Below are 112,968 nucleotides of genomic sequence, written 5' to 3' on the forward strand. Positions count from 1 at the left end.
GTGTCACTTTCGCTTTGGCAGCAGTGTCTTGCCCGATTGCAGGATGAGTTACCAGCCACAGAATTCAGCATGTGGATCCGCCCATTGCAGGCGGAACTGAGCGATAACACGCTGGCACTGTATGCGCCAAACCGTTTTGTGCTCGACTGGGTAAGGGACAAATACCTCAATAATATCAATGGACTCCTCAATGATTTTTGCGGTGCGGACGCCCCGCAGCTGCGTTTTGAGGTGGGCGCTAAGCCCGCCAGCTCGCTGCAGAAAGGGGCGGTAAGCCCGGCTGCGGCGGCCATTCCGGCGGCGCAGGTGCAGACCGCGCGCGCGGCGCCGACGATCGTGCGCCCTGGCTGGGATAATGTCCCGGCGCCGGCGGAGCCGACCTACCGCTCTAACGTTAACGTGAAACACACGTTTGATAACTTCGTCGAAGGTAAATCTAACCAGCTGGCCCGCGCGGCGGCGCGTCAGGTGGCGGATAACCCGGGCGGCGCCTACAACCCCCTGTTCCTCTATGGCGGGACGGGTCTGGGTAAAACTCACCTGCTGCACGCGGTGGGCAACGGCATTGTGGCGCGTAAGCCGAACGCGAAAGTGGTCTATATGCACTCCGAGCGTTTCGTTCAGGACATGGTTAAAGCGCTGCAGAACAACGCCATCGAAGAGTTTAAGCGTTACTACCGCTCCGTTGACGCCCTGCTGATCGATGACATTCAGTTCTTTGCCAATAAAGAACGATCCCAGGAAGAGTTTTTCCACACCTTCAATGCGCTTCTGGAAGGTAATCAGCAGATCATCCTGACGTCGGATCGTTATCCAAAAGAGATCAACGGCGTTGAGGATCGTCTAAAATCCCGCTTCGGCTGGGGGCTGACGGTGGCGATCGAGCCGCCGGAGCTGGAAACCCGCGTCGCGATCCTGATGAAAAAAGCCGACGAGAACGACATCCGCCTGCCGGGCGAAGTGGCGTTCTTTATTGCCAAGCGTCTGCGCTCGAACGTGCGTGAGCTGGAGGGGGCGCTGAACCGCGTTATCGCCAACGCCAACTTCACCGGCCGGGCGATCACCATCGATTTCGTGCGCGAAGCGCTGCGCGATCTGCTGGCGCTGCAGGAAAAACTGGTCACCATCGACAATATTCAAAAGACGGTGGCGGAGTACTACAAGATTAAGGTAGCGGATCTGCTGTCCAAACGCCGCTCCCGTTCGGTGGCGCGTCCTCGCCAGATGGCGATGGCGCTGGCCAAAGAGCTGACCAACCACAGCCTGCCGGAAATCGGCGATGCGTTTGGCGGCCGAGACCATACCACCGTGCTGCACGCCTGCCGCAAGATTGAGCAGCTGCGTGAAGAAAGCCACGACATTAAAGAAGATTTTTCCAATTTAATCAGAACATTATCCTCGTGACGCTATGAAATTTACCGTAGAACGTGAACATTTATTAAAACCGCTGCAACAGGTGAGCGGTCCGTTAGGTGGTCGTCCGACGCTGCCCATTCTCGGTAACCTGCTGCTTCAGGTCGCGGACGGCGCGCTGTCGCTGACCGGTACCGATCTTGAAATGGAGATGGTGGCGCGCGTGGCGCTGGTTCAGCCGCACGAAGCGGGCGCAACGACCGTTCCGGCACGGAAATTCTTTGATATCTGCCGCGGCCTGCCGGAAGGCGCGGAGATCGCGGTTCAGTTGGAAGGCGATCGCATGCTGGTGCGTTCCGGCCGCAGCCGCTTCTCGCTGTCGACCCTGCCCGCCGCCGATTTCCCGAATCTGGATGACTGGCAGAGTGAGGTGGAATTCACCCTACCCCAGGCGACCATGAAGCGTCTGATCGAAGCCACCCAGTTCTCAATGGCGCACCAGGATGTTCGTTATTACTTAAACGGTATGCTGTTCGAAACCGAAGGTAGCGAACTGCGCACCGTCGCCACCGACGGCCACCGCCTGGCGGTCTGCTCGATGCCGCTGGAAGCATCGCTGCCGAACCATTCGGTGATCGTGCCGCGTAAAGGGGTGATTGAGCTGATGCGGATGCTCGACGGCGGCGATACTCCGCTGCGGGTGCAGATCGGCAGCAACAATATCCGCGCCCACGTCGGCGATTTTATCTTCACCTCTAAGCTGGTTGATGGCCGTTTCCCGGATTATCGCCGCGTATTGCCGAAAAACCCGGATAAACACCTCGAAGCGGGCTGCGATATTCTGAAGCAGGCGTTTGCCCGCGCGGCGATTCTCTCCAACGAGAAATTCCGCGGCGTGCGGCTGTACGTTAGCGAAAACCAGCTGAAAATCACCGCTAACAACCCGGAGCAGGAAGAGGCGGAAGAAATTCTGGATGTGACCTACGCCGGAACGGAGATGGAGATTGGCTTCAACGTTAGCTATGTGCTGGATGTGCTGAATGCGCTGAAGTGCGAGAATGTACGCATTCTGCTGACGGATTCGGTGTCGAGCGTGCAGATTGAGGATGCGGCCTCTCAATCCGCAGCCTACGTTGTCATGCCTATGCGATTGTAGAATCTGCAAAGGGGCTGGTTTACTTGCCATTTCGCCTTCCGGCAGTGCTCGACAAAACGCTATGCATTTTGGACGTCTGTAAGACGGTCCGAAGGACGAGCGGAGCGAGCAAATGCTCACGTACTTCGTGTACGCTCCGCTTTCTGCGCGCTGGCGGTAGACGAACTGGCTGCGACACCCACGCCCCTTGAATGATGACGAGCTGATATGTCGCTATCCCGACTCTTGATCAAAGATTTCCGCAATATTGAACATGCGGATCTCGCTTTATCTCCCGGCTTTAACTTCCTGGTTGGCGCAAACGGCAGCGGTAAAACCAGCGTGCTGGAAGCCATCTACACGCTTGGCCACGGCCGGGCGTTTCGCAGTTTGCAAATTGGCCGGGTAATTCGTCACGAGCAGGATTCGTTTGTTCTGCACGGGCGTTTACAGGGCGAAGAGCGGGAAACCGCCATCGGCCTGACCAAAGACAAACAGGGCGACAGCAAGGTGCGGATCGATGGCACCGACGGCCACAAAGTGGCGGAGCTGGCGCACCTGATGCCGATGCAGCTGATTACCCCGGAGGGGTTTACTTTACTCAACGGCGGCCCCAAATACAGAAGAGCATTCCTCGATTGGGGATGTTTTCACAACGAAGCCGGATTCTTCACCGCCTGGAGCAACCTGAAGCGCCTGGTCAAGCAGCGCAACGCCGCGCTGCGTCAGGTCAGCCGCTATGCCCAGCTGCGGCCGTGGGATCTGGAATTAATCCCGCTGGCAGAGCAGATCAGCCGCTGGCGTGCCGAATACAGCGCCGCTATCGTCGAAGACATGGCGGATACCTGTCAGCAATTTTTACCGGAATTCACGCTCACCTTCTCTTTCCAGCGCGGCTGGGAAAAAGAGACCGACTACGCGGAGGTGTTGGAGCGGAATTTCGAGCGCGACAGAATGTTAACCTACACCGCCCACGGCCCGCATAAAGCGGATTTTCGCATTCGCGCCGACGGGGCGCCGGTGGAGGATACCTTGTCGCGCGGGCAGCTTAAGCTGCTAATGTGCGCCCTGCGTCTGGCGCAAGGAGAGTTCCTCACCCGCGTCAGCGGGCGGCGCTGCCTGTACCTGATAGATGATTTTGCCTCGGAACTTGATGATGCCCGCCGCGGTCTGTTATCCAGCCGCCTGAAAGCGACGCAGTCGCAGGTTTTCGTCAGCGCGATCAGCGCTGAACACGTTATGGACATGTCGGACAAAAATTCGAAGATGTTCCGCGTAGAAAAAGGTAAAATAACGGATTAACCCAAGATTAAATGAGCGAGAAACGTTGATGTCGAATTCTTATGACTCCTCCAGTATCAAAGTCCTGAAAGGGCTGGATGCGGTGCGTAAGCGCCCGGGTATGTATATCGGCGACACGGATGACGGCACCGGTCTGCACCACATGGTATTCGAGGTTGTGGATAACGCTATCGACGAAGCGCTCGCGGGTTACTGCAAAGATATCGTTGTCACCATCCACAGCGATAACTCCGTCTCCGTCCAGGATGACGGCCGCGGCATCCCAACCGGCATTCACCCGGAAGAGGGCGTCTCCGCAGCGGAAGTTATCATGACCGTCCTGCACGCTGGCGGTAAATTCGATGATAACTCCTATAAAGTTTCCGGCGGCCTGCACGGCGTAGGCGTCTCGGTGGTTAACGCCCTGTCGCAGAAGCTGGAGCTGGTTATCCAGCGCGATAACAAAGTTCACAAGCAGATGTACGAACACGGTGTGCCGCAGGCGCCGCTGGCCGTGACCGGCGAAACCGACAAAACCGGCACCATGGTGCGTTTCTGGCCAAGCCTGGAAACCTTCACCAATGTCACCGAATTCGAATATGACATCCTGGCGAAACGCCTGCGCGAGCTGTCGTTCCTGAACTCCGGGGTCTCTATCCGCCTGCGCGATAAGCGCGACGGCAAAGAAGACCATTTCCACTACGAAGGCGGCATCAAGGCGTTCGTTGAGTATCTCAACAAGAACAAAACGCCGATCCACCCGAATATTTTCTATTTCTCCACCGAAAAAGACGGTATCGGCGTGGAAGTGGCGCTGCAGTGGAACGACGGCTTCCAGGAAAACATCTACTGCTTTACCAACAACATCCCGCAGCGTGACGGCGGTACTCACCTCGCCGGCTTCCGCGCGGCGATGACCCGTACCCTTAACGCCTATATGGACAAAGAGGGCTACAGCAAAAAAGCGAAAGTCAGCGCCACCGGCGACGATGCGCGTGAAGGCCTGATTGCTGTGGTATCGGTGAAGGTGCCGGATCCGAAATTCTCCTCGCAGACCAAAGACAAGCTGGTCTCCTCTGAGGTGAAATCAGCGGTAGAGCAGCAGATGAACGAACTGCTGAGCGAATATCTGCTGGAAAACCCATCCGATGCCAAAATCGTGGTCGGTAAAATTATTGATGCCGCGCGCGCCCGTGAGGCCGCACGTCGCGCTCGTGAGATGACTCGTCGTAAAGGCGCCCTGGATCTGGCAGGCCTGCCGGGCAAACTGGCGGATTGCCAGGAACGCGACCCGGCGCTGTCTGAACTGTACCTGGTGGAAGGGGACTCCGCGGGCGGCTCTGCGAAGCAGGGGCGTAACCGCAAGAACCAGGCGATCCTGCCGCTGAAGGGGAAAATTCTCAACGTTGAGAAAGCCCGCTTCGACAAGATGCTCTCTTCTCAGGAGGTGGCGACGCTGATCACCGCGCTGGGCTGCGGCATCGGCCGCGATGAGTACAACCCGGATAAACTGCGCTACCACAGCATCATCATCATGACCGATGCGGACGTCGACGGCTCGCACATTCGTACCCTGCTGTTGACCTTCTTCTATCGTCAGATGCCGGAGATCGTCGAGCGCGGCCACGTCTACATTGCCCAGCCGCCGCTGTACAAAGTGAAGAAAGGCAAGCAGGAACAGTACATTAAAGACGATGAAGCGATGGATCAGTATCAGATCTCCATCGCGCTCGACGGTGCAACCCTGCACACCAACGCCAATGCGCCGGCGCTGGCGGGCGAACCGCTGGAAAAACTGGTTGCCGAGTTCAATGCCACCCAGAAAATGATTGGCCGTATGGAGCGCCGCTTCCCGAAAGCGCTGCTGAAAGAGCTTATCTATCAGCCGACCCTGACCGAGGCCGATCTGGCGGATGAGCAGAAGGTGACCCGCTGGGTGAATACCCTGGTCTCCGAGCTGAACGAAAAAGAACAGCACGGCAGCCAGTGGAAATTTGATCTCCACGAGAACAAAGAGCTGCAGCATTTTGAACCGGTTATTCGCGTACGTACTCACGGGGTGGATACCGACTATCCGCTGGATAACGAGTTCATTATGGGGCCGGAATATCGTCGTATTTGTGCCCTGGGCGAGAAACTGCGCGGTCTGATGGAAGAAGATGCTTACATCGAGCGCGGCGAACGTCGTCAGCCGGTAGCCAGCTTTGAGCAGGCCCTCGACTGGCTGGTGAAAGAGTCCCGTCGCGGTCTCTCCATCCAGCGTTATAAAGGTCTGGGCGAGATGAACCCGGATCAGCTGTGGGAAACCACCATGGATCCGGACAGCCGCCGCATGCTGCGCGTGACCGTTAAGGATGCCATTGCTGCCGACCAGCTGTTCACCACTCTGATGGGCGATGCCGTTGAGCCACGTCGCGCCTTTATCGAAGAAAACGCCCTGAAAGCGGCGAATATCGATATTTAAGCCGCATGTTTCCCGGTAACGAGTTTTACCGGGGCAACAGGATGTGTAAGCCCGGTCGCATCGCGCGATCGGGCTTTTCTTTTGCCGCTAAAAGGGGAATCTTCTGCTGCGGTTCCATCCCCTTTCTGCCCGACACTTTTACTGTTTTTTGAGCGGAATCGCGTTAGCATGAGGGGAGACTCATCTTACCCGGGGATCCTATGACTATTAAACTGATTGCAATCGATATGGACGGCACGCTGCTGCTGCCAGACCATACCATCTCTCCTGCGGTGAAAGCCGCCATCGCCGCGGCGCGCGAGCGGGGTGTCAATGTGGTGCTGACCACCGGTCGCCCTTACGCGGGCGTCCACAGCTATCTGAAAGAGCTGCATATGGAGCAGCCGGGTGATTACTGCATTACCTACAATGGCGCGCTGGTGCAGAAGGCTGGTGACGGGAGCACCGTCGCGCAAACCGCGCTGAGCTATGATGACTATCGCTTTCTTGAGCAGCTCTCCCGCGAGGTCGGCTCCCACTTCCACGCGCTGGATCGCAATACGCTGTATACCGCGAACCGCGATATTAGCTACTACACCGTCCACGAATCCTACGTGGCAACCATTCCGCTGGTATTCTGCGAAGCGGAGAAAATGGACCCTGAGATCCAGCTGCTGAAAGTGATGATGATCGATGAGCCGGCAATCCTCGACCAGGCCATCGCCCGTATCCCGGCGGAAGTAAAAGAAAAGTACACCGTGCTGAAAAGTGCGCCTTACTTCCTCGAAATACTGGATAAACGCGTCAATAAAGGCACTGGCGTGAAGTCGCTGGCTGATGCGCTGGGCATCAAGCCGGAAGAAATTATGGCGATTGGCGATCAGGAAAATGATATCGCGATGATTGAATTTGCCGGCGTCGGCGTGGCGATGGATAACGCCATCCCTGCGGTCAAAGAAGCGGCGAACTTCATCACCAAATCGAACCTTGAAGATGGCGTTGCCTTCGCCATTGAAAAATACGTTTTAGCGTAAGCTTCTTTTCGGCCCGGCGTTCGCCGGGTCTGTCTTCTCTTTTTTCATGAACAGATGTTAATCCGCATTTAAATCCCTCAATCCTCGCAGGGGATTCTATAAGCTACCCGCCCTCTTTTTAGCAACCCATAACTAACATCATATTTTTCATGAATATATACCACCGTTTGATGTTGGTTACGCTGCCATTCGCCTCTGTTCAGATTTGCGCGGCCGCGGAACCAACGGCGCCGCTCGAACCGGCGTACGCCTATCACGGCGCAGAACCCGCGGATCTGCCGGTGCCAGAAAGTCGCCAGCCTGCGGCGACAGAATCGTCCTCGCTACTCCCTTTGCTAGGCGATGAGGCCAGAAAGCGCGGCTACGTCCTGCCGCTGCCGTTTGGCGTCAGCATTAACTATATGGATATGCGGCAGAATATTAATGTCGACAGCATTAACTTCACCGGGCTATCGCTGGATGGCCGCAATATCGATTGCGGTAAGAGCTTCGCCTGCAAACGTGCGGTGAATAATATTTTCGCTAATGGGCCCGTCTCGCTGGATAACGCTTTCCAGATTGGCGTCGGTAATACGCGGGAAAGCAGTAAAACTGAAACGCTCAAGCTGGATGCCTGGCTGCTGCCGTTTATGAACGTTTATGGCCTGGTGGGGCACACCGAAGGACATTCAATTTCGCAGATTGCCGTCGGTCTGAAGGGACCGAACGGTAAAGTGGTGCCCCTGCCGGGGATGCAGGATCTCGACTTTCGTCTCGATTTTAAGGGTACCACCTACGGGATGGGCACCACCCTGGTGGGCGGCGTCGGCAACTGGTTTACCGTGCTGGACGCCAACTACACCCAGACGCGTTTTGATATCCTCGACGGTAGCATCGACGCGTTTACCTTTTCGCCGCGCGTAGGCTATCGTTTCACTACGCCATCGGTCGATGCGCTGCATCTCCCCGCCGGAAAGCTGAACCTGTGGGTCGGCAGCATGTATCAGGATGTGCAGCAGGAGTTTAAGGGCAGCCTTAACGATCTCTCGATGCCGTCGCCGATGCTGCAGAATATGGTCAATCTGGCCAACCAGGATAATAACGGGCGCTTCGATGTGAAACAGCATCTGCAGTCGCCGTGGAACGTGCTGGTGGGCGCGCAATACGAGCTGACGCAGAATTTCAATATTACTACCGAGTTTGGCTTTGCCGAACGTAACAGTTTCTTTATTGCCGGTGAGTATCGCTTTTGAGCCGACTGTTTATCACTTTTCTGCTGCTGTTAACCTGCCCGATCTGCAGCCAGGCCGAGGCGCTTAGCCGCGAGAAAATCGACGACTGGCTGCAGCATCTCGGCGCCAGCGATAAGTTCGACGCCAGCAAAGGCATCGACTGGGGCGTGATGCCCGGTCCGTTCTATACGCCGGAGCTGGGGCTGGGCATCGGTACCGCTGTCGTCGGCATGTATCGCCCCGATCCGCAGGATACCACCAGCCAGAACTCGACCCTGACGCTCAGCGGCTACGCCAGCTCTACCGGCGCTTTTGGCCTCAGCGTGAAAAACTACGCCTTTTTCGACAACGACCTGTGGCGCGTTTTTGTCGAAGGATCGATGGCCAACACGCCCACTTATTACTGGGGGCAGGGTTTTCACGCCGGGGATAAAGACAATGAAAAAGAGAAGTATACCGCCCAGGTGCTGACTCTGCGCCCGACAATCTATCGGCAACTGATCGACAATGTTTATCTGGGCGCGGGGTGGTCGCTGGCGGCGCAGAATGCCGATGAGATGGACCATAACGATCTGCCGAAAATTGAAAATACCCCGCAGGGGCCGTCGGTATTCAGCTCGGGCGCCAGCGTCGCGCTCAACTGGGACGATCGCGACTTCGTCCCAAATCCGCGCCGGGGTCAGTATGCCAACTTCCGTTACACCCACTATGCGCCCGGTTTAGGCAGCGATACCCGCTTTGACGAATTTCAGCTGCACTATAGCCATTATCATGCCCTGAGCGAGAAGAGCGTCCTCGCCTGGGAGGCAGATGGCGTCTTCACCCAGGGTGAGGTGCCGTGGAGCATGATGCCCCTGTTGGGCAGTGATGAGCGGATGCGCGGCTACTATGAGGGACGCTATCGCGATAAAAACGTCATCAGCGGCCAGCTGGAATACCGCCGGCAGCTCACCTGGCGGCACGGGGTTGTCGCCTGGGCCGGGGCGGGAACCATGGGGCCGTCGCTGTCGTCACTGAATAATGGCCGCTGGCTACCCACCGGCGGCATTGGCTATCGCTTCGAATTCAAGCCGCGGGTCAATATCCGTCTTGATTACGGCATCGGCAAAGGCAGCAGCGGGTTCTATTTCCAGGTCGGGGAAGCGTTTTAAGCACGTTGTCAGGCATTCAACCCCGTGCGGATTGCGGTATGCTAACGTCACTCTTATATCGGCCCGGTCAGCACACCATGAAACAAGTTACCTTTGCCCCTCGCAACCACCAGCTTACCAACACTCGCGCCTGGACCCCCGACAGCCAGTGGCTGGTGTTCGACGTCCGCCCATCCGGCGCGTCGTTTACCGGCGAAACCATTGAGCGAGTGAACGTAAACAGCGGTACTGTGGAGACGATTTATCGTGCCACGCAGGGGGCGCACGTGGGCGTGGTGACCGTGCATCCAACCCAGGAGCGCTATGTGTTCATTCACGGTCCCGAGCGGCCGGATGCCCAGTGGCAGTATGATTTTCATCATCGCCGCGGGGTGGTGGCCTTTCAGGGGGGCGTCGAGAATCTGGACGCCATGGACATTACCGCCCCTTACACGCCCGGCGCGCTGCGCGGCGGCAGCCACGTCCATGTCTATAGCCCCAACGGGCAGTTCGTCAGTTTTACCTATAACGACCACGTACTGCACGAGCGCGATCCGGCGCTGGACTTGCGCAATGTCGGCGTGGCGGCGCCGTATGGGCCGGTGACGCCGCCGGGCCACCATCCGCGCGAATACGGCGGCAGCCACTGGTGCGTGCTGGTGAGCCGCACGACGCCGACACCCGCGCCGGGCAGCGATGAGATTAATCGCGCCTATGAGGAGGGCTGGGTCGGGAACCATACTCTGGCGTTTATTGGCGATACGCTGGCGGAAAATGGCGATAAAGTGCCTGAGCTGTTTATTGTTGATCTGCCGCAGGATGAAGCCGGCTGGAAGCAGCCTGGCAGGGCGCCACTGGCCGGTACCGCAACCACAATGCCGGCGCCGCCGGCGGGCGTCTGTCAGCGTCGTTTGACCTTCACCCACCATCGCCGCTACCCGGGACTGGTGAACGTCCCGCGCCACTGGGTGCGCGCCAATCCCCAGGCGACGGCGATAGCCTTTCTGATGCGCGACGACGCCGGCGTGGTGCAGCTATGGCTTATTTCCCCGCAAGGTGGCGAGCCGCGGCAGTTGACGCATCACGCGTCGGGTATCCAGTCGGCGTTTAACTGGCATCCGTCGGGAGAGTGGCTGGGTTTTGCGCTGGAGGATCGGATTGCCTGCTGCCATGCCGGCACGGGGGATATCACCTTTTTAACCGATACGCATGCTCATGCGCCCTCGGCGGACGCGATCGTCTTTTCGCCAGACGGTAAACAGATTGCCTGGATGGAGGAGGTGGACGGTTATCGTCAGCTGTGGGTTACGCAGACCGGACGATAACTTACTGGGCAGGCATCGGCGCTGGCGGGATCACCGAGTTGGTCGCCAGCGTGGCCTTCTCGCTCTTTTCGACCCGCGATTTGATGGAGCTGTCGGTGCGGAACATATCCCACGGCAGCAACAGGGTATCCATGACGGCAGTGAATGGCATATCCAGCGCCACCAGCGATTTCACACCCCAGTTGGTATCGCTGTCCCCCAGCGTTTGCGCGCTGGATCGCGTGCCCGGATAGGTTCCCTCTTTGCCACCGGTATGTGACATTACGCTGGAGCAACCGCTCAGGCTTATTATCCCGCTGAACAGGACCAGCTTTAACAGTCGTCTGCTTTTCATTGTTCTTCCATCGTCGTTTCGGGCGTTGAGATAACCTTTCAGCGGTTATATCGGGCCAACCCGTGAATGCATAGCGTTATTGCGCCGCACTGTGGCGGGCATCGCACTTTGCTTTTTGTGCTCCTCCCCCCAGTCTAAGCAATCATTGGCAAACTGCAAAAAAATTCGCCCTCACTCCCTTGAAAATCAGAGGGAGAAACCCATTTTATAGGTGTAACCCACTGAGAATACGCCTGAGGGGTATTCCAGGTTACCGCGGCCTGTCCACGATGGAAGGTCATTTGATTCTCGCTGATTTTCAGGAGCTATTTATTATGCGTAACTTCGATCTCTCCCCGCTTTATCGTTCAGCCATTGGTTTCGACCGCCTGTTCAACCTGCTGGAAAACAATCAAAGCCAGAGCAATGGCGGCTACCCTCCGTATAACGTCGAGCTGGTAGACGAAAACCACTATCGCATCGCTATCGCGGTGGCTGGCTTTGCTGAAAGCGAGCTGGAGATCACGGCCCAGGACAACCTGCTGATCGTTAAAGGCGCCCACGCCGCCGAGCAGAAAGAGCGGACCTACCTGTATCAGGGGATCGCCGAGCGCAACTTCGAGCGTAAATTCCAGCTGGCGGAAAATATTCACGTCCGCGGCGCCAACCTGGTGAACGGTCTGCTGTATATCGATCTGGAACGCGTGATCCCGGAAGCGAACAAGCCGCGCCGTATCGAAATCAACTAATTGTCCGTTTCAGGCCGCGTGGCGGCCTGATGTAACAACCTGCTCGCCGTCAGGGAGCAGATGCGAATTTACAGAATTCGCAGGTATTCACTCGCTTCTTAGAAGGAGAAAACAGTATGCGTAACTACGATTTATCCCCCCTGCTGCGTCAATGGATCGGTTTTGACAAACTGGCCAGTGCCCTGCAAACCGCCGGTGAAAGCCAGAGCTTCCCGCCCTATAACATCGAAAAAAGCGACGATAACCACTACCGCATTACCCTTGCGCTGGCCGGTTTCCGTCAGGAAGATCTGGATATTCAGCTGGAAGGTACCCGCCTGGTGGTGAAAGGCACGCCGCAGCAGCCGGAAAAAGAGACCACATGGCTGCACCAGGGGCTGGTGAGCCAGGCCTTCAGCCTGAGCTTCACCCTCGCCGACAACATGGAGGTCTCTGGCGCGACCTTCACCAACGGCCTGCTGCATATCGATCTGACCCGCAATGAGCCTGAGCAGATTGCCCCGCAGCGTATCGCCATCAGCGAACGACCAGCGTTAAATAGCTAATAAAGCAACCTGCTGATAAAGCCCCGATTTTCGGGGCTTTTTTGTGCGCGAGAGCGCAATAAACTTCCTTGCTGCAGCGGGTGTTTCAGTTTAAAAAACAATCATACTTTGGGACTCACTCAAACAAGCATACGTTATGAACGAACAGCAGCCATTTGAAGCGATTAGAAAGAGCGATGAGGCGGGGCGGGAGTATTGGTCTGCCCGCAACCTTGGTCCCCTACTTGACTATAAAGAGTGGCGGAATTTTTATAAGGTCATTGCAAAAGCGATAATTTCATGTGAGGCGAGTGGTCATCCCTCGGCAGACCATTTTGTTGAAACCAACAAAATGGTCGAAGTAGCGTATCTTACTCCATGATTATTGTGCGCCAGGCGGCATACAACCCGTCTGGCAGCGGTCATAATCCCTGTAGTTAATGGTGTTATTCACAGGGACGATACCATGAGTGAGATAGCATTGACGGTCAGCGTGCTGGCGCTGGTGGCGGTGGTTGGGCTGTGGATCGGCAATGTCAAAATCCGCGGCGTCGGCTTTGGCATTGGCGGCGTCCTGTTTGGTGGGATAATTGTCGGCCACTTCGTGGATCAGGCGGGTGTCGCCCTCAGCAGCCCGATGCTGCATTTTATTCAGGAATTCGGCTTGATCCTGTTTGTCTACACCATCGGCATCCAGGTGGGGCCGGGCTTTTTCGCCTCACTGCGGGTCTCTGGCCTGCGGCTCAATCTGTTCGCTATCCTTATCGTTATCCTCGGCGGCCTGGTGACCGCGGTGCTGCATAAGCTGTTCAATATTCCTCTCCCGGTGGTGCTCGGCATCTTCTCCGGCGCGGTGACCAACACGCCAGCGCTGGGGGCTGGGCAGCAAATCCTGCGCGATCTCGGGGTGCCGTTCGAAGTGGTCGATCAGATGGGGATGAGCTACGCGATGGCGTATCCGTTCGGCATCTGCGGCATTCTGCTGACCATGTGGCTGGTGCGCCTGTTTTTCCGCATCAATGTCGAGAAAGAGGCCCAGGGGTTTGAGGAGAGCAGCGGTAACGGCCATGCCCATTTGCACACTATCAACGTACGGGTGGAGAACCCCAACCTCAACCAGATGGCGATTCAGGATGTGCCGATGCTCAATAGCGACAATATCGTCTGTTCGCGGCTGAAGCGCGGCGAGCTGTTGATGGTGCCTGCGCCAGGCACCCTTATCCAGGCTGGCGACCTGCTGCACCTGGTGGGGCGACCTGAGGATCTGCACAATGCGCAGCTGGTGATCGGCCAGGAGGTGGCCACCTCGCTGTCGACACGCGGCACCGATCTGAAAGTTGAGCGGGTGGTGGTCACTAACGAAAAAGTGCTGGGGAAGAAAATACGCGATCTGCACGTCAAACAGCGCTATGACGTGGTGATCTCCCGGCTTAATCGCGCAGGCGTCGAGCTGGTAGCCAGCAGCAGTGCCAGCCTGCAGTTTGGTGACATCCTCAACCTGGTCGGTCGTCCGGAGGCGATTGACGCCGTGGCTGCCGAGCTGGGTAACGCTCAGCAGAAGCTGCAGCAGGTTCAGATGCTGCCGGTGTTTATCGGTATCGGCCTCGGGGTACTGCTGGGGTCTATCCCGTTGTTTATTCCCGGCTTCCCTGCCGCATTGAAGCTGGGGCTGGCCGGTGGGCCGCTGATTATGGCGCTGATCCTCGGGCGTATCGGCAGTATCGGCAAGCTGTACTGGTTTATGCCGCCGAGCGCCAACCTGGCGCTGCGCGAGCTGGGGATCGTGCTGTTTCTGGCGGTGGTCGGGCTAAAATCGGGGGGCGACTTTGTCGCAACCCTGACCCAGGGTGATGGCCTGAGCTGGATCGCTTATGGCATTTTCATCACCGCCATTCCGCTGCTAACGGTAGGCATTCTTGCGCGCATGCTGGCGAAAATGAACTATCTGACGCTGTGCGGCATGCTGGCCGGCTCCATGACCGACCCGCCAGCGCTGGCCTTTGCCAACAACCTGCACGCTACCAGCGGCGCAGCCGCGCTCTCTTATGCCACCGTCTATCCGCTGGTGATGTTCCTGCGGATTATCACCCCGCAGCTACTCGCTGTGTTGTTTTGGGGGCTGAGCTAGCGGGCTTTGTGCCTGGACGCGGCGCAGGTGGTAATCCACCTGATACTCGCTGGCGTTGCGAAACATGACGGAATAATTAAGAAACTCGCCGCTGTCGCTGTAGGAAAGGGAGGTAATACGCAGCAGCGGCGTCTGCTCCGGGACGTTCATTGAGCGCGCCAGCTGCTTGTCCGCCAGCACCGGCGTCAGCGTTTCATAGTTCCCGCTGATGATGATCCCGCACTCCTTCTCAATATAATCAAATTTCGAACCCTCCAGATGGCTCAGCGACAGGTTGCGGAACAGCTTCACTGGCATATAGCTATCCTCCAGCATCAGCGGCTTGCCGTCGACGTAGCGCACCCGCCGTGAGAAGTAGATCCGTTCATCAATTTTAATCCGCAGCAGGCTGGCGATGGCCGGCGGGGCGGGCATCACCTCAAAGGCCAGCACCTGACTCACCACCTCTTTACCCTGCTTGCGCAGCACTTCCGCCAGACCGGTGAGATTACTGGTTTCGTGGTGGACATCTTTGCGCGCCACGTAAGTTCCCGAGCCGTGGCGACGCACAACCAATCCCCAGTCCACCAGCAGATCGATAGCTTTGCGGATAGTCATGCGCGCCACTCCGAACTCTTCGGCCAGTTTTTTCTCTCCCGGCAGCGGGCTGCCGATGGCGAAGTCGGCGGAATTCAGCCGCAGCCGCAGGCGGTCAGCAATGGATTTGTAGATCACCAGTAGTCCTCTTGTACAGGAAAAGGAGATGTCGCTTTGTGCTCTTTTTTCTAAAAAAATAGATTAATTACAATCGATTAAAACACATTTATTTAGTTAATTCCGTTGCCTGACTTATCGATGTCTAACTTTTGTTAACGAAGTAGACAACGTTGGCCAAATTAAAACCATGAATGGGATCACGAATCGCAACGGCGCGGCATGTTGTTAGACGGGCAAATTTTTATTCTCCAGTGAGGCCGGTAATCAAGAAAAAGAAGGCCACTCACCCTACGAGTTGTTACATGAGGATTTCCCAATGCTCAGTCAAATACAACGCTTTGGCGGCGCCATGTTTACCCCGGTTTTATTGTTTCCTTTCGCCGGGATCGTGGTCGGTATCGCCATTATGTTGCGCAACCCGATGTTCGTCGGCGAAGCGCTGACCGCACCCGACAGCCTGTTTGCCCAGATCGTTCACATCATTGAAGAGGGCGGCTGGACCGTCTTTCGTAATATGCCGCTGATTTTCGCCGTCGGTCTGCCGATCGGCCTGGCGAAACAGGCCCAGGGCCGGGCCTGTCTGGCGGTACTGGTGAGCTTTCTCACCTGGAACTACTTTATCAACGCCATGGGGATGACCTGGGGCCACTTCTTCGGCGTCGACTTTTCCGTTGAACCCACAGCCGGCAGCGGCCTGACGATGATTGCCGGGATTAAAACCCTCGACACCAGCATTATCGGGGCGATCGTCATCTCCGGCCTGGTGACGGCCCTGCATAATCGCTATTTCGATAAACCCCTGCCGGTATTCCTCGGCATCTTTCAGGGCTCATCGTTTGTGGTCATTGTCGCCTTCCTCGCGATGATCCCCTGCGCCTGGCTGACGCTGCTCGGCTGGCCAAAAGTCCAGCTGGGTATTGAATCGCTGCAGGCCTTCCTGCGCTCTGCCGGGGCGCTTGGGGTGTGGGTCTACATTTTCCTTGAGCGCATCCTGATCCCCACCGGCCTGCACCATTTCGTCTATGGCCCGTTCATCTTTGGCCCGGCGGTCGTGGAGGGCGGTCTGCAGGTCTACTGGGCTGAGCACCTGCAGGCGTTTAGTCAGAGTACGGAACCGCTGAAGACGTTGTTCCCGGAGGGTGGCTTTGCCCTGCACGGTAACTCGAAAGTGTTTGGGTCGGTGGGGATTGCGCTGGCGCTCTATTTCACCGCCGCGCCGGAGAACCGCGTCAAGGTCGCCGGTCTGCTGATCCCCGCCACCCTGACCGCGATGCTGGTCGGGATCACCGAGCCGCTGGAGTTCACCTTCCTGTTCATCTCGCCGCTGCTGTTCGCCGTTCACGCGGTGTTGGCGGCGACCATGGCGACGGTCATGTACATCTGTGGCGTGGTAGGTAATTTCGGCGGCGGCCTGCTCGACCAGTTCTTGCCGCAAAACTGGATCCCGATGTTCCATCACCACGCCTCGATGATGTTCATTCAGATAGGTATCGGCCTCTGTTTCACCGCCCTTTACTTCGTGGTCTTCCGCACCCTTATCCTGCGTCTGAACCTGAAGACACCTGGCCGGGAAGAGAGCGAAATCAAGCTCTACAGCAAGGCCGATTACCAGGCGGCGCGAGGTAAAACCACGGCCGCCGCCGCGCCAGAGACCCGGCTGGGTCAGGCCGCTGGCTTCCTGCAGGCCCTCGGCGGCGCCGACAACATTGAAAGCATCAACAACTGCGCCACCCGACTGCGCATCGCGCTGGTCGATATGGCGAAAACGCAAAGTGACGACGTCTTTAAAGCGCTGGGCGCCCACGGGGTAGTACGCCGCGGCAACGGGATTCAGGTCATCGTCGGCCTGCACGTTCCCCAGGTGCGCGACCAGCTGGAAAACCTGATGAAAGATTCTCTTTCGACCGAACATACCACCATGACGGAGGCAGTATCATGAAAAAATTCTCAGTTGTTATCGCAGGCGGCGGTAGCACCTTCACCCCGGGCATTGTCCTGATGCTGCTGGCAAACCAGGATCGTTTTCCGCTGCGGTCGCTGAAATTTTATGACAACGACGGCGCGCGCCAGGAGACCATCGCCGAGGCGTGCAAAGTGATCCTCAAAGAGCAGGCGCCGGAGATTGAATTCAGCTATACCACCGATCCGCAGGCGGCGTTTACCGATGTTGATTTCGTCATGGCGCATATCCGCGTCGGGAAATATCCGATGCGTGAACAAGATGAGAAAATCCCGCTACGCCATGGCGTGCTGGGCCAGGAGACCTGCGGACCGGGCGGGATCGCCTACGGTATGCGCTCTATCGGCGGCGTGCTGGAGCTGGTGGATTATATGGAAAAATATTCGCCGAACGCCTGGATGCTCAACTACTCCAACCCGGCGGCGATTGTGGCGGAAGCCACTCGTCGTCTGCGGCCGAACGCCAAAATCCTCAATATCTGCGATATGCCGATCGGCATTGAAGGGCGGATGGCGCAGATTGTCGGCCTCAAAGACCGTAAACAGATGCGCGTGCGTTACTACGGCCTCAACCACTTCGGCTGGTGGACCTCGATTGAGGATCTAGACGGCAATGATTTGATGCCGAAACTGCGCGAATATGTGGCGAAATACGGCTATGTGCCGCCCTCGAACGACCCGCACACCGAGGCCAGCTGGAACGATACCTTTGCCAAAGCGAAAGATGTGCAGGCGCTGGATCCGCAGACCATGCCGAATACCTACCTGAAATATTATCTGTTCCCGGACTATGTGGTAGCCCACTCCAACCCGGAACGCACCCGCGCCAATGAGGTGATGGATCATCGGGAGAAAAACGTCTTCAGCGCCTGCCGGGCGATTATTGCCGCCGGGAAATCCACTGCCGGCGATCTGGAGATTGACGAGCATGCGTCGTATATCGTCGATCTGGCGACGGCCATCGCCTTTAACACGCAGGAAAGGATGCTGCTGATTGTGCCGAACAATGGCGCGATCCATAACTTTGACGCCGACGCGATGGTGGAGATCCCTTGTCTGGTGGGCCACAACGGACCGGAGCCGCTGACGGTAGGCGACATCCCGCATTTCCAGAAAGGGCTGATGAGCCAGCAGGTGGCGGTGGAAAAACTGGTGGTCGATGCCTGGGAACAGCGCTCTTACCACAAGCTGTGGCAGGCGATTACCCTGTCGAAAACCGTGCCGAGCGCCTCGGTGGCGAAAGCGATCCTCGATGACCTGATTGCCGCCAACAAAGATTACTGGCCGGAGCTGCATTAATCCCCGTTGTTGACCGGCGCCCTGCGGGGCGCCGGTTCTTCTCCCCGGTTCCTGATTTACGCTATGCTGAAGCCTGCTGCGCGATGAACAAGGAACTGTAATGAAAATCTCCCGCCTCGGCGAAGCGCCGGATTACCGCTTTTCGCTGGCTAATGAACGCACCTTTCTGGCGTGGATCCGCACGGCGCTCGGTTTTCTCGCCGCCGGCGTCGGGCTTGACCAGCTGGCGCCGGACTTTGCCACGCCGCTGATCCGTGAAATTCTCGCCCTGCTGCTGTGTCTCTTTGCCGGCGGCATGGCTATCTATGGCTATCTGCGCTGGCTGAACAATGAGAAGGCGATGCGCCTCAAGCAGGATCTCCCCTATACCCGGACGCTGCTGGTGATTAGCATCCTGCTGCTGGCGGTGGTGGTCGCGGTGATGCTGCTGGTGGTGTATGGCGGATAAACGCCGGGCACGGCGGGAAAGCGATCCCGGGCTTCAGCCAGAGCGCACCTCGCTGGCCTGGTTTCGCACCCTGTTGGGCTATGGCGCGCTGATGGCGCTGGCGATTAAGCACAGCTGGCACCGCGCCGGTCTGCCGTTCTGGCTGTCTGTCGGCGTGCTGGCCGTGGTGGCGGTGATCCTCTGGCGCTATACCCGCCGTCGTCATCTGATGAACGTCAACGATAGCGATTTTTTACAGCCGCAGGCGGTTCGTGACAAATTTTTGATCGCACTCGCAGTACTTTCTCTGGCATTCCTGTTTGCTGTTACTCACCTTCAACTGATCGTTTTATTCATTAGGGATATGTCATGACAGGATGTCCGGCGAATTTGCCTCTCACTCATGCCCCCGGCCAGCAACATGACACTCCCTTTCAGGCTGTCGTTGTGGAGGCGCATCATTGCCATCAACCGCAGGCGTTCTATGCGCAACTGTGTCAACAGGGCCTTACCGCTATCCATTTTATTCCGCAGCTGTCGGCCGGTGACGCCGCGCTTTGGGGAGAGTTTCTCTGTGCTGTCTTTCACCGCTGGGTGCGGGAAGATATTGGGCGCATCAATATTTTGCTGTTTAGTGAGACGCTGAGTGCCTGGTGCGGCGAGACGCAGCCGCAGCCGGGCGCGCCAGCGGCCAACAGCACCTGCTACGGCTGTTCGTGGCTGCGCCTGTGCCGCTGTGGCGAACAGGAAGACCCGCTGTGCGCGGGTTACCGGCAGTTCTACGATTTTAGCGGGCCTTATATGCGAGTGATGCGGGACTTGCGCCGACAGCAGCGGCCGCCAGAGGCGCTGATGCCGCTGCTGCGCTGAAGATTAGCGCCCCTTCGCCAGATACTGCGCCATCTCTTCTTCCGGCACCATGCCGCCGCCAGTCGCCCACACCAGGTGGGTGGCCTGCTGCAGCTGTTGCTCACTCAGCCCCTGCAGCTGATGGTACGCTTTGCTGGCGCAGACGCGCTGCGGCCCGGCCATCCCGGCCAGCGCGGAGGGTTCAAGGCGGATATTTTCCGCTGTCGCCAGCCAGCCCAGCATGTCGTACATCGTCTGATCATCAAGGGTATACAGGCCATCGAGCAGGCGCTCCATCGCCCGACCAACGAACCCGGAAGCGCGGCCGACCGCCAGCCCATCGGCGGCGGTCAAATTATCAATGCCTAAATCCTGCACCGCAATCTGGTCGTGGAGCCCGGTATAAACGCCGAGCAGCATGCATGGTGAATGTGTCGGTTCGGCGAACAGGCAGTGAACATGGTCGCCGAAGGCCAGCTTCAGGCCAAATGCCACCCCGCCGGGGCCGCCGCCCACGCCGCACGGCAGATAGACGAACAGCGGATGATCGGCATCGACCACGCGCCCAGCTTTGGCAAACTGCGCTTTCAGGCGCTCGCCGGCCACGGCATAGCCGAGGAACAGCGTGCGCGAGTTTTCATCGTCGATGAAAAAGCAGTTCGGATCGGATTCTGCTGCTTTGCGCCCCTGTTCGACCGCCACGCCGTAGTCCTCTTCATACTCAACGACCGTTACGCCGTGGTTGCGCAGTTTGGCTTTTTTCCACGCCCTGGCATCGGCGGACATATGCACCGTGACTTTAAAACCGATGCGCGCGCTCATGATGCCGATCGACATCCCGAGGTTGCCGGTGGAACCGACGGCGATGCTGAACTGGCTAAAGAACTGTTTAAACTCCGGCGTCAGCAATTTGCGATAATCGTCCGCAGTCGTCAGCAGCCCGGCTTCCAGCGCCAGCTTTTCCGCATGGGTCAGCACTTCATAAATCCCACCGCGCGCTTTGATTGAGCCGGAGATCGGCAGATGGCTGTCTTTTTTCAGCAGCAGTTCGCCGCTAATTGGCTGGTTGAATTTTTGCTCAAGGCGGTGCTTCATTGCCGGAATGGCAACCACTTCTGATTCGATAATCCCGCCGCTGGCGGCGGTTTCCGGGAAGGCTGCCGCCAGATAGGGCGCGAAGCGCTGAAGGCGGGCATGGGCGTCTTGCACATCGTCGGCGGTCAGACCGACGTAAGGCAACCCCTCCGCCAGGGTGGTGGTAGCCGGGTTAAACCAGGTGGTTTCTTTCAGGGCGATAAGATCCTGCACAAGCGGGAAGGTCGCGGTTAAGGTGGTCAGGTCAGCGTGTTTCATCATACGTCTCTTTGCGCTCAGATAATGAAAGAAAGCAGGAAGGTGGCGGCCAGTGCAAGTAGCGACGCGATAAAAGTCGCCGTCGTGTAGTACTTGAACGTTTCACTGAGGCTCGCGCCGCAGTATTGTTTTACCAGCCAGAACAGGGAATCGGTGACGATCGTGCAGCCAATGGCGCCGGAACCGATGGCAATGGCGATGATCTCCGGACTGACGCCGGGATAGAGCGGCAGCATCGGGGCAACGATAGCGGTAGCGCCCATCATCGCCACGGTGGCGGAGCCGACGGCGGCGTGCAGGATAAGCGCCACCAGCCAGGCCAGCAAAATCGGGTGCATATCGAGGTTCGACAGGATCACCGCCAGGCTATCGGCCAGGCCGCTGGATTTCAAAATCGCGTTGAACGCGCCGCCGGCGCCGATAATCAGCAGGATATTGGCGATCGACCCAAAGCCGTTTTCGGTATGAGTCAGCAGGACGCTCATCCCCATTTGCCGACGGATGCCGAGCATGTAATAGGCGACAAAGACGGCGATGAACATCGCGGTGATGGGGTTGCCGATAAATTCCAGCACCGTATACAGCGTGCTGCCTTTCGCCATATTCAGTTCGGCGACGGTTTTCACCAGCATCAGGCCAATCGGTAACAGCACGGTAAACAGCGTGGCGCCGAGCGACGGCAACGTCGATTCTTCGCGAACCTCGAGGTTGGAAAACTCGGCTGGCACTGGTTTAAACGGCAGGCGGTTGCCGAGCAGCCTGAGGAACAGCGGGCCGCCGACCAGCGAGGCGATCAGACCGACCAGCAGGCCATAGACGATAACCGTCCCGATATCTGCGCCCAGTTTATTCGCCACGAACAGCGCGGCCGGATGCGGCGGAACCACGCAGTGCACCGCCATCAGCGCAGTACACAGCGGAATAGCCAGCTTCAGCAGCGAGGTATTGGTTTTTTTGGCGATGGAGAACGCCAGCGGGATCAGCAGCACCACCCCGACTTCGACAAACAGGGTAATGCCGCAGATCAGGCCGACCAGCACCATAATCACGTCCGCCGACAGCCAGCGGCAGCGCTGCAGCGTCAGGCCGATGCGCTCCGCCGCGCCGGAGACCTCCATCATCTTGCCGAGAATGGTGCCGAGACCGATCACCGCCGCCAGGAAGCCCAGCGTGCCGCCGATCCCGCTCTCAATGGCGTTGACCATCTCCAGCGGGCCCATCCCCATCATCGCCCCGACGAAAAAGCTCGCCAGCAGCAGCGCCAGAAATGGATGAAACTTCAGTTTGACGATGGTTAATACAATTAACACGATGCTAATCAGCAGTGTGCTCACAACCCAAATTTGCGATTCCATACCCCACCTCGCCGTAAGTAACGTGTGGTTATTGAACAGAAACTCGGCATGGGCTGACAAACGATATAAATGGCCTTTCAGGTGAACTAAATTGAATCAAAATGGTGATTTAGCTCTAAAAGTGACCTTTAAACTTGGTGTGGGTCAAATTTATTCATCCTTTAGCGGAAGTTCCGGCGTTATTTTTTTATCATCCTGACTCCCTTTTATCGCCAGGAGCATGCAATGGATGTACTAAACACCTTAGGTATCCGGTTGCTCAACGGCTGGCAGCTCTCCAGGCTGTCGACGTTTGAGGTGGCGGCGCGGCATGAGTCGTTCGCCCTTGCCGCCGACGAGCTGGCGCTCACCCCAAGCGCGGTCAGTCACCGGATTAATCAGCTGGAAGAGGAGCTGGGGATCCAGCTCTTTGTCCGCTCGCACCGCAAAGTGGAGCTGACGCGCGAAGGGAAGCGCGTTTACTGGGCGCTGAAGTCGTCGCTGGATGGCCTGAATCAGGAGATCCTCGACATCAAAAACCAGGAGCTCTCCGGCAGTCTGACGGTTTACTCGCGGCCCTCAATCGCCCAGTGTTGGCTGGTGCCCGCGTTGGGGGATTTCAGCCGCCGCTATCCGGCCATCTCGCTGACTGTGCTGACCGGCAACGATAACGTCAACCTGCAGCGGGCGGGTATCGATCTGGCAATCTATTTCGATGACGCGCCGTCGTCGCAACTCAGCCATCATTTTCTAATGGATGAGGCGATCGTGCCGGTATGTACGCCGCAATACGCCCACCAGCTGCAGTTAACGTCAAATCCTGCCAATCTGCGCCACTGTACACTGCTTCACGATCGCCAGGCATGGAGCAATGATTCCGGCACCGATGAATGGTTCAGTTGGGCACAGCAATTTGGGATTGAATTGCCGCAATCGTCGGGCATTGGCTTCGATCGTTCTGACTTAGCGGTGATTGCGGCGATGAATCATGTCGGGGTAGCGATGGGGCGTAAACGGCTGGTGCAGAAGCGGTTAGAGAGCGGGGAGCTTATCGCGCCGTTCGGCGAGATGACGATGAAATGCCATCAGCATTATTACGTGACCACCCTGCCGGGCCGTCAATGGCCGAAAATCGACGCCTTTATCGAGTGGCTGCACAGTCTGACATAGGGTAAAAGCCGCCACCCGGGGGTAGCCCGGATAAGGCGTAAGCCGCTATCCGGGGATTTCCCTGCTTGCGCTACGCTTAGCAGGGCTACGGTTCTGCGCAACCCACTGCCGGAGGCCTTCATCAGAACGGTAGCCCGGATAAGGCCTCAGCCGCCATCCGGAGAACGACCGCCGCGCTTATACCGGCTGCTGATGGTGGGTGAAGCGCGAGGCCAGCGGCAGCCAGCATAGCAGAATCAACAGGCCCATCAGCATCATCAGCAGACCGAGGCTGCCCTGACCGGTTTGCGGCATCATCGCCGACAGCCAGGCCAGCACGCCGGAGCCGATATTCTGCAAGCCGCCAACCAGTGCCCCGGCGGTTCCGGCGAGGAACGGGAACGGCTCCATTGCGCCGCTGGTGGCGAGCGGGAACAGCATCCCGGCGCCGAAGAAGAACAGCGCCGCAGGCACCAGCAAAGTCCAGACGGTCATGATGCCCAGCAGCCCAGGGATCCACATCATCAAACCCGCCAGCAGGCAGCAGATAACCGACTGCCACATCAGCGTCGGGAAACGCTTGTTGGGGCGGCCGGCGAACCACGCGCCGAAGAACGCCGCCGGGATCGGCAGAATAAACAGAATACTCACCGCCATGCTGCTCAGGCCGAGCACCGCGCCCATCAGCACCCCGGAGCAGGCTTCGAATACCGCAATTCCCGCCAGGCCGCCGATCAGCATCAGCAGATAGCAGTTAAAGGCGCCAGTGCCGAACAGCGTTCTGTAGCTGGCCAGAAGTTTGGTGCGCGGCGCGCCTTCCGGACGCGTTTCCGGCATCCACTTCGCCATGCTAAAGGTCACGCCGGCGCACAGGACCAGCAGGAAAGCGTAGCAGGCGCGCCAGCTCCACAGGGTGTCGAGAATGCCGCCGAGCAGCGGGGCAATCAGCGGGCTGACCAGAATCCCCATATTTAACAGGCTATTAGCATGACGCAGCTGAGCGCCTTCGTACAGGTCGCGGGGCAGGGTACGCGCCATCACGCCACCGACCCCGGTGCCCATCCCCTGCATGGCGCTGGCGGCGATCAGCACCGGCAGGCTATGGGTGGTAATAGCTACCAGCGTCGCCAACATAAAAATCGACATCCCGACGAGGATCACCGGACGGCGACCGACGCGGTCAGAGAGCGGGCCGTAGAACAGCTGTGAAATACCATAGGTCAGCAGGTAGGCCGCCATCACGCTTTGTACCGCCCCTTCGCGGACGTTCAGCGCGACCGCCATGTCGGCGATGGCCGGAATATAAATGGTCTGCGCCATCTGGCCAACGGCCACCAGCAGTACCAGCATCAACAACAAATTGAAGTTCTTATGCCGTTTCATGTCGATGAATACTTCGTGAGTAAAGAGAAATGAAGAATATGTGACTGGCACATCCCGTAAACGATGGAGGAATCTACCATATTAAAATGACAGAACAACTGCAAAGAGCCGATTGTTGAGGGAATTCCAGGCAGATTATGTAAACAGGAACGGCAACTAATGTTGCCATTTCAGCTACGCCAGGCGCAGGAGGATCGCCCCGGCGGCAATCCCGCAGGCGGCCACGATGCGCAGCGGCATCAGTTGCTCTTTCAGGACGATAAAGGCGATCAGCGCGCCGAAGAGAATGGAGGTTTCACGTAGCGCGGCGACCACCGCCAGCGGGGCCTGGGTCATCGCCCATAGCGCCAGGCCGTAGGAGCCCATGGTGCCGACACCGCCGAGGATGCCCTTTTTCCAGTGCTGGCGTAAATAACGACTGGCCTCACGCCGCCGCGCCACCATGGCCCAGCACAGCAGGCAGAAGCCGTTCATAAAAAAGGTCCACAGGGTATAGCCGAGCGCAGAGCCCGCCAGCCGGACGCCGGTGCCGTCTACCAGCGTGTAGCCAGCGATAAAGCAGGCATTGATCAGCGCCAGCGCGATGCCTTTGCGAGAGCTAACGCGGCCGTGAAAGGCCATCGCCAGAATCGCCAGGCAGATCACGCCGATGCCCAGCCAGGCCAGCGGCGACAGACGATCGCCGAGGAACAGCACGCTGATCGCCGCCACCAGCAGCGGCGCAGTGCCGCGCATCAGCGGATAGGTCTGGCTCATATCTGACACCTGGTAGGTCTTCGCCACCAGCACTGTATACACCACCTGTAACGCGCACGACGCCAGCAGATAGGGGGCGCTGGCAAGCGTTGGCTGCGGGGCAAAGGGCAGCATCACCAGGGCGATCAGCGCGGCCGAGCCGCTGACGCCGATCGCCGCGTACATTTTATCGCCGCTGGCTTTGACGATAGCGTTCCAGCTGGCGTGCAGCAGGGCGGCAAACAGCAAAATGCAGAATACGGTGAGGGTCATCGCAGACAGGTTCAACAGTGAAGGTCACTGGACTGTAACATGCGCCCGCGCAGCCTGCCAGCGGGGACTAAAGCGAACAAAACAGGCGATGCGTCACCCGTGGCTCATCGTACACCGGGCGAAAACCAAGCCTTTCATAAAAGGGCCAGGCCTGCGCCGGGGCATGGGTGTTGAGAAAATCGAACCAGGCGCTGGAGTGGGTGATAACCGAGACCAGCAGCTGTTGGCCGATCCCCCGGCGTCGGTAGCGTTCGCTGATGTAGAGGTGGCGAATGCGCCCGGCCCGCGGCTGCGGACTGAAGGGATCGCTATTGATGCCGCATACCCCTACCAGCTGGTGGTTCACAAAGGCGCCCAGCAGCGTTTCGCCCGGCGCGTTAAAGCGGTTTTTGCCGCTCTGCCAGTTTTCCGCCAGGCGGCGCAGCATATTGAAATGCTGTTCAAGGCTTTCAATTCGTAGCGCCGCGAACCCCGGGGCATCCGGCGTCGTGGCGGCAATTAACAGGGGTGGCATAGCATCCTCCATCAAGTCATCCCGGGACGCCCGGCGGGCGCCTGCAGGGGGGCGGTTTCCCGCCCCCCTCAGGTGCGACTTGAACCTGAATCAGCGGAACTGTTTCAGGACTGCATCAAGTAGTTGCAACACAGCAACCATGAGTTTCAGGATCAAAATAATAATATCCATTCCGCCCATACGCGCGTCTCCTGTGGTTAAGGAGCACAATAAGCTGACGTACCTTTCCGCTGCCCGTTGCCAGCTTATCCCTGCCTGTCGCTGGCGGCGTCTGCCCTGGCCGATAGTTTGTCCTTTCCATGGACGGCTTCCCGGCCCGCCGCCTGCAACGACAGGGGTGCGCAGCGCTGAGCCATGCGTTGCCGCGCGGGCCAGACACTGCACGTTGTTGACGTAACACAGTGTGCTCTCTCGGGGTTAAGGCACTGACGGCACCACCCGTTTCAGCCAGGACTTCGTTGCGCCGGTCAAACTTGCGGCCCCCGAATGGCACAAAGTGAACACACCCAGTATAGATAAACACTGTATGGATGAACAGTATTTTTTGGACAAATCCGCCCCTCTCATCCATACTCTATGACAGAGAAAAACCGACCTTAAATTGCGCGAACTGCAGCGATCGCGTATACTTTTGGCGTTGACGTAATACAGTGTGCTTGCGGCTACCAACTGTAACCATGCTGATAAAAACCTCGCTCCGGCGGGGTTTTTTGTTTTCTGCCCTTTTGCGCCGAACTGTGATCTTTCGCGCAAATTTTCGTGGATGAAAATAAATCCATTGTGAAAACGTAAAACCTGTGTTTGTATAAATTCAGCTTATTTATTGACACAACAGGTCCCTAATGAACGCAACCCTGATCGCTTCGACCCTACTAAAAACCGCGCCTGCCGCGGTGGTCGTCGTGTCTGTGGTGGTCGTCGTCGGCAATGCGCCGTAGGGTCCGGAACAACACGAATTCCAAACCCCGCCGGCGCAAACCGAGCGGGGTTTTTTGTTGGCGAGCCCCCCGGTAAAGTCGGCCCAGAAGAAAAGGACTGGAGCATGGCAAGTTCGGGCACCACATCAAACACAATGCGCTTTACCGGCGCGCAGCTGGTTGTTCATTTACTGGAACGCCAGGGTATCACTATGGTTAGCGGCATTCCGGGCGGCTCCATCCTGCCTATCTATGATGCCTTAAGCCAAAGCACGCAGATCCGCCATATCCTGGCGCGCCACGAGCAGGGCGCGGGCTTTATCGCCCAGGGAATGGCGCGTACAGAAGGCAAACCGGCGGTCTGTATGGCCTGCAGCGGCCCGGGGGCGACGAATCTGGTGACGGCGATTGCCGATGCCCGCCTGGACTCGATTCCGCTGGTCTGCATTACCGGCCAGGTGCCAGCCTCGATGATCGGTACCGACGCTTTCCAGGAAGTCGATACCTACGGCATCTCTATCCCCATCACTAAGCATAACTATCTGGTGCGCGATATCGCCGAGCTGCCGCAGGTGATCAGCGACGCCTTCCGTATTGCTCAGTCCGGGCGTCCCGGGCCGGTGTGGATAGACATTCCTAAGGATGTGCAGTCGGCGACGATTGAACTGGAAACGCTGCCAGAGCCGGGAGAACGCGCCCCGGCCCCGGCATTCGCGCCTGAAAGCGTGCGTGAGGCGGCGGCGATGATCAACGCGGCGAAGCGTCCGGTGCTCTATCTGGGCGGCGGGGTGATTAACGCGCCGCAGCCGATTCGCGAGCTGGCGGAAAAAGGCAACCTGCCGACCACCATGACCCTGATGGCGCTGGGCATGCTGCCGAAAGCGCATCCGCTGTCGCTGGGGATGCTGGGGATGCACGGCGCGCGCAGTACCAACTTCATTCTGCAGGAAGCGGATTTACTGATTGTTTTAGGCGCGCGTTTTGATGACCGGGCGATTGGCAAGACCGAACAGTTTTGCCCGAATGCGAAAATTATCCACGTCGATATCGACCGCGCTGAGCTGGGCAAAATCAAGCAACCGCACGTGGCGATTCAGGGCGATGTGGCGGAGGTCTTGGCCCAGCTTATTCCGCAAATTGAGGCGCAGCCGCGTGATGAGTGGCGCCAGCTGGTGGCTGATTTACAAAGAGAATTCCCCTGCGCCATCCCGCAGGAAAGCGATCCGCTCTCCCATTACGGCCTGATTAACGCCGTGGCCGCCTGCGTTGACGATGAGGCGATCATTACCACCGATGTGGGCCAGCATCAGATGTGGACGGCGCAGGCCTATCCGCTCAACCGTCCGCGCCAGTGGCTGACTTCCGGCGGTCTCGGTACCATGGGCTTCGGCCTGCCGGCGGCCATCGGCGCGGCGCTGGCGAATCCGCAGCGCAAGGTTATCTGCTTCTCCGGCGATGGCAGTCTGATGATGAATATTCAGGAGATGGCCACCGCCGCTGAAAATCAGCTGGATGTCAAAATTATCCTGCTGAACAACGAAGCGCTGGGGCTGGTGCATCAGCAGCAGAGCCTGTTCTATCAGCAGGGCGTTTTTGCCGCCACCTATCCGGGGATGATTAACTTTATGCAGATCGCCGCCGGTTTTGGTCTGCAAACCTGTGATTTAAATAACGAAGCCGATCCGCAGGCGGCGCTGCAGGCGATCATCGACCGTCCGGGGCCGGCGCTGATCCACGTGCGCATCGACGCGCAGCAGAAAGTGTATCCGATGGTACCGCCGGGTGCGGCCAATACTGAAATGGTGGGGGAATAAGCCATGCAAAAACAATGTGATAACGTCATTCTGGAACTCACCGTCCGCAACCACCCCGGCGTCATGACCCACGTCTGCGGTCTATTTGCCCGCCGGGCGTTTAACGTCGAAGGCATTCTCTGTCTACCGATTCAGGGCAGCGAACACAGCCGTATCTGGCTGCTGGTAAACGACGATCAGCGTCTCGGGCAGATGATTAGCCAGATTGAAAAGCTGGAAGATGTCACTAAAGTGGCGCGCAACCAGTCCGATCCCACCATGTTTAACAAAATTGCGGTGTTCTTCGAGTAAATCGCGCAAGGCTTGAACGGTAAGGTGCTTATGGTTAAGGTAAGCGCCTTTGCCGGATGGCGCTGCGCTTATCCGGCCTACAGGGAGTGGATCCGTAGGCCAGATAAGGCGTTTACGCCGCCATCCGGCGCTTTCAGGCACCAGGACATACCATGACTATCATCGCCCTTATTGACGATCATTTGATTGTCCGCTCCGGTTTTGCACAGCTGCTGGGGCTGGAAGCTGATTTTCAGGTTGTTGCCGAATTTGGTAGCGGCCGCGAGGCGCTGGCGGGGCTACCGGGGCGCGGTGTACAGGTCTGTATCTGCGATATCTCAATGCCGGATATTTCCGGGCTGGAGCTGCTCAGCCAGCTGCCGAAGGGGATGGCGACCATCATGCTGTCGGTGCACGATAGCCCGGCGCTGATCGAGCAGGCGCTGAACGCCGGCGCGCGCGGCTTCCTGTCGAAACGCTGTAGCCCGGATGAACTGATCGCCGCGGTGCGCACGGTGGCGGCGGGCGGTTGCTATCTCACGCCGGATATCGCCATGAAGCTGGCCGCCGGGCGCCAGGATCCGCTCACCAAACGCGAACGCCAGGTGGCGGAAAAGCTGGCGCAGGGGATGGCGGTGAAAGAGATCGCCGCCGAGCTCGGCCTGTCGCCGAAAACCGTTCACGTTCACCGCGCCAACCTGCTGGAAAAACTGGGCGTCAGCAACGACGTTGAGCTGGCGCGCCGCATGTTCGATAGCTGGCAATGAAGGCCGTTGTATCACGCTTGCTGTCGGTGATCGGCTGCGCCTTTATCTTCTCCGCAGCCTGGTTTTGCCTGTGGAGTATCAGTCTGCATCTGGTGGAACGCGCGGATTTAGCGGTGCTGCTGTTTCCCTTTGGCCTGCGTTTAGGGCTGATGCTGCAATGCCCGCGCGGCTACTGGCCGGTGCTGCTGGGAGCCGAGTGGCTGCTTATCTTCTGGCTGGCGCAGGAAGTGGCGCTGGCGCACCCGATAATATTGGTGACCGGAAGTCTGCTGACCCTGCTACCGGTGGCGTTGATTTCACGCTATCGCCATCAGCGCGACTGGCTGACGCTGCTGCGCCAGGGCGGAGCGCTGATCGCCGCCGCGCTGCTGCAATCGCTGCCGTGGCTGGCGCAAGGGAGCGAAGGATTGACCGCGCTACTGTTAACGCTGACCGGTGGTCTGACGCTGGCGCCGACCTGCCTGGTTATCTGGCACTATCTTACCAGTACCGTCTGGCGGCCACTGGGGCCGGCGCTGGTGGCGCAGCCGGTCAACTGGCGTGGGCGGCATCTGATCTGGTACCTGCTGTTATTCACCATTAGCCTGTGGCTGCAGCTTGGGCTGCCCGCCGAGCTCTCCCGCTTTACCCCTTTTTGTCTGGCGTTGCCGATTATCGCTCTCGCCTGGCACTACGGCTGGCAGGGGGCGCTGATCGCCACCCTGATGAACGCCATCGCGCTGATTGCCAGCCAGACCTGGCACGATCACCCGGTTGATTTATTGCTTTCCCTGCTGGCCCAGAGCCTGACCGGGCTGCTGCTGGGGGCGGGGATCCAGCGATTGCGCGAGCTGAACCAGTCGCTACAGAAGGAGCTGGCGCGAAATCGGCGGCTGGCGGAACGCCTGCTGGAAACGGAAGAGAGCGTGCGCCGTGACGTGGCGCGCGAGCTCCATGATGATATTGGCCAGACTATCACGGCGATTCGCACTCAGGCGGGGATCGTCCAGCGGCTGGCGCCGGGCAACGCCAGCGTACGCCAGAGCGGCCAGTTGATAGAACAGCTGTCGCTGGGGGTTTACGACTCCGTACGAAGGCTGCTTGGTCGTCTGCGTCCGCGCCAGCTTGACGATCTGCCGCTGGAGCAGGCGATACGTTCGTTGATGCGCGAAATGGAGCTGGAAGACCGCGGCATCGTTAGCCACCTTGAATGGCGGATTAACGAGGCGGGACTGAGCGAAAACCAGCGCGTGACGCTGTTTCGCGTTTGCCAGGAGGGGCTGAATAATATCGTCAAGCACGCCAGCGCCAGCGCCGTCACCCTCCAGGGCTGGCAGCAGGATGGGCGATTGATGCTGGTGCTGGAAGATGACGGTTGCGGCCTGCCGCCGGGCTCGAATCTGCAGGGGTTCGGCCTGACCGGCATGCGTGAACGCGTGACCGCCCTGGGCGGTACGTTAACTATCTCCTGCACACATGGTACCCGCGTGTGCGTCAATTTACCGCTGCGTTACGCCTGAGAGGAGCGCCGATGTTTGCCTTTTTAAAAGCGCCGCCGGACGCCGCGCCAGTTAGCGATAAACGCGAGCTGGACGAGCGCTATCGTTACTGGCGTCGGCATATCCTGCTTACCATCTGGCTTGGCTATGCGCTGTTTTATTTTACCCGCAAAAGCTTTAATGCCGCGGTTCCTGAAATTCTTGCCAGCAACGTGCTGACCCGCAGCGATATCGGCCTGCTGGCCACGCTATTTTACATCACTTACGGGCTGTCGAAATTTCTCTCCGGTATCGTCAGCGACCGCTCCGACGCCCGCTATTTTATGGGGCTGGGACTCATCGCCACCGGCGTGGTGAATATTCTGTTCGGTTTTTCCACCTCGCTGTGGGCTTTCGCGCTGCTGTGGGCGCTGAATGCCTTCTTCCAGGGCTGGGGCTCGCCGGTCTGCGCCCGGCTGCTGACGGCCTGGTATTCGCGGACTGAACGCGGCGGCTGGTGGGCGCTGTGGAATACCGCGCATAACGTCGGCGGCGCGCTGATCCCGATGGTGGTGGGGGCGGCGGCGCTGCATTACGGCTGGCGTGCGGGGATGACGATTGCCGGCTGTCTGGCAATCCTCGCCGGACTGTATTTGTGCTGGCGGCTGCGCGATCGCCCGCAGGCGGTGGGGTTACCCGCCGTGGGCGACTGGCGTCACGATGCGCTGGAAATCGCCCAGCAGCAGGAAGGCGCTGGGCTGACGCGCAAGGAGATCCTGACCCGCTACGTGCTGGCCAATCCCTATATCTGGCTGCTGTCGCTGTGCTATGTGCTGGTGTACGTGGTACGGGCGGCAATTAACGACTGGGGCAATCTGTATATGTCGGAGACGCTCGGCGTCGATCTGGTGACCGCTAACTCGGCGGTGACCATGTTTGAGCTGGGCGGTTTTATCGGCGCGCTGGTGGCGGGGTGGGGCTCGGATAAGCTGTTTAACGGCAATCGCGGGCCGATGAACCTGATCTTCGCCGCCGGAATTTTGCTGTCGGTTGGCGGGTTGTGGCTGATGCCGTTCGCCAGCTATGTCATGCAGGCGGCCTGCTTCTTCACCACCGGGTTCTTCGTCTTCGGCCCGCAGATGCTGATCGGCATGGCGGCGGCGGAATGTTCGCATAAAGAAGCCGCTGGGGCGGCAACCGGGTTTGTCGGCCTGTTCGCTTATCTTGGCGCCTCGCTTTCCGGCTGGCCGCTGGCGCAGGTGATGGATATCTGGCACTGGACCGGATTCTTCGTGGTGATTGCGATTGCCGCCGGCATTTCCGCGCTGCTGCTGTTGCCGTTTTTAAACGCGCAGGCGCCGCGTACCGCCAGCGAAGCGTGATGTAGCTCACCCTTTGGCCGCGAACGGGGCAAAACTAAGAAATTTTCCCGGTTTTACCTGGACGCCGTCTCAGGCCAGACGGCGCGCTGATTTTTACAATGCCTGGTTATTACGCAGGCATAAAAAATCAGCTCAGGAGATACCCATGCTGGCCTTTCTGAATCAGGTGCGCAAGCCGACCCTGGATCTGCCGCTCGATGTGCGGCGCAAAATGTGGTTCAAACCTTTCATGCAGTCCTATCTGGTGGTCTTCATCGGCTACCTGACCATGTATCTGATCCGCAAGAACTTTAACATCGCGCAGAACGACATGATCTCCACCTACGGGTTGAGCATGACGCAGCTGGGGATGATTGGCCTCGGCTTTTCCATCACCTACGGCGTGGGCAAGACGCTGGTCTCTTATTATGCCGACGGCAAAAACACCAAGCAGTTCCTGCCGTTTATGCTGATCCTCTCCGCCATCTGTATGCTGGGCTTTAGCGCCAGCATGGGGGCGGGTTCAACCAGCCTGTTCCTGATGATTGCCTTCTATGCGCTGAGCGGCTTTTTCCAGAGCACCGGCGGTTCGTGCAGCTATTCCACCATCACCAAGTGGACGCCTCGCCGCAAACGCGGCACCTTCCTCGGCTTCTGGAATATCTCCCACAACCTCGGCGGCGCGGGCGCGGCGGGCGTTGCGCTGTTTGGCGCCAACTATCTGTTCGACGGCCACGTGATCGGCATGTTTATCTTCCCGTCGATTATTGCGCTGATCGTCGGCTTTATCGGTCTGCGCTACGGTAGCGATTCGCCGGAATCCTACGGCCTCGGCACGGCGGAAGAGCTGTTCGGCGAAGCGATCAGCGAAGAGGACAAAGAGACTGAAGAAAATGCGATGACCAAGTGGCAGATCTTTGTTGAGTACGTGCTGAAAAACAAAGTGATCTGGCTGCTGTGCTTCTCCAACATCTTCCTTTACGTGGTGCGTATCGGTATCGATCAGTGGTCCACCGTGTATGCCTTCCAGGAGCTGAAGCTGTCTAAAGAGGTGGCGATTCAGGGCTTTACCCTGTTTGAAGTCGGCGCGCTGGTTGGCACATTACTGTGGGGCTGGTTGTCGGATCTGGCCAACGGCCGCCGCGCGCTGGTGGCCTGCATCGCGCTGGCGCTGATTATCGCCACCCTTGGGATTTACCAACACGCCAGCAACCAGTACGTCTATCTGGCCTCGTTGTTTGCGCTGGGCTTCCTGGTGTTTGGTCCGCAGCTGTTGATCGGCGTCGCCGCCGTCGGCTTTGTGCCGAAAAAAGCGATCGGCGCCGCCGATGGAATCAAGGGTACCTTCGCCTATCTGATCGGCGATAGCTTCGCCAAACTGGGTCTCGGGATGATCGCCGACGGCACGCCGGTCTTCGGCCTGACCGGCTGGGCCGGCACCTTTGCGGCGCTGGACGCCGCCGCCATCGGCTGTATCTGCCTGATGGCCATCGTGGCTATCTTTGAAGAGCGTAAAATTCGCCGCGAGAAAAAGAACCGTATTTTGCAGACTGCCTGATTCACCAGGTATTTGGTAACCTTGCCCGGCCATTGCGCCGGGCTTTTTTATCGTTCCTGCTGGCTGGTTTGCAGCAGCAGCTCCCGCAGCCACTGTTGAGCCGGGTCGCGATGATTGCGTTCGTGCCAGGCCATACTTTTGGTAAAACCGGGGATCGCTAGCGGCGGAGCAGCGATTTTCATGCCGCTGGCCATTTTCGCCAGCCTGCGTGGTACTACGGCAATCATTTCACTCACCGCCAGCACTTCCGGCAACACCAGAAAACTGCTGACCGACAATCCTACTCGCCGGGTCCGACCAAGCGCCGCCAGTGCGTCGTCGGTCACGCCGCGAAAGCTATCGCCCTGCCATGAAACCAGAACATGTTCCAGCGCACAGAAACGGTCTAGCGTTAGCGGCTGGTTGGCCTGTGGATGGTCTTCGCGCAGCAGACAGACATACTCTTCCTGATACAGCGCCCGGCTGTGCAGTTCCGGCGGCGTATCGTGGGGCGTTAACAACGCAATATCCACTTCACCGCGTTCGGTCTGTGCCAGCAGCGTGGCCGGAGATTCGGGAATAATGCGCACGCGGATACCCGGCGCCATTGGCTTCAGCGCGGCGATAAATGGCACGATCACCGCTTTCAACGCATAATCCGTCGCGGCGATGGTCCAGGTGAAATCAGCCTCCAACGGATCGAAAACGACCGGTTGTAGCAGGGTTTCAGCATCGGTCAGCAGTTGCTTTACCGGAGCCGCCAGCGCCTGGGCGCGCAGCGTCGGCACCATGCCGTGCGGGGCGCGGATAAACAGCGGGTCATTAAAGGCGTCGCGCAGGCGAGTGAGCATGCCGCTGACCGCCGGCTGGGTGAGTGCCAGCCGCGCTGCCGCCCGGGTCACGCTGCGCTCATCGAGCAACGCATCCAGGGCTTTAAGCAGGTTGAGATCAAGGTTTCTGATATCAGATTTCATGATAGCCATCCGCAAACGCGATAAGTCACATTATGGTACGTCCGCCAGTCGACAGCAGGCAAATTCCCATTATGATAGTGAGGCCGCGATTGGATGAGAGGATGCATGATCTGGATAGGACTGGCCACCCTGGTAGTGGTGTTTGTTGTGGGATTTCGGGTGCTTACCTCTGATTCACGCCGCGCGATCCGCCGCCTGAGCGAACGCCTTGGCATTACGCCCGTCCCGCTGGAATCGATGATCGATCAGCTGGGAAAAGCCGCCGGTAATGAGTATTTGCGTTACCTTGAGCGGCCGAATGAAGCGCATCTGCAGAATGCCGCGCAGGTGCTGCTGATCTGGCAGGTTGCGATTGTCGACGCCAGCGAAAAAAACCTGCATTACTGGTATCGCCTGATGCAAAAAGCGCGTTTAGCGGCGCCGATTACCGACGTGCAAATCCGTCTGGCGCAAGGGTTTCTGCGCGAACTGGACCCGGATGTGAGCGATTTGCATAACCTACAGCAGCGCTATAACGACCTGTTTCTCCCGGAAGACGGCGTGCACTGGTTGCACTGATATCACTGCTGCTTATGAGCCTTATCAAGGATGGTGATTCGATTTATATCACTCTCCGGCGCATGATTAACCTCGTTAAAACAATCGTTCACGAGGTTAATCATGAAACAGTCTCTACAGCAAAGCGCAATCGTCTGGCCGGAAGAGTATCTGCCGGGCACCACCGACAATTTTGCCTCCAATGAAATTATCGTCAGCGGCCTGACGGCAGCTCAGATTTGGGCGCAGCTCGATGACACCACGCTGTGGCCGGGCTATTACAGCAACGTTGCCGATATCCATTTCCATGACGGCAGCGGCCCGACCCTCAGCGCCAACGCCCGCTTCAGCTTCAGCACCTTCGGCTTCCCGATTGAGGCGCAGATTACCGAATATGTTCCTCCCGTTGCCGGACAGGCGGCGCGCGTAGCCTGGCACGGCTGGGCGGAGGGAGATGCAACAACGCGTCTTGATGTGATCCACGCGTGGCTGTTTGAAGATTTGCCCGGCGGACGCGTGCGCATCCTCACCCAGGAGTCGCAAAAGGGCGTTCCGGCGCAGGAACTGGCGCGTACGTTGCCCAATCCGATGATTAACGGTCACCAGGAATGGATTTGCGGGCTGGTGAAATCGGCTCGCGGCGAGTAAATCCGAGTGCCGGATGGCGGCTGCGCCTTATCCGGCCTACGGTTTCCGCACTCGTCACTTGTAGGCCGGATAAGCGTAAGCGCCATCCGGCAGAATGGCGAAGGCTATATTCTCAGGCTATCCCTTTGTATCATGCCGTGAAAAGCGAGAATAGTTGCGAAAACGTTAAATTCGTCACAAACAAAATGTTACACTGCGCGGCTTTCCGCCACTTTCTTCGCAGGTCACTCATGAGTCATTCAAATGAAGCCAAACCCCATGCACGCGATCTCGCGCGGCCAAACTGGTCGGCGGTCTTCGCGGTTGCTTTCTGCGTCGCCTGCCTGATTACCGTCGAGTTTTTGCCAGTCAGTCTGCTAACGCCGATGGCGCTGGATTTAGGCATCTCCGAAGGGATGGCCGGGCAGTCGGTAACGACGACAGCATTCGTCGCGATGTTTTCCAGCCTGTTTATCACCACGGTGATAGGTAAAACCGATCGCCGCTACGTCGTTATTCTGTTTTCGCTGCTGCTAACCCTTTCCTGCCTGCTGGTTTCGTTTGCCGATAGCTTCACCCTGCTGCTGCTGGGGCGCGCCTGTCTGGGCCTGGCGCTCGGCGGTTTCTGGGCAATGTCGGCCTCGCTGACCATGCGTCTGGTGCCGATGCGCGTGGTGCCGAAAGCGCTATCGATTATCTTCGGCGCGGTATCCATCGCGCTGGTGATCGCCGCCCCGTTGGGCAGTTTCCTTGGCGGGCTTATCGGCTGGCGCAACGTCTTTAACGGCGCGGCGGTGATGGGCGTGCTGTGTACGCTCTGGGTGCTGAAAGCGCTGCCATCGCTGCCCGGTGAATCGGCGGCTCAGCAGCAAAATATGTTTGGTCTGCTGAAGCGTCCGGGGGTGATGGCCGGAATGTGCGCCATTTTCATGGCCTTTGCCGGGCAGTTCGCCTTCTTTACCTATATTCGACCGGTATACATGACGCTCGCCGGTTTTGACGTCGACGGCCTGACGCTGGTGCTGCTGAGCTTTGGTATCGCCAGCTTTATCGGCACCTCGCTCTCCTCGGTGCTGCTCAAACGCTCGGTGAAAGCGGCGCTGGCGATCTCGCCGCTGGTGCTGACCGCCTGCGCGGCGGCGCTGGTGCTGTGGGGAGAAAGCAAAATCGTCGCCTCGACGGTGGCGATTATCTGGGGCTTCGCGTTTGCGCTGATCCCGGTGGGGTGGTCAACGTGGATCACCCGTTCCCTCTCCGATCAGGCGGAAAAAGCCGGGTCGATTCAGGTGGCGGTGATCCAGCTTGCCAACACCTGCGGCGCCGCGGTCGGCGGCATTGCGCTCGACCACTTAGGGCTGCTGTCGCCGCTGGTGTTGTCAGGAATATTAATGTTGTTTACCGGCCTGCTGGTGGCGACCAAAGTGAAGGTGAATTCACCCGCTTAAGGCCGTTCGCCTTTTGCCAGCCGGGCGTTGATGTCGGCAATCACTTCCGGAAGGTCCGCCAGGGTATCAACCACATAATGCGCCCCGGCGGCATACAGTTTGCCTGCCGCCCGCTCGCGGCGGGTGGCGATTTCCGCTTTCGACATCGTCTGGTACGCCTCCCAGGTTGCGCCGAATTCGTTACCGGACACCGCCAGGCCGACGCTCCACATCCCGGCATGTAACCCTTCGCTAATGCCCGGTGCGGCGTCATCGACTTTCACGCAGTGGGCCACATCGTCTATGCCCAGGGTAATCACGTTCTGCAGCGCCATCCACGGGCCCGGACGACCGCCGGCGGCAAGGTCATCGGTGGCGACCCAGTGGTCCGGGGCGTAGCCCTGGGCGGCGGCGGCCGGTACCAGCTTTTCCATCACCGGGCGTGGATAACCTGAGCAGGAGCCGATCTTCAGGCCCTCGGCGCGCAGCGCGGCGAGGGTATCGACCACGCCGGCAATCGGTGCGGAAAAATCGACAACCTTAGCGATTTGCAGCGGCATAAACGCGGCATAGATCGCATCGATATCGGCGGCAGTCATCGCGCGGCCAAATTTGGCCTGCCAGCGGCGATCGACAGCAGGGAGTTTGCCCAGCGCCTCAATGTGCTGCCATTTACCAAGCCCCATCGGCACGCGGGCCTCTTCAAGAGTGATTTCAATATCGAAGGCCTGGCGGAAGGCCTCGACGAAAATTTGCGTCGGGGCGAAAGAGCCGAAGTCTACGGTGGTGCCTGCCCAGTCAAGGATCAGTGCGCTAATACGGTTCATGGCGGTTCCTTATTGTTTCCAGTACATGGCGTTGTCGATAGCCGCCAGCAGGGCGGTGATATCGGCGTCGTAGACTTCGCCAATGTTGCCGATGCGGAAGCAGTCGCTTTGCGATACTTTGCCCGGATAGATAACGAAGCCCTGATCTTTCAGCTTCTGGTAAAAGGTGTGAAAGCGATACTGCGGCGCATCCGGTGAATAAAAGGCGGTAATGATCGGCGAGTGCAGGCTGTCGTCGAGCAGCGGCCGGAAGCCGAGCGCGCGCATCCCGGCGACCAGACGGCGCTGATTGTTGCGGTAGCGCCGATAGCGGGCGCTGATGCCGCCTTCCTGGGCCAGCTCTTTCAGCGCCTGGGCGAAGGCCAGCACGGTATGCGTCGGCGAGGTGAAGCGCCACTTGCCGTGGTTATCTTCCATGCAGCGCCACTGGGCGTACAGATCCAGCGACAGCGAGCGCGAACGGCCTTTGCAGGCGGCCAGCTCCGCTTCACGGGCAATCACGAAGGCAAAGCCCGGCACGCCCTGAATGCATTTATTGGCGGAGCTTATCAGGTAATCAATATTCAGCGCGGCGATATCCAGTGGAATGCCGCCGAAGCTGCTCATCGCATCGACGATATAGCGTTTATCATACTGTTTCGCCAGTTCGGCCACCTCTTCGATCGGATTCAGCATGCCGGTGGTGGTTTCGCTGTGTACCATCGCGATATGGGTGATCGCCGGGTCGTTCTGCAGGATCTGTTCGATCGCCGCCGCGTCCGGACGGGCAACTTCGCCGCAGTCGTAAGGGTGGCAGGCGATGCCCATCAGCTGCGCCATCTCAATCATACGCGCGCCATAGGCGCCATTGCTGACGATCAGCACTTTGCCCTGTTCGCCGATGACGCTGCCGAGCACCGCTTCGACCGCGTAGCTGCCGCTGCCCTGCAGCAGCACCGCGGTATAACCGTCGGCCGGGGTAGCCAACTGCACCAGTTGCTGGCGAATGGTCTGTACCACGCCGAGATTGTAATCATCATCCCAGGTACAGCTATCGAACAACATCGCCTCTTTCACCGTACGGGAGGTGGTTAACGGGCCGGGGGTCAGCAGCAGGTAATTCCGTGAAGTCATTTGTCTCACCATTTGGTCTATACCAGATTTATGTTTATCATGGAGACAAAGCTGGGGAAGGGTCAAAGGAAATGTGGCGCTGCAACAAAAAATTCATCTGGCTATGTATAATGAGCGCACGAAAAGTGGCAGTGAGTAAACATGAAATCACCCTCTGGCGAGATGCCGCAATACCTGATGATTAAGGCGCAGCTGCAGGCGCGTATTCAAAGCGGCGCCCTCAAAAGCGGCGACAAGCTGCCTTCCGAGCGCGAGCTGTGCGCGCTGTTCAACACGACCCGGATTACGGTACGCGAGAGCCTGGCGCAGCTGGAGGCCAGCGGCGTGATTTACCGCGCCGACCGCCGCGGCTGGTTTGTGACGCCGGAGCGTCTATGGCTGGATCCGACGCAAAATACCAACTTCCACAAGCTGTGTCTCGAGCAAGGGCGCGAACCGAAAACGGTGCTGCTTGATGGCCGCCTGGCTGCCGTGCCGCTGGACGTAATGGCGCCGCTGGCGCTGCAGCCCTTCGATCAGGTCTATTTGCTGACCCGCCTGCGCTATGCCGACGGGCGTCCGGTGTGCTACTGCGAAAACCACTGTCTGCCCGCGCGGGTGCCTGAGCTGCTGCGCCATGATCTCAACGGCAGTCTGACCGAGATTTATCAAACTCAGTACGACCTGATCTATACCAGTATGCATCTGTCGTTTTATCCCACCTCCATGCCGCCGCAGGCCGCCGAGGCGTTGGGGGTGATGGAAGGGCGCCCGGCGCTGCTGTTGCGCCGTCTGAATTACGATCAGCATGGGCGTATTCTCGACTACGATATTGAATACTGGCGGCATGACAGCCTGCGGATCGAAGTCGATACCCATTGATTTTATTAGTTAAATTTTTTCATCTCCCCGGTGGCGCTAGCGCTTACCGGGGCTACGCATCCCGCTCGTTTTAACTCCTTCGACACACTTCTTTCATCGTTTTGTCATAAATCCACGGTAGCGTGAAGACAAATCTGGTCTACACCAGAACAACTGACTATCTGATGAGGCTTATACGATGAAACTCTCCCGACTTGCTCTGCTGTCCCTGTTCGCGCTGACCAGCTCTCCGGTTTGGGCGGACGGCGTCGTCACGGTTTACTCCGCCGACGGCCTGCATGACGGCGATAACAGCTGGTATCAGAGCCAGTTCGCTGCCTTCACCAAAGCGACGGGCATCAAAGTGCAGTATGTGGAAGGCGGCTCCGGCGCGATCGTCGAACGTCTGGCGAAGGAGCGTACCAATCCGCAGGCTGACGTGCTGGTCACGGTGCCGCCGTTTATCCAGCGCGCCGCGAAAGAACAATTGCTGGCCACCTTTACCCCGCAAGGTAGCGCGCAGATCCCCGGCGCTAACGACCGCTACGCGCCGCTGGTGAACAACTATCTGACCTTCATCTATAACAGCCAGTTGCTGAAAACCGCGCCGGCCAGCTGGCAGGATCTGCTGGATAGCCGCTTTAAGAACAAGTTGCAGTACTCCACGCCGGGCCAGGCGGGGGATGGCACCGCCGTGATGCTGCAGGCGTTCCACAGCCTCGGCGGTAAAGACGCCGGTTTTGCTTATCTGGGTAAGCTGCAGGCCAATAATGTCGGCCCATCGGCCTCGACCGGCAAGCTGACGGCGCTGGTCAACAAAGGCGAGCTGTACGTCGCCAATGGCGATCTGCAGATGAACCTGTCGCAGATGGCGCGTAACCCGAACGTTAAAATTTTCTGGCCGGCGGATGACAAAGGCGAGCGCAGCGCGCTGGCGCTGCCCTACACCATCGGACTGGTGCAAAACGGACCGAACAGCGAAAACGGCAAGAAGCTGATTAATTTCCTGCTGGATAAACCGGCGCAATCCAGCGTCAGCGCGCGCTCCTGGGGCTTACCGGTGCGCAACGACGTGGCGCCGGATGACGCTAACTTTAAGGCGGCGAAAGCGGCGCTCGACGGCGTGAAGCGCTGGGAGCCGAACTGGGATGATGTCGCGGTATCGCTGTCGGCTGACATTGCCCGCTGGCATAAAGTGACCGATAGCGAGTAAGCCTGATGTTGATGAAAACCACCGTCACTTCTTCCCCGTCGCTGGCGGGGACGTCCGGGATCACCCTGGACTCGCTGCGTGTTTCATATCACGGCAACGTGGTCTTAAAACCGCTGTCATTGACCATTGAGCCCGGTGAGGTACTGGCGCTGATAGGCCCTTCCGGTTCCGGGAAAACCACGGTGCTACGGGCGATTGCCGGTTTTGTGCAACCGGCTGGCGGGCGGATCCTGATCGGCGATACAGACGTCACTCAACTGCCGCCGTATAAACGCGGGCTGGCGATGGTGGTGCAGAACTACGCGCTGTTTCCGCATATGAAGGTGGAAGATAACGTCGCTTTCGGCCTGCGGGCGCAAAAGCAGCCCAGGGGGCTTATCGCCGAGCGGGTGGCTGAAGCCTTAAAAATCGTCGGTATGGCGGATTACGCCACCCGCTACCCGCATCAGCTTTCCGGTGGCCAGCAGCAGCGCGTCGCGATAGCCCGCGCGATTGCCGTGCGTCCTCGGGTATTGTTGCTTGATGAACCGCTGTCGGCGCTGGATGCGCAAATTCGTCATAACATGGTGGAAGAGATTGCCCGTCTGCATCGCGAACTGCCGGAACTGACCATTCTCTACGTCACCCACGATCAGACCGAAGCGCTGACCCTGGCGGACAAAATCGGCATCATGAAAGACGGGTCGCTGATTGCCCACGGTGAAACGCACGAGCTGTACCACTATCCGCCGAACCGCTTTAGCGCCGAATTCCTTGGCCGCGCCAATATCCTGCAGGCGACGGCGCTGAAAGACAGCCCCGAGCCGGGGCTGGTTAGCGTGAGCTGCGGCGGCGGGCTGATTAACGCCTTCAGCCGGGGCGGCCTGCATGGCAACAACAAGCTGTTATGCATTCGCCCGCAGCACATGAGCCTGGCGCCGCGATCGGCAACCAGTAATCGCCTCAACGCTACCCTGACCTCGGTACACTGGCAGGGCGATCTGACGCATCTGCTGTGCGACGTCGCGGGCGAAGCGGTGCGGATCGTCATGACCCACGTCAACCCACTGCCGCGCGCGGGGGACAAGCTGGCGCTCTACTTCGAACCTGGCGATGCGGTTCTGATCGAGGTGCAATGATGGCGCAAACCCTCACGCTTGCGCGTCCGGCGCGAAACTTACGGCCTTACCTGTGGCTGGTATTGCCGCTGCTGGTGCTGGCGACGCTGTTTTTCTATCCGCTACTGCTAATCGCCGAACAGGCACTACGCGACGCCGACGGCAACCTGAGCCTCGAGACCTTCTGGCAGGTGATTGACTCAAAACGCTTTATTGGCGCGCTGCTCAATACCTTACAGATTGCAGTGTTCGCTACCCTTGGCTGCCTGGTGCTCGGCAGCGTCCTGGCGCTGATTCTGGTGTTTATTCCGTTCCCCGGCAGCCAACTGGTGGGCCGGTTCATTGATACTTTTATTGCGCTGCCGACCTTCCTGATTACTCTCGCGTTCACCTTTATTTACGGCTCGGCGGGGCTGCTCAACGGCGCCCTGATGGCGCTGTTTGCTTTTGAACTGCCGCCGGTAGACTTTCTCTATTCAATAAACGGCGTGATTCTGGCGGAGATTACCGTCTTTACGCCGCTGGTGATGCGCCCGTTGATGGCGGGATTGCGGCAGATAGATAAGAGCCAGCTGGAAGCGGCGAGTATTCTCGGCGCTCACCCGTTACGGGTGATTACCCAGGTTATCTTCCCGGCGGCGCTCCCGGCGCTGATGGCGGGCGGCAGCCTGTGCCTGCTATTGACCACTAACGAGTTCGGGATCGTGCTGTTTATTGGCGCCAAAGGGGTTAATACCCTGCCGATGATGGTCTACAGCAAGGCGATTCTGGAGTCGGATTACAGCGTGGCCTGCATGATTGCGCTGATGAATATTCTGCTGTCGCTGGGGCTGTTTATGCTCTATCGGCTGGCTGCGGCGCGCACTGGCGTAAGGAGTTAACGATGTTGATTTGGTCGCGTAAAGGCCGCGCGGCGGCGGGCGCGCTGGCGGTCACGCTCTTTGCCGGCGTTTTCCTGCTGCCGCTGGCGGTGATTTTACTCTCCAGCCTGAGTAAACAATGGAATGGCCTGTTGCCCACCGGCTTTACCTTTGCCCACTTTGTTAACGCCTTTCGCGGCGCGGCGTGGGATTCGCTGTTTTCGAGCCTGATGGTGGGCTTCTGCGCCAGCCTGCTGGCGCTGCTGTGCGGGATGTGGGCGGCGCTGGCGCTGCGCCAGTATGGCGCGACGCTACAGAAATATCTTGGCCTGGCGTTTTATCTGCCCAGCGCCATCCCCTCGGTATCCGTCGGGCTGGGCATTCTGGTGGCCTTCAGCCAGGGGCCGCTGCAGATGAACGGCACCTTCTTTATCGTCCTGGCGGCGCACTTCGTGCTGATCTCCGCCTTTACCTTCAGCAACGTAACGACCGGGCTGGCGCGGATTTCCGCTGATATTGAAAACGTCGCCTCCAGCCTGGGCGCTTCACCGTGGTATCGCTTGCGTCATGTGACGCTGCCGCTGATGACGCCGTGGATGATCTCGGCGCTGGCGCTGAGCCTGTCGTTGTCGATGGGAGAGTTAGGGGCGACGGTGATGATCTATCCGCCGGGCTGGACGACGCTGCCGGTGACCATTTTCAGCCTCACCGATCGCGGCAATATCGCCGATGGCTCGGCGCTGACCATTGTGCTGGTGGGCGTCACGCTGCTGTTGATGATGAAGCTTGAGCGTATCGCCCGCCGATTAAGCCAGAGATAAAGAATTGATGACGCCACCAGGGCACGGGTCTGACTGCCCGGCGGTGCTGCGCTTGCCGGTCCTGGGGTGGAGCCCGCAGGAAGGAACATAGGCCGGATAAGGCATATATGCCGCCATCCGGCATAAATGGAGCGCACCAGTCGTAGCCCGGCTAAGCGTAGCGCCAGCCGGGAACGCTCTTTCAACAACGCTATCGCATCAGAACCACGCCTCAAACATCCCGCCGACGTTCAGCGAATCCAGCTGCTGGTCCTGGGTGCCGTTCACCTTCGCGGTGTGCTCGTTGTCCACCTGGCCGCCGGTCACGTAGAAGCGCAGCATCGGGCGGAACTCCGGCCCCATGCCGATGGCGATGTTCTGCGACAGCGTCAGCTTCCAGCCGTGGTTATCCCCGCCCTGGTCGTAATCCACGCGCTGGTAGCCCGCTTCCAGCCAGGTGGAGTGCACATCGTTCCAGAAGTACATCGGCCGGACGATGGCACCGTAGTTTTTACGGTTGTCGGTGTTGTCCTTGCCGTTGTCGTAGTCGTGGAAGGCCAGCAGGTATTCGATCTGCGCCTGCTGGGTGAACTTATGGCTGCCCTCGAAGCTGGCGTAGACCGTGGTCAGGTCGTCGGTTTTGTTATAGACGCTGTTATCCGAGTTGTCGGAGTAGCGCAGGATCACCTTGTTCACCCCGCTGTCGTTGGTGTGGCTTAGCACCAGGCCGCCCTGCCAGGCTTCGAGACGCGCGTCGCTGTCCACCGCCTTCGAGTCAAAGCCGTAGTTGGCGTACACCTCGACGTCGATCGGCCCGGCCTTGATGTTGTGGGTTTTGGTGGTCAGCGCGTAGTGGCCGTTGTCGCCGGTGTCGGAGCTGCCGGTACAGGTGATGCGCGACGGGTTGGTCTCGTCGGCCATCACTTCCGGGCTACAGGATTTCACCTGCGACACCGCCGCCACGTCGAACTGCACGCCGCCGATATCAAAGTTCTTCACCCCGGCGCCCTGGCCGTCGTGGTTCATCCAGAAGTAGTCGTTGATCCCCTGTTGCGGACGCTGGTGGAAGTCGCGGCCGGCCCAGATATAGGCGTTGGGGTTGGATTCCAGCACGTTGGTGACGCCGACGTAGGCTTTCTTCAGGTTAACTTCATCGCTCCAGTGGTCGAACATCACGTTGAGATCCCAGATAGCCCCCTGCGCGCTTTTGAAGGCCTTGCTGATCTGGAATTCGCCGCCGTTGCTTTCGTTGCCGAGACGGCCGATCGCCGAGGCGCCGTTATAGGAGCCGTCGACGCCGACATATTTCTGGTCGCCGGTCTGGAAGTGGGCGCCATAGCGGGCGTAGCCGCTGAACTTGAGGCCAAACGGAATGGCCATATCCGGCGAGGCGGCGGTGGTCTGCGGGTTGGTGATCACGTCGACCTTTTTGTCGGCTGCGGCGTCGATTTTCGCCTGGCGGTCGGCCAGCGCTTTATCAACGGCTTTGGCGACGATGGCGTCGATCTGTTCCTGCGTAAATTCTTGCGCCATGACAGAAATTGGGCACAGCGCGGCGACAACCGCCATGGCTAAAGGCAGTTTTTTTACAGTATTCATGGTTATCTCGCTTTAATAATTAATATATTTCAGATAATAACCATCCCATTCTGGCTAAAATAAATAACCAAAATAAGCTGATTTGTTTTTTAGGGTACAGCGACGCCGGAGAATAATATTCTCGCTGACGTTATTCCATATTAATTAACGCTGGTACAGATGGATTAATTCCTCTGAGAATTCACGGGCCAGCAGCGAATTCATCAGATGATCCTGGGCATGTACCATAATCAGCGTCATGGGTTGACGCGCTTCACCGGCATCCTGCCCGATGAGCTGGGTTTGCATCTGATGCGCCCGGCGGGCGTAGCCGTCGGCCTCGTTTAAGAGTAAGCGCGCTTCGTCGATATTTCCGGTTCGGGCCGCATGCAGCGCTTCAAAACATAATGAGCGTGACTGTCCCGCATTAACGATAATTTCCATTACCGCATCTTCTAATTCAATCATGTGTATTCCTGAGGTATTTATTATTTAATAATGCAGGGAAAGTCCATTTTCTGCATTATTACGCTGTCATCTTATTATCTCTCCGGAAGGAGAGGGATTAGCTAACGGTTTCTGCTACCGGAACGCTATTTTTGGCTTTCTCAACTTCGGTTTTCATTAAGGAACGTTCATAGGCGCGCAGGAACGGCAGGTAAATGACCGCCGACATCACCATGCAGATAACGCACATCACCACCGGACTCAGGGTCCAGTTAGCCGCCCACGAGGCGCCAATCGGGGCCGGCGTGGTCCACGGCGTCAGCGACACTACCTGGCTCAGCCAGCCAAGACGGGTTGCGCCGTAAGCCAGCACCGCGTTGACCATCGGTACGCAGACGAAGGGGATAAACATCATCGGGTTCATGATGATCGGCGCCCCGAACAGGATCGGCTCGTTGATATTAAAGAAGCTCGGCACGATGCCCATCTTGCCGATGGTCCGCAGATGGGTAGCCCGACTACGCAGCAGCAGGAAAGCCAGCGGCAGGGTCGAACCGACGCCGCCAATCAGCAGATAGTGATCCCAGAAGCCCTGCAGATAGACGTGCGGCAGTACCGTACCCGCCGCCAGCGCCGCCTGGTTTGCCGACAGGTTGGCCATCCAGAACGGGTTCATAATGCCGGTGACAATCAGCGAGCCGTGGATCCCGGCGAACCAGAAAATCTGGCACATCAGAATGGAGAGCAAAATCGCCGGCAGCGAGTCGGAGGCGGAAACCAGCGGCTCCAGCAGATGCATGATCGCCTGCGGCAGGATCATCCCGGTCTGCGCTTCGATAAACAGGTTCAGCGGATGCAGAGTGGCGATAACCACCAGCACCGGGATCAGGATTTCAAACGAACGGGCAACGCCGGTCGGCACCTCTTTCGGCAGGCGAATAGTAATGTTGTTTTGCTTCAGCCACGCGTAGACGCGGGTGGAGTAAATGGCGGTGATCAGGGCGGTGAAAATGCCCTGGCCGGACAGATACTGAGTGGAAATTTTGCCATCGGCATAGGGCGCGGCGACCAGCAGGAAGGCCATAAACGCCAGCAGACCGGACATCACCGGATCGAGCTGAAACTGACGACCGAGGCTGGCGCCAATGCCGACCGAGATAAAGAACGTCATCACGCCCATGCTGAGGTTAAACGGCAGCATCAGCTGTTCGCGGTAATGCTGGGAGAAATCGAGCCAGCCGCGGGCAAAGCCGTTGGTGGTATCGGGGGAAAACGGCGGAAAGATAAATACCAGCATGAAAGAGCCGATGATCATAAACGGCAAGGCGGCAGTAAAGCCATCGCGGATCGCGATAACGTATTTCTGCTGCCCAAGGCGTCCTGCCAGCGGAGTAATAGATTGCTCGATCACGGCAATCATGGACTGATACAGAGAACTCATTTCAACACCTCTCAGTGCGCCGCTGGGATCAGCGACAGAGCATAATTCAGGACGTTGTCTCCCCGCTGCATACCGTAGTCCATCGTATCGATGGGCTGAACGGGAATGTTCAGGGAAGCCGCTTTCTCAGACAGGGTTTTCAACATGTATTTCACCTGGGGGCCAAGCAACACCACCTGATACTGCGGAAACTGCATGTCAAATTCGGAAACACCATAGGCATCAATCTGCACCGGCAGGTCACGTTCCTTCGCCGCCTCCACCATCTTTCTGACTAGCAGACTGGTGGACATCCCGGCAGAGCAGCACAGCATAATCTTGTACATCGACGACCATCCTCAAAATGTAAAAAGTTATTGCGTGGGTGATTTGATATCAGACGGAAACCGGTTTCCATTCATAAAAAGCAGAACTGTGATAGTGGTCAAGATCTCCTGCTTATGGGGCGGATTTATTGGATTTCGCTCACATTATTCTGTCGATTTGGCGATGTTTTGCGCTGAAATGGAAAATCGGTTTCCAAACAAATGGCGAAATGGATATACTGCGCTGGTCATAATTGAAGCGATTCAGGTTTACAGGATTTTGGCGGGACGCGGCGCCCGCGCAGGGGAAAATGATGTCGACAATCAATGATGTTTCACGACTTGCCGGGGTTTCCAAAGCCACGGTGTCGCGAGTGTTGAGCGGCTCACGTGGCGTGAAGGAAGCCAGTCGTCAGGCGGTGCTGCAGGCAGCGGAAGCGCTCAATTACCGGCCAAACATGATAGCCCAGTCGTTGCTCAGCCAGTCCACCGGCTGCATCGGCGTCATCTGCGCCCAGGACAACATCAATCAAACTACCAGCTATCTCTACGCCCTGGAAAAACAGCTCAGCCAGCACCAGAAACACCTGCTGCTGCGCTTCGCCAACACCAGCCACGGCGTGATGAACTCGCTGGAGGAGTTGACCTGCGGGCTGTGCGATAACGTGCTGATCATCGGCGCACGTTTCCCCCTGAATATTAACCGCCCGGACGTGGTGCTGGTGGACTGCCTTGACAGCGAGGGCGACAACAGCATTCAGTACGATCATGCCTTTGCCGCTGAAACCGCGTGCCACTATCTGATTAGCCAGGGGAGACGGCAGATTGCGCTGATTCATCCGCAGAGCAGCGGCTTTGCCGATCAGGTGCTGCTGGGCTACAAGCACGCGCTGGAAAAAAACTTTTTGCCGTTTAACCGCAATCTGGTGTTCCTGGATAACACTTCGCCGTCGGTGGCGGTGCAGGAGCTGGTCAATAACGCCACGACGCTGAACTTTAACGCGCTACTGGTGAGCGATGAGCTGCAGGCGCAGCGCGTGGTGCCGCAGCTGCAGGCGTTTAACCGCGCCGTTCCGCAAAATGTCATGGTGTTTAGCCTCGCCGGATCGTTACAGCTGCCCGGTATCCCGACTATCCCGGCGATTGAATATTCCATGGACGCGATGGCGTCGCGGATCGTCAACTGGCTGACCGAGAAAACGGACAACCCGGGCGGCAGCCCGCTGCGCGGCGATTTAATTATTCCGAAGCACTAAACACCACTCTTGCCCTGACCCGCCGCCGTTGGCTGCGGGTTTTTTTGTTGGCTGGTTTTTGTCGTATTCCTCACATTATAAATAAAACTCATATCTGACGCCGGGTTTTCGAACCGGACAGCCTGCGTGACCTGCCTTAAGTTGAGTACGAAAGTTCCACTCAAAAAACACTAACCAGAACATTCGTACCGCCTGCTTGAGGAAGTCACCCTATGAATCACACGAACGTTGTCGATGTGAAAGCGTGGATAGATACCCGCCCGGTCTCGCGCTTTCAATGGAACGTGCTGCTGCTCTGTTTCATCATCATTATGCTGGATGGGTATGACGCTGCGGTGATGGGCTTTGTCGCCCCGGCGCTCATCGAGGACTGGGGCATCAGCCGGGCTGAAATGGGGCCGATACTCGGGGCGGCCATGTTTGGCGTCGCCATTGGCGCCCTGGTGGCGGGCCCGCTTTCTGACCGCTACGGCCGAAAGCGAATTTTACTCTGGTCGGTGGCGCTGTTTGCGCTGTTCAGCCTGGCCGGCGCCGTGGCGCAAAGCCCGACGCAGCTGGCGCTGATGCGTTTTCTCACCGGCCTTGGACTTGGCGCGGTGATGCCCAACTGCGTTACGCTGGTGGCGGAATATATGCCGGAGCGGCGTAAAGGGGTGATGATCACCCTGATGTACAGCGGTTTTAACGTGGGTTCCGGCCTCGGCGGCTTTATCGCCGCCGGGTTGTTATCGCATTACAGCTGGCACTCGGCGCTGATTTTTGGCGGCGTGCTGCCGCTCGTGGTGCTCCCCTTTATGATCGTGATGTTGCCGGAGTCGGCGATGAACATGGTGGCGCGCCGACTACCGGGCGAGCAGATCGCCAGGGCGCTTAACCGGCTTGGGGGCCAGTTTACGGCTGAAACCGTTTTCCAGCTCAATACACCGCCCATCACGCGGAGCAGCAAAGTGGCGCAGCTGTTCCGGCATGGCTATGCCCGCGGCACGGTAGCGCTGTGGTTAACCTATTTTATGGGGCTGTTCGTGATTTACCTGCTGAACGGCTGGCTGCCAACCATTCTCCGCTCCGGTGGGCTGTCGCTGCAGCAGGCGGCGATGATGACTGGCTTGTTCCAGCTCGGCGGCCCGTTGGGCGGGATCCTTGTCGGGATGCTGATGGATCGCGCTTCGGCGAAAGCGGTGATTGCGGCAACCTATTTCCTCGGCTGTTTGTGCCTGCTGTCACAGGGGTTGATGGATTTCGGTTCGGCGGCGCTGTCAGTGCTGATTTTTATCAGCGGGATGTGCATTAACGGCGCGCAGAACGGTCTGCAGGCCTATTCGCCAGCCTATTATCAAACCGAGATCCGCGCCACCGGGGTCAGCTGGATGCATGGTATCGGTCGTACCGGGGCTATTCTCAGCTCCACGCTGGGCGGGATGCTGATGCTGGCCGTGCCGGGACATTCCGCGATCTTTCTGGTGCTTGCGCTGCCGGCCTGCCTGGCGGGGATCTGTATTTTGTTGCACCGTATGAATCACGCTAAGCCTCGACTCACAGAGGCAGAACTGGACGCTTTGTCACCCCCCCTGGAACACCGATAAGTGGAGTTATCTGATGGCTAACATTCTCGGCGGTATCGCCGTCTCTCATACCCCGACTATCGGCTTCGCGGTCGATCATCATAAACAGCAGGACCCGGCGTGGGCGCCGATCTTCCAGAGCTTCGAACCGCTGCAGCGCTGGCTGGAGGAGAAAAAACCGGATGCGCTGGTGTACATCTTTAATGACCATGTGACCGCCTTTTTCTTCGATCACTATTCGACTTTTACGCTGGGAATCGACAATCAATATGACGTTGCCGATGAGGGCGGCGGACCGCGTTGCCTGCCACCGGTCCAGGGCAACGCAGCGCTCTCAAGGCACATTGGCGCCAGCCTGATGGCCGATGAGTTTGATATGTCGTTCTTTATGGATAAAAAGCTCGACCACGGCCTTTTCTCGCCGCTTTCGGCGCTGTTGCCCTGGGATGAAGCGCAGGGGTGGCCGACGGCGGTGATCCCGTTACAGATCGGCGTGCTGCAATTTCCGGTACCAAGCGCGCGCCGTTGTTACAAACTCGGCCAGGCGCTGCGCCGGGCGATTGAAAGCTTCCCGGAAGATATCAATGTGGCGATTGTCGCGACCGGCGGGCTCTCGCATCAGGTTCATGGCGAGCGCTGCGGATTTAATAATCCCGACTGGGATGCCCAGTTTGTTGACATGTTGGTTAATGACCCGGAAAAGCTCACCGAAATGACCCTTGGCGAATATGCCGAGCTGGGGGGGATGGAGGGGTCCGAAGTGATCATGTGGCTGGTGATGCGCGGCGCGCTATCAGCCAATGTCACCGAAACCTGGCGCGACTATTACCTGCCGTCGATGACCGGTATCGCCACGCTGATCCTTGAGAACAATGCGCGCCTGCCCCCCGTTGATACCCTGACGCGCCATCGCCAGCATATGGTGCAGCAGCTGGCCGGGGTGGAGAAACTGCCGGGAACCTATCCTTTTACCCACGAGCGCAGTCTGAATGGTCTGCGGCTTAATCGTTTCCTGCATCGGTTGATTGAGCCTGCCTGGCGCGAACGTTTTCTACAGTCGCCTCAGTCGCTTTATGTCGAAGCCGGACTGAGTGAGAAGGAGCAGCAGTTGCTCAACGCGCGCGACTGGCGGGGGTTGATTCAGTATGGCGCCAGCTTCTTCCTGCTGGAGAAAATGGGCGCGGTGGTCGGCGTATCCAACCTGCATATTTACGCCGCGATGCGCGGGCAGACGCTGGAAGCGTTTCAGCAAACGCGCAATCAACAGGTCACCTACTCGGTGGCGGGGAAACGTTAAACGGTCCCGTCCTGAACCTGCTGATAGATAAAACGCAACAGCGCCTGCGTCGCCGGAGAGTGCAGACTGCCGGCGCGAAACGTCAGCCCGATACGCCGGGTGGTATCGGGCAGGGGGACCGGCAACACGCTGAGTAGCCCATTGTCTGTCTCAAAACGCATCTGGCTGGCGGAGACCGCCGCCAGCATATCGGAGTCCTGCAGCAATCCTCGCACCATCGCCGCATCCCCGGTCTCCACCGTCGGCTGGGGCAGCGGCAGCCCCAGGGTGACAAACGCCTTATCCAGTAAATGGCGCGCCGGCGCGTTGGCGCGCGGCAGCACCCATTGCGCGGTCGCCAGCTGGCTGCGCGGGTCTGGATGACGCAGCAGCGGGTGGTTATTACGCAGTAAAATCAACATATCCTCTTCGAATAACGCTTCGCTACAGAGGTCCGGAAGATCTTCATCCTGGCGCAGGGCGCCGATAATAAAATCGATATTACCTGCCCGCATATCGGCGACCAGCGACTCATACGGGCTTTCATTGGTCATAAGGGTGATGCCCGGGTGCTGGGCCAGAAAGGCGGCGATGGCGGTGGGCAGTAGCCGGGTCCGGCTCAGCGGCAGGGCGCCAATGCGCACGGTGCCCTCCAGCACCCCGCGACGGGCAGCGAGATCGCTCCAGATGTTTTCCAGCTCGTTGAGCGCTCTGCTCACCGGGGGATAGAGTAACTCCGCGGCGGGGGTGGGGCGCACCCCCTCTGGCGTCCGGCGAAACAGCGCCGAATCCGCCCCTTTCTCCAGGACCTTCAGCGCGGCACTGACCGCCGGCTGAGTGATCCCCAACTGTTGCGCGACGGTTTGGGTATGGTTGACGTGATAGAGCTGAATAAAAATGGCTAAGCGGCGGGTATTGAACAGCCAGCCAGCGTCCGCCAGCGGGCCGCTGCTGCGGGTATGGTGCTTCTGCAACAGCGCCGGGATGGCCTGCAGGTCGTCAATCGCCCGCCGGGCGCGCGGCAGGATGCACTTGCCATACTCGGTGGCCACCATGCCGCTGTAATGGCGTTCGAACAGCGTGACGTTCAACGCGGCTTCAAGGTCGCGGATAGCCCGGGTTATCGCTGACTGCGTGCGGAATAAGTCATCGGCCGCGCGTGAGACGCTACCGCGCAGCGCGACCTGACAGAAAAAGCGCAGCTGCATGATATTTATAATTTTATCGTGCTTTCTTTTCAGCATTGTTCGTCAGGCCTGAAACAGTGAGTGAGTCGACAACATAAATAAAAATCATAGCCTTCGCAAGTTAACGAATTACCTCCCCACGACGGGACATGACAAGCTGAAAAAAACAACAGAGGAAGCCATCATGTCTCATCCGGTTAGCGAAAAAAGTGCCCTTGTCGTCAGCGCCCACTCGGCCGATTTCGTCTGGCGCGCGGGCGGTGCGATAGCGCTGCATGCCCTGCAGGGCTATCAGGTCCATGTGGTCTGTTTATCCTTTGGCGAGCGCGGCGAGTCCGCCAAACTGTGGCGTAAAGGCAATATGACCGAGGAGGCGGTGAAGCAGGTGCGTCGCGAAGAGGCGCAGGCCGCCGCCGAGATCCTGGGCGCCAGCGTCGAATTCTTTGATATCGGCGACTATCCGCTGCGCGCCGATAAAGAGACGCTATTTCGTCTGGCGGATGTGTATCGCCGTATCCAGCCCCACTTTGTCCTGACGCACTCCCTGCACGATCCCTATAACTACGATCATCCGCTGGCCTCTCATCTGGCGCAGGAAGCGCGGATTATCGCCCAGGCAGAGGGCTATCGCCCTGGCGAGAAAATTGTCGCTGCTCCCCCGGTTTACTGTTTCGAACCGCACCAGCCGGAGCAGTGCAACTGGAAACCCGATGTGTTGCTGGACATCACCGCCGTCTGGGAGAAAAAGTATCAGGCCATTCAGTGTATGCAGGGCCAGGAGCATTTGTGGGAATACTACACCCGCGTGGCGCTGCAGCGCGGGGTGCAGGCCAAGCGCAATATCGGCATCACGGCCGCGCGCGATATCGTTCACGGCGAAGCCTTCCAGAGCATCTTCCCGCGCGTAACGGAGAACCTGGCATGAACCTGTTAAATAAAAAAGGCCTTGTGATCCGCCATCTGCCGCGCCATGACGAGGCGGTTTTGCGCCGCTGTGAGGCGGCCGGGGTAGCGACGCTCCATGAAGCCAGGGATCGTCAGGGGCTGATGGGGCCGGCAATCCGGCCGATTCAGCAGGGCGTCAGCCGGGCGGGCAACGCGGTAACCGTGCTGGTGACGCCAGGCGACAACTGGATGTTTCATGTCGCGGTCGAGCAGTGCCGCGCCGGCGATATTCTGGTGGTGGCCCCGACCTCGCCGTGCGGCGATGGCTTCTTCGGCGATCTGCTGGCGACGTCTCTACAATCGCGCGGCGTGGTCGGTCTGGTGGGTGATATCGGCATTCGTGATTCGCAAACGTTGCGGGAGATGGGATTCGCCGTCTGGTCCCGTCAGGTTTATGCCCAGGGAACGGTGAAAGAGAGCCTCGGCTCGGTTAACGTCCCGGTGATTTGCGCAGGCCAGCTTGTGCAGCCGGGCGATGTCGTGGTGGCCGACGACGATGGCGTCGTGGTGCTGCCTCACGCGCAGGTCCGTGATGTGCTTGATAAAGCGGAAGCCCGCATGAGCAATGAGCTTGCGAAGCGTGAGCGGATGCGCCATGGCGAGCTGGGGCTGGATATTTACGCTATGCGCCCGCGCCTGGCGGAAAAGGGGCTGCGGTATTACGACCGCGCAGACGAGGTGGAGGAATAAATGGCGCAACGCGGAATCCCCTGTTTATGGATGCGCGGCGGCACCTCTAAAGCGGCCTGTTTTCTGGCCGACGATCTGCCTGCCGATCCGGTGCAACGTGATGCGGTGCTGCTGGCGGTGATGGGCTCGCCTGACCCCCGGCAAATTGACGGGATTGGCGGCGCCGATCCGCTGACCAGTAAAGTGGCGATTATCCGCCGCTCCGCACGGCCTGACGCCGATGTGGACTATCTGTTTGCCCAGGTGAACGTGGCGGCGGCTACCGTGGATTACGGCCAAAACTGCGGCAATATTCTCGCCGCCGTTGGCCCTTTCGCCATCGAGCGCGGTCTGGTTCGCCACGATGCGCCGCTCACTCGGGTGCGTATTTTTATGGAGAACACGGGGCAACTGGCGGTGGCAGAGATCCCCTGCGATGCCGACGGGGTCGACTACATCGGCGAAAGTCGTATCGATGGCGTGCCGGGCAGCGCCAGCCCGATCCTGCTCCATTTTCTTGATGTCGCCGGCTCCAGCTGCGGGGCCTTGCTGCCGACCGGCCGGGTTCGTGACCGTTTTGACGGCGTTGAGGTGACCTGCATCGATAACGGTATGCCGGTGATCTTGTTGCGCGCTTGCGACCTCGGTTGCACCGGCTATGAGACGCGCGAACAGCTGGATAATGACGACGCGCTGAAACGTCGCCTGGAGTCGATTCGCCTGCAGGCCGGACCGCTGATGCAGCTTGGCGACGTCAGCCAGCGCACGGTGCCCAAGATGACCCTGATCGCCGAGCCGCGACACGGCGGCGCCATCAGCAGCCGCACCTTTATCCCCCACCGCTGCCACGCGTCGATCGGCGTATTTGGCGCGGTGAGCGTGGCCAGCGCTTGTCTGCTCCCCGGCTCTGTCGCGCAGGGCATGGCGCAGGTGTCGCCTGGCGCTACGCCGCTGCTCAGCGTCGAGCATCCGACAGGCGAATTTAGCGTGACGCTTCAGCTTGATGCTGACGGCGCCTTGGCAGGCTGCGGCCTGTTACGCACGGCGCGACTGCTGTTTGCTGGCGAGGTTTTTATTCCGGCCCGTGTCTGGCCGCGTGAGGAGTGATGATGACAATCGCGTTTATTGGTTTTGGCGAGGCGGGTGGCATTCTGGCGGCGGATCTGGCCCGTGAGCATGTGGTGACCATGTGGGATTGCAAGCTCAATGGCCCGGCGCGAGAGGCAATGCTCAGGAAAGCCGGTGACTCGCGCGTTCAGGTGGGGAATTCGCTGGCGCAGGCGCTGGAGGGGGCTACGCTGGTTTTCTCTACTGTGACCGCGGGTGAGGCGCTAAAGGTGGCGCAGCAGGCCGCCGCGCTGCTGCAGCCGGGGCAATACTTCCTCGATCTCAATTCCGTGGCGCCGGAGACGAAACGGCAGGCCGCCGCTCATTTTCTGCCCGGCGCCTACATTGATGTCGCGGTGATGGCGCCGGTACCGCCCGCCCGATTGCAGACACCGTTATTGATCGGCGGGCCGCAGGCGGAGGCGATTGCGCCGCGTCTGCAGGGGCTGGGGCTGAATGCCCGCTACGGCGCCAGTACGGTGGGCCAGGTGTCGGCGATAAAAATGTGCCGCAGCGTGATGATCAAGGGTCTTGAAGCGCTCACCACAGAATGCCTGTTCGCGGCCCGTGAATACGGTGTCGAGGAGGAGGTGCTTAGCTCCTTGCATCATAGTTTCCCCTCTCTGGGCTGGACAGGCGCGTTCCCCGACTATCTGATCAGCCGGGTGGCGGAACATGGCATTCGGCGCAGCGAAGAGATGGAAGAGGTGGTGAAAACCCTGCGTGACGTGGGGAGCGCCGGGATAATGAGCGAGGCGATCGCGACAAGCCAGCGCCAGCTGCCGGAGCAGATGGCCGCCCGTAGCCTGAGCTACAGGCAGCTGACGCCGTTTGACTGGAAAACGCTGGTCGCGAGGCTGAAATAACCGCTATTTGGCCGGACAGACGATTTTGTCGATTGCGGCCTGGTAGCTTTTCTGGTTATTGCGCTCTTTCGCCAGCGTTGCTTCGCGGACCGCGTTCTTGTTACCGTCGGTCGCCAGCACTTTATTGGCAAAATCGTTATCGCTGAGGTGGCTTGCTGGCGCGCATTTTTCCTTCACCGCTTTGAGCACCTGCTGCTTTTGCTGCTCGAACTGCAGGCTTTGCAGCGGTGATTCGGCCCACGCCGACGTGGCGCTCAGGGCGGTGACCAGGCATACCATCCAACATGCTTTCATCAGGCTTCTCCTTCCGTAATCGCTCTCGTCAACTATATGCGCAGGCGCGAAAACACGCAAATAGCGGACAGTTTAACTTGTTGAAAATGCAATTTTTATCGCCTGCTCAGGCGGCTCTCACCCGCCGCCGCGAGTCGATGGCGATCAGCACCACCGACGCGAGGATCAGCAGGGTGCCCAGCCAGTCCGGCAGTGTGAAGGTGATCCCCAGCAGCAGGAGCGACAGCAGGGCGCTGCTCAGCGGTTCGGCGCAGCTGAGGATCCCGGCTTTGGCGCCGCCAATCTTCTGCGCGCCGTTGAGATAGAGGCTGAAGGTCAGCGAGGTACCGATCACCACCAGATAGAAAAAAGCTAACAGCAGGCTGCCGTTAACCACAAAATCGGTGCCCTGGCCGCCGTAAAACGGCAGCAGCATCGCGCCGCCGAACAGCATGCTCCAGCCGACGATGGGCAGCGTCCCGTAGCGGGCAATCAGCGTCGAAGGATAGGTGGTATAAAACGCGGCGGCAAACGCTGAGGCGATCCCCCAGAACAGCGCCGCAGGCGAAATCGACAGCGTCGTTGGGTTGCCGTGAGTCACCAGCAGAAAGGTGCCCGCCAGCGAGGTGCAGATAGCCCCCAGCACCAGCGGAGTGGGGCGCGCTTTGCGGGCGAGGGCGAACCAGGCGACGATGATCGTCGGCGACAGGAACTGCAGCACCGTGGCCGTGGCGGCATTGGATTTTTCAATGGTCATCAGAAAGGTGAACTGCACGGTTAACGCGCCAAACAGCGAGAAAAACAGCAGGCTGAGGGCGTCGCGGCGGTTTTGCAGCACGCGGAAAATGCGGTCGCCGTGAACAAAGCCGAGCATCAGCAGGATCAGCCCGGCGAACAGCAGACGCGTCATGGTCAGAAACGGCGACGACATCTGGCTTTCCTGCATAATAAATTGCGCACACACCCCGGAACTGCCCCACAGCACGGCGGCAATCAGTACGTTCAGCATCCCTTTTTTGCTGGAGCCCATCTTTTCCTCAAGCGAAATATGACAAAGGGGAATCATAGCATGCGCGCGCCCGGGCGGCGGGGCAGGAAATGGTAGTCGGGCGCGGCGGCGTAACTATTTTGCAGGCCCGGTAAGGCGAACCCGCCGCCGGGCATTAACCGATAGTCGCGTTCTAGCTTAAATCGACATTTTTACTGCCGAACAGCCAGGTGAGGACAAAGCCGCACAGGTAGGAGACCGCCAGCCCGCCGGCGTAGACCGCCATCCCGGCGTAAATTCCGCTGCCGGAGGTCATCAGCGGCAGCGCCACCAGACCGGACGGGCCGAACACCGTGTTCAGGCCGACCGGCAGCCCCAGCCAGGCGATCAGTCCGACGAAGAACCCGCCGCAGGCGCCGCCGAGGCAGGCGGTGACAAACGGCTTCATCCGCGGCAGGGTGACGCCGTAGATCAGCGGCTCGCCAATCCCGAGGAAGCCCGGAATAATCGCCCCTTTAATCTGGGTTCGCAGCAGCGAATCGCGCTTCGCCCGCCAGAACAGCGCCAGCGCCGCCCCCACCTGCCCGGCCCCGGCCATCGCCAGGATCGGGAACAGCGAGTTAAAGCCCTGGGCGTCCACCAGCGCAAAATAGACCGGGACAAACCCCTGATGGACGCCGAACATCACCGCCAGCAGGAACAGGCCGGCCAGCACCGCCGAGCCAAACGGGTTGCCGTTAAGATGCAGGAACAGCCATGACATGCCGGTAAACAACCAGCCGCCAATCGGCATGATCACCGTAAAGGTCACCGCGCCCATGATCAGCAGCGTCACCGCCGAAGTGAGGATCATATCGAGGTTGGCCGGCATCACCCGCCGCACCTGGCGTTCAACCCACGCCCCAAGGATAGCGGCGATCAGTACGCCGATGATATTGCCGCGCGGATCGATGCCATGGCCGAAGAAGGTGGAAATGCCGGCGTAGAAGCCGCTGGTCGCCTCCGGGTTGTAGCCCAGCACGAACAGCGAGGCGATAATCGCGCCGTTCACGCCGGAGCCGCCGAACGCCTTCTGCGCGTTATAGCCAATCAGGATACTCAGAAAGGTGAACATCCCTTTGCTGAAGACCTTCATATAGCCAATCAGCGCCACCAGGCTGGCGTTCGGATGGGCGTTCTCCAGCACGAAAACCTGTTCCGCCAGGGTGGCGAAGCCCAGCAGCAGCCCGACGGCGATAAAGCCGGGGATCAGCGGCGTAAAGATGGTGGCGAATTTGGCGAGAAACTTCTGCACCGCGCTGGTCTGCCTGCCCTTCAGCGCCTGCTTTTTCTCCGCCGCGACGTCGGCCAGCGTCGGCGCGGCGGCAGGCATCTCTTCCAGCAGGCCGTTCATCATTTCGGCAGCGGTTTGCGCCTTGCCGGGGCCGAGCACCACCTGGAACTGCTCGTCGCTGACGATCACCCCCATCACGCCGTCAATCTGGCGGATGGCGGCGCTGTTGGCCAGACTTTCATCGCGCAGGGTCAAGCGCAGGCGCGTCATGCAGTTGCCCGCCTGCGCGACGTTTGCGGCGCCGCCCACGTGGGCGAGGATCCGCGCTATCATCTCTTTCGTTATTTTTGCCATTGCCCGTTACCTGTCTGTCGGCGCTCAGGTGTTGCTGAGCGCCTTGCGGATATAGCCGTTGTTTTCTGCCAGCAGCGACTGCGCCGCTTCAGCGCTTAAGTCCGCCAGCACCATCACGATCGCCGTTTTACAGTGGCGGCCGCAGGCCTCCAGCGCCTTCTGGGCGGTGGCGCGATCGCAGTCGGTGGCCTCCATCACGATAGAGACCTGGCGCTCAATCAGCTTGGCGTTGGTCGCTTCGACGTCGACCATCAGGTTGCTGTACACCTTGCCGACGCGGATCATCGCCCCGGTGGAGATCATGTTCAGCACCAGCTTCTGCGCGGTACCGGCTTTCAGGCGGGTAGAGCCGGTGACCACTTCCGGGCCGACCACCGGGGTGATCGCCACGTCCGCCAGCTGGGCCATTTCTCCATGCGGGTTACAGCTGACGATGGCGACAAAGGCATTCTGACTATGGGCATATTCCATGGCGCCAATGACGTACGGCGTGCGTCCGCTGGCCGCCAGTCCCACCAGCACATCGCGCTGGCTGAAGTTCAGGTTCTGCAGATCCATCGCCCCCTGCGCTTTGTTGTCTTCCACGTTTTCCACGGCGCTGAGAATCGCTTTATGGCCGCCGGCGATGATCCCCACCACCTGCTCCGGACGGGTACCGAAAGTTGGCGGGCATTCGCTGGCATCGAGGATCCCCAGTCGTCCTGAGGTGCCCGCGCCAATATAAATCAAGCGGCCACCGGCCTGCAGGGCCGCCGCGACCTTATCCACCACCTCGGCAATTTGCGGCAGATAGGGCGTAATCGCCTGGGCTACCTGCTGGTCTTCCTGGTTTATCACCGTCAGCATCTCAAGGGTGGAGAGGGTGTCAATGTTGGCGCTGTTGGCGTTACGCCGCTCGGTCAGCAGTTTGCTCAGGTCAATACTCATAGAAACCTCGTTATTCTCAGTGGCGCGCAGTATAAGGAATTATTTATTCCTTTCCTGTGAAGGGTATCACGATTAGTACGCGGAGAATAATACGAGAATGGTAGATATGGCGGGAAATAGTGCGGTAATAAATCTGGAATATTTTATTACCGCACCTGGCGTTTAGCGCGCGTTGCGCGGCTTGCTGAGGCCCAGCAGCAGCGCCAGCAGGTAGCAGATGGCCATCGCGAGGCTCATTTTCAGCATCGTTTCACCACCGAGGCCCGCTAGCGGCGCGGCGATGCCGCCGAAGACAAACATCAGGGTGCCCATCAGCGCGGATGCGGTCCCGGACTGCGCGGCGTCGACGGCGCTCATTGCCTCCGCGCTGGCGACGGTGCTGATACCGCTCATTAGCGACACGGTAAAGAACAAGCCGACCAGGGCCAGCACCGGCAGCTGCAGCCAGGCAAACAGCAGCATGATCGCCGCACAGCTCACCGCCAGCGTCAGGCCGCCGCGCAGCAGGCTTTCGGCGCTAAAGCGGCGTGCCAGACGGGAAAAGGTCATCGCGGCGATGATCAGCCCGATACCGTTCAGACCGAACAGCAGACTGAACTGCATGGCGCTCATGCCGTATTCGCTCTGCATCACGAAGGAAGAAGATCCGATGTAGGAGAACAGCCCGGCCATCATAAAGGCCTGAATCAGGCAGAAGCGCAGAAAACGGCGATTTTTCAGCACCGGCTGACCGGGTTGCTGGCGGGCGGTATGCGTCGCTGCGGCCGGGCGCGTTTCCCGCAGGATCGCCAGGCTCATAACCAGCAGCACGCCGCCAATGGCGGCCATCGTCCAGAAGAGAATTCGCCAGTCGAAGGCGGTGATAACGTAGCCGCCCAGCACCGGGGACAGCACCGGCGCAATGCCGTTCACGGTCATCAGTAGGGCGAAAAACTGGGTCAACAGGGTGCCCTGGTATTTATCGCGGGCGATGGATCGCGACAGCACCGAGCCGCCAGCGCCAGCAAAGCCTTGTAAAAAGCGCCAGACAATCAGCATGTTGATATCGCGGGTCAGGGCACACATCGCCGAAGAGAAGATAAACAGTAACAGGGACAGCACCAGCGGTTTCAGGCGGCCAATGCGGTCGCTCAGCGGGCCGAAAAACAGCTGACCCAGGCCGAGGCCAATCAGCGCGGCGGTTAGCGACAACTGGGTCTGGGTGCTGGTGGCCTGCAGCTGCTGAGTGATCTCCGGCAGCGCCGGTAGATAAAAATCCGTGCACAGCGGGCCGATACCCGACAGCAGGCCGAGGATCAGCGCCCAGGAGAGGGAAACACGTGCCATAACAATTCCTTGTAGAGGCCGGGCGCGGCCGCCCGGCGGGTAAGTTTAACTGGCGCCGCCGCCCAGCGACTGCCAGAGGGTGATCCGGTTATTGAGGTCGGTTTGCTGCAGGGACAGCAGCGTCGTTTTCGCCGACCACAGCGTGCGCTGAGCGGTGAGCACCGACAGATAATCACCGACCCCGGCCTGATAGCTTTTCATGGCGATATCCAGCGATGTCTGCTCGGCGGCGACGTACTGCCGCTGGGCATCAAGCTCTTCGCTCAGCGTTTCCCGGCGCGCCAGCGCGTCGGCAACGTCCTTAAACGCGCTCTGAATCGATTTCTCATAGGTGGCGATCAGCCCCTTTTTCTCCGCTTCCGCATAGCGCAGCTGCGCCAGGTTACTGCCGCCGGTGAATAGCGGCAGGCTGATAGACGGGGCGAACGACCACACCTGCATCCCGTGGCTGAACAGCGACGACAGCGAGTCACTGCCGACCCCGGCGCTGGCGGTCAGGGAAATCGACGGGAAGAAGTTCGCCCGCGCTGCGCCGATATCGGCATTGGCGCTCTTCAGGTTGTGCTCCGCTTCCTGAATGTCCGGCCGACGCAGCAGCACCGACGATGACACGCCCGCCGGCACCAGCGCAATACTGTTATCCCCCAGGCTCTCGAGAGTGCCGGGCAGGAGGCTCTCCGGCACGGTTTCCCCCGCCAGCAGGTTAATGGCGTTTTTATCCTGCGCCACCAGCGTACGATAGCTGGCGACGCTGGCGCGCGCCTGCTGATAGACGCTTTCCGCCGAGCTTAAATCACCCGCGGAGGCGGTGCCTACCGCCATCTGGCGGGCGACGATATTGCGTGAGTTTGCCGCGCTGTCCATGGTCTGCTGCGCCAGCGCCAGATTGCTGTTATCCGTCGCCAGCGTCACCCAGGCGGTGGTCAAATCGGCAATCATCGTCAGCCGGGTATTCTGCGCGGTGAATTCGCTGGCAAGCCAGGTTTCGCGCGCCGCGCGCGACAGGCTCTGGTTTTTGCCGAACAAGTCCAGTTCGAAGCTGGAGACCGCGCCGTCGGCCTGCGAAGCGGAGCTCAGGCCGCTGGCCACCGTTTTGCTGCGGGTATGGCTCAGCTCAGCATCGACGGTGGGAAACAGCGACGCCCGCGTCTCGCCGTACTGGGCGCGCGCGGTCTCGATATCGGCCAGCGCTTTTTGCACATCGCGGTTGCTGTTCAGCGCGATGCTGACCACTTTTTTCAACCGCGCGTCATTGACCACTTTCTGCCAGTCGCCGACCACCGCCGTCGATTCGCCGTGCGCCCCGGGCAGGGTGGCCGGCACCGGCGCGGCCGGGCGATCATAATGCGGGTCAAGCGAGACGCAGCCCGCGGTCAGGAGCGCGATAAACACTATACTCAAACGAAACATACCTTACTCCTGAGAAGGACGTTGGCGGGTGAAGAAACGCTTCACCAGCACGAAGAACAGCGGTACGAAGAACACCGCCAGTAGGGTGGCCGTCAGGGTGCCGCCGATAATCCCGGTGCCGATCGCCACGCGGCTGTTGGCCCCGGCGCCGGTGGCGATGGCCAGCGGCAGCACCCCGGCGATAAACGCCAGCGAGGTCATGACAATCGGGCGCAGACGGGTCTGCGCGGCGCGGATCGCCGCCCGGGAGAGCGAATACCCCTCATCCACGGCGGATTCAGCGAATTCAACGATAAGAATGGCGTTCTTCGACGACAGGCCGATGGTGGTCAGCAGCGCCACCTGGAAGTAGACGTCGTTGCTTAAACCGCGCAGCGTCGCCGCCAGCGCCGCGCCGAGCAGGCCGAGCGGGATGACCATAATCACCGAGAACGGCACCGACCAGCTCTCATACAGCGCCGCCAGGCACAGGAACACCACCAGAATCGAGATGGCGTACAGACTCATCGCCTGGCCGCTGGCCAGCTTTTCCTGCAGCGAAATGCCGCTCCACGCCCAGGTGGAGCCCGCGGGCAGGCTGTCGGCCAGTTTTTCCATCTTGTCCATTGCCGCGCCGGAGCTGAAGCCGGCGGCGTTTTCGCCCTGGATCTCGAAGGCGGCGGAGCCGTTGTAGCGTACCAGGCTTTCCGGGCCGTATTGCCAGTGGGTGGTGGCGAAGGCGGAGAACGGCGTCATGCTGTTATCGCTGCCGCGAACGAACCATTTGCCGAGGTCTGAAGGCACCGCGCGCGCATCGCTCTCGCCCTGGATATAGACCTTCTTCACCCGGCCGCGATCGATAAAGTCATTCACGTAGGTACCGCCCCAGGCGCTGGAGAGCGTATCGGTCACGTCGCTCAGCGACAGCCCCAGCGAGACGGCTTTGTTGTTATCGATATCCACCTGTAGCTGCGGCATCTGCGGCAGGTCGTTAGCGCGCACCGACTGCAGTTCGCTGCTCTGGTTGGCCGCCGCCAGCAGCTGGCTGCGCAGCTTCATCAGGCTGTCGCGGTCGGTACCGCCGCTGGCCATCAGCTCGAAGGTGAAGCCGTTGCTCTGCCCAAGACCGTCCACCGACGGCGGGGTCATGGCGAAGAGGGTGGCGTCGCGGATCGTCCCCAGCTCTTTGGTGGCGCGCAGGGCGATGGCCTGGGCGGTATTGTCGTCCCCTTTGCGCTGCGACCAGTTTTTCAGCGATACGAAGGCCATCCCGGCGTTCTGCCCGCTGCCGCTAAAGCTGAAGCCGTCGACGGTGAAAATGACGTCGGTATTGGCTTTCTCTTTGGTGAGGAACCAGTCGGTCACCTGGCGACGCACCTCGGCGGTACGCACCGCGGTGGCCCCGGCGGGCAGAGTGTACTGGACCATGATCTCCCCCTGGTCCTCCACCGGCAGGAAGCTGCCCGGCAGCTTCCACATCGCCAGCGCCATCGCCCCGCAAATCAACGCGTAAGCGCCCATCATCACCGCGCCCCGGCGCAGGCCGCCGAGTACGCGGCGCTGGTAGCCTGCTTCCGTGCGCCCCCACAGGCGGTTAAAGGCGCCGAAGAACCCTTTGGTGTGCGGTTTGGAGTGGCTGAGCAGCGCGCCGCACAGCGCCGGGGTGAGGGTTAGCGCCACCACCACCGACAGCATCATCGCCGAGATAATGGTTACCGAGAACTGGCGATAGATCACCCCGGTCGAACCGCCGAAGAAGGCCATCGGCAGGAACACCGCCGACAGCACCAGGGCAATCGCCACCAGCGCGCCGGAGATTTCGCCCATCGATTTTTCAGTAGCTTCCCGGGCGGGCAGCCCTTCGTCGCGCATAATGCGCTCAACGTTCTCCACCACCACGATGGCGTCATCCACCAGCAGGCCGATCGCCAGCACCATGGCGAACAGCGTCAGGGTGTTAATCGAGTAGCCGAACAGGGCCAGCACCCCGAAGGTGCCAAGCAGCACCACCGGCACCGCTACCGCCGGAATGAGCGTCGCGCGGAAGTTCTGCAGGAACAGATACATCACGCAGACTACGAGGATAATCGCTTCGAACAGGGTCTGAATCACGTCCTCGACCGAGATTTTGATGAACTCGGTGCTGTCCTTCGGATAGGCAATATCGTAACCCTGCGGCATCTGACGCTGGAATTCGGCGATTTTGCTTTTCACCAGCGTCGCGGTGTCCAGCGCGTTGGCGCCGGGGGCCATCATCACCGCGATCCCGGCGGCCGGGTGGCCGTTCAGATTGGCGGTGGCGGTGTAATCCTCGCTACCCATCTCCACTCGCGCGACATCGCTCAGGCGCACTACCGAGCCGTCGGCCTGGCTTTTCACGATGATCGCTTTGAACTGGTCAGGGGTTTGCAGCCGGGACTGCGCGCGCACGGTGGCGGTTAATTGCTGGGCATTGGATGACGGTAGCGCGCCGATTTTACCGGCGGAGACCTGCACGTTCTGCGCCTCAATCGCCGACTGGACGTCGGAAGGCATCAGCGAGTAGGAGGCGAGTTTGGTCGGGTCCATCCAGACGCGCATCGCGTATTCGGCGCCGAACACCTGCAGGCTGCCGACGCCCTCCACGCGCGCCAGCGGGTCCTGCATATTGCTGACCAGCCAGTCGGAGATATCGGAGCTGGTGGCGCGGTTGGTTTTGTCATACACCGCGAGGATCAGCAGGAAGCTGCTCTGCGATTTTTCCACCGTCACGCCGGACTGCTGGACTTCGCTCGGCAGCCGCGATTCCGCCTGCTGCACTTTGTTTTGCACCTGCACCTGGGCGGTGTCCGGGTCGGTCCCCTGCTCAAAGGTGACGGTGATGCTGACCGAGCCATCGGAGCTGCTGGTGGAGCTGAAGTAGAGCAGATGGTCGAGGCCGGTGAGCTGCTGCTCGATCACCTGGGTGACGCTGTTCTCCAGGGTTTCGGCGGACGCCCCGGTATAGGTGGCGGAGATTTTCACCGCCGGCGGGGCGACGTCCGGGTACTGGCCTACCGGCAGCGTGCGGATCGCCAGCACCCCGGCGAGCATTATCAGAATGGCGATCACCCAGGCAAAGACCGGGCGACGCACGAAGAAACGGGAGAACATCAGGCGTTGCCTCCGTTATTGCTGACGGCGACGGCCTTCACTGTCTGTCCGGGGGCCACTTTACTGGTGCCTTCGACAATCAGCTTATCGCCCGCTTTCAGGCCGCTCAGCACCAGCCATTTATCGCCGTAGGTGTCGCCGGTTTCCACGGTACGCTGCTCAACTTTGTTGGCGGCATCGACCACCAGCGCCGTGGCGTCGCCTTTGGCATCGCGGGTGATCCCCTGCTGCGGGGCGAGGATCGCGTCGTTCATGATGCCTTCATCGATGCGCGCGCGGACGAACATCCCCGGCAGCAGAACGTGCTGCGGGTTGGGGAAGATGGCGCGCAGGGTCACCGAGCCGGTGGATTCATCGACGGCGACTTCGGTGAGCGCCAGACGCCCTTTTTTGGGATAGGTACTGCCATCTTCCAGGGTTAACGTTACGCTGAGGGTGTCGCTGTTGCTGGCCAGGCTTTGTTTACGTAAACGCAGGAGATCGACGCTGGATCGCGTCAGATCGACATACATGGTGTCGAGCCCGCGGATCGTCGCCAGCGCGGTATCCTGATCGGCGGAGACCAGCGCCCCCGGCGTAACCGACGAGATGCCGATGCGCCCGGCAATCGGTGCGGTGATGGTGGTCCAGTTCAGGTTGATGCGCGCGCTCTCCAGCGCCGCTTTCTTCGATTCCACGCTGGCCTTGTCCTGGGCGCAGGTGGAGGCGGCGTCGTCAGCATCCTGGCGGGAAACGCCGTTATCCCTGACCAGCGACGCGTAGCGCTGCGCCTTCTGGCAATCGGAGACCACCAGCGCCTGGGCCTGTTTTAGCGCCGCCGCCGCTTCGTTCCAGGTCGCGCGATAGCTGGAGGGGTCGATCTGGTAAAGGGCCTGCCCGGCCTTCACCATATCGCCTTCGGTAAACAGGCGCTTCTGGATGATGCCGCCCACCTGCGGGCGAACTTCGGCGCTGAGCGAGGCGGTGGTGCGGCCGGTGAGCTGGCTGATCACCGGCACCGGCTGGCTTTGCAGGGTGACCACGCCCACTTCCGGCGTGGGTTGCTGCGGGGCAGATGTCTGCGCATTATCGCATCCGCTAAGGAGAAATAATGCTGTCGCGATGGGAGCTATGATGTATTTCATTATATTTTCTCAAGATATAAGACGTCCGCCCCGTTTATTTAAAAACGAGGGAATAGGTTGGGCGCTGAGGCATTTTCGGGTAAGCGAAAATGACAAAAAAGGAACACAGATGTTCCTGAACGTGATTGTTATTGTGTCTCCGCTGAAGCCAACCTCTTCGGTCTTCAGGAGGTGAAAAGCGCATCTCCTCTGGTTTTGTGGTGAGAATGATCATTCTCATTTTTCCCCATTATACGATCCGTCGCGATAATGGAAAGGTTTTTTTGCTTACTTTTAGAACGCAAAAAATTAAGGCAAATAATCATGGAGAAAATAAGAATATTTTGTGAAAGTGGAGAGGGAAAATAACCATTCGGCATCGCGATACTGGAGATAGTTAATGACACTAATCATTACAAAAAGCATTAATCCCGACGATCAACAAGAATTGTTTGCCGGTCTGCGGCACTATAATCAGCAGTATCTCGATGCGGCGCAGTTTGGCGATCTGGGGATTTACTCCCGCGATGTGCAAGGGGTGATGCAGGGCGGGCTGATTGCCAAACGCAAAGGTAACTGGCTGTGCATTGAGTATCTGTGGGTCAGCGAGGCGACGCGCGGGCGCGGGCTGGGGAGCGAGCTGATGCAAGAGGCGGAACAGCAGGCGCAGGCGCTGGGCTGCAGCCATCTGCTGGTGGATACCTTTAGCTTCCAGGCGCTGCCGTTTTATCAGAAATTAGGCTATCAGCTGCAGATGTCGCTGCCCGACTTCCCCCACGCGGGGATGCAGCGCCACTATTTGTCGAAGACGCTGTAACGGTCCTGGTATCCCTGGGCGGTCAGGTACCGTACCTGTGGTTGTGCCGGATGGCGGCATAAATGCCTTATCCGGCCTACACAGTCCTCCCGTCGTTTCGTCCCACCCAGGACCGGCAAGCGCAACGCCGCCGGGCTGGATATCAGGCACGGCACCTGTATTCTTGCCGGGTGGCGGCTGTCGCCTTACCCGTCCTGGGGTTCGTGCGACCTGTTGTTAATTTAACCACATGCGCGACTGAAACTGCCGGTGCTGGCGGCCTCAACATCGCTGAGACGTTCCCGGAAGGCCGGGGCAGCCCGCATGGATGCGGGCTGAGGGCCGTGTTTTGCAGGGACGCTGCCTCGGCCCGACCCGAAGCCTGCAGGGATAAGTCGAAGGGACCGCGTAGCGGCGATTTTGCTGGCCGGAGCCCGGGGGTACAGGGGGCGGCGGCGACTGGCCGCCCCCTGTGCGCTCCCTGCGCCATAAGAGACATAGCGCAGAAGAAATATCGGGAGCGCAATCTGCCCGGACATAACACGGGAGTGGTAGCCCTGCTAAGCGTAGCGCGAGCAGGGAAAATCCCGCATGGCGGCGCGTGGCGCCTTATCCGGGCTACAAAAGCTTTTGCCGGGCGGCGGCTGCGCTTAACCCCCGACGCCGTGGCCCATTAACGCCAGCGCGTGGCTGACGATGGTCTGGCGGTTGACCGCCTGTAAACGCGGATCGCTGTGGATGCGCGAAAACGGCACCAGCACCAGGCTAATCACCGTGGTAAACAGCAGCTCCGGCGACAGCGCTGGATTGATCTTGCCCTCCAGCTGCCAGCGGCGCACCGTCTCCAGCATCACCTGAAAACGCTCCTCGCCGAAGCGGACGTCCATATGCTGACGCAGGATCGGCATCTCGCCGATGATCTCCTGCATCCACAGCGGCGCGAACCAGGCGTTTTTCTCCGCCATATGCGCCAGCGTCTCGACCATCATCGTCAGCGCCAGCACTGGGTCCTGTGGATGATCGACAAAGATGCGGCTGATGTGATTGCGCAGCGGCATAAAGCGCTCCTCAATCAGCTGGGTCACCAGCGCATCCCGCGAGCTGAAATAGTAATGCAGCATCGCCGGCGTCACCCCAGCCTCTTTGGCGATGGCGTTCAACGATACGCGGCCCGCCCCGTCGCGGGCAAACAGCGTCAGGGCGATGTCCATCAGCTGTTCGCGGTTGGCAGTACCCGGTTTTTTACCGCGTGGCCGCCCTGGGCGGCGGGGGGCATCCTGATCCTTTTGTGCTGTCATGATATGGCGATCTCTTGACCCGATTCATTCTTTCACTAAATATTAATTATGCATTTAATTAATTTCAAGCGAGCGTTGTGATGACTACTCAAGTCGCAAACCCACCGGTGCAGTCGATACGTCTGCTGTTTAGCGCATTGCTGCTGGTGATGCTGCTTTCTGCGCTGGATCAGACCATTGTCTCTACCGCGCTGCCGACGATTGTCGGCGAACTGGGCGGGCTGGACAAGCTTTCCTGGGTGGTCACCGCCTATATCCTCAGCTCCACCATCGCGGTGCCGCTGTACGGTAAATTTGGCGATCTGTTCGGCCGCAAAATCGTGCTGCAGGTGGCGATTGGGCTGTTTCTCGTCGGCTCCGCGCTCTGCGGGCTGGCGCAGAACATGACCCAACTGGTGCTGATGCGCGGTCTGCAGGGGCTCGGCGGCGGCGGCCTGATGGTGATCAGTATGGCGGCGGTCGCCGACGTGATCCCGCCCGCTAACCGCGGGCGTTACCAGGGGCTGTTCGGCGGTGTCTTCGGCCTGGCGACGGTGATCGGCCCGCTGATCGGCGGCTTTCTGGTCCAGCACGCCTCCTGGCGCTGGATCTTCTATATCAACCTGCCGCTGGGCCTGTTCGCCCTGCTGGTGATCGGCGCGGTGTTCCACAGCAGCAACAAACGCAGCCAGCATCAGATTGACTGGTTGGGGGCTATCTACCTCAGCATGGCGCTGCTGTGCATTATTCTGTTCACCTCGGAGGGGGGAACCGTTCGTCCATGGAGCGATCCGCAGCTATGGTGCATTCTGGCCTTCGGCCTGATCGGTATCGCCGGCTTTATTTATGAAGAACGGCTGGCGTTTGAACCAATTATCCCGTTGGACCTGTTCCGTAACCGCAGCTTTCTGCTGTGTAGCCTGATTGGCTTCGTCATCGGTATGTCGCTGTTCGGGTCGGTCACCTTTCTGCCGCTCTACCTGCAGGTAGTGAAAGAGGCAACGCCAACCGAGGCAGGATTGCAGCTGATCCCCCTGATGGGCGGCCTGCTGCTGACCTCGATTATCAGCGGGCGGATTATCAGCCGCACTGGTAAATATCGCCTGTTTCCGATCCTTGGTACCTTGCTCGGCGTGGTGGGTATGGTACTGCTGACCCGCATCACCATTCACTCGCCGCTGTGGCAGCTGTATCTGTTTACCGGCGTGCTGGGGGCTGGTCTGGGACTGGTGATGCAGGTACTGGTGCTGGCGGTGCAGAATGCGATGCCAGCGAAGCTGTACGGCGTGGCCACCTCCGGCGTGACCCTGTTCCGCTCGATTGGCGGCTCCATCGGCGTGGCGCTGTTCGGCGCGGTGTTCACGCACGTGCTGCAGAGCAACCTGCAACAACTGCTGCCGGAAGGCGCGGTACTGCCGCCGGGAATGAATCCGGTGGCGGTTCAGCACCTGCCCGCGGATATCCGCCTCGACTACCTCGACGCCTTCGGGGCGGCGATCCACGCGGCGTTTCTGATGGCGGCCGGCATTATGGCGGTGGCGTTTGTTCTCTCCTGGCTGTTAAAGGAGGCGCCGCTGAAGACCGCGGCGCATTAAGCGGCGCCAGCGATGCGCAGCAGCGCCTGACGCAGCGCCGGCGCGGCAAAATCGATAAATTTGCGCAGTTTAAGCGGCGTCATGTCCCGCGCGGTATACAGCAAATGGACCGGCGCCGGATCCGGCTCGACGTTTTGCAGCAGCAGACGGAGATCACCCTGCCGCAGGCCATCCAGCGCCTGATAATGCAGTAAGCGGGCCACGCCCACACCCAGCCGCGCGGCATCAGCGGCGCTCTCCGGCGTGGTGACGGATAGCACCGGCGGCAGGTTAATCAGCTGGTCCTCGCGCTCAGCGGTGCGAAAGCGCCAGCCGCGATAGGGCATCGGCGATTCAATGCGGATGATCGGCAGCGCCGCCAGATCGCGCGGCCGCTGCGGCTCGCCGTATTTCGCCAGCAACGCCGGATGGGCGCAGGCCACAATCCGCATGGTGCCGAGGCGGGTGGCCACCATGCTGCTGTCCGCCAGGTCGCCAATCCGTACCGCCAGATCGACATGGTCGCTCACCAGGTCGGCATTACGATCGCTGAGCAGCAAACGGACGCGAATTTGCGGGTAGCGGGCGATAAATTCACCGATCACCGGAAGAACGTGCTGGCGGCCAAACATGGTCGGCGCGGAGATCACCAGCTCGCCTTTTGGCTCCTGATATTCGCCCGTCGCCTGGCGCTCGGCGTTTTCCACCTCCTCAAGGATCCGCCGTGCGGCGGCAACATAATCGACCCCGGCGTCGGTGAGCGTCAGTTTGCGGGTGGTTCGCGCCAGCAGGCGCACGCCCAGCGCGCTCTCCAGTTCACCAATATGGCGGCTGACGGTGGTCAAGGGCATATTCAGCGCCCGCGCCGCCGCCGACATACTCCCCAGCTCGGTCACTTTCACCAGCAGCGCCATCGCGCTTAATCGATCCATTATTCTCCCGATTTTCGGAAAGATGATTGCCACTTAACCAGTATTATCATTTATCTCAGTACAGTCCATGATGGCGCCAGACAACAGGAGGCGCTATGGCAGCAACCTTTCTCGATATCGCCATCACCCCGGACGTGATGGATGTGCAGCATGAAATGGGCAGCGACTCGCTGTGGCAAACGCCGCACAGTCGCCGCCAGGCCGACCATTTCGGCGACAGCGAAGCGGGGATGATCGCCACCCGCGACAGCTTTTATCTGGCGACGGTGTCGCAGAGCGGCTGGCCCTACATTCAGCATCGCGGCGGCCCGGCGGGGTTTCTGCATCTGCTGGATGAAACCACCCTGGCGATGGCGGATTTCGGCGGCAACCGCCAGTACATCACCACCGGCAATCTGCGCGGCAGCGACCGGGCCTGCCTGTTTTTGATGGATTATCCACGCCGTGCCAGGCTGAAAATCTACGCCACCGTCGAGGTGCTGGCGGCAGAGGACCACCCGCAACTGCTGGCGCAGGTGGCGCCGGCCAACTATCGCGCCCGCATCGAGCGCCTGTTTCTCTTTCATTTGCAGGCGTTTGACTGGAACTGCCCGCAGCACATTACGCCGCGTTACAGCGCGCAGCAGGTGGCGGAGTACAGCCAGAACCTGCAGCAACGTATTCATGACCTGGAGCAGGAGAATCAGCGCCTGCAGCAGCAATTAGCCCGCAGAGGAGAGTCAGTATGACCGAACAACGTCCCCCGTTACCGCCGTTTACCCGCGAGAGCGCTATCCAGAAGGTCCGCGCCGCGGAAGATGGCTGGAACAGCCGCGATGCGGAAAAAGTCGCCCTGGCCTACACCGTGGATAGCGAATGGCGCAACCGCAGCGAATTTGTCCACGGCAGGGGGCAAATTGTTGAGTTCCTGCAGCGAAAATGGCGCAAAGAGCAGCAATACCGGCTGATTAAGGAGCTATGGGCATGGCAGGAGAATCGCATCGCCGTGCGCTTCGCCTATGAGTGGTGTGACGACAGCGGCAACTGGTTTCGCTCGTATGGCAATGAAAACTGGGAGTTTGATAAGCACGGGCTGATGCAGACGCGCTACGCCTGCATCAACGATCTGCCGATTGCCGAGAGCGAGCGCCTGTTCCACTGGCCCCAGGGCCGTCGCCCGGACGATCATCCGGGGCTCAGCGAGCTGGGGCTGTAAAACCGGCGCCGCCTCGCGGGTTAATCGGCTTTCGGGAAGTCAACCACCGTGTCGTTAACCCGGTTCACCATGTTGGTGAACAGGATCGCGCTGATGGCGCTGATAATCTCAATCACCTGCTGGTCGCTAAAACCGGCGTTGCGCAGCGCGGCGACGTCGGCTTCCGGCAGCGTGCCGGTGGTGGTCACCAGCGTCTGCGCGAATTTCACCAGCGCATCAAGCTGCGCCTCTTCCGCATACTCCCCGCGGCGCAGGGCATGGATTTGTTCGCTGCTGAAGCCGGCTTTTTTCGCCATCAGGGTATGCGCGGCCAGACAGTAGTCACAGCCGGTGGCTTCGCTGACCGACAGGTTAATCGCTTCCAGCTGTTGGGCGCTGAGGCTGCCTTTATGGAGCATCGCATTGTGCGCCAGCGCCTGCTGCAGCGCCGCCGGCGAGTGGCCGCCGATGGTCAGGTAGGCGTTCGGCACTTTGCCCATCGTTTTTTTGATCCCGGCGAAAATATCGGCGGCTTTGCCGGTGGCATCTTGTTCACGGATATCAGCTAAACGGCTCATGGTTAACTCCTGTTGTTATCGAGGGTATGTGTTGGCAATGGAGTCATCTTAGGCGCTTGCCGCATGCTAGACTGGCGGTCTTCGTCTCACCTTTTTGTCTTATCGTCTCAGGAGAAGCATGGACAGTCTCAGTCATCTGCTGGCGCTGCTGGCGCCGCGCTGCGAAGTGAACCTGCACTGTCGCTTCGGCGGCCGCTGGCAGGCCGGGCACCAGCAAATGCGCAGCGGCGTGGTGCCATGGCACGTGGTGCTGCGCGGCGAGGGGCGGCTCAACGTCGGCGGCCAGACCCATCACCTGCGCGCGGGGGATGTCGTCCTCCTGCCCCACGGTTCGCCGCACCTGATGGAGAGCCTGGTGGAATGGGGCCAGGTGCTGCCGGTGGCGCACCGGTTTAACGGAACGGTGACGGAAATGCGCGCCGGCCCGGCGGAGGGGGCGCTGGAGATGCTGTGCGGGGAATTCTATTTTGGTCCGCACGTCAGCTGGTTGTTCACTGCAGAATCGACGCTGATCCATCTCCATACCGATACGCGTGAAGACTGTCCGGAGCTGGATGCGCTGCTTAACGTGCTGGTACGTGAGAGCCTGGCGCAGCGTCCCGGCGGCAGCGCTATTGTGCGCAGCCTCGGCGATACGCTGCTGGTGCTCCTGCTGCGCATGCTGCTTGGCGAGCAGCAGCCGCCCGGTGGACTGCTGCGCCTGATGAGCGATGAACGCCTGATGCCGGCGGTGCTGGCGGTGATGGCGACCCCGGAGCAGCCGTGGACGCTGGAAAGCATGGCCGCCCGCGCGTTTTTATCACGGGCCACCTTTGCCCGTCATTTTGCCCGCGTCTATCACCTGACGCCGCAGGCGTGGCTGTCGCAGTTGCGAATGGCGCTGGCCGCCCGGCTGCTGCGCCTGGAGCGTCAGACCAACCTCGAGGTCATTGCCGAACGCTGCGGCTTTCAGTCGCTGGCGTCCTTCTCGAAGCGTTTCAAAATGCGCTATGGCGTGACGCCGGGCGAGTGGCGCCGGGGCTAGCGCGTCGCGTTCCGCGAAGATGATTTTATTTCCAGTTGCGTGGTTTGCTGTTTATTACCCGACCCGAAAGTCGCTATAGTTTTGCACGAAAAAAACAATGACAATCAGGACGGACAGGGGTGATGAGGATGAAATTACGTTTACGGGTCGCCGCCGCAGTGATGCTGGCGGGTCTGGTACTGGTCGGCTGCGACCAAAAGGGGAATGACGCAAAGCACATTAAGGTCGGCGTGATTAACGGCGCCGAGCAGGATGTGGCGGAAGTGGCGAAGAAGGTGGCCAAAGAGAAGTACGGTCTGGAGGTCGAGCTGGTGGGATTCAGCGGCTCGCTGCTGCCTAACGAATCAACCAACGCCGGCGATCTGGACGCCAACGTCTTCCAGCATCGGCCTTTCCTTGAGCAGGATAACAAAGCGCATAACTATCATCTGGTGGCGGTCGGGAATACCTTCGTCTTCCCAATGGCCGGCTATTCGCGCAAGATCAAGTCAGTCGCCGAACTGAAAGACGGCGCGACGATCGCTATTCCCAACGATCCGACCAATCTCGGGCGGGCGCTGCTGCTGCTGCAAAAAGAGAAGCTGATTACCCTCAAAGCCGGGACCGGCCTGCTGCCGACGGCGGTGGATATCACCGACAACCCGCATAATCTGAAAATTATGGAGCTGGAAGGGGCGCAACTGCCGCGCGTGCTCGACGATCCCAAAGTCGACGTGGCCATCATCAGCACCACCTACCTGCAGCAAACCGGGCTGTCGCCGGTTCGCGACGGCATTTTTATCGAAGATAAAAACTCGCCCTACGTGAACATCATCGTGACCCGGGAAGACAATAAAGACGCGGAAAACGTGAAGGAGTTTATGCAGTCGTACCAGTCGCCGGAGGTGGCAAAGGCGGCAGAGACTATCTTCAACGGCGGCGCGGTGCCGGGCTGGTAAGCCAACACACAGGGAGAGGCGCGTATGGTACGCCAACGGCAGGCTGACCTGCTGCTGATTGCCGCGACGGTAATTGCCGCCTGCGGCTGGATTTTTTCCCGCGAGGCGATCGCCGGCATGCCGGTATTCGCGTTCCTTGGGCTGCGCTTTTTCTTCGCTGCGCTGCTTTTGCTGCCGTTCTGCCGCGGTTTTCGCCCGCAAAAGCAGCACTGGCCAAAACTCATCATCAGCGGACTCTGGTTTGCGCTCAACCTCTGCCTGTGGATCTATTCGGTTTCCACGACGGCGTCGCTCGGCGAAGGGGCGTTTATCATGAGCCTGTCGATGCTGTTCGTCCCGCTGACCGCGTGGGTGATGATGAAAGTGCGCCCGCCGCGTGCCTGGTGGGAGTGCCTGCCGATCGCGGTGGTGGGCCTCGGGCTGCTCAGCCTGCATATGCCCATAGTGTTTCACCCCAGCCAGGGCTGGTTTTTGCTGACCGCGCTGGTGCAGTCGATCTGGTTCTGTTACACCAGCCGCTGCGCGCGTGAAGTGCCGCTGATCCCCCTGACCACCGTGCAGCTGGCGATCACCGGTATCGTCGGGTTGACCATCTCCGCTGCCGTTGAACGCTGGGACCAGCCGATGACCCTGCCGACTCTCGGCTGGCTGGTGGCCAGCATTGTCATCGCCACCAGCCTGCGCTTCGGTCTGCAGATGAAGGGGCAGAAGTACGCGACGGTGGCCAGCGCGGCCATCATTATGGTGATCGAGCCGCTGCTGACGGTGATTGCCGCCGCGCTGTGGTACGGTGAACAGCTGCCGCTGCAGAAGATTATCGGCGGCGTGCTGATCCTGGTAGCCCAGCTGTGGTTCCGCTGGCGGATGCTTAAGCCGTAAGCGGGCCAGTTCGCCGCTGCGCCATCAGCTGCAGCAGGGGCACCAGCGACAGCCCGTCCGGCATCTCGCCGCGGGCGATCAGCTGGTTTATCTCGTCGAAGGTAAACCAGCCGGTTTCCATCACCTCATCTTGTTCCGCGTCCATACCAACCCAGCGTAAACCGGTGGCCAGCCAGGTGATAAACAGCTGATCGCTGCTGCCGTAGGAGGGGTTAAAACGAATAATCTCCTCGACGCGTTGCGCCTGCCAGCCGGTCTCTTCCCGCAGCTCGCGCAGCGCGGCGACCGCCGGGTCTTCCCCTTCATCGACGCCGCCTGACGGAATGGCCCACACCACCTTGTCGATCAGGTAGCGGTAGTGGCGAATCAGCAGCACTTTCTCATCCTGAATGGCCACAATCCCCACCGCCGGGCGTGGATAGTGAATGGAATAAAAGTCGCGGCGCTCGCCGGGAGCGACATCAATACCCACCTTACGCATGCTGAACCACGGCGTCTCGGCGATGACCTGCGGGTCGTGCATATCGGCGGCGGTCAGTTTCTTTTTCATTCTGCCACTCCTGTCAAAAATTGAGCCTTAAGAACAACATAGCTGGAGGCGGATGGCAACCGCCGCAGGTTGGCCCGATTCCATCGATCATTGCCCAAACGCCCCTGTTGAGCCAGGCGGGGACTCAGTACGATGTTCGTCAGATGACCCCCAGAGGAATGCCAACATGAACATCACCCACATCCGTAATGCGACCCAGATTATTGACTACGCCGGGAAAAGATTTCTCATCGACCCGATGCTGGCGGACAAAGGCGCCTGGCCGGGTTTTCCGGGCACCGCGCGCAGCGAACTGCGCAATCCGCTGGTTGAGCTGCCATTTTCCCGCGATAAAATTGTCGACGTTGACGCGGTGATCGTCACCCACACCCATGACGATCACTGGGACGCGGCGGCGATCGCCGCGATCCCGAAAACCCGGCCGGTGTTCGTCCAGCATGAGGCCGACGCCGCGCTGCTGCGCAGCCAGGGATTTCAGGATCTGCGCCTGCTGTCGGCAGACAGCGAATTTGCCGGCGTGAACCTGCAAAAGACCACTTCCGGGCAACACGGCAGCGACCGGACCTACGCGGTGCCGGCGATGGCTGAACGCCTGGGCGAGGCCTGCGGCGTGGTGTTTCGCCATCCGCAGGAGAAGACGCTGTGGCTGATGGGGGATACCATTTGGCGTGATGACATTGCAGCCGACCTGCTGAAGCTGCGCCCGGACGTGGTGGTGTTGAACGCCGGCTACGCCCACGTCATCGGCTTTGGTCCGATTATTATGGGCAAGGAAGATCTCCTGAACGTGCACTTCACCCTGCCGGAAGCGAAAATCATGGCTATTCACCTCGAGGCGGTCAACCACTGCCTGGTGAGTCGGGAAGAGATGCGCCAGTATGCGCTGGATAATCAGATTGCCGATGTGGTGTCTATCCCGCAGGATGGAGAAACCGTCGTTTATTGACATGCGTAAGGGGAAGGGACGATGAAACTCACCGACGTGGCGATTGTCGCTGTAGAGGGCTTTAGCCCGTTTCATTACGCCGTCCCCTGCATGCTGTTTGGCGATTCAGTCTCTGAAATCAAACGCTTTAATCTGCACATTTGCGCCGAGCGGCCGGGGCTGCTGCGCGCCCGCGATGGTTTTGCGTTGTACGCCACCGGCGATTACACCGCGCTGGAACAGGCAGATATCGTGGTGGTGCCTTACTGGGGCGAGGTCGATCGGCGTCCGCCGCAGGCGCTGCTTGATAGCCTGGTGCGGGCGCGGGATAACGGCGCGGAAATCGTCGGCCTGTGTCTCGGCGCGTTCGTCCTTGGCTACACCGGGCTGCTGGACGGGAAACGTGCAGCGACCCACTGGGAGTTTGAGCAGGATTTCCAGCGCCGGTTTCCGCAGGTGCAGCTGGATATCAACGCCCTGTACGTCGATGACCAGCGGATCATTACTTCGGCGGGCACCGCGGCGGCGCTGGACTGCTGCCTCTACATCATCCGCCAGCGTTTCGGCAGCCTCGCGGCCAACCAGATCGCCCGGCGGATGATTGTTTCGCCACACCGCGAGGGCGGCCAGGCGCAGTTTATCGCCCAGCCGGTGCCGACAAACACCCGCGATGCGCGAATCAACTGCCTGCTGGATTATCTGCAGCAGCATATTGCCGAGCCGCACAGTCTCGATTCGCTGGCCCGGGTGGTGGCGATGAGCCGCCGTACCCTGACCCGCCACTTCGCCCGGGCAACCGGGATGAGCATTACCGACTGGCTGACCGCCGAACGTCTGCGCCGCAGCCAGACTCTGCTTGAGGCGGGGGATCTGCCGGTCGAGCAGGTGGCGGAGGCGGTGGGCTATGTTTCAGCGGTCACCTGGCGCCAGCAGTTTAAAGCGCGCTTTGGCGTCAGCCCGACGGAATGGCGGCGTACCTTTCGTCGTGGCGCTTAGCCGGCGAGGGTCGCACTGTCGATCACGAAGCGGTATTTCACGTCACCCTTGACCATTCTTTCCCAGGCTTCGTTGATCTCATCGCCGCGGATCAATTCGATATCGGCGACGATGCCGTGTTCGGCGCAGAAGTCGAGCATCTCCTGAGTTTCCGGAATACCGCCGATCATCGAGCCGGCAATCGACCGGCGGCGGAAGATCAGATTGAACACTTCCGGCGACGGATGCGGCGTGGCCGGAGCGCCCACGAGAGTCATGGTGCCATCGCGTTTCAGCAGCGTGGTGAAGGCATCGAGATTGTGCGGCGCCGCCACGGTGTTAAGGATGAAATCGAAGCTTTTAACATGGTTTGCCATTTCGTCTTCATTGCGCGATACCACCACTTCATCAGCGCCCAGCGCTCTGGCCGCGTCGCGTTTGGATTCGGAGGTGGTAAAGGCCACCACGTGGGCCCCCATGGCATGGGCCAACTTGATCCCCATATGCCCCAGGCCGCCGATGCCGACCACGCCGACTTTTTTACCCGGCCCGGCGTGCCAGTGGCGCAGCGGCGAGTAGGTGGTGATCCCGGCGCACAGCAACGGGGCGACGGCGGCCAGCTGCGCTTCGGGATGAGTTATCCGCAGCACGTAGCGTTCATTGACCACGATCTGCTGGGAATAGCCGCCCAGAGTGTGGCCCGGCGCGTCCTGGGTTGGGCCGTTATAGGTCAGCACCATGTTGTCGCAGTAGTTCTCCAGCCCTTCAGCGCACTCTTCGCACTGTTGACAGCTATCAACCATGCAACCGACGCCCACCAGATCGCCGACGGCGTAGCGCGAGACGGCGTTGCCGACCGCGGTCACCCGACCCACAATTTCATGCCCCGGCACGCAGGGATACAGCGTTCCTGCCCATTCCGATCGCGCCTGGTGGAGATCGGAGTGGCAGACGCCGCAGTAAGCGATGGCGATCTGTACATCCTGCGGCCCCGGGTCGCGGCGGGTGATGGCCATTGATTCCAGCGGCTGGCTGGCGGAGTAGGTACCAATAGCGTTGATCAGCATAGCGAAACCTCTTCTTGATGAATGGACTCAATAGAACGGGAGGGGAATGCGGGTGGTCAGTGGCATCGATAAGCGTAGCCTGGACTGGCCGAGATGCGAGGGGGAAAGCGGTAGAGAAACCCTCAGGCGCGGCGTTAGCCAGCGCAGTAAATAATAAGGTGGCCTTATCTTTATCGCCGCTAAGCCTTATAGGTAATTACGGCAAATAGTATTATTTCTTCCTGTAAAATAGAGATAAATAGTTATTGCAGATAATGATACTTACACTCTTTTTAACTCAGTAACGTCTTGTCTTTTATTCGTTATTTCTCCTGTTGATACTATGATTCTCTACGAATCACTTTTTCAACCTGACCTGATGGCATAAAAACCATGTCGATACCTGATGCCAATTGTCCTGGCGACTCGGCCTTACCGTCCTTTTTCTACGGTAGACGGACCAAACCGTTAACCTCGGTGGAAGCCTTATACGCTGCGTTCCTGCCCGCCAGTTCTCCCTTTACCCTGGCGCGTTCGACCTACTACCGTTTTCCCCCGATGCCGGACGAAGCCGGATTAATTCTGCTCGAAGAAGGAATTGCCTCGCTGTGCCATGCGGAAAACAATATGGTTATATCGACGATATTTTCCCCGTCGCTATTCGGATTAATCGATGGCTATGGCGTGTTTGACGGCATTCCGGAAAAACACCACTGTTCTCTGTTTGCTGAGACAAATTTGCAGGGGCGCTGGATAGCACATCAGGCGGCGGCCGAGATCCTGAGTAAGCAAAACCTGTGGCAGGAAATGGCCCATATTCTGGCGCAGCGGCTGATGGTGTTGAGCATGCGTTCACAGGAGATGGTGGGGGTGGATTCTTACCTGATGGTGCGAACCCTGTTAATGGAGTTGGCGGACTATCCGGAGGCGTATCGTCAACAAATCAACGTGTTAAGCTTTATACAACGCCGTACCAACCTGTCGCGCAGCCGCATTATGTCGATTCTGTCGGAGCTGCGCAAAGGCGACTATATCCTTATCCACCGTGGAGTGCTAAAGACCATCGCCCACCCGCTTCCCGCTCACTTTTAAGCCTGTGCGACGGAGGGGTGTGATTTTCCACCCCTCGTGAACCGGCCTGCTAAGGTTCAATCGCCGTCAGGTAGTCCAGCCGCAGCGGTTCAGCCAGTAAACTCTCCATCTGCGAAACAAACGCCTGAAAATAGGGCATCGCGACATGGGCATCGAGGGCGTCCTGTCCCTGCCACGCCTCGCGCATATAGAATGTGTCTGGCGTGTCGCGCAGCTGAAACAGGGCGTAGTCGAGGTTGCCCGGCTCCTGTCTCGTCGGCAGGAGCAGCGCCTGCAGGGCCTGGCGCAGGGCATCCGTTTGGCCCGGTTTCGCCTTGAGCACGGCGATAAGCGATATCATCTTAAAACCCCTCCAGCACGATCTTGCCGACGGCGCGTCCGGTTTCCAGCTGGCGATGCGCTTTCTGCAGATTGGCGGCGGTGATGGCGCCATAGTGTTCGCCAAGGGTGGTCTTGATCGTGTGGTTGTCGATCAGCGCCGCCACGCGGGTGAGCAACTGATGCTGGGCGATCATGTCATCGGTCTCAAACATAGACCGGGTGAACATAAATTCCCAGTGCAGGGACAGGCTTTTCGCTTTCAGCGGCACCACGTCCAGGGTCTGTGGATCGTCAATCAGCGCCAGTTTGCCCTGCGGGGCGAGGGCGTCGATCAGCGCTTTGAAGTGCTGCTCGGTGTTGGTCAGGCTGGCGACATGGGTCACCGACGTGATGCCAATGCGCGCCAGCTCGTCGGCGAGCGGCTTGCTGTGATCGATCACATGGTGCGCGCCCGCCTCCTGGACCCATTGCTGGCTTTCCGGACGCGACGCGGTGCCAATCACCGTCATGCCGGTCAGTTTACTGGCCAGTTGCGTCAGGATCGACCCCACACCCCCCGCCGCGCCGACGATCAGCAGCGTGTCGCCCGCATTGCCGCCTTCCTCAACGCCGAGACGGTGAAACAGCAGCTCCCAGGCGGTGATCGCCGTCAGCGGCAGCGCGGCGGCGGCGGCATTATCGAGGGTGCGCGGTTTGTGCGCCACCAGGCGCTCATCCACCAGCTGATATTCACTGTTGCTGCCGGCCCGGCCCAGCGCGCCGGCGTACCAGACCTCGTCCCCGGGCGCGAACAGCGTGACCTCCTCACCGACGGACTGCACTACGCCAACGGCATCCCAGCCCAGCACCCGCGGCGTGTCGCCCTGGAATCCCGCGCGCACTTTGGTGTCTACTGGATTGACCGAGATAGCCTTCACAGCGACCAGCAGGTCACGCCCGCGGGCCGTGGGGATCGGCAGGTCGATCTCGGTTAAAGAAGGGATGTTGTTGCCGTCAGCGGCGGCTTGAGTAATGGCGATAGCTTTCATAACTGCTCCGGTCTGTGATTCGGGTGAATGAAAAGATGGAGCCATCGTAGACCGCTGCCGGGAGGGGAAAAACGGGCTAACGGCAATAACAGTTATATGCAGAAAGTGAAAATCAGCCCACCTGATAGAAGTCGAGCATCACGCCATCCTGGGTCCGGCCACCGGTGCAGATAAACAGCGAGGTGGTTAGCCAGCTGAGCGCGGGAGTATCCACCTCAAAGGTGGGCACGGTGCGAAAATAGATGGATTCTGGCGGAATATCGCTAAAAAATCGCATATCGTCGGCGAAAAGCTGGTCATGATACTGGGCCGGCACCCGGCGGATGCCATTGTTTTCCACATAGACCGTCCCTTCCGCCACCTGCAGGGCATAGCGGGCGGACAGCCTGCAGGTGCCGTCGGGTTCGATTATCTGGCTGTCGACGCCGCCGGGTAATACGTGGCCGCGAAGTTGACCCGAGACGCTGCCGCCGACAATCGGGATCAGCTGGCGCTTACCGGTCTGCGGACTGCGGGAGACGATTACCGGTTTATCAACCTGGATGGTAATGGAAAAACAGTGTCTGAGTTCGGGGGTCATTATGGCTCTCCTGTCTGCTTCGGTTGGTAACGGCACGCGGCCACAGTGCCAGTGTAACGGGTTCGCAGGAGACAAAATAACGCAGAGTTTGGATGAAAATGATTGGCTGGGATGATGGGTTTGGGAGAGCTCAGGTTGGTATGGCGTGGCTGTGGGGGAGCAGAGGCAAACTGGCGGAAGATCACAGGAGTTGAACCTGCCCGGGACCGCTGGCGGCCCCAACTGGATTTGAAGTCCAGCCACCTCACCGGAGATGACGATCTTCCGCGCCTCGATTGCTACATGGAGGCGGGGCGCATTATAGCTACTTTCAGCCGTTTACCACATACCTGAATGCACTTTTTTACTGTGAAAACTGGACTTTACAGAACAGTCCTGGACAAATCCTCACAAAATCCGTGAGTTACACTTTTTCACTCCCTGATTCCCTACCACGATCACAGAAAACAAGAAACGTAATCTGATAACGAGATATCGCAATTCATCTTATTGCGGCAAAGGTTTACAAAAATCGTAACCGGTACCAACCCTCGGTGCCGCTAAGGGAATAGTGCGCATATGAAAGATCACATTTTGTCCGTCAAAGAGAAAATTGGTTATGGCATGGGTGATGCTGCCAGCCACATTATTTTTGATAACGTCATGTTGTACATGATGTTTTTTTACACCGATATTTTTGGTATCCCTGCTGGCTTTGTTGGCACCATGTTCCTGCTGGCGCGCGCGCTGGACGCGATTTCCGACCCGTGCATGGGTCTGCTTGCCGACCGTACCCGCAGCCGCTGGGGTAAGTTCCGCCCATGGATCCTCTTCGGCGCTATCCCGTTCGGCCTCGTCTGCGTGCTGGCCTACAGCTCGCCGGATTTAAGCCACAACGGCAAGCTGATCTACGCCGCCGTGACCTACACGCTGCTGACCCTGCTCTACACCGTGGTGAATATCCCCTACTGCGCGCTCGGCGGCGTGATCACCGACAACCCTACGCAGCGCATCTCGCTGCAGTCCTGGCGCTTCGTGCTGGCGACGGCGGGCGGCATGCTCTCCACCGTGCTGATGATGCCGCTGGTCAACTTTATCGGCGGCGAAGACAAAGCGCTCGGCTTCCAGGGGGGCATTGCGGTGCTGTCGGTGATTGCCTTCCTGATGCTGGCCTTCTGCTTCTTTACCACCAAAGAGCGTGTCGAAGCGCCGCCGAGCAGTACCTCGATGCGTGAAGACCTGCGCGATATCTGGCGCAATGACCAGTGGCGGGTGGTCGGCGTGCTCACCATCCTCAATATCCTCGCGGTCTGCGTTCGCGGCGGCGCGATGATGTACTACACCACCTGGATCATGGGCTCGGCGGCGCTGTTCACCGCCTTCCTCACTACCTACTGCGTCGGCAACCTGATTGGCTCGGCGCTGGCGAAACCGCTGACCGACTGGAAATGCAAAGTCAGCGTCTTCTGGTGGACCAACGCTCTCCTGGCGGTGCTTAGCGTGGCGATGTTCTTCGTACCGATGGACGCCGAAATCACCATGTTTGTCTTTATCTTTGTCATTGGCGTACTGCACCAGTTGGTGACGCCAATCCAGTGGGTGATGATGTCCGACACCGTCGACTACGGCGAATGGTGCAACGGCAAACGCCTGACCGGCATCAGCTTCGCCGGCACCCTGTTCGTGCTCAAGCTGGGGCTGGCGCTGGGCGGCGCGCTGATCGGCTGGATGCTGGCCGGCGGCGGCTATGACGCCGCCGCCAAAACCCAGAACAGCGCCACCCTCACCATTATTATCGCCTTGTTCACCCTCGTTCCGGCGGTGTGCTACCTGTTGAGCGCGGTGATCGCCAAACGCTACTACACGCTGAAAACGCCGTTCCTGAAAAAAATGATGGCCGAGCTGGCCGAGGGCGCGCGTCGCAACGAACAAGAATTCACGGCAGCCCCGATCGACAAAGAATGGCAAAACTAAGAGGACGTTTTAATGAAAATCAGTGATGGAAACTGGCTCATTCAACCAGGGCTTAACCTGATCCAACCCGTACAGGTTTACGAGGTGGAGCAGCAGGGAAATGAAATGGTGGTCTATGCCGCGCCGCGCGATGTCCGCGAACGCGCCTGGCAGCTGGATACGCCATTGTTCACTCTGCGCTTTTTCTCCCCCCAGGAAGGAATAATCGGCGTGCGTCTGGAGCACTTCCAGGGCGCGATGGATAACGGCCCGCACTATCCGCTGAACGTGCAGAAAGACGTCCATGTCGAAATAGAAAATACAGCCGAATTCGCTGAGCTGAAAAGCGGCAGCCTCAGCGTGCGCGTCACCAAAGGTGAATTCTGGGCGCTGGATTTTCTGCGCGACGGCGTGCGTATCACCGGTAGCCAGCTGAAAAACAACGGCTATGTGCAGGATAGTAAGACTGAGCGCAACTACATGTTCGAGCGCCTCGACCTCGGCGTCGGCGAAACCGTCTACGGCCTCGGCGAGCGCTTTACCGCGCTGGTGCGCAACGGCCAGACGGTAGAAACCTGGAACGAAGACGGCGGCACCAGCACCGAGCAATCCTACAAAAATATCCCGTTCTATCTGACCAACCGCGGCTACGGCGTGCTGGTGAATCATCCGCAGCGCGTCTCCTTCGAGGTGGGCTCGGAGAAAGTCTCTAAAGTCCAGTTCAGTGTTGAAGGCGAATACCTTGAGTACTTCGTCATCGACGGCCCGACGCCGAAAGCGGTGCTTAACCGCTATACGCAGTTCACCGGCCGCCCGGCGCTGCCGCCGGCATGGTCGTTTGGTCTGTGGCTGACGACCTCGTTTACCACCAACTATGACGAAGCGACGGTGAATAGTTTTATCGACGGCATGGCTGAGCGTAATCTGCCGCTGCATGTCTTCCACTTCGACTGCTTCTGGATGAAGGCCTTCCAGTGGTGCGATTTTGAATGGGATCCGCAGACCTTCCCGGACCCGGAAGGGATGATCAAGCGCCTGAAGGCGAAAGGCCTGAAGGTCTGCGTGTGGATCAACCCGTACATCGGCCAGCGTTCGCCGGTGTTCAAGGAGCTCAAAGAGAAGGGCTATCTGCTGAAGCGCCCGGACGGTTCGCTGTGGCAGTGGGATAAGTGGCAGCCGGGGCTGGCGATTTATGACTTCACCAATCCGGAAGCCTGTCAGTGGTACGCCGACAAACTAAAAGGTCTGGTGGCGATGGGGGTCGACTGCTTCAAGACCGACTTTGGCGAGCGTATCCCGACCGACGTCCAGTGGTTTGACGGTTCCGACCCGCAGAAAATGCACAACCACTACGCATTCATCTATAACGAGCTGGTGTGGAAGGTGCTGAAAGAGACCGTCGGCGAGCAGGAGGCGGTGCTGTTCGCCCGCTCCGCCTCGGTGGGCGCGCAGCAGTTCCCGGTGCACTGGGGCGGCGACTGCTACGCCAACTACGAATCGATGGCGGAAAGCCTGCGCGGCGGGCTGTCGATCGGCATGTCCGGCTTCGGGTTCTGGAGTCACGATATCGGCGGTTTCGAAAACACCGCGCCGGCCCACGTTTATAAGCGCTGGTGTGCCTTTGGCCTGCTGTCGAGCCACAGCCGGCTGCACGGCAGCAAATCCTATCGGGTGCCATGGGCCTACGACGAAGAGTCCTGCGACGTGGTACGCCACTTCACGCAGCTGAAATGCCGCATGATGCCGTATCTCTATCGCCAGGCGGCACTGGCCAACGAGTGCGGCACGCCGATGCTGCGCGCGATGATGCTCGAATTCCCGGACGATCCGGCCTGCGACTATCTCGACCGCCAGTATATGCTGGGTGATTCGGTCCTGGTGGCGCCGGTGTTCTCCGAGGCCGGGGAGGTGCAGTTTTATCTGCCGGAAGGACACTGGACGCACCTGTGGCATAACGATGAATTGCCGGGCAACCGCTGGCATAAGCAGCATCACGATGCGCTGAGCCTGCCGGTCTACGTTCGCGACAACACTCTACTGGCGCTGGGCAACAACGACCAGAAACCCGATTACGCCTGGCATGAAGGCACCGCCTTCCAGCTGTTCCACCTCGAGGATGGACGCGAGACACGCTGTGACGTTCCGGCGGCAGACGGCTCGACGATCTTCACTCTGAAGGCCAGGCGCCAGGGCAACACCATCGCTGTCAGCGGCGAAGGCGAGGCCCGCGGCTGGACGCTGTGTCTGCGCAATATCCCGCAGATAGCGGGCGTGCAGGGTGGGACGCAGGCCGGCAGCGAATGGGGTGTGGTGGTGAGCGCCGAGGGCAATACGCTGACGATTACCCTGTAAAACACCATCTTAACGGCTGCAGCCCTCTTCGCCCGGCGGAGAGGGTTTTTTTATTCCATTTTTGTACAAAAAGTAACGTTCATTTCATAGTGGTGACTCAGGCCGCAGACGCTGTCGCCGAACGGTGGTAGCGTATTCTGCCGCTGAGAGGAGCCCGCCATGGACTTAGAAAATATCTTTCGTGACGTGAAGCTAAGCAAAACGGAAATGACCGTGCTGCGCTTTATCCAGAACGACCCGGAGCAGTGTATCCGCAAGGGGATCCGCGCCGTGGCGGAGCAGTGCTACAGCAACCCCTCTTCGCTGGTACGGTTGGCGAAAAAGCTTAAGTTCAGCGGCTGGCTGGAGCTGGTCTATTTCATCAAGTTCAATATCACCATGCCGAAGCTCGATGTCACCAACGATATCGACTATATGAGCATTCAGCCGGAAGAAGCGCTGTCGCCGCTGCTGGCAAGCCTTAAACAGCAGCGCATCCTGATCCACGGCAGCGGCTTTTCACAACTGATCGCCCAGTATATTTACAACAAATTCCTCGTCACCGGCGTGAATGCCAGCCTGGCGCTGTGGCCGGATTACGAAATCCTCGAACAGAAAAACGCTGCCTGCTTCGACTCCATCTGGATCATTTCCAAATCCGGGCGCAGCAGCTCAGCGCTCAACTGGGTAAAGGCCCTGGAGGGGAAGGAGATTAATCTGGTCTGCTTTACCGGTGACTACCAAAGCCCGCTGGCGCAGGCTGCGGATACGGCGTTTATTATTCACGACCCGCAGAAGTTCGATGATGATATTTACTGGAGCAACCCGTTTTTCGGCTACTGCATATTGGGCTTTGAGCGGTTGTTAAAAATGTGGTTTACAAGCGCACCTTGCACGATGTAGCCCCGCTAAGCGCAGCGCGAGCGGGGGAGCATTCCCGGATGGCGGCTGGCGCCTTATCCGGGCTACCGGATTATGCGGCTATTTTGTCGGGTGGCGGCTTACGCCTGACCCGACCTACATAAAACACAACCGCTCCGTTCGTAGCCCTGCTAAGCGCAGCGCGAGCGGGGGAGCATTCCCGGATGGCGGCTGGCGCCTTATCCGGGCTACCGGGTGATGCGGCTATTTTGTCGGGTGGCGGCTTACGCCTGACCCGACCTACATAAAACACACCGCTCCGTTCGTAGCCCCGCTAAGCGCAGCGCGAGCGGGGGAGCATTCCCGGATGGCGGCTGGCGCCTTATCCGGGCTACCGGATGATGCGGCTATTTTGTCGGGTGGCGGCTTACGCCTGACCCGACCTACATAAAACACACACCGCTCCGCTCGTAGCCCCGCTAAGCGCAGCGCGAGCGGGGGAATCCCATTGGCAGCGGATTACCGCCAGGCGGCGAACTGATCATCGTCGAGGTAGGCCTCGACCAGGGTTTTTGCCAGCGAATAGGAACCGATCAGCGGGTGCGCCATCAGCGCCCGCACCGCCAGCGATTTATCCTGCTGCAGGATCGCCGCCACCGCCAGCCGCTCATACTCCTTCACGCAGGCAATCATATTTTTCTGCGCCGTCGGTACCTTGACTGGCGTCACCGGCTTGAGGCCATCCCGGCTCAGGTCGCAGCTGATCTCGATCACGTCGTCAGGGCGTAAAAAATCGAGAGTGCCATTATTCTGGATCGATACCACGATCCGCTTGGTGGTGGTGCTGTTCACCGCTTCCAGAATATCCAGCGCCACCCCGGCGTAGCCGCCGGTATCCGGCTCTTCGATAAACTGGCGCAGCGTCAGCGGTTCGCGGGTGTGGAATTTCTCCTGCTGCGACTCGTTCTGCATGTAGCTGTTTTCCCGGCGCAGGTAATGCTGCATCCAGATGGTAAAGGCGGCTTCTGGCTGCGTTCTGACATCCACGGTGCGCAGCGCTTCGCGCATCTCATGATTGATGTGAGCGATCTGCTCTCCGCGCGTCTCGCCGGCCTCCTGAATCGCCTTCAGCGCCACCTCGCGATAGTAGTAATAATAGAGATATTCATTGAGTAGCTGATTATCGCAAAGCCGCACCAGCTCGGGTGAGAAGTACTGCATCGCCGTCTTCTGGTACAGCTCCGGGCTGGCGATCAGCCGTTCGGTTACCTCTTCCCCGCGAACGGTGAAGTGGGTAAACCAGGAGAAATGGTTCAGCCCATAGCATTCCACGCTGAGGTCGCGTTCCTCACAGCCAAGGATCGCTGGCAATTCACGAATCAGCTCGGAGGGAGCATCGCAGATCCCATAGACCCGGCGCTTAAAGCCGGACTTAATAATCGCTTCCGTCACCAGACCTGACGGGTTGGTAAAGTTAAACAGAATGGCGTCGTCGGCGGCATGTTCTTCGATCAGCCGGCAATAGCGAAGGATCGCCGGGATCGAGCGCATGGCCATCGCGAAGCCGCCGGCGCCAGTGGTCTCCTGGCCGAGGGTGTTATGCTGCAGCGCAATGCGTTCGTCGCGAATGCGGCTTTCGTCACCGCCAACCCGCAGGGTGGTAATGATATAGTTGGCATCCTGCAGCGCCGCGACCGGGTCGGTAGTGGTACTAAACTGAATATCCGGGCGAATAGTATTAAATACATAGCGGGCAATTTCGCCAAATATCGCCAGATTATCCGCGGAATTATCGAGAAAAATGACTTCTGTTAAACCAATGCGGTGAGCGTTATAGGCCAGAGATTTCGCTAAAAATGCAGAGCGAACGCCGCCCCCGCCTAATACGGTTAATTTCATACAAACTCCTCATTAATTTTCTGCTAACCAGTTATCAACCCGGGAACGTACCTGTCCCACTTTTACGCCATAAATAACCTGAACTTCATTTCGATTTCGTACGACGCCGTTGGCGCCGGTATTTTTTAATTGCGCGTCATCAACCCTCGCCATATCGCGCACGGTCACGCGCAAGCGAGTAAAACAATTATCGACGGAAAGAATATTCTCCTTGCCCCCGAGACCGCGGATAATGTCATCGGTGACCGATTGCGGCTGCGCAACTTTCTGACGGTACTCTGCTTTGCTGTAGAGCTTCACGTTCTCGTCATCTTCCCGGCCCGGCGTTTTCAGGTTCAGTTTCACCACCAGGGTACGGAAAATTACGTAGTAGACGGCAAACTGGCCGATACCGATAAGGACATAGCCCGGCCAGCGCGTTAACGAGACCGGCAGCGGCAGGTTATAGATCAGAAACTCGATCAGGCCCGATGCTCCCCAGGGACGTACGGTGAAAATGTCGCAAATGGCCTGCGAGGCGGCGGTTAACGTCGCGTGGATCACCCACAGCAGCGGCGAGACAAACAAGAAAGTAAACTCAATCGGTTCGGTGATGCCGGTCAGCATCGAGGTGATGATCGCTGGCAGTAGAATCGCCTTTGCCATCGCTTTTTTTTCCGGCTTCGCGGTGTGGTAGAACGCCAGCGAGGCGCCCGCCAGGCCAAAGATAGTGGTCATCCCTTGTTGCGAAAAACGTAATGCGTCGTTCATGACCGGCGTTAGGTCGGGATGGCGCATATAGGCGAGGAAAATGGCCTGGGTGCCGGAGACCACCTGACCATCCACGTTCAGCGTGCCGCCAATTTGGGTGAGCTGGAAGGGGGACCAGACGAAATGGTGCAGGCCGGTTGGGATAAGAAATTTTTCAAAGAAACCATAGACGAAGACCCCGGCAACCCCAGCATTTTTCATAAAACCGGTGAGGGCAGAGATGCCGTGGGTCATAAAGGGCCAAATCCAGGTAAAGGCGATGGCGTAGAAGATAACCACCGGCGTCATCGCCACCAGCGTTAGCTTGGCGCCACCGTACATCGACAGCGCGCCGGGCAGCTCAATGGCTGAGACTTTATTGTGCACCCACGCAATCGTGCAGCCGAGAATAATGCCAAGGAAAACACCCATATCCACCACCACAAAGCCCAGCAGCTGGGTTTGTCCGGTGCCATAATATTCACCGTTAATTTTTTCGGCGAGTCCGTGGATATGTTCCAGCCAGGAGTGGTTGGCGCCAAGAAACATAATGAAGCACATGACTGCAACCAGCGCAACTTCGGTTTTTTTATCTTTTGCCAGGCCATAGCTAATACCGACGCAAAATAATAAGCCGAGATTGCCAAATAAAGGCCAAAAGGTGTCGCCGAGCATTTGACCAAGCTGGTGTAAGAAACTGGTTTCAGCAATTAATGTCGGATTAGTTAATACTGAACTGAGGGCCAGAATTAAACCAATGACCGGCAAGAACAATACGGCGCCGATCATGGCCCGGGAGAATTTTTGCATATTCTCCAGAATACGTTGACGTATTTCAGGCATGATTGATCCTTTTATATTTTTGTAGGTACAGGGAGCGGTTTGTTTTTATCGACTTCCAGTATTTTGGTTATAGCAATTCTGGTATTTGAAAGGAACTTGTTGCGCTAAATAGGTACAGATAGCCGCGTATTGCGTACAGGTTTCAGGACCCTCACGCCAACACTCTCCCTGAAAGGGAGAGTGTTATCAGAGTGGAATTTTTGCAGAGAAGTATTCCCTCTCCCCATGGAGGGGAGGGGGATGGGGCATCGCTATGGGGTGACGGGAGCGGGCGCTGGTGTGGTGGGGGCGGTATTGACCTCACCGTTGCGCATCGTTTGCGCCACCTGCTGTTTCTCCATATTTACGGCGCTGAGCTGTGCGTTGACCGTCGGCTTGAGCGGGGCATCCGCCTGCATGCTGCCGCTGGCGGTCAGCTGGACATTGCCATCCCCGCTAATGGGAAGCGAAGGCCAGCCCCAGGCCTGCAGAATATTCAGCGGCACGCCGCGGCCGGTAAAGCTGAGATTGACCTGGCGCTGCGGCAGCTGGGATACCGCGGCGGTGGCCTGCAGAATGCCGCGCTCGGTGAAGGCGCTAAGCTCAGTGATATTGACCGTCGAGGCGGTGGCGCTCAGCTTGAGTGACGGGCGGCGCACGTCAATCCGGTTAAAAGTCGCCGCCGCGGCGTTCAGCGTCGCGCTACCGTTCCATACCCCCCAACTGCCGTTTTTCACCAGCTGTAGCTCGCCGCCATAGCCGTCGAGAGCGGTAATTTGCCATGGGAAGGCAGGGTCGACATCGATGATCAGGTTGCGGCTGGCGCTGAATTTTTTCAGCGTCAGGCTTTGCAACCAGGCTGGCATCGGCTCCATCCACAGCTGTTTCCAGTTCGCCGGCAGCGTGTACTCCAGCCCGGCGAAGGCGGTATCGTCGAGCACCAGCGCGTTCCCGGCGCGCAGCCAGTTGCCGGAGGTGCGCACCATGCCACCCTCCCAGCGCGAAGTGAACTGGCGCAGCGCAATGCCCTGGGGAGAGAATTCGGCATTGAGGATCGGGTCGAAGAAGTGCAGCGAACCGTAGATAAATTCGCTGGCGTTCATCGACAGCGTGCCGTCCTGGCTCTGCCAGCCGCCGTGGCTAAGCGTCAGGTTGCGCAGGCTCAGGTCGAGGTCGGTTACCGCCCAGTCCGGCCCCTGCAGGCGGGCATCAGTGATATCCAGGCGGCCAATCTGCAGAGAGGGGACCGTGGTTAACGGCGCGAAAAACTCGGCCAGCGAGGCGGGGCTCTGCAGTCGAATCTCATTGAGCTGGAGGTTATCCACCAGCCAGCTGCCGTCGGCGCTGCGTTTCGCATTGCCGGTTAAGGTGCCACGGGCGATATCCGCGCCGAGGGTGGAGAGGGTGACCTCGCCATGATCAATCTTTCCCTGAATCAGAACGTTGCTGGCTTCGACGCCATTGAGCGTCATCGAGCCTGCGCTCATCTGGACCTGCGTCGTTTTTCCCAGCACATTGCCCGCCTCCGGCGTCCATGGACTGACGCCACCGGTGACGCGCTGCGCGCTGAGCGCCCAGCCGGTTTCCGGGCTGTTGAAAGCCATATTGCGCAACATCAGCCGGTCGGCAGCGAACGGCAGGTCGGCAGAGTGGGGTGACAGATTCAGGGTGCCGTCGTTCAGCACAATCTCATCTGCATGCAGCGGATCGCTAAACTGGCGGGTACTGAAGCCAATATCGACCGTTTTTGCCACCAGGGTGGCTGGCTTGCCTTCCCGACCAAAGGTGACGTTTTGCAGCTGCACATGAAGAGGAGAGGAGAAATCGTGTTCCATCGCATCGAAGGAGACCTGCCAGCCGGTGCCATTGCTGAGCCAGGCGCTGGCCTGGCGGGCACCCCAGTGGGTTTGCAGCAGGAACCACGCGCCAACAATGACGAGTAGTAGAGCGACTAGCAGCCAGAGAATCAGCTTTCCAAGAAATTTCATGGTCTTCCATTCTGTGAGATGCACATCACCGTGTTATGCCCGATTTAGGCGCACTTCTCAAGGCGGGCGTGGTTTATTTCGGTGATGGGGCCGGTGGCGGAGGGCAACGCTGGCGCGTCCCGGCCGATGGTACGACCGGGAGCGCGTCTAATCAGGCTTTTTCTGGCGGGAAAATTAAATTCAGAACAATCGCCGTGATGCCGCCGGCGGCAATCCCGGAGGAGAGCAGGTTTTTCAGCCAGTCCGGCGCGAACTGCAGGATCAGTGGCTGCTGTGACACGCCGAGACCCACCGCCAGCGACAGGGCGATAATCAGGATCGCGCGACGGTTCAGCGGCTCGCGGGAGACGATGCGTACGCCGGACGCGGCAATGGTGCCGAACATCACCAGCGTGGCGCCGCCGAGCACTGGCTCAGGGATATGCTGGACGAAGCCGCTCACCGCCGGGAACAGACCGAGGACGATCAGCATCAGGGCGACCACGAAGCCGACGTAGCGGCTGGCGACGCCGGTCAGCTGGATCACACCGTTGTTCTGGCCGAAGCAGGAGTTCGGGAAGGTGTTGAAAACCGCGGAAACAAAGGAGTTCAGGCCGTTAGCCAGCACGCCGCCTTTCAGGCGCTTCATATACAGCGGACCGGAGACAGGCTGTTCGGAGACGTCGGAGGTGGCGGTGATATCGCCGATGGTTTCCAGGGAGGTGATCATAAATACCAGCATCAGGGGCAGCAGCAGGCTCCAGTCGATGCCGAGGCCATAGTAGAGCGGCGTCGGAACGGTGATGAGGCTGCTGTTGGTTGAGTCGGTGTTGGCCGGCAGCATATCGAGGAACCATGCTGCCAGATAGCCCGCCGCCATGGCGATCACTAGCGAAGCGATGCGCAGGTACGGGTTGCGCTGGCGGTTGAGGATAATAATCAGCGCCAGCACGATGCCCGCCAGCAGCAGGTTCTTCGGCGCGCCAAAGGTATGGTCGGCCATCGCCGCGTAGCCGCCGCCGATGGAAGTCAGACCGACCTGAATTAGCGACAGGCCGATAATCATCACCACGACGCCGGAGACCAGCGGGGTAATGATGCGGCGCGCCAGATGCAGAACCCGGGAGAGGACCATTTCCGTGCAGCTGGCCAGCATCAGGGTGCCGAACAGGGCGGCCATCATTGTGGGGACGTCGGCGCCGCCGGTTTTCAGCGCGGTGCCGCCCATGATCAGCGGGGCGACAAAGTTGAAGCTGGTGCCCTGGATGGAGAGCAATCCGGAGCCGACCGGGCCCCAGGCTTTGATCTGGATAATGGAGGCGACGCCGGAGGCGAACAGCGACATGCTGATGATGTGTTGGGTATCTTGCGCCGGGAGACCGAGAGCCTGACAGATTAACAACGCCGGGGTGATCACCGCGACAAACATCGCCAGCAGGTGCTGGAAGGCGGCGAACAGGGTTTGCGGAAGCGGCGGGCGATCTTCGAGGCGGTAGATTAATTCGCTGGCTGGTTTATGCGCAACCGGTTGCGCATTTTCTGACTCTGCGGTGTTAACGGACATCACAAGCATTCCCAAGGTGGCAAAGCGGGAATTTTATCGGACTGTAGACCAAAAGCAAACGTTTGCCAGCGTTTAGCCATAAAAATTTATGCCGTGAATATGTGCAACGGGGTTATTAACATTTTGTATGCTAAATCGCATCATTAAGGATACAAAATATCTTTTTCTGTCATTTTTTCCGCCGTTCTGCGTAAAATCCCCCTCTGACTCCTCATGATGAGAAGCTAAAGACACCAGGAATATCGTCGCGTGTGAATGGATCATGCGCCCATAAGGAGCTTTTTATGTTTCACCTCGATACCTTATCGACGCTTGTTGCCGCAACGCTTGTGTTGCTACTTGGCAGAAAACTCGTACAAACCGTTCCCTTCCTCAAGAAATACACCATTCCTGAACCCGTTGCCGGCGGTCTGCTGGTGGCGCTGGCGCTGCTGGTACTGAAAAAAAGCATGGATATCGAAATTGATTTCGATATGAGCCTGAAAGACCCGCTGATGCTGGCGTTCTTCGCCACTATCGGCCTTAACGCTAACCTCGCCAGCCTGCGGGCGGGTGGCAAAGTGCTGGGCACGTTTCTGATCGTGGTGGTCGGCCTGCTGCTGTTGCAGAATGCCCTCGGTATCGGCATGGCGAAGCTGCTGGGGCTGGATCCGCTGATGGGGCTACTGGCCGGATCTATCACCCTTTCCGGCGGCCACGGTACCGGAGCGGCATGGAGCAAGCTGTTCGTCGAGCGCTACGGTTTTGCCAACGCCACCGAAGTGGCGATGGCCTGCGCGACCTTTGGTCTGGTGTTGGGTGGTCTGATCGGCGGCCCGGTGGCGCGTTACCTGGTGAAACACTCTTCCTCACCGGACGGCACACCGGACGATCAAATGGCGCCGACCGCCTTTGAAAAGCCGGACGTAGGGCGGGTGATCACCTCGCTGGTGCTGATTGAAAGTATTGCCCTGATTGCTATCTGTCTGACGGTGGGTAAGGTCGTTGCGCAATTGCTGGCGGGGAGCGTCTTCGAGCTGCCGACCTTCGTCTGCGTGCTGTTTATCGGTGTGATCCTCAGCAATAGCCTGGCGCTGGCGGGGCTGTATCGGGTGTTCGATCGCGCAGTATCGGTGTTGGGTAACGTCAGCCTGTCGCTGTTCCTCGCCATGGCGCTGATGAGCCTCAAGCTGTGGGAGCTAGCCTCTCTGGCGCTGCCGATGATTATTATCCTGGCGGTGCAGGCGCTGGCGATGGCGCTGTATGCGGTGTTCGTCACCTACCGGATGATGGGCAAAAACTACGATGCCGCGGTGCTGGCAGCAGGCCATTGCGGCTTTGGTCTGGGGGCAACACCAACGGCGATTGCCAATATGCAGGCGATTACTGACCGCTTTGGCCCATCGCATATGGCTTTCCTGGTGGTGCCGATGGTGGGGGCGTTCTTTATTGATATCGTCAACGCGCTGGTGATTAAGCTGTACCTGCTGCTGCCGATATTTGGCTGATAAAAAACCCGGAGGCGGTGCTGCGCACCTGTCCGGGCTACAAGATCGTGCTGTTTGGGGTTTTGTAGCCCGGCTAAGGCGTTTACGCCGCAAGCCGGGAATACCTCCACAATCTTACGCTTCGTCGTGCTCTTCCCACGCTAACGCGCGTTTCACCGCTTTCTTCCAGCCGCTGTAACGATAGTTGCGCTCGGTGGTTTCAATCCCCGGGCGGAATTCGCGCTCAATTACCGCTTTTTCCTGCAGCTCGTCCAGATTCTGCCAGAAACCGACCGCCAGACCGGCCAGGTAGGCCGCGCCCAGCGCCGTCACTTCGCGCACTTCTGGCCGCTCGACGCGGGTGCCGAGGATATCGGACTGGAACTGCATCAGGAAGTTGTTGGCCACCGCGCCGCCGTCCACGCGCAGAGCGTGCAGACGAATACCGGAGTCTGCCTGCATCGCCTCCAGCACATCGCGGGTCTGATAGGCGATAGACTCCAGGGTGGCACGAATAATGTGGTTTGAGTTCACGCCACGGGTCAGGCCGAAGATCGCGCCGCGGGCATACGGGTCCCAGTACGGCGCGCCAAGACCGGTGAACGCGGGTACCACGTACACACCGTTGGTATCCTTCACTTTGGTGGCGAAGTACTCGGAATCGAAGGCATCGCTGATGAGCTTCATCTCGTCGCGCAGCCACTGAATAGACGCGCCGGCCATAAACACCGCCCCTTCCAGCGCGTAGTTCACCTCGCCGCGCGGGCCACAGGCGATGGTGGTCAGCAGACCGTGGGTGGAAGTGACCGCTTTTTCTCCGGTATTCATCAGCATAAAGCAGCCGGTGCCGTAGGTGTTTTTCGCCATCCCTTCTTTGACGCACAGCTGGCCGAACAGGGCCGCCTGCTGATCACCGGCGATCCCGGCGATAGGAATACGAGTCCCGCCTTTACCACCAATGTTGGTCTGACCGTACACTTCGGACGACTTGCGCACTTCCGGCAGCATGGCGCGCGGAATATCCAGCGCGTCGAGCATCTTGTCGTCCCAGTCCAGGTCGTGGATGTTGAACAGCATGGTACGCGAGGCGTTGGTATAGTCGGTAACGTGCACGCGGCCCTGGGTCATCTTCCAGATAAGCCAGGTGTCCACGGTGCCGAACAGCAGCTCGCCGCGCTTCGCACGCTCACGGGAACCTTCGACATGGTCGAGGATCCATTTCACTTTGGTGCCGGAGAAGTAGGGGTCTACCACCAGGCCAGTGGCCTTGCGGATATACTCTTCCATTCCGTCACGTTTGAGCTGCTCGCAGATCTCTGCGGTGCGGCGGCACTGCCAGACGATAGCGTTGTAGATCGGTTTGCCGGTCTCGCGCTCCCATACCACCACGGTCTCACGCTGGTTGGTGATGCCGATGGCCGCGATCTGATCGGAGCTGATATCCGCTTTGGCCAGCGCTTCGACCAGCGTCGAGCTTTGGGACGCCCAGATTTCCATTGGGTCGTGTTCGACCCAGCCTGGCTTAGGATAAATTTGTTCAAATTCTCGCTGGGAGACGCTGACGATATTGGCATCATGATCCATCACAACGGCTCGGGAGCTGGTAGTGCCCTGGTCAAGCGCAACGATATATTTTTTGTCGGTCATAGTCGGTGTCCCGTAGTCAGATTACAGCGAAGCTTTATGTTGAGTGGTGGAAGAGGAGGGGCTCTGTTGCTCTTCCTCCACGCAGGTGTCGCAAGGCAGGTGACGGCCAATCAGCTTACGATAGCTGAATGCGCCCAGCGCCGCGCCGACCACCGGTGCGCACAGCGGCACCAGGAAATAAGGAATATCTTTGCCGCCGGTGAAGGCGACGTCACCCCACCCCGCCAGCCAGGCGAAGGCTTTCGGGCCGATGTCACGCGCCGGGTTCATGGCGAAGCCGGTCAGCGGTCCCATGGAGGCGCCAATCACCGCGATCAGCAGGCCAATCAGCAGCGGGGCCAGCGGGCCGCGCGGTATGCCGTTGCCATCGTCGGTCAGCGCCAGGATGACGCCCATCAGGATAGCGGTAATCACCATCTCTACCGCGAAGGCCTGCACAAAATTGATATGTGGGTTCGGGTAAGTGGAGAAGATGCCAGCCAGATCAAGGCTTTCCACGCTGCCGCGGACCATATGGTGGGTGGTTTCATAATCGAGGAAAAGATTGTAATAAAGCCCGTAAACTAATGCCGCAGCGCAAAAGGCGCCAGCGAATTGCGAAATAATAAAAGGGACCACTTTGCGGCCATCGAAGCAGGCGAACAGCCACAGTGCGATAGTCACCGCAGGGTTAAGGTGCGCACCGGAAACCCCGGCGGTCAGGTAGATCGCCATGGCGACGCCCAGACCCCAGATGATGCTGATTTCCCATTGCCCGAAGCTGGCTCCCGCGACCTTGAGCGCAGCCACGCACCCAACGCCGAAGAAGATCAACAACCCGGTACCGAGGAACTCTGCGATGCACTGGCCTTTTAAGGTTGATGTTTGGCTCATAATCGAATCCTGAAGCGTGGTGATGATTATTGTATGTAGGGTGGTCACGGACGACCATATTGCCATGTAGGCATAGTGTTAATTTATCGTTAACGAGCAAAAACGAGAAATATCGAACTTCAAATGTGTGTACCTCGTCAAGAAAATGAGCGTTTTCGCGCCATTCGCGCGCATTCAGACCTCTGCCGTAGCGTTTCACCTCGCATTTTGTTAACCATAAAATTAACAATGACTCATGAAGTACGAGCGAACTGCGCTGAAAGCACCAGGTAAAGACTGAAAAGTGTTGCAAACCGCAATCTGCGCGGCTTGCCGCTGGACAGGGGCGGCGGGGATTCATACAATCGACGATAACACCGCTATGTGCGCTAATTTTCGTTAAGGCGGGACCGCGTATACGAAACACGAGTTTCTATCAACGCCTTGCAAGTTCAGGAGAGGTATGACGATGTCATTAGAAGTGTTTGAGAAATTAGAATCTAAGGTTCAGCAGGCGATTGATACCATCACTCTGTTGCAGATGGAAATCGAAGAGCTGAAAGAGAAAAACAACACCCTGGTGCAGGAAGTTCAGAGCGCGCAGCATGGTCGCGAAGAGCTGGAGCGCGAAAACAGCCAGTTGAAAGAGCAGCAGCAGGGCTGGCAGGAGCGTCTGCAGGCGCTCCTGGGCCGTATGGAAGAAGTCTAATCGCTTCGCGCCCTCTCCCGTCCGGGAGGGGGCAATCCTCCCTCACCGCTTTATATCCACAAGTTATAGCCAATCTTTTTTTATTCTTTAATCATTGATTCGCTTTCTGGCACGCTTAGCCCATCACAACACATAAAGAGAGCGGTGCGATGAATAAGTGGGGCGTAGGGTTAACTCTGTTGCTGGCATCCGCCAGCGTTCTGGCAAAAGACTATCAGTTATTAAACGTATCTTATGATCCAACGCGCGAGCTGTACGAACAGTACAACAAAGCGTTCAGCGCGCACTGGAAGCAGGAGACCGGCGACAACGTGGTGATCCGCCAGTCGCACGGTGGTTCTGGCAAACAGGCGACTTCGGTAATTAACGGTATTGAAGCTGATGTGGTCACACTGGCACTCGCCTACGATGTCGACGCCATTGCTGAACGCGGCCGCATCGATAAAAACTGGCTGAAACGCCTGCCGGATAACTCCGCGCCGTATACCTCCACCATCGTGTTCCTCGTCCGCAAGGGCAACCCGAAACAGATCCATGACTGGAACGACCTGATCAAACCGGGCGTGTCGGTCATTACCCCGAACCCGAAAAGCTCCGGCGGCGCCCGCTGGAACTATCTGGCAGCCTGGGGCTATGCTCTGCATCAGAATCACGGCGACCAGGCGAAAGCCCAGGAGTTCGTCAAGGCGCTGTATAAAAACGTGGAAGTGCTGGACTCCGGCGCGCGTGGTTCGACCAATACCTTCGTAGAGCGCGGGATCGGCGATGTGCTGATCGCCTGGGAAAACGAAGCGCTGCTGGCGACCAACGAACTGGGCAAAGACAAGTTTGAAATCGTGACTCCGAGTGAGTCGATTCTGGCTGAGCCGACCGTCTCGGTGGTTGATAAAGTGGTGGATAAGAAAGGCACGCGCCAGGTAGCGGAAGCGTACCTGAAGTATCTCTACTCGCCGGAAGGCCAGGAGATTGCGGCGAAGAACTTCTACCGCCCGCGCGATCCGAATGTGGCGAAGAAATATGCTAATGAGTTCCCGAAACTGAAGCTGTTTACCATCGATCAGGAGTTCGGCGGCTGGACGAAAGCGCAGAAAGAGCACTTCTCCAACGGCGGCACCTTCGACCAGATTAGCCAGCGTTAATTCTTTTGGCCCTGCTTGCACTACGCTTAGCAGGGCTACAGTTCTGCACCGAGCCATAGCCCGGGTAAGGCGTCAGCCGCTGCCCGGGAAAACGCCTCACCCGTCATCTGTTTTCATTTAGTCATCAAATTACGTTACTCTTCCGCTTCAGGCTTAACAGGGAATGAAAATGAGAAGAGTAAGATACTTTTTGCTGGCGCTGCTGGTGGCGATCCTCGCGGCGCTGGCGGGCGGCTACTACTGGCTGCACTCTGGCAACCCGGACGCGTTGCGCAAGATTGTCCTGCAGCAGTGCGTTCCCCATCAGCAACAACAGCAAAACCCGTCGCCGTGCGCGGAAGTGAACCTCAAGGGCGGCTATGTGCTGTTTAAAGACCGTAACGGCCCGCTGCAGTATTTGCTGATGCCGACCTACCGCATCAACGGCACCGAAAGCCCGCTGCTGTTGGATCCGCTGACGCCGAACTTCTTCTGGCAGGCCTGGCAGGGGCGTGAGATCATGAGCCAGCGCCACGGCGCGCCGGTTCCTGATAACGCGATATCGCTGGCGATTAACTCGCGCAGCGGACGCACGCAAAACCATTTCCATATACATATCTCCTGCCTGCGCCCCGATGTGCGTGCGCAGTTAGATAAAGAGGCGGCGGCGGTGAGCAGTCGCTGGCTGCCGCTACCGGGTGGGCTCCAGGGCCATGAATACCTGGCGCGTCGGGTGACAGAGGCCGAACTGGCCCAGCGCAGCCCGTTCCTGATGCTGGCGGAAGAGGTGCCGGAAGCGCGCGAACATATGGGACGCTTCGCGCTGGCGATGGCGCAGCAAACCGACGGCTCATTGGTGCTGCTGGCGACGGAGCGTAACCTGCTGACCTTGAACCGGGCCTCAGCGGAAGAAATTCAGGATCATCGCTGCGCCATCCTTAACGCAAACCACTAGTTCTGGCGTTTACCTGTCTTACCTGTCGTCGTATTCTTGCTGAAAAAAACGACAGGAGACAGGCATGTCGCTCTGGCTTACCCACCCGCTGTTCCTTCCTTCACTGATTGTCGGCGTCACCATTCTCCTCTGGGCGACGTCGCTGCTACCGGAATTTATCACCGCGCTGCTGTTCTTCGCGGCGGCGATGATGACGAAAATCGCTCCGCCGGAAGTGATCTTCGGCGGCTTTGCCTCTTCGGCGTTCTGGCTGGTGTTCAGCGGCTTTGTGCTCGGCATCGCGATCCGTAAAACCGGGCTGGCGGACCGGGCGGCGCAGGCGCTGTCGGCCAGGCTCACCGACTCCTGGCCGAGGATGGTCGGCAGTGTGGTGTTGCTGAGCTATGCCCTGGCGTTCGTGATGCCCTCCAACATGGGACGCATCGCGCTGCTGATGCCGATCGTGGCGGCGATGGCCCGCCGCGCGGGTATTGCCGACGGCAGCCGCGGCTGGTTCGGCCTGGCGCTGGCGGTGGGGTTCGGCACCTTTCAGCTTTCGGCGACGATTTTGCCCGCCAACGTGCCAAATCTGGTGATGAGCGGCGCGGCGGAAGGCTCATACGGTATCCATCTGAATTATGTTCCCTATTTACTGCTGCATACGCCGGTGCTTGGCTGGCTGAAAGGGGCGGTGCTGGTGGCGCTGATTTGCTGGCTGTTTCCCGGCAAGCCGCATCCACCGCGTGACCTGGCGCCGCTGCCGCCGATGAGCCGCGACGAGAAGCGTCTGGTGTGGCTGCTGGCGGTGGTGCTGACGCTATGGGTGACTGAGAGCTGGCACGGCGTCGGCCCGGCGTGGACCGGCCTGGCAGCGGCTGTGGTGACGCTGCTGCCGCGGGTGGGCTTTATCAGCGGCGAGGAGTTTGCCAGCGGGGTGAATATGCGCACCTGCATTTACGTCGCCGGGATTCTGGGGCTGGCGATCGCCGTTACCCAAACCGGAATTGGCGGCGCGGTGGGTAATGCGCTGCTGCAAGTGATGCCCCTGGATAAAGACAATCCATTCACCAGCTTCCTGGCGCTGACCGGGATAACCAGCGCGCTGAACTTTATTATGACCGCTAACGGCGTCCCGGCGCTCTACACCACCTTTGCGCAGAGCTTTGCCGACGCGACCGGCTTTCCGCTGCTAAGCGTGATCATGATCCAGGTGTTGGGCTATTCCACGCCGCTGCTGCCCTATCAGGCGTCGCCGATCGTGGTGGCGATGGGGTTAGGCAAGGTCCCGGCGAGGGCGGGGATGCAACTGTGTCTGGCGCTGGCGGCGGTGAGTTATCTGATTTTGCTGCCGCTGGACTACGCGTGGTATCAGCTGTTGGGGAAACTGTAACGGTAAAAGAAAGCCCGGCTTGCGCTGTGCCAGGCCGGGCTCTCAAGTGTTGTCAGTCACCCCGGTCGCGTGTCGCCACCGGGAAAAGCGGATTACGCTTTTTTCGCTGCTTCTGCTGCTTTAACGATCACCGCGAAAGCGTCTGCTTTCAGGGATGCGCCGCCAACCAGCGCGCCGTCGATGTCCGGCTGGGTGAACAGCTCTGCGGCGTTGCCAGCGTTAACGGAACCGCCGTACTGGATGATCACTTGCTCAGCGATTTTCGCGTCAGCTTTAGCAATGTGGTCACGGATGAATTTGTGCACCGCTTGTGCCTGAGCCGGGGTCGCGGATTTGCCGGTACCGATAGCCCATACGGGTTCGTAAGCGATTACCACGCCTTCGAAAGCGGCAGCGCCCTGGGTTTTCAGCACGGCGTCGATCTGACGGGCGCAAACTTCTTCGGTTTTGCCCGCTTCGTTTTCCGCTTCGGTTTCACCGATGCACAGAACCGGGGTCAGACCCTGCTCTTTCAGCACGGCGAATTTCTTCGCGATCAGCTCGTCAGATTCTTTGTGGTAGGTACGACGCTCGGAGTGGCCAATGATGATGTACTGCGCGCCGATATCTTTCAGCATTTCGGCGGAGGTTTCGCCGGTGAAAGCGCCGGACAGATTCACGTCAACGTTCTGCGCGCCCAGGTGAATGTGGCTGCCTTCTGCCGCACGCTTAGCCAGGTCCAGATACATTTCCGGCGGGGCGATGGCAACTGCACAGCCGCTTACGCCAGCCAGTTCGGTACGCAGGTTCGCAACCAGTTCGTTTACCATGTGGCGGCTGCCGTTCAGTTTCCAGTTACCCATCACTAAAGGATGTCGCATTTTAATTCTCCACGCTACTTAAGCGAATTAAGGAATATAGCCGCCCCAGAGGGCAGCATGGTCTGTGAAACAGTATAGAGACTCGTCACTGGAAAGGCTTTGCTTTTTGTCATTTATTGTTGCCTTCCAGCGTTTCAGATAACGCCAGCTTAATCGGTTCAATGGCGAAGGTCAGGCCCTTTTCCCCATGATCTGCCACCACATAGCGTACGGCACCTTCGGTATCGGCTAAGTAGCGTTTGCCTTTGCCGACGGCCAGCAGTTTCTGCAGCTTTTGCTGGCTTTGCGCTGGGCTAAGGGTAGGCACGAAGGCGCGGATCATGGCGCTCATATACTCCAGCGCTTTGGCCTTCGCCGCTTTTTGTTCCGGCCCCTGGATCGGCAGCCAGGTGATCTGCATGGATTTGATCTTCAGCGTACCGCGCTCGAGCGCGGTAGAGGCATAAAGATTTTCGTTTATTTTGCTGGCGGCGCGGGTCAGGTTAGCCCGATCCCGGCTGGTTGATATCGAACGGAATTCGTTCAGGGGCAGCTTCGGGTTATCAGCGTTAAATTTTTCCCGGAACTGGCTGATCGACAGGTCAAAGCTCGGTGCGCCGGAGAGCAGGTAGGGCGCTGCAGCGGTCGTCGATTCGCTCTCTGCGGACAACGCGTGCGGGCCGACGGCAAGGCCCATCAGCCCACTTAACCACAAGATTGTCCACTTCTTCATGCCCGTCGTTCCTTTTTTTGCCTGCTGACGATTAAATCGGGAAGCGCGGCGCTTGTCAAAAAGTCACGACGCCAGGGTAAACTACGCAGACGATGATGATAAGGAAAAACTCATGACCCTACAGCAGTGGTTATTCTCAATTAAAGGGCGTATTGGCCGCCGCGATTTCTGGATCTGGATTGCCATCTGGCTGGTGACCATGAGCGCCCTGTTTACCCTGGCAGGTAGTAATCTGCTCAATCTGCAGACGGCAGCGTTTATTATTGTCTGCCTGCTGTGGCCGACGGCGGCGGTGGTGGTCAAGCGGCTACACGATCGCGGTAAATCCGGGCTGTGGGCGCTGCTGATGATTCTGGCGTGGATGCTGCTGGCGGGGAACTGGGCGATGCTGCCGCAGGTCTGGCAGTGGGGCGTCGGGCGCTTTGTGCCGACGTTGATTATCGTCATGATGTTGATCGACCTGGGGGCGTTTGTCGGCACCCAGGGCGAGAATAAGTTCGGCAAGGAGACCCAGGACGTGCGCTGGAAAGCGGACGCCTGATTACCAGTAGTGCTCCGCCGTCATGTGGCCCGGCCGGCGACGCAGATGTTTGGTCATCTGCCGGGTCTCTTTTAACAGCTGCTGGGTATCGCGCACCATTTGTGGGTTGCCGCACAGCATCACATGGCTGGTGTCTGTGGTCATTGGCAGACCGACGGCCTCTTCCAGCGCCCCGGTTTCAATTAAAAACGGTACCCGGCCGGTCAGCGAGCCTGCCACGGTTTCGCGGCTGACCACCGTCTGAATGCGGAGTTTGCCGGCGTAGCGCTGCTCCAGTTCGCGCATTAGCGGCAGATAGCTCAGGTCCGCGGCGTAGCGGACGGCGTGGACCAGCACCAGGTTATTAAAGCGCTCAAGGTCCTTGCCTTCCTGCAAAATTGACAGGTACGGCCCCAGCGCAGTGCCGGTCGCCAGCATCCACAGGGTATCGCAATCCGGTACCTCCTCGAGGACGAAGAAGCCTGCCGCTTCACTCACCACCAGGACTTCATCGCCCGGCTTCAGCGCCGCCAGACGCGGGCTCAGCTTGCCTTCCGGGACGGTCACCAGATAGAACTCGAGATCGGGATTGCCGGGAGCATTGACGTAGGAGTAGGCGCGCTGCACGCGCTCGCCGTCGATTTCCAGCCCAAGCTTGGTAAATTGCCCGGCGGTAAACGGCTGGACAGGCGCCCGCACGTACAAACTGAACAAAGCATCCGTCCAGTACTCCACTTTTGTCACTTTGCCGCTAACCCAGTCCGCCATCGTCTTCTCCTGTTGCCAAGCGATGCCTTATCTTCGGTCCAGACGAGCCAGATTTCCACCCCGAAGGCGCAAGAAAGCTCTATTGATCAAATATAAACGAAGAACAGGGCAACCGCCTGCGGACGGTTGCCTGAGAGAGAAAAAGCGGTATTACAGGATGTGCTGCTGGATGTCCGGATCTTTACGGTCGAGGTAATGAATCGACTGGATACGACGGATAGTGCGTGACTTGCCGCGGATCAGCAGCGTCTCGGTAGTGGCCATGTTGCCCTTGCGGGTGATGCCGTCCAGCAGATCGCCTTTGGTGATCCCGGTGGCGGAGAAGACGACATTATCGCTGCGCGCCATTTCATCCAGACGCAGCACTTTGCCCGCTTCAATGCCCATGGTTTTGCAGCGCGCCAGCTCGTTTTCACCGATGCGGCGGTTCTCTTCGTTATCGCCCTTCACGTGGTGGCGAGCCAGCAGACGCCCTTGCATATCACCGTCGAGGGCGCGGATCACCGCGGCGGAAACCACCCCTTCCGGCGCGCCGCCGATGCCGTACAGCACGTCGACTTCGCTATCCGGCATGCAGGTGAGAATAGAGGCCGCGACGTCGCCATCGGGAATCGCGAATACACGCACGCCCAGCTGCTGCAGTTGGGCAATGACCGCGTCGTGGCGCGGTTTCGCCAGCACGGTGACGGTCAGCTCGCCCAGCGGCTTGTTCAGGGCGCGGGCGATATTGTGCAGGTTCTCTTCCAGCGGCAGATTGAGATCGATAGCGCCTTTAGCGCCCGGACCGACGATCAGCTTTTCCATATACATATCCGGTGCGTTGAGGAAGCAGCCCTTATCGCCGACCGCCATCACTGCCAGGGCGTTGGCCTGGCCCATCGCCGTCATGCGGGTGCCTTCGATGGGATCGACGGCGATATCGACCGCATCGCCCTTGCCGGTACCCACTTTTTCGCCAATATAGAGCATTGGCGCTTCATCGATTTCGCCCTCGCCGATGACGATGGTGCCGTCGATATTGACGAGGTTAAGCATAATGCGCATGGCGTTAACCGCTGCGCCGTCGGCGGTATTCTTATCGCCGCGGCCCAGCCATTTATAGCCCGCCAGCGCGGCGGCTTCGGTGACACGCGAAAATTCGATGGCCAGTTCTCGTTTCATAATCCACTCGTTGTGTAGAAAAGTTGCCCGCAGCGCGGCAAAAGTGCGCGCTACGCGTTGGAATAGCGTTCGGTTTCTGGCATCCAGCGCTCGATAAGCGCCTGGGCCTGCAGCGGATAGCGTTCATGAATGTGGCGAGCAATGCGCTGAACGTCGGGGATCATCGCCTGATCGCGCAGCAAGTCCGCTACTTTAAACTCGGCATTGCCGGTCTGGCGGGTACCGAGCAGCTCGCCGGGGCCGCGTATTTCGAGGTCTTTCTGGGCGATGACGAAACCGTCGTTGCTGTCGCGCAGCACCTGCAGGCGTTTCTGTGCCGTTTTAGAGAGCGGCGATTTATAGAGTAGCACGCAGTGGGAAGCGACCGCGCCGCGTCCGACGCGCCCTCTGAGCTGGTGGAGCTGCGCCAGGCCCAGACGTTCCGGGTTTTCAATAATCATCAGGCTTGAGTTAGGCACGTCGACGCCGACTTCAATCACCGTGGTGGCCACCAGCAGGTGCATTTCGCCCTGCTTGAAGGCCTGCATCACCGCCTGCTTCTCCGCCGGTTTCATCCGCCCGTGGACGAGGCCGATATTGAGCTCCGGCAGCGCCAGTTTGAGCTCTTCCCAGGTGGCTTCCGCCGCCTGGGCTTCCAGCAGATCGGACTCTTCAATCAGCGTACAGACCCAATAGGCCTGGCGACCTTCATGGGTACAGGCGTTGCGCACGCGGTCGATAATATCGCTGCGCCGGGTGTCCGGGATGGCGACGGTAGTCACCGGAGTTCGGCCTGGCGGCAGCTCGTCGATAATCGAGGTGTCCAGATCGGCGTAGGCGGTCATCGCCAGGGTGCGGGGGATCGGCGTGGCGGTCATGATTAGCTGATGCGGGTGGAATCCCTGCTGCTGACCTTTCTCCCACAGCGCCAGCCGCTGATGCACGCCGAAGCGGTGCTGTTCGTCGATAATCACCAGCGCCAGACCGTTAAACTGCACTTGCTCCTGGAAGATGGCGTGGGTGCCGACAATCATCTGTACCTCACCGCTGGCGATAGCCTCCTGCTGCGCCTGACGGGCTTTGCCTTTCTGTTTGCCCGCCAGCCAGCCGACTTCAATACCCAGCGGTTCAAACCAGTTGCGGAAGTTATTGGCATGCTGCTCGGCAAGCAGTTCGGTGGGCGCCATCAGCGCCACCTGTTTGCCGTGGGCGATAGCGCGCAGGGCGGCCAGGGCAGCGACCAGGGTTTTACCGGAGCCGACGTCGCCCTGCACCAGGCGCATCATCGGCACGTCCAGCGCCATATCGTGTTCAATCTCGGCGGTAACCCGCGCCTGCGCGCCGGTGGGCTTAAAGGGCAGGGAGGCCAGCAGTTGGTTTTTAAGGGTATCGTTGGCGCCGAGCGGCAGGGCGTGATAGCGCTGGGCGCCTGCCCGCAGCGCCAGCATGCTGAGGTTATGCGCCAGCAGCTCTTCCAGAATCAGACGCTGCTGCGCCGGATGCTTGCCGCTCTCCAGCTCGCTAAGTTGCAAGGAGGGCGGCGGACGGTGCAGCGTACGCAGCGCCTCCGGCAGGCTCATCATCCCCTGCGCCAGCTCCGGCGGCAGGAGTTCGCTAATCGCGCAGGTTTCCAGGAGCTCAAGCGCCTGATCGGTGAGCTTGCGCAGCGTCGCCTGCTTGATGCCTTCGGTGGTCGGATAGACTGGGGTTAACGTTTCCTGCAGCTCCGGAGTACTCATATCGCCCTGGACGCGGTATTCCGGGTGGATCATCTCGGCGCCGTACTTCCCGCGTTTGGCTTCACCGTAGGCCAGCACCCGACGACCGGTCGCGAGGCTATTTTTCATCGCCGCGTTGAAGTTGAAAAAGCGCATGGTGAGGATGCCGGTGCCGTCGCTGATCTGGCAGGTCATCATCCGCCGGCCGCCGAAAGTGATATTGCTGTTGAGCACTTCGCCTTCCACGGTGGCATAAACTCCGGGAAGCAGCTCGGCTATCGGGTAAAGATGGGTGCGATCTTCGTAGCGTAAAGGCAGGTGCAGCAGCAGATCCTGGACCGTATGCAGGCCAATCTTCGCCAGTTTGCTGCTCTGCACAGCGCCCACACCGGTGAGTGAACTGAGCGGAACGGCATCTAACAGGCGGCCTGACATTGGGTTTACCTCGCAGCCTGCATGGTGGCCCACCACGCGGCATCGGCTTCCACTTCGCCCTGCTCGTTAACGTGGGGGTACGGCAGACCTTTTTGCCGGGCGACGCGGGCCAGCACCGGATAACCGCCTTCGAACAGCAGTCGCTGCTGCTCTTGCGGCGCCAGCATGCTGTTGTCGCGTTGGTACATCCCGGCGTTCTGCCGCTGACGCTGCGCCTCGTAGAGGATCAGCGCCGAGGCGACGGAGACGTTCAGCGACTGTACCATACCGATCATCGGGATAATGATGTCCTGATCGGCTAGCGCCAGCGCTTCCTGGGTGATGCCGGTTTTTTCCTGACCCATCAGGATGCAGGTTGGACGCGTATAGTCGATTTCACGAAAATCGATGGCTTTGTCGGAAAGGTGAGTGGCAAGAATTTGCATGCCCTGGCCTTTCAGGTGGCTGACGGCATCGGCGATAGTGCGGTGGGTTTTCACCTGCACCCAGCTGTTGCTGCCCGCGGCAGCGGAGGCCATGGTACGCATTCGGCTGCTCGGCCAGACGGCATGCACCTCGTGGACGCCAACGGCATCTGCGGTCCGGATGACCGCAGAGACGTTATGAGGCTTATGGACCTGCTCCATGCAGACCGTCAGGTCAGGCTGACGCCTGGCGAGCATCTCGCAGATACGCTCGTAGCGCTTAGAGTTCATAAAGCTAGTTTCGGTTACGGGTGACTTTAATCACGTCCGGCATGACGCGGATTTTGCGCATGATATTCGCCAGATGCACGCGGTCGCGGGCGGTCAGGCGGATAAAGGCGCTGTATACGCGGCCATCTTTCTCTTCCGTATTCAGGCTCTGGATATTGGAAGACGCGGTGTTGATCGCCGCCGTCAGGTTCGCCAGCGCGCCCTGGTGGTTAAACATGTCCACCTTGATTTCGGTGATGAACTCCTGAGCGGTCTCTTTATCCCACTCAACCGCCATAAACTTCTCCGGCTCTTTCTGGTAGCCGCGAATGTTACGACAGGATTCATGGTGGATAACCAGCCCTTTACCCGGACTGACGTGGGCGATAATCGGGTCACCTGGGATTGGGCGGCAGCATTTGGCGAAGGTGATCAGCACGCCATCGGCGCCTTTGATTGGCAGATGGCCGTGGTTCGACGCGTTAGCCGGTACTGGTGCCGCAGCGGCTTCACCCTGCTGCAGGTTTTTCGCCACCACCACGCTCATGGCGTTGCCCAGACCGATCTCTGCCAGCAGATCGTCAAGGGAGGCCAGCTTCATGCGATCGAGTTCGCGCTGGATATTCTCCGGCGGGATCTCGGCGAGTTTGCGGCTACCGCCCAGCGCGTGATTGAGCAGACGACGGCCAAGGCTGACCGAATCGTCGCGCTTAAGGTTTTTCAGCAGCTGACGGATCTTGGCGCGCGCTTTCGAGCTGACGACAAAGTTCAGCCAGGCGGCATTCGGGCGTGCGCCCGGCGCGGTAATGATTTCGACAGTCTGACCGCTGGAGAGCGGCTGCGACAGCGGATAGGGCTGACGGTCGACGCGCGCACCGACGCAGGCATGGCCGATATCGGTATGCACCGCGTAGGCGAAATCCACCGGCGTGGCGCCAGCGGGCAGCTCGACAATGCGCCCTTCCGGGGTGAAAACGTAAATCTCATCCGGGAACAGATCGGATTTCACGCTCTCGATAAATTCAAACGAGCTACCGGCGCTCTGCTGCAGCTCCAGCAGGCTTTGCATCCAGCGCTGAGCGCGGATCTGCGCAGTGGTGCTGCTTTCGCCGCCGTGCTCTTTATAAGCCCAGTGCGCCGCGACCCCCATTTCCGCCATCTGGTCCATGTCTTCGGTACGAATTTGTACCTCGACCGGGACGCCGTGGGGACCGATCATCGAGGTGTGCAAAGACTGATAGCCGTTCGCTTTCGGAATGGCGATGTAATCTTTGAAACGACCTGGACGCGGTTTATAGAGGCTGTGCATCTGGCCAAGCACGCGGTAGCAGACATCGGCATCATGAACGATAACGCGGAAGGCGTAGATATCCATGATCGAGTGAAAACGTTGCTCTTTGAGCACCATTTTGCAGTAGATGGAGTACAGATGCTTTTCGCGACCGCTGACGCGGCAGGGGATCCCCGCTTCCTGCAAACGCCCTTCGATTTCAGAGAGGATCTTTTGGATCATCTCTTTGCGGTTGCCGCGCGCCGCTTTGACCACCTCTTTAATGACGCGGTAGCGGTTAGGGTACAGCGCTTCAAAGCCCAGCTCTTCGAGCTCGGTTTTGATGTGATGGATACCTAAACGGTGCGCCAGCGGGCTGTAAATTTCCAGCGTTTCGCGGGCGATGCGGCGGCGTTTATCCGGGCGCAGCGAGCCCAGAGTACGCATGTTGTGGGTGCGGTCGGCAAGCTTGATGAGTATGACGCGGATGTCCTGCACCATCGCCATGATCATTTTGCGAAAGTT

107 protein-coding genes, 1 tRNA gene, 1 pseudogene and 1 other annotated feature (1 of these 110 only partly in view) are annotated in these 112,968 nt (G+C 59.1%); of the genes and pseudogenes, 61 read left to right on the top strand and 48 right to left on the bottom strand.

Annotation, left to right across the window (positions count from 1 at the left end; genetic code table 11):
- The 8 genes from dnaA (at position 1) to LGL98_RS00040 (ending at position 10,912) form a co-directional block, all read left to right on the top strand.
- Entirely contained in the window at positions 1-1,404 is a 1,404-nt protein-coding gene (gene dnaA / locus LGL98_RS00005; RefSeq protein ID WP_004151534.1) for a chromosomal replication initiator protein DnaA, read from the top strand.
- Between the two features lie 4 nt (positions 1,405-1,408).
- Positions 1,409-2,509: a DNA polymerase III subunit beta gene (dnaN, locus tag LGL98_RS00010; RefSeq protein WP_004145090.1), complete on the top strand. Its 1,101-nt coding sequence runs from the start codon at positions 1,409-1,411 to the stop codon at positions 2,507-2,509.
- A 207-nt stretch (positions 2,510-2,716) separates the two neighbouring features.
- Positions 2,717-3,790 carry a DNA replication/repair protein RecF gene (gene recF / locus LGL98_RS00015; RefSeq protein ID WP_136031642.1) on the top strand — a complete coding sequence of 358 codons (1,074 nt, stop codon included), beginning with the start codon at positions 2,717-2,719 and terminating at the stop codon, positions 3,788-3,790.
- 28 nt (positions 3,791-3,818) lie between these two features.
- Positions 3,819-6,233 (top strand): DNA topoisomerase (ATP-hydrolyzing) subunit B, encoded by a 2,415-nt coding sequence (gyrB, locus tag LGL98_RS00020; protein WP_004173845.1) that lies wholly within the window; start codon positions 3,819-3,821, stop codon positions 6,231-6,233.
- Between the two features lie 200 nt (positions 6,234-6,433).
- Positions 6,434-7,246, top strand: coding sequence for a sugar-phosphatase (gene yidA, locus LGL98_RS00025; protein ID WP_023313767.1), 813 nt, complete (start codon positions 6,434-6,436; stop codon positions 7,244-7,246).
- 149 nt (positions 7,247-7,395) lie between these two features.
- Positions 7,396-8,478 (top strand): porin family protein, encoded by a 1,083-nt coding sequence (locus tag LGL98_RS00030; RefSeq protein ID WP_136031644.1) that lies wholly within the window; start codon positions 7,396-7,398, stop codon positions 8,476-8,478.
- Positions 8,475-9,608 carry a BamA/TamA family outer membrane protein gene (locus tag LGL98_RS00035; RefSeq protein WP_136031646.1) on the top strand — a complete coding sequence of 378 codons (1,134 nt, stop codon included), beginning with the start codon at positions 8,475-8,477 and terminating at the stop codon, positions 9,606-9,608. Before LGL98_RS00030 ends, LGL98_RS00035 begins: the two co-directional genes overlap by 4 nt.
- A 77-nt stretch (positions 9,609-9,685) precedes the next feature.
- The gene (locus tag LGL98_RS00040; protein WP_136031648.1) at positions 9,686-10,912 is read left to right on the top strand and encodes a YidR family protein; all 1,227 of its coding nucleotides are present in this window, start codon (positions 9,686-9,688) and stop codon (positions 10,910-10,912) included.
- Position 10,913: 1 nt separating this feature from the next.
- On the opposite strand, the gene LGL98_RS00045 is transcribed toward LGL98_RS00040, so the two are convergent.
- Positions 10,914-11,246, bottom strand: coding sequence for a YceK/YidQ family lipoprotein (locus LGL98_RS00045; RefSeq protein ID WP_004151524.1), 333 nt, complete (start codon positions 11,244-11,246; stop codon positions 10,914-10,916).
- Between the two features lie 245 nt (positions 11,247-11,491).
- Positions 11,492-11,567 (top strand) — a sequence feature (ROSE (Repression Of Heat Shock gene Expression) occurs in the 5'-region of heat shock genes and acts as an RNA thermometer to modulate expression.).
- On the opposite strand from LGL98_RS00045, the gene ibpA reads away from it, so the two are divergent.
- The 4 genes and pseudogenes from ibpA to LGL98_RS00065 all read left to right on the top strand — a co-directional run bounded on the left by ibpA (position 11,561) and on the right by LGL98_RS00065 (position 14,626).
- On the top strand, positions 11,561-11,974 hold the full coding sequence (gene ibpA, locus LGL98_RS00050) for a small heat shock chaperone IbpA (protein WP_004151523.1): 414 nt from the start codon (positions 11,561-11,563) through the stop codon (positions 11,972-11,974). (Overlaps the previous feature by 7 nt.)
- A gap of 116 nt (positions 11,975-12,090) precedes the next feature.
- A complete protein-coding gene (ibpB, locus tag LGL98_RS00055; protein ID WP_004145074.1) occupies positions 12,091-12,519 on the top strand; it encodes a small heat shock chaperone IbpB in 429 nt (142 codons plus the stop codon).
- Between the two features lie 136 nt (positions 12,520-12,655).
- Positions 12,656-12,862 (top strand): annotated as a pseudogene (locus LGL98_RS00060) (DNA damage-inducible protein D); the annotation flags it as partial.
- Positions 12,863-12,964: 102 nt separating this feature from the next.
- A complete protein-coding gene (locus LGL98_RS00065) occupies positions 12,965-14,626 on the top strand; it encodes a putative transporter (protein WP_136031693.1) in 1,662 nt (553 codons plus the stop codon).
- Here the strand turns inward: LGL98_RS00065 and LGL98_RS00070 are convergent.
- Complete coding sequence (locus LGL98_RS00070) at positions 14,594-15,340, bottom strand: GntR family transcriptional regulator (RefSeq protein WP_136031650.1); 747 nt, start codon at positions 15,338-15,340, stop codon at positions 14,594-14,596. The two genes, LGL98_RS00065 and LGL98_RS00070, sit on opposite strands and share 33 nt — an antisense overlap.
- Positions 15,341-15,638: 298 nt before the next feature.
- On the opposite strand from LGL98_RS00070, the gene LGL98_RS00075 reads away from it, so the two are divergent.
- From LGL98_RS00075 to LGL98_RS00095, 5 genes are all read left to right on the top strand, one after another.
- Positions 15,639-17,261: an alpha-glucoside-specific PTS transporter subunit IIBC gene (locus LGL98_RS00075; RefSeq protein WP_008806753.1), complete on the top strand. Its 1,623-nt coding sequence runs from the start codon at positions 15,639-15,641 to the stop codon at positions 17,259-17,261.
- On the top strand, positions 17,258-18,580 hold the full coding sequence (locus LGL98_RS00080; protein ID WP_002923306.1) for a 6-phospho-alpha-glucosidase: 1,323 nt from the start codon (positions 17,258-17,260) through the stop codon (positions 18,578-18,580). Before LGL98_RS00075 ends, LGL98_RS00080 begins: the two co-directional genes overlap by 4 nt.
- A 100-nt stretch (positions 18,581-18,680) precedes the next feature.
- Entirely contained in the window at positions 18,681-19,028 is a 348-nt protein-coding gene (locus tag LGL98_RS00085; protein WP_136031652.1) for a YidH family protein, read from the top strand.
- Positions 19,018-19,380, top strand: coding sequence for a DUF202 domain-containing protein (locus LGL98_RS00090; RefSeq protein ID WP_136031654.1), 363 nt, complete (start codon positions 19,018-19,020; stop codon positions 19,378-19,380). The genes LGL98_RS00085 and LGL98_RS00090 overlap by 11 nt, the downstream gene beginning before the upstream one ends.
- A gap of 74 nt (positions 19,381-19,454) precedes the next feature.
- Complete coding sequence (locus tag LGL98_RS00095; protein ID WP_136031656.1) at positions 19,455-19,877, top strand: radical SAM protein; 423 nt, start codon at positions 19,455-19,457, stop codon at positions 19,875-19,877.
- A gap of 3 nt (positions 19,878-19,880) precedes the next feature.
- Here the strand turns inward: LGL98_RS00095 and dsdA are convergent, their stop codons facing one another.
- Positions 19,881-21,209, bottom strand: a complete 1,329-nt coding sequence (gene dsdA / locus LGL98_RS00100) for a D-serine ammonia-lyase (RefSeq protein ID WP_136031695.1) — start codon at positions 21,207-21,209, stop codon at positions 19,881-19,883.
- 17 nt (positions 21,210-21,226) lie between these two features.
- Positions 21,227-22,564: a D-serine transporter DsdX gene (gene dsdX / locus LGL98_RS00105; RefSeq protein ID WP_136031658.1), complete on the bottom strand. Its 1,338-nt coding sequence runs from the start codon at positions 22,562-22,564 to the stop codon at positions 21,227-21,229.
- 91 nt (positions 22,565-22,655) lie between these two features.
- On the opposite strand from dsdX, the gene LGL98_RS00110 reads away from it, so the two are divergent.
- Complete coding sequence (locus LGL98_RS00110) at positions 22,656-22,763, top strand: hypothetical protein (RefSeq protein ID WP_168435294.1); 108 nt, start codon at positions 22,656-22,658, stop codon at positions 22,761-22,763.
- 26 nt (positions 22,764-22,789) lie between these two features.
- Positions 22,790-23,713, top strand: a complete 924-nt coding sequence (dsdC, locus tag LGL98_RS00115) for a DNA-binding transcriptional regulator DsdC (protein ID WP_136031660.1) — start codon at positions 22,790-22,792, stop codon at positions 23,711-23,713.
- A 177-nt stretch (positions 23,714-23,890) separates the two neighbouring features.
- Here the strand turns inward: dsdC and emrD are convergent, their stop codons facing one another.
- The 5 genes from emrD to LGL98_RS00140 form a co-directional block, all read right to left on the bottom strand.
- Positions 23,891-25,075: a multidrug efflux MFS transporter EmrD gene (emrD, locus tag LGL98_RS00120; RefSeq protein WP_136031661.1), complete on the bottom strand. Its 1,185-nt coding sequence runs from the start codon at positions 25,073-25,075 to the stop codon at positions 23,891-23,893.
- Positions 25,076-25,249: 174 nt separating this feature from the next.
- The gene (locus LGL98_RS00125) at positions 25,250-26,083 is read right to left on the bottom strand and encodes an EamA family transporter (RefSeq protein WP_136031663.1); all 834 of its coding nucleotides are present in this window, start codon (positions 26,081-26,083) and stop codon (positions 25,250-25,252) included.
- A gap of 67 nt (positions 26,084-26,150) precedes the next feature.
- Positions 26,151-26,597 (bottom strand): GNAT family N-acetyltransferase, encoded by a 447-nt coding sequence (locus tag LGL98_RS00130; RefSeq protein ID WP_002923294.1) that lies wholly within the window; start codon positions 26,595-26,597, stop codon positions 26,151-26,153.
- Between the two features lie 90 nt (positions 26,598-26,687).
- On the bottom strand, positions 26,688-26,807 hold the full coding sequence (gene tisB, locus LGL98_RS00135; RefSeq protein ID WP_004145059.1) for a type I toxin-antitoxin system toxin TisB: 120 nt from the start codon (positions 26,805-26,807) through the stop codon (positions 26,688-26,690).
- Positions 26,808-27,259: 452 nt separating this feature from the next.
- Positions 27,260-27,427: a hypothetical protein gene (locus LGL98_RS00140; RefSeq protein ID WP_168435295.1), complete on the bottom strand. Its 168-nt coding sequence runs from the start codon at positions 27,425-27,427 to the stop codon at positions 27,260-27,262.
- Between the two features lie 12 nt (positions 27,428-27,439).
- On the opposite strand from LGL98_RS00140, the gene ivbL reads away from it, so the two are divergent.
- From ivbL to uhpT, 7 genes are all read left to right on the top strand, one after another.
- Positions 27,440-27,535, top strand: a complete 96-nt coding sequence (gene ivbL, locus LGL98_RS00145; RefSeq protein WP_002923286.1) for an ilvB operon leader peptide IvbL — start codon at positions 27,440-27,442, stop codon at positions 27,533-27,535.
- A 104-nt stretch (positions 27,536-27,639) separates the two neighbouring features.
- Complete coding sequence (ilvB, locus tag LGL98_RS00150; protein WP_136031666.1) at positions 27,640-29,328, top strand: acetolactate synthase large subunit; 1,689 nt, start codon at positions 27,640-27,642, stop codon at positions 29,326-29,328.
- A gap of 3 nt (positions 29,329-29,331) precedes the next feature.
- The gene (gene ilvN, locus LGL98_RS00155; RefSeq protein ID WP_002923283.1) at positions 29,332-29,619 is read left to right on the top strand and encodes an acetolactate synthase small subunit; all 288 of its coding nucleotides are present in this window, start codon (positions 29,332-29,334) and stop codon (positions 29,617-29,619) included.
- A 152-nt stretch (positions 29,620-29,771) separates the two neighbouring features.
- Positions 29,772-30,365: a response regulator transcription factor UhpA gene (gene uhpA, locus LGL98_RS00160; protein WP_136031668.1), complete on the top strand. Its 594-nt coding sequence runs from the start codon at positions 29,772-29,774 to the stop codon at positions 30,363-30,365.
- 17 nt (positions 30,366-30,382) lie between these two features.
- The gene (gene uhpB, locus LGL98_RS00165; RefSeq protein ID WP_168435297.1) at positions 30,383-31,864 is read left to right on the top strand and encodes a signal transduction histidine-protein kinase/phosphatase UhpB; all 1,482 of its coding nucleotides are present in this window, start codon (positions 30,383-30,385) and stop codon (positions 31,862-31,864) included.
- A gap of 11 nt (positions 31,865-31,875) precedes the next feature.
- Complete coding sequence (locus LGL98_RS00170) at positions 31,876-33,204, top strand: MFS transporter (protein ID WP_136031672.1); 1,329 nt, start codon at positions 31,876-31,878, stop codon at positions 33,202-33,204.
- A 145-nt stretch (positions 33,205-33,349) separates the two neighbouring features.
- Complete coding sequence (gene uhpT / locus LGL98_RS00175; RefSeq protein WP_136031674.1) at positions 33,350-34,741, top strand: hexose-6-phosphate:phosphate antiporter UhpT; 1,392 nt, start codon at positions 33,350-33,352, stop codon at positions 34,739-34,741.
- Positions 34,742-34,788: 47 nt separating this feature from the next.
- Here the strand turns inward: uhpT and LGL98_RS00180 are convergent, their stop codons facing one another.
- On the bottom strand, positions 34,789-35,694 hold the full coding sequence (locus LGL98_RS00180) for a LysR family transcriptional regulator (protein WP_020805049.1): 906 nt from the start codon (positions 35,692-35,694) through the stop codon (positions 34,789-34,791).
- 105 nt (positions 35,695-35,799) lie between these two features.
- Between LGL98_RS00180 and LGL98_RS00185 the strand changes: the two genes are divergently transcribed.
- The 3 genes from LGL98_RS00185 to nepI all read left to right on the top strand — a co-directional run bounded on the left by LGL98_RS00185 (position 35,800) and on the right by nepI (position 38,303).
- Positions 35,800-36,252, top strand: a complete 453-nt coding sequence (locus LGL98_RS00185; protein WP_135781748.1) for a DUF1198 family protein — start codon at positions 35,800-35,802, stop codon at positions 36,250-36,252.
- 102 nt (positions 36,253-36,354) lie between these two features.
- Complete coding sequence (locus LGL98_RS00190; protein WP_020805057.1) at positions 36,355-36,879, top strand: SRPBCC family protein; 525 nt, start codon at positions 36,355-36,357, stop codon at positions 36,877-36,879.
- 230 nt (positions 36,880-37,109) lie between these two features.
- Entirely contained in the window at positions 37,110-38,303 is a 1,194-nt protein-coding gene (gene nepI / locus LGL98_RS00195; RefSeq protein WP_136031676.1) for a purine ribonucleoside efflux pump NepI, read from the top strand.
- Here nepI and phnX read toward each other — a convergent pair.
- Both phnX and phnW read right to left on the bottom strand, forming a co-directional pair.
- A complete protein-coding gene (gene phnX, locus LGL98_RS00200) occupies positions 38,300-39,109 on the bottom strand; it encodes a phosphonoacetaldehyde hydrolase (protein WP_136031677.1) in 810 nt (269 codons plus the stop codon). The two genes, nepI and phnX, sit on opposite strands and share 4 nt — an antisense overlap.
- A gap of 9 nt (positions 39,110-39,118) precedes the next feature.
- Complete coding sequence (gene phnW / locus LGL98_RS00205) at positions 39,119-40,222, bottom strand: 2-aminoethylphosphonate--pyruvate transaminase (protein WP_136031679.1); 1,104 nt, start codon at positions 40,220-40,222, stop codon at positions 39,119-39,121.
- A gap of 141 nt (positions 40,223-40,363) precedes the next feature.
- Between phnW and phnR the strand changes: the two genes are divergently transcribed.
- The 5 genes from phnR (at position 40,364) to phnV (ending at position 45,053) form a co-directional block, all read left to right on the top strand.
- Complete coding sequence (phnR, locus tag LGL98_RS00210; RefSeq protein WP_136031684.1) at positions 40,364-41,083, top strand: phosphonate utilization transcriptional regulator PhnR; 720 nt, start codon at positions 40,364-40,366, stop codon at positions 41,081-41,083.
- 178 nt (positions 41,084-41,261) lie between these two features.
- Positions 41,262-42,275: a 2-aminoethylphosphonate ABC transporter substrate-binding protein gene (gene phnS / locus LGL98_RS00215; protein WP_136031686.1), complete on the top strand. Its 1,014-nt coding sequence runs from the start codon at positions 41,262-41,264 to the stop codon at positions 42,273-42,275.
- A 5-nt stretch (positions 42,276-42,280) separates the two neighbouring features.
- Positions 42,281-43,393, top strand: a complete 1,113-nt coding sequence (phnT, locus tag LGL98_RS00220) for a 2-aminoethylphosphonate ABC transport system ATP-binding subunit PhnT (protein WP_136031688.1) — start codon at positions 42,281-42,283, stop codon at positions 43,391-43,393.
- A complete protein-coding gene (phnU, locus tag LGL98_RS00225) occupies positions 43,393-44,253 on the top strand; it encodes a 2-aminoethylphosphonate ABC transporter permease subunit (RefSeq protein WP_136031697.1) in 861 nt (286 codons plus the stop codon). The genes phnT and phnU overlap by 1 nt, the downstream gene beginning before the upstream one ends.
- A 2-nt stretch (positions 44,254-44,255) precedes the next feature.
- The gene (gene phnV / locus LGL98_RS00230; RefSeq protein ID WP_004145044.1) at positions 44,256-45,053 is read left to right on the top strand and encodes a 2-aminoethylphosphonate ABC transport system, membrane component PhnV; all 798 of its coding nucleotides are present in this window, start codon (positions 44,256-44,258) and stop codon (positions 45,051-45,053) included.
- Between the two features lie 198 nt (positions 45,054-45,251).
- Here phnV and LGL98_RS00235 read toward each other — a convergent pair whose 3' ends face one another.
- The 4 genes from LGL98_RS00235 to LGL98_RS00250 all read right to left on the bottom strand — a co-directional run bounded on the left by LGL98_RS00235 (position 45,252) and on the right by LGL98_RS00250 (position 48,824).
- Complete coding sequence (locus LGL98_RS00235; RefSeq protein WP_080786278.1) at positions 45,252-46,631, bottom strand: carbohydrate porin; 1,380 nt, start codon at positions 46,629-46,631, stop codon at positions 45,252-45,254.
- 144 nt (positions 46,632-46,775) lie between these two features.
- Positions 46,776-47,078, bottom strand: a complete 303-nt coding sequence (locus LGL98_RS00240) for a PTS lactose/cellobiose transporter subunit IIA (RefSeq protein ID WP_002923158.1) — start codon at positions 47,076-47,078, stop codon at positions 46,776-46,778.
- A 97-nt stretch (positions 47,079-47,175) separates the two neighbouring features.
- A complete protein-coding gene (locus LGL98_RS00245) occupies positions 47,176-48,498 on the bottom strand; it encodes a PTS sugar transporter subunit IIC (protein ID WP_136032224.1) in 1,323 nt (440 codons plus the stop codon).
- Between the two features lie 11 nt (positions 48,499-48,509).
- Positions 48,510-48,824, bottom strand: coding sequence for a PTS sugar transporter subunit IIB (locus tag LGL98_RS00250; RefSeq protein ID WP_025713757.1), 315 nt, complete (start codon positions 48,822-48,824; stop codon positions 48,510-48,512).
- A gap of 293 nt (positions 48,825-49,117) precedes the next feature.
- Here LGL98_RS00250 and LGL98_RS00255 point away from each other — a divergent pair, with 293 nt between their 5' ends.
- The 3 genes from LGL98_RS00255 to LGL98_RS00265 all read left to right on the top strand — a co-directional run bounded on the left by LGL98_RS00255 (position 49,118) and on the right by LGL98_RS00265 (position 52,918).
- Positions 49,118-50,059, top strand: a complete 942-nt coding sequence (locus LGL98_RS00255; protein ID WP_136032228.1) for a LacI family DNA-binding transcriptional regulator — start codon at positions 49,118-49,120, stop codon at positions 50,057-50,059.
- Between the two features lie 212 nt (positions 50,060-50,271).
- The gene (locus LGL98_RS00260) at positions 50,272-51,642 is read left to right on the top strand and encodes an MFS transporter (RefSeq protein WP_136032222.1); all 1,371 of its coding nucleotides are present in this window, start codon (positions 50,272-50,274) and stop codon (positions 51,640-51,642) included.
- 13 nt (positions 51,643-51,655) lie between these two features.
- Positions 51,656-52,918: a gallate dioxygenase gene (locus LGL98_RS00265; RefSeq protein WP_136032220.1), complete on the top strand. Its 1,263-nt coding sequence runs from the start codon at positions 51,656-51,658 to the stop codon at positions 52,916-52,918.
- Here LGL98_RS00265 and LGL98_RS00270 read toward each other — a convergent pair.
- The gene (locus LGL98_RS00270) at positions 52,915-54,141 is read right to left on the bottom strand and encodes a LysR family transcriptional regulator (RefSeq protein WP_136032218.1); all 1,227 of its coding nucleotides are present in this window, start codon (positions 54,139-54,141) and stop codon (positions 52,915-52,917) included. The genes LGL98_RS00265 and LGL98_RS00270 overlap by 4 nt on opposite strands.
- A gap of 127 nt (positions 54,142-54,268) precedes the next feature.
- Between LGL98_RS00270 and galB the strand changes: the two genes are divergently transcribed.
- From galB to LGL98_RS00290, 4 genes are read left to right on the top strand one after another with little or no spacing between them, the layout of a single operon-like run.
- Positions 54,269-55,009, top strand: a complete 741-nt coding sequence (gene galB / locus LGL98_RS00275; RefSeq protein ID WP_008806774.1) for a 4-oxalmesaconate hydratase — start codon at positions 54,269-54,271, stop codon at positions 55,007-55,009.
- Entirely contained in the window at positions 55,006-55,719 is a 714-nt protein-coding gene (locus LGL98_RS00280) for a 4-carboxy-4-hydroxy-2-oxoadipate aldolase/oxaloacetate decarboxylase (protein ID WP_136032216.1), read from the top strand. The genes galB and LGL98_RS00280 overlap by 4 nt, the downstream gene beginning before the upstream one ends.
- Complete coding sequence (locus tag LGL98_RS00285) at positions 55,720-56,805, top strand: 4-oxalomesaconate tautomerase (protein ID WP_136032215.1); 1,086 nt, start codon at positions 55,720-55,722, stop codon at positions 56,803-56,805.
- A gap of 2 nt (positions 56,806-56,807) precedes the next feature.
- A complete protein-coding gene (locus tag LGL98_RS00290; protein ID WP_136032226.1) occupies positions 56,808-57,671 on the top strand; it encodes an NAD(P)-dependent oxidoreductase in 864 nt (287 codons plus the stop codon).
- 3 nt (positions 57,672-57,674) lie between these two features.
- On the opposite strand, the gene LGL98_RS00295 is transcribed toward LGL98_RS00290, so the two are convergent.
- The 8 genes from LGL98_RS00295 to eefA form a co-directional block, all read right to left on the bottom strand.
- Positions 57,675-57,965, bottom strand: a complete 291-nt coding sequence (locus LGL98_RS00295; protein WP_002923120.1) for a YicS family protein — start codon at positions 57,963-57,965, stop codon at positions 57,675-57,677.
- A 106-nt stretch (positions 57,966-58,071) separates the two neighbouring features.
- Complete coding sequence (locus LGL98_RS00300) at positions 58,072-58,974, bottom strand: DMT family transporter (RefSeq protein WP_002923118.1); 903 nt, start codon at positions 58,972-58,974, stop codon at positions 58,072-58,074.
- Between the two features lie 151 nt (positions 58,975-59,125).
- Complete coding sequence (gene murP, locus LGL98_RS00305) at positions 59,126-60,559, bottom strand: PTS N-acetylmuramic acid transporter subunit IIBC (protein WP_203033446.1); 1,434 nt, start codon at positions 60,557-60,559, stop codon at positions 59,126-59,128.
- Between the two features lie 24 nt (positions 60,560-60,583).
- The gene (gene murQ / locus LGL98_RS00310) at positions 60,584-61,486 is read right to left on the bottom strand and encodes an N-acetylmuramic acid 6-phosphate etherase (protein ID WP_136032211.1); all 903 of its coding nucleotides are present in this window, start codon (positions 61,484-61,486) and stop codon (positions 60,584-60,586) included.
- Positions 61,487-61,648: 162 nt separating this feature from the next.
- On the bottom strand, positions 61,649-62,812 hold the full coding sequence (locus tag LGL98_RS00315; RefSeq protein WP_136032209.1) for a multidrug effflux MFS transporter: 1,164 nt from the start codon (positions 62,810-62,812) through the stop codon (positions 61,649-61,651).
- A gap of 45 nt (positions 62,813-62,857) precedes the next feature.
- Complete coding sequence (gene eefC / locus LGL98_RS00320) at positions 62,858-64,222, bottom strand: multidrug efflux RND transporter outer membrane subunit EefC (RefSeq protein WP_136032207.1); 1,365 nt, start codon at positions 64,220-64,222, stop codon at positions 62,858-62,860.
- Between the two features lie 3 nt (positions 64,223-64,225).
- On the bottom strand, positions 64,226-67,333 hold the full coding sequence (gene eefB / locus LGL98_RS00325) for a multidrug efflux RND transporter permease subunit EefB (RefSeq protein ID WP_136032204.1): 3,108 nt from the start codon (positions 67,331-67,333) through the stop codon (positions 64,226-64,228).
- Complete coding sequence (gene eefA, locus LGL98_RS00330) at positions 67,333-68,457, bottom strand: multidrug efflux RND transporter periplasmic adaptor subunit EefA (RefSeq protein ID WP_136032202.1); 1,125 nt, start codon at positions 68,455-68,457, stop codon at positions 67,333-67,335. Before eefA ends, eefB begins: the two co-directional genes overlap by 1 nt.
- A gap of 206 nt (positions 68,458-68,663) precedes the next feature.
- Here eefA and LGL98_RS00335 point away from each other — a divergent pair, with 206 nt between their 5' ends.
- Positions 68,664-68,786, top strand: a complete 123-nt coding sequence (locus LGL98_RS00335; protein WP_004150240.1) for a hypothetical protein — start codon at positions 68,664-68,666, stop codon at positions 68,784-68,786.
- On the opposite strand, the gene LGL98_RS00340 is transcribed toward LGL98_RS00335, so the two are convergent.
- On the bottom strand, positions 68,746-68,862 hold the full coding sequence (locus tag LGL98_RS00340; protein ID WP_012540280.1) for a hypothetical protein: 117 nt from the start codon (positions 68,860-68,862) through the stop codon (positions 68,746-68,748). The genes LGL98_RS00335 and LGL98_RS00340 overlap by 41 nt on opposite strands.
- On the opposite strand from LGL98_RS00340, the gene LGL98_RS00345 reads away from it, so the two are divergent.
- Positions 68,837-69,253: a GNAT family N-acetyltransferase gene (locus tag LGL98_RS00345; protein ID WP_136032198.1), complete on the top strand. Its 417-nt coding sequence runs from the start codon at positions 68,837-68,839 to the stop codon at positions 69,251-69,253. The genes LGL98_RS00340 and LGL98_RS00345 overlap by 26 nt on opposite strands.
- A gap of 629 nt (positions 69,254-69,882) precedes the next feature.
- Here LGL98_RS00345 and LGL98_RS00350 read toward each other — a convergent pair.
- Positions 69,883-70,530, bottom strand: coding sequence for a TetR/AcrR family transcriptional regulator (locus LGL98_RS00350; RefSeq protein WP_095032631.1), 648 nt, complete (start codon positions 70,528-70,530; stop codon positions 69,883-69,885).
- Between the two features lie 80 nt (positions 70,531-70,610).
- Between LGL98_RS00350 and LGL98_RS00355 the strand changes: the two genes are divergently transcribed.
- A complete protein-coding gene (locus LGL98_RS00355) occupies positions 70,611-72,104 on the top strand; it encodes an MDR family MFS transporter (protein WP_136032194.1) in 1,494 nt (497 codons plus the stop codon).
- Here LGL98_RS00355 and LGL98_RS00360 read toward each other — a convergent pair.
- A complete protein-coding gene (locus LGL98_RS00360) occupies positions 72,101-73,015 on the bottom strand; it encodes a LysR family transcriptional regulator (RefSeq protein ID WP_136032193.1) in 915 nt (304 codons plus the stop codon). The two genes, LGL98_RS00355 and LGL98_RS00360, sit on opposite strands and share 4 nt — an antisense overlap.
- Before the next feature lie 95 nt (positions 73,016-73,110).
- Here LGL98_RS00360 and LGL98_RS00365 point away from each other — a divergent pair, with 95 nt between their 5' ends.
- Together LGL98_RS00365 and LGL98_RS00370 are read left to right on the top strand one after the other, a co-directional pair.
- Complete coding sequence (locus tag LGL98_RS00365) at positions 73,111-73,743, top strand: pyridoxamine 5'-phosphate oxidase family protein (protein ID WP_136032190.1); 633 nt, start codon at positions 73,111-73,113, stop codon at positions 73,741-73,743.
- Positions 73,740-74,210 (top strand): nuclear transport factor 2 family protein, encoded by a 471-nt coding sequence (locus LGL98_RS00370; RefSeq protein WP_136032189.1) that lies wholly within the window; start codon positions 73,740-73,742, stop codon positions 74,208-74,210. The genes LGL98_RS00365 and LGL98_RS00370 overlap by 4 nt, the downstream gene beginning before the upstream one ends.
- 20 nt (positions 74,211-74,230) lie before the next feature.
- Here LGL98_RS00370 and LGL98_RS00375 read toward each other — a convergent pair whose 3' ends face one another.
- Positions 74,231-74,767 carry a carboxymuconolactone decarboxylase family protein gene (locus tag LGL98_RS00375; RefSeq protein ID WP_136032187.1) on the bottom strand — a complete coding sequence of 179 codons (537 nt, stop codon included), beginning with the start codon at positions 74,765-74,767 and terminating at the stop codon, positions 74,231-74,233.
- A gap of 118 nt (positions 74,768-74,885) precedes the next feature.
- Between LGL98_RS00375 and LGL98_RS00380 the strand changes: the two genes are divergently transcribed.
- The 3 genes from LGL98_RS00380 to LGL98_RS00390 all read left to right on the top strand — a co-directional run bounded on the left by LGL98_RS00380 (position 74,886) and on the right by LGL98_RS00390 (position 77,608).
- Entirely contained in the window at positions 74,886-75,791 is a 906-nt protein-coding gene (locus tag LGL98_RS00380) for an AraC family transcriptional regulator (RefSeq protein WP_136032185.1), read from the top strand.
- Between the two features lie 128 nt (positions 75,792-75,919).
- On the top strand, positions 75,920-76,729 hold the full coding sequence (nlpA, locus tag LGL98_RS00385; protein ID WP_136032184.1) for a lipoprotein NlpA: 810 nt from the start codon (positions 75,920-75,922) through the stop codon (positions 76,727-76,729).
- Positions 76,730-76,753: 24 nt separating this feature from the next.
- Positions 76,754-77,608 carry a DMT family transporter gene (locus LGL98_RS00390; RefSeq protein ID WP_136032181.1) on the top strand — a complete coding sequence of 285 codons (855 nt, stop codon included), beginning with the start codon at positions 76,754-76,756 and terminating at the stop codon, positions 77,606-77,608.
- Here LGL98_RS00390 and LGL98_RS00395 read toward each other — a convergent pair.
- Positions 77,598-78,158, bottom strand: coding sequence for an NUDIX domain-containing protein (locus LGL98_RS00395; RefSeq protein ID WP_136032179.1), 561 nt, complete (start codon positions 78,156-78,158; stop codon positions 77,598-77,600). The two genes, LGL98_RS00390 and LGL98_RS00395, sit on opposite strands and share 11 nt — an antisense overlap.
- A 166-nt stretch (positions 78,159-78,324) precedes the next feature.
- Here LGL98_RS00395 and LGL98_RS00400 point away from each other — a divergent pair, with 166 nt between their 5' ends.
- A complete protein-coding gene (locus LGL98_RS00400; protein ID WP_136032177.1) occupies positions 78,325-79,104 on the top strand; it encodes an MBL fold metallo-hydrolase in 780 nt (259 codons plus the stop codon).
- Positions 79,105-79,125: 21 nt separating this feature from the next.
- Complete coding sequence (locus tag LGL98_RS00405; RefSeq protein WP_136032175.1) at positions 79,126-80,079, top strand: GlxA family transcriptional regulator; 954 nt, start codon at positions 79,126-79,128, stop codon at positions 80,077-80,079.
- Here the strand turns inward: LGL98_RS00405 and LGL98_RS00410 are convergent.
- Positions 80,076-81,125, bottom strand: coding sequence for an NAD(P)-dependent alcohol dehydrogenase (locus LGL98_RS00410; protein ID WP_136032174.1), 1,050 nt, complete (start codon positions 81,123-81,125; stop codon positions 80,076-80,078). The genes LGL98_RS00405 and LGL98_RS00410 overlap by 4 nt on opposite strands.
- 372 nt (positions 81,126-81,497) lie before the next feature.
- Between LGL98_RS00410 and LGL98_RS00415 the strand changes: the two genes are divergently transcribed.
- Entirely contained in the window at positions 81,498-82,196 is a 699-nt protein-coding gene (locus LGL98_RS00415; RefSeq protein WP_136032172.1) for a winged helix-turn-helix transcriptional regulator, read from the top strand.
- 49 nt (positions 82,197-82,245) lie between these two features.
- Here the strand turns inward: LGL98_RS00415 and LGL98_RS00420 are convergent, their stop codons facing one another.
- From LGL98_RS00420 to LGL98_RS00435, 4 genes are all read right to left on the bottom strand, one after another.
- Positions 82,246-82,536, bottom strand: a complete 291-nt coding sequence (locus LGL98_RS00420) for a putative quinol monooxygenase (protein WP_136032171.1) — start codon at positions 82,534-82,536, stop codon at positions 82,246-82,248.
- Position 82,537: 1 nt separating this feature from the next.
- Positions 82,538-83,545: a zinc-binding alcohol dehydrogenase family protein gene (locus tag LGL98_RS00425; RefSeq protein WP_136032169.1), complete on the bottom strand. Its 1,008-nt coding sequence runs from the start codon at positions 83,543-83,545 to the stop codon at positions 82,538-82,540.
- A gap of 112 nt (positions 83,546-83,657) precedes the next feature.
- The gene (locus tag LGL98_RS00430; RefSeq protein WP_136032167.1) at positions 83,658-84,125 is read right to left on the bottom strand and encodes a DUF3237 domain-containing protein; all 468 of its coding nucleotides are present in this window, start codon (positions 84,123-84,125) and stop codon (positions 83,658-83,660) included.
- Between the two features lie 171 nt (positions 84,126-84,296).
- Positions 84,297-84,391 (bottom strand) — tRNA-Sec (locus LGL98_RS00435).
- Positions 84,392-84,683: 292 nt separating this feature from the next.
- Between LGL98_RS00435 and LGL98_RS00440 the strand changes: the two genes are divergently transcribed.
- From LGL98_RS00440 to LGL98_RS00450, 3 genes are all read left to right on the top strand, one after another.
- Positions 84,684-86,078: a glycoside-pentoside-hexuronide family transporter gene (locus LGL98_RS00440; protein ID WP_014906761.1), complete on the top strand. Its 1,395-nt coding sequence runs from the start codon at positions 84,684-84,686 to the stop codon at positions 86,076-86,078.
- 12 nt (positions 86,079-86,090) lie between these two features.
- A complete protein-coding gene (gene yicI, locus LGL98_RS00445; RefSeq protein WP_136032165.1) occupies positions 86,091-88,409 on the top strand; it encodes an alpha-xylosidase in 2,319 nt (772 codons plus the stop codon).
- 159 nt (positions 88,410-88,568) lie between these two features.
- On the top strand, positions 88,569-89,291 hold the full coding sequence (locus LGL98_RS00450) for a MurR/RpiR family transcriptional regulator (RefSeq protein ID WP_136032163.1): 723 nt from the start codon (positions 88,569-88,571) through the stop codon (positions 89,289-89,291).
- Positions 89,292-89,768: 477 nt separating this feature from the next.
- On the opposite strand, the gene LGL98_RS00455 is transcribed toward LGL98_RS00450, so the two are convergent.
- The 4 genes from LGL98_RS00455 to LGL98_RS00470 form a co-directional block, all read right to left on the bottom strand.
- On the bottom strand, positions 89,769-91,148 hold the full coding sequence (locus tag LGL98_RS00455) for a family 4 glycosyl hydrolase (protein WP_136032161.1): 1,380 nt from the start codon (positions 91,146-91,148) through the stop codon (positions 89,769-89,771).
- Positions 91,149-91,160: 12 nt separating this feature from the next.
- Complete coding sequence (locus tag LGL98_RS00460; protein ID WP_136032159.1) at positions 91,161-92,720, bottom strand: PTS transporter subunit EIIC; 1,560 nt, start codon at positions 92,718-92,720, stop codon at positions 91,161-91,163.
- 251 nt (positions 92,721-92,971) lie between these two features.
- Complete coding sequence (locus LGL98_RS00465) at positions 92,972-94,687, bottom strand: AsmA family protein (protein ID WP_136033992.1); 1,716 nt, start codon at positions 94,685-94,687, stop codon at positions 92,972-92,974.
- A gap of 151 nt (positions 94,688-94,838) precedes the next feature.
- The gene (locus LGL98_RS00470; protein WP_136033991.1) at positions 94,839-96,230 is read right to left on the bottom strand and encodes a nucleobase:cation symporter-2 family protein; all 1,392 of its coding nucleotides are present in this window, start codon (positions 96,228-96,230) and stop codon (positions 94,839-94,841) included.
- Between the two features lie 284 nt (positions 96,231-96,514).
- Here LGL98_RS00470 and gltS point away from each other — a divergent pair, with 284 nt between their 5' ends.
- The gene (gene gltS / locus LGL98_RS00475) at positions 96,515-97,717 is read left to right on the top strand and encodes a sodium/glutamate symporter (RefSeq protein WP_136033989.1); all 1,203 of its coding nucleotides are present in this window, start codon (positions 96,515-96,517) and stop codon (positions 97,715-97,717) included.
- A gap of 114 nt (positions 97,718-97,831) precedes the next feature.
- On the opposite strand, the gene glpK is transcribed toward gltS, so the two are convergent.
- Positions 97,832-99,343 carry a glycerol kinase GlpK gene (gene glpK / locus LGL98_RS00480; RefSeq protein ID WP_025713938.1) on the bottom strand — a complete coding sequence of 504 codons (1,512 nt, stop codon included), beginning with the start codon at positions 99,341-99,343 and terminating at the stop codon, positions 97,832-97,834.
- Positions 99,344-99,364: 21 nt separating this feature from the next.
- Complete coding sequence (locus LGL98_RS00485) at positions 99,365-100,216, bottom strand: MIP/aquaporin family protein (protein ID WP_136033987.1); 852 nt, start codon at positions 100,214-100,216, stop codon at positions 99,365-99,367.
- Positions 100,217-100,658: 442 nt separating this feature from the next.
- Here LGL98_RS00485 and zapB point away from each other — a divergent pair, with 442 nt between their 5' ends.
- From zapB to LGL98_RS00505, 4 genes are all read left to right on the top strand, one after another.
- Positions 100,659-100,904, top strand: a complete 246-nt coding sequence (gene zapB / locus LGL98_RS00490) for a septal ring assembly protein ZapB (protein ID WP_004150222.1) — start codon at positions 100,659-100,661, stop codon at positions 100,902-100,904.
- A gap of 149 nt (positions 100,905-101,053) precedes the next feature.
- Positions 101,054-102,043: a sulfate ABC transporter substrate-binding protein gene (locus LGL98_RS00495; protein WP_136033985.1), complete on the top strand. Its 990-nt coding sequence runs from the start codon at positions 101,054-101,056 to the stop codon at positions 102,041-102,043.
- A 163-nt stretch (positions 102,044-102,206) separates the two neighbouring features.
- Positions 102,207-102,977 (top strand): CDP-diacylglycerol diphosphatase, encoded by a 771-nt coding sequence (locus tag LGL98_RS00500; protein ID WP_168435391.1) that lies wholly within the window; start codon positions 102,207-102,209, stop codon positions 102,975-102,977.
- 64 nt (positions 102,978-103,041) lie between these two features.
- Complete coding sequence (locus LGL98_RS00505) at positions 103,042-104,346, top strand: SLC13 family permease (protein ID WP_136033982.1); 1,305 nt, start codon at positions 103,042-103,044, stop codon at positions 104,344-104,346.
- 92 nt (positions 104,347-104,438) lie between these two features.
- Here LGL98_RS00505 and tpiA read toward each other — a convergent pair whose 3' ends face one another.
- Positions 104,439-105,206 carry a triose-phosphate isomerase gene (tpiA, locus tag LGL98_RS00510; RefSeq protein WP_002922909.1) on the bottom strand — a complete coding sequence of 256 codons (768 nt, stop codon included), beginning with the start codon at positions 105,204-105,206 and terminating at the stop codon, positions 104,439-104,441.
- Positions 105,207-105,315: 109 nt separating this feature from the next.
- The gene (locus LGL98_RS00515) at positions 105,316-105,918 is read right to left on the bottom strand and encodes a DUF1454 family protein (protein ID WP_136033980.1); all 603 of its coding nucleotides are present in this window, start codon (positions 105,916-105,918) and stop codon (positions 105,316-105,318) included.
- 112 nt (positions 105,919-106,030) lie between these two features.
- Between LGL98_RS00515 and LGL98_RS00520 the strand changes: the two genes are divergently transcribed.
- Entirely contained in the window at positions 106,031-106,459 is a 429-nt protein-coding gene (locus LGL98_RS00520) for a DUF805 domain-containing protein (RefSeq protein WP_004173894.1), read from the top strand.
- Here LGL98_RS00520 and fpr read toward each other — a convergent pair whose 3' ends face one another.
- From fpr to spoT, 5 genes are all read right to left on the bottom strand, one after another.
- Positions 106,460-107,206: a ferredoxin--NADP(+) reductase gene (fpr, locus tag LGL98_RS00525; RefSeq protein WP_136033978.1), complete on the bottom strand. Its 747-nt coding sequence runs from the start codon at positions 107,204-107,206 to the stop codon at positions 106,460-106,462.
- A gap of 150 nt (positions 107,207-107,356) precedes the next feature.
- Positions 107,357-108,367 carry a class II fructose-bisphosphatase gene (glpX, locus tag LGL98_RS00530; RefSeq protein WP_002922903.1) on the bottom strand — a complete coding sequence of 337 codons (1,011 nt, stop codon included), beginning with the start codon at positions 108,365-108,367 and terminating at the stop codon, positions 107,357-107,359.
- A gap of 50 nt (positions 108,368-108,417) precedes the next feature.
- The gene (recG, locus tag LGL98_RS00535; protein WP_136033976.1) at positions 108,418-110,499 is read right to left on the bottom strand and encodes an ATP-dependent DNA helicase RecG; all 2,082 of its coding nucleotides are present in this window, start codon (positions 110,497-110,499) and stop codon (positions 108,418-108,420) included.
- Between the two features lie 5 nt (positions 110,500-110,504).
- The gene (gene trmH / locus LGL98_RS00540; RefSeq protein WP_136033975.1) at positions 110,505-111,194 is read right to left on the bottom strand and encodes a tRNA (guanosine(18)-2'-O)-methyltransferase TrmH; all 690 of its coding nucleotides are present in this window, start codon (positions 111,192-111,194) and stop codon (positions 110,505-110,507) included.
- A gap of 4 nt (positions 111,195-111,198) precedes the next feature.
- Positions 111,199-112,968, bottom strand: the 3' portion of a protein-coding gene (spoT, locus tag LGL98_RS00545; protein WP_004205080.1) for a bifunctional GTP diphosphokinase/guanosine-3',5'-bis pyrophosphate 3'-pyrophosphohydrolase. The gene runs 351 nt beyond the window's last position; only the last 1,770 of its 2,121 coding nucleotides appear in the window; its start codon lies off the right edge, out of view; its stop codon occupies positions 111,199-111,201.

The organism is Klebsiella africana (assembly GCF_020526085.1).
Classification (GTDB): domain Bacteria; phylum Pseudomonadota; class Gammaproteobacteria; order Enterobacterales; family Enterobacteriaceae; genus Klebsiella; species Klebsiella africana.

Bases quoted from the DNA above. Each gene is read 5' to 3' on its own strand.
- fpr (WP_136033978.1), bottom strand. From the start codon at position 107,206: ATGGCGGACTGGGTTAGCGGCAAAGTGACAAAAGTGGAGTACTGGACG.
- LGL98_RS00515 (WP_136033980.1), bottom strand. From the start codon at position 105,918: ATGAAGAAGTGGACAATCTTGTGGTTAAGTGGGCTGATGGGCCTTGCC.
- ilvN (WP_002923283.1), top strand. From the start codon at position 29,332: ATGCAAAAACAATGTGATAACGTCATTCTGGAACTCACCGTCCGCAAC.
- uhpT (WP_136031674.1), top strand. From the start codon at position 33,350: ATGCTGGCCTTTCTGAATCAGGTGCGCAAGCCGACCCTGGATCTGCCG.
- uhpA (WP_136031668.1), top strand. From the start codon at position 29,772: ATGACTATCATCGCCCTTATTGACGATCATTTGATTGTCCGCTCCGGT.
- dsdC (WP_136031660.1), top strand. From the start codon at position 22,790: ATGGATGTACTAAACACCTTAGGTATCCGGTTGCTCAACGGCTGGCAG.
- zapB (WP_004150222.1), top strand. From the start codon at position 100,659: ATGACGATGTCATTAGAAGTGTTTGAGAAATTAGAATCTAAGGTTCAG.
- LGL98_RS00260 (WP_136032222.1), top strand. From the start codon at position 50,272: ATGAATCACACGAACGTTGTCGATGTGAAAGCGTGGATAGATACCCGC.
- nepI (WP_136031676.1), top strand. From the start codon at position 37,110: ATGAGTCATTCAAATGAAGCCAAACCCCATGCACGCGATCTCGCGCGG.
- LGL98_RS00075 (WP_008806753.1), top strand. From the start codon at position 15,639: ATGCTCAGTCAAATACAACGCTTTGGCGGCGCCATGTTTACCCCGGTT.
- LGL98_RS00170 (WP_136031672.1), top strand. From the start codon at position 31,876: ATGTTTGCCTTTTTAAAAGCGCCGCCGGACGCCGCGCCAGTTAGCGAT.
- LGL98_RS00415 (WP_136032172.1), top strand. From the start codon at position 81,498: ATGTCGATACCTGATGCCAATTGTCCTGGCGACTCGGCCTTACCGTCC.
- LGL98_RS00370 (WP_136032189.1), top strand. From the start codon at position 73,740: ATGACCGAACAACGTCCCCCGTTACCGCCGTTTACCCGCGAGAGCGCT.
- LGL98_RS00040 (WP_136031648.1), top strand. From the start codon at position 9,686: ATGAAACAAGTTACCTTTGCCCCTCGCAACCACCAGCTTACCAACACT.
- ivbL (WP_002923286.1), top strand. From the start codon at position 27,440: ATGAACGCAACCCTGATCGCTTCGACCCTACTAAAAACCGCGCCTGCC.
- phnU (WP_136031697.1), top strand. From the start codon at position 43,393: ATGGCGCAAACCCTCACGCTTGCGCGTCCGGCGCGAAACTTACGGCCT.
- LGL98_RS00280 (WP_136032216.1), top strand. From the start codon at position 55,006: ATGAACCTGTTAAATAAAAAAGGCCTTGTGATCCGCCATCTGCCGCGC.
- LGL98_RS00180 (WP_020805049.1), bottom strand. From the start codon at position 35,694: ATGAAATCTGATATCAGAAACCTTGATCTCAACCTGCTTAAAGCCCTG.
- yidA (WP_023313767.1), top strand. From the start codon at position 6,434: ATGACTATTAAACTGATTGCAATCGATATGGACGGCACGCTGCTGCTG.
- murQ (WP_136032211.1), bottom strand. From the start codon at position 61,486: ATGAGTATTGACCTGAGCAAACTGCTGACCGAGCGGCGTAACGCCAAC.
- LGL98_RS00460 (WP_136032159.1), bottom strand. From the start codon at position 92,720: ATGCCTGAAATACGTCAACGTATTCTGGAGAATATGCAAAAATTCTCC.
- LGL98_RS00395 (WP_136032179.1), bottom strand. From the start codon at position 78,158: ATGAAAAAGAAACTGACCGCCGCCGATATGCACGACCCGCAGGTCATC.
- LGL98_RS00365 (WP_136032190.1), top strand. From the start codon at position 73,111: ATGGCAGCAACCTTTCTCGATATCGCCATCACCCCGGACGTGATGGAT.
- LGL98_RS00420 (WP_136032171.1), bottom strand. From the start codon at position 82,536: ATGATATCGCTTATCGCCGTGCTCAAGGCGAAACCGGGCCAAACGGAT.
- dnaN (WP_004145090.1), top strand. From the start codon at position 1,409: ATGAAATTTACCGTAGAACGTGAACATTTATTAAAACCGCTGCAACAG.
- LGL98_RS00335 (WP_004150240.1), top strand. From the start codon at position 68,664: ATGATCATTCTCATTTTTCCCCATTATACGATCCGTCGCGATAATGGA.
- LGL98_RS00500 (WP_168435391.1), top strand. From the start codon at position 102,207: ATGAAAATGAGAAGAGTAAGATACTTTTTGCTGGCGCTGCTGGTGGCG.
- nlpA (WP_136032184.1), top strand. From the start codon at position 75,920: ATGAAATTACGTTTACGGGTCGCCGCCGCAGTGATGCTGGCGGGTCTG.
- LGL98_RS00290 (WP_136032226.1), top strand. From the start codon at position 56,808: ATGACAATCGCGTTTATTGGTTTTGGCGAGGCGGGTGGCATTCTGGCG.
- LGL98_RS00130 (WP_002923294.1), bottom strand. From the start codon at position 26,597: ATGCCACCCCTGTTAATTGCCGCCACGACGCCGGATGCCCCGGGGTTC.
- LGL98_RS00455 (WP_136032161.1), bottom strand. From the start codon at position 91,148: ATGAAATTAACCGTATTAGGCGGGGGCGGCGTTCGCTCTGCATTTTTA.
- LGL98_RS00300 (WP_002923118.1), bottom strand. From the start codon at position 58,974: ATGGGCTCCAGCAAAAAAGGGATGCTGAACGTACTGATTGCCGCCGTG.
- LGL98_RS00080 (WP_002923306.1), top strand. From the start codon at position 17,258: ATGAAAAAATTCTCAGTTGTTATCGCAGGCGGCGGTAGCACCTTCACC.
- LGL98_RS00380 (WP_136032185.1), top strand. From the start codon at position 74,886: ATGGACAGTCTCAGTCATCTGCTGGCGCTGCTGGCGCCGCGCTGCGAA.
- phnR (WP_136031684.1), top strand. From the start codon at position 40,364: ATGAAATCACCCTCTGGCGAGATGCCGCAATACCTGATGATTAAGGCG.
- LGL98_RS00520 (WP_004173894.1), top strand. From the start codon at position 106,031: ATGACCCTACAGCAGTGGTTATTCTCAATTAAAGGGCGTATTGGCCGC.
- phnV (WP_004145044.1), top strand. From the start codon at position 44,256: ATGTTGATTTGGTCGCGTAAAGGCCGCGCGGCGGCGGGCGCGCTGGCG.
- ilvB (WP_136031666.1), top strand. From the start codon at position 27,640: ATGGCAAGTTCGGGCACCACATCAAACACAATGCGCTTTACCGGCGCG.
- LGL98_RS00425 (WP_136032169.1), bottom strand. From the start codon at position 83,545: ATGAAAGCTATCGCCATTACTCAAGCCGCCGCTGACGGCAACAACATC.
- yicI (WP_136032165.1), top strand. From the start codon at position 86,091: ATGAAAATCAGTGATGGAAACTGGCTCATTCAACCAGGGCTTAACCTG.
- LGL98_RS00400 (WP_136032177.1), top strand. From the start codon at position 78,325: ATGAACATCACCCACATCCGTAATGCGACCCAGATTATTGACTACGCC.
- tpiA (WP_002922909.1), bottom strand. From the start codon at position 105,206: ATGCGACATCCTTTAGTGATGGGTAACTGGAAACTGAACGGCAGCCGC.
- glpK (WP_025713938.1), bottom strand. From the start codon at position 99,343: ATGACCGACAAAAAATATATCGTTGCGCTTGACCAGGGCACTACCAGC.
- dsdX (WP_136031658.1), bottom strand. From the start codon at position 22,564: ATGGAATCGCAAATTTGGGTTGTGAGCACACTGCTGATTAGCATCGTG.
- LGL98_RS00430 (WP_136032167.1), bottom strand. From the start codon at position 84,125: ATGACCCCCGAACTCAGACACTGTTTTTCCATTACCATCCAGGTTGAT.
- gltS (WP_136033989.1), top strand. From the start codon at position 96,515: ATGTTTCACCTCGATACCTTATCGACGCTTGTTGCCGCAACGCTTGTG.
- LGL98_RS00485 (WP_136033987.1), bottom strand. From the start codon at position 100,216: ATGAGCCAAACATCAACCTTAAAAGGCCAGTGCATCGCAGAGTTCCTC.
- emrD (WP_136031661.1), bottom strand. From the start codon at position 25,075: ATGAAACGGCATAAGAACTTCAATTTGTTGTTGATGCTGGTACTGCTG.
- LGL98_RS00185 (WP_135781748.1), top strand. From the start codon at position 35,800: ATGATCTGGATAGGACTGGCCACCCTGGTAGTGGTGTTTGTTGTGGGA.
- LGL98_RS00470 (WP_136033991.1), bottom strand. From the start codon at position 96,230: ATGTCCGTTAACACCGCAGAGTCAGAAAATGCGCAACCGGTTGCGCAT.
- LGL98_RS00190 (WP_020805057.1), top strand. From the start codon at position 36,355: ATGAAACAGTCTCTACAGCAAAGCGCAATCGTCTGGCCGGAAGAGTAT.
- LGL98_RS00315 (WP_136032209.1), bottom strand. From the start codon at position 62,812: ATGGCACGTGTTTCCCTCTCCTGGGCGCTGATCCTCGGCCTGCTGTCG.
- recF (WP_136031642.1), top strand. From the start codon at position 2,717: ATGTCGCTATCCCGACTCTTGATCAAAGATTTCCGCAATATTGAACAT.
- LGL98_RS00250 (WP_025713757.1), bottom strand. From the start codon at position 48,824: ATGTACAAGATTATGCTGTGCTGCTCTGCCGGGATGTCCACCAGTCTG.
- LGL98_RS00245 (WP_136032224.1), bottom strand. From the start codon at position 48,498: ATGAGTTCTCTGTATCAGTCCATGATTGCCGTGATCGAGCAATCTATT.
- LGL98_RS00440 (WP_014906761.1), top strand. From the start codon at position 84,684: ATGAAAGATCACATTTTGTCCGTCAAAGAGAAAATTGGTTATGGCATG.
- LGL98_RS00360 (WP_136032193.1), bottom strand. From the start codon at position 73,015: ATGGATCGATTAAGCGCGATGGCGCTGCTGGTGAAAGTGACCGAGCTG.
- LGL98_RS00265 (WP_136032220.1), top strand. From the start codon at position 51,656: ATGGCTAACATTCTCGGCGGTATCGCCGTCTCTCATACCCCGACTATC.
- LGL98_RS00125 (WP_136031663.1), bottom strand. From the start codon at position 26,083: ATGACCCTCACCGTATTCTGCATTTTGCTGTTTGCCGCCCTGCTGCAC.
- LGL98_RS00405 (WP_136032175.1), top strand. From the start codon at position 79,126: ATGAAACTCACCGACGTGGCGATTGTCGCTGTAGAGGGCTTTAGCCCG.
- LGL98_RS00045 (WP_004151524.1), bottom strand. From the start codon at position 11,246: ATGAAAAGCAGACGACTGTTAAAGCTGGTCCTGTTCAGCGGGATAATA.
- phnW (WP_136031679.1), bottom strand. From the start codon at position 40,222: ATGACTTCACGGAATTACCTGCTGCTGACCCCCGGCCCGTTAACCACC.
- eefB (WP_136032204.1), bottom strand. From the start codon at position 67,333: ATGTTCTCCCGTTTCTTCGTGCGTCGCCCGGTCTTTGCCTGGGTGATC.
- ibpA (WP_004151523.1), top strand. From the start codon at position 11,561: ATGCGTAACTTCGATCTCTCCCCGCTTTATCGTTCAGCCATTGGTTTC.
- LGL98_RS00410 (WP_136032174.1), bottom strand. From the start codon at position 81,125: ATGCTGATCAACGCTATTGGTACCTACTCCGCCAGCCAGCCGCTGGAA.
- LGL98_RS00065 (WP_136031693.1), top strand. From the start codon at position 12,965: ATGAGTGAGATAGCATTGACGGTCAGCGTGCTGGCGCTGGTGGCGGTG.
- LGL98_RS00505 (WP_136033982.1), top strand. From the start codon at position 103,042: ATGTCGCTCTGGCTTACCCACCCGCTGTTCCTTCCTTCACTGATTGTC.
- phnX (WP_136031677.1), bottom strand. From the start codon at position 39,109: ATGAACCGTATTAGCGCACTGATCCTTGACTGGGCAGGCACCACCGTA.
- glpX (WP_002922903.1), bottom strand. From the start codon at position 108,367: ATGAAACGAGAACTGGCCATCGAATTTTCGCGTGTCACCGAAGCCGCC.
- LGL98_RS00345 (WP_136032198.1), top strand. From the start codon at position 68,837: ATGACACTAATCATTACAAAAAGCATTAATCCCGACGATCAACAAGAA.
- LGL98_RS00450 (WP_136032163.1), top strand. From the start codon at position 88,569: ATGGACTTAGAAAATATCTTTCGTGACGTGAAGCTAAGCAAAACGGAA.
- LGL98_RS00390 (WP_136032181.1), top strand. From the start codon at position 76,754: ATGGTACGCCAACGGCAGGCTGACCTGCTGCTGATTGCCGCGACGGTA.
- phnT (WP_136031688.1), top strand. From the start codon at position 42,281: ATGTTGATGAAAACCACCGTCACTTCTTCCCCGTCGCTGGCGGGGACG.
- LGL98_RS00350 (WP_095032631.1), bottom strand. From the start codon at position 70,530: ATGACAGCACAAAAGGATCAGGATGCCCCCCGCCGCCCAGGGCGGCCA.
- murP (WP_203033446.1), bottom strand. From the start codon at position 60,559: ATGGCAAAAATAACGAAAGAGATGATAGCGCGGATCCTCGCCCACGTG.
- LGL98_RS00375 (WP_136032187.1), bottom strand. From the start codon at position 74,767: ATGAGCCGTTTAGCTGATATCCGTGAACAAGATGCCACCGGCAAAGCC.
- dsdA (WP_136031695.1), bottom strand. From the start codon at position 21,209: ATGAAACACGCTGACCTGACCACCTTAACCGCGACCTTCCCGCTTGTG.
- eefA (WP_136032202.1), bottom strand. From the start codon at position 68,457: ATGAAATACATCATAGCTCCCATCGCGACAGCATTATTTCTCCTTAGC.
- galB (WP_008806774.1), top strand. From the start codon at position 54,269: ATGTCTCATCCGGTTAGCGAAAAAAGTGCCCTTGTCGTCAGCGCCCAC.
- ibpB (WP_004145074.1), top strand. From the start codon at position 12,091: ATGCGTAACTACGATTTATCCCCCCTGCTGCGTCAATGGATCGGTTTT.
- phnS (WP_136031686.1), top strand. From the start codon at position 41,262: ATGAAACTCTCCCGACTTGCTCTGCTGTCCCTGTTCGCGCTGACCAGC.
- LGL98_RS00240 (WP_002923158.1), bottom strand. From the start codon at position 47,078: ATGATTGAATTAGAAGATGCGGTAATGGAAATTATCGTTAATGCGGGA.
- LGL98_RS00255 (WP_136032228.1), top strand. From the start codon at position 49,118: ATGTCGACAATCAATGATGTTTCACGACTTGCCGGGGTTTCCAAAGCC.
- LGL98_RS00465 (WP_136033992.1), bottom strand. From the start codon at position 94,687: ATGAAATTTCTTGGAAAGCTGATTCTCTGGCTGCTAGTCGCTCTACTA.
- LGL98_RS00495 (WP_136033985.1), top strand. From the start codon at position 101,054: ATGAATAAGTGGGGCGTAGGGTTAACTCTGTTGCTGGCATCCGCCAGC.
- LGL98_RS00295 (WP_002923120.1), bottom strand. From the start codon at position 57,965: ATGAAAGCATGTTGGATGGTATGCCTGGTCACCGCCCTGAGCGCCACG.
- LGL98_RS00090 (WP_136031654.1), top strand. From the start codon at position 19,018: ATGGCGGATAAACGCCGGGCACGGCGGGAAAGCGATCCCGGGCTTCAG.
- eefC (WP_136032207.1), bottom strand. From the start codon at position 64,222: ATGTTTCGTTTGAGTATAGTGTTTATCGCGCTCCTGACCGCGGGCTGC.
- LGL98_RS00030 (WP_136031644.1), top strand. From the start codon at position 7,396: ATGAATATATACCACCGTTTGATGTTGGTTACGCTGCCATTCGCCTCT.
- gyrB (WP_004173845.1), top strand. From the start codon at position 3,819: ATGTCGAATTCTTATGACTCCTCCAGTATCAAAGTCCTGAAAGGGCTG.
- LGL98_RS00085 (WP_136031652.1), top strand. From the start codon at position 18,681: ATGAAAATCTCCCGCCTCGGCGAAGCGCCGGATTACCGCTTTTCGCTG.
- LGL98_RS00355 (WP_136032194.1), top strand. From the start codon at position 70,611: ATGACTACTCAAGTCGCAAACCCACCGGTGCAGTCGATACGTCTGCTG.
- recG (WP_136033976.1), bottom strand. From the start codon at position 110,499: ATGTCAGGCCGCCTGTTAGATGCCGTTCCGCTCAGTTCACTCACCGGT.
- trmH (WP_136033975.1), bottom strand. From the start codon at position 111,194: ATGAACTCTAAGCGCTACGAGCGTATCTGCGAGATGCTCGCCAGGCGT.
- LGL98_RS00285 (WP_136032215.1), top strand. From the start codon at position 55,720: ATGGCGCAACGCGGAATCCCCTGTTTATGGATGCGCGGCGGCACCTCT.
- LGL98_RS00340 (WP_012540280.1), bottom strand. From the start codon at position 68,862: ATGCTTTTTGTAATGATTAGTGTCATTAACTATCTCCAGTATCGCGAT.
- LGL98_RS00270 (WP_136032218.1), bottom strand. From the start codon at position 54,141: ATGCTGAAAAGAAAGCACGATAAAATTATAAATATCATGCAGCTGCGC.
- LGL98_RS00235 (WP_080786278.1), bottom strand. From the start codon at position 46,631: ATGAATACTGTAAAAAAACTGCCTTTAGCCATGGCGGTTGTCGCCGCG.